General features: G+C 40.9%; 104 protein-coding genes (2 of these 104 cut by a window edge). 35 read left to right on the forward strand and 69 right to left on the reverse strand.

Annotated elements, in window-relative coordinates; genetic code table 11:
* Nucleotides 1–1,167, reverse strand: the 5' portion of a protein-coding gene (locus tag ABJK37_RS17325; RefSeq protein ID WP_348356569.1) for an Nramp family divalent metal transporter. It extends 51 nt beyond the left edge of the window; 1,167 of the gene's 1,218 nt are visible here — the first part of the coding sequence; the start codon lies at nt 1,165–1,167; its stop codon lies beyond the left edge, outside the window.
* 43 nt (nt 1,168–1,210) lie between these two features.
* On the opposite strand from ABJK37_RS17325, the gene ABJK37_RS17330 reads away from it, so the two are divergent.
* Nucleotides 1,211–1,627: a putative quinol monooxygenase gene (locus ABJK37_RS17330; protein WP_348356571.1), complete on the forward strand. Its 417-nt coding sequence runs from the start codon at nt 1,211–1,213 to the stop codon at nt 1,625–1,627.
* Between the two features lie 90 nt (nt 1,628–1,717).
* On the opposite strand, the gene ABJK37_RS17335 is transcribed toward ABJK37_RS17330, so the two are convergent.
* A complete protein-coding gene (locus tag ABJK37_RS17335) occupies nt 1,718–2,140 on the reverse strand; it encodes a helix-turn-helix domain-containing protein (protein WP_348356573.1) in 423 nt (140 codons plus the stop codon).
* A gap of 76 nt (nt 2,141–2,216) precedes the next feature.
* Between ABJK37_RS17335 and ABJK37_RS17340 the strand changes: the two genes are divergently transcribed.
* Complete coding sequence (locus tag ABJK37_RS17340) at nt 2,217–2,708, forward strand: DUF2938 domain-containing protein (protein WP_348356575.1); 492 nt, start codon at nt 2,217–2,219, stop codon at nt 2,706–2,708.
* 127 nt (nt 2,709–2,835) lie between these two features.
* Nucleotides 2,836–3,582 carry a ferredoxin--NADP reductase gene (locus ABJK37_RS17345; protein ID WP_348356577.1) on the forward strand — a complete coding sequence of 249 codons (747 nt, stop codon included), beginning with the start codon at nt 2,836–2,838 and terminating at the stop codon, nt 3,580–3,582.
* A 123-nt stretch (nt 3,583–3,705) separates the two neighbouring features.
* Here ABJK37_RS17345 and putA read toward each other — a convergent pair whose 3' ends face one another.
* The 3 genes from putA to ABJK37_RS17360 form a co-directional block, all read right to left on the reverse strand.
* Nucleotides 3,706–7,491, reverse strand: a complete 3,786-nt coding sequence (putA, locus tag ABJK37_RS17350) for a bifunctional proline dehydrogenase/L-glutamate gamma-semialdehyde dehydrogenase PutA (RefSeq protein WP_348356579.1) — start codon at nt 7,489–7,491, stop codon at nt 3,706–3,708.
* Nucleotides 7,492–7,847: 356 nt separating this feature from the next.
* On the reverse strand, nt 7,848–9,236 hold the full coding sequence (gene cysG / locus ABJK37_RS17355; protein ID WP_348356581.1) for a siroheme synthase CysG: 1,389 nt from the start codon (nt 9,234–9,236) through the stop codon (nt 7,848–7,850).
* A 169-nt stretch (nt 9,237–9,405) separates the two neighbouring features.
* Nucleotides 9,406–11,148 carry a DEAD/DEAH box helicase gene (locus ABJK37_RS17360; protein WP_348356583.1) on the reverse strand — a complete coding sequence of 581 codons (1,743 nt, stop codon included), beginning with the start codon at nt 11,146–11,148 and terminating at the stop codon, nt 9,406–9,408.
* A 342-nt stretch (nt 11,149–11,490) separates the two neighbouring features.
* Here ABJK37_RS17360 and ABJK37_RS17365 point away from each other — a divergent pair, with 342 nt between their 5' ends.
* Together ABJK37_RS17365 and prsT are read left to right on the forward strand one after the other, a co-directional pair.
* Nucleotides 11,491–12,747 carry a TMEM143 family protein gene (locus ABJK37_RS17365; RefSeq protein WP_348356760.1) on the forward strand — a complete coding sequence of 419 codons (1,257 nt, stop codon included), beginning with the start codon at nt 11,491–11,493 and terminating at the stop codon, nt 12,745–12,747.
* Nucleotides 12,748–12,843: 96 nt separating this feature from the next.
* Nucleotides 12,844–15,612 (forward strand): XrtA/PEP-CTERM system TPR-repeat protein PrsT, encoded by a 2,769-nt coding sequence (gene prsT / locus ABJK37_RS17370; RefSeq protein WP_348356585.1) that lies wholly within the window; start codon nt 12,844–12,846, stop codon nt 15,610–15,612.
* 126 nt (nt 15,613–15,738) lie between these two features.
* Here the strand turns inward: prsT and ABJK37_RS17375 are convergent, their stop codons facing one another.
* From ABJK37_RS17375 to ABJK37_RS17420, 10 genes are all read right to left on the reverse strand, one after another.
* Nucleotides 15,739–16,125: a DUF1304 domain-containing protein gene (locus ABJK37_RS17375; protein WP_348356587.1), complete on the reverse strand. Its 387-nt coding sequence runs from the start codon at nt 16,123–16,125 to the stop codon at nt 15,739–15,741.
* A 167-nt stretch (nt 16,126–16,292) separates the two neighbouring features.
* Nucleotides 16,293–17,177 (reverse strand): protease modulator HflC, encoded by an 885-nt coding sequence (hflC, locus tag ABJK37_RS17380; RefSeq protein ID WP_348356589.1) that lies wholly within the window; start codon nt 17,175–17,177, stop codon nt 16,293–16,295.
* 3 nt (nt 17,178–17,180) lie between these two features.
* Nucleotides 17,181–18,338 (reverse strand): FtsH protease activity modulator HflK, encoded by a 1,158-nt coding sequence (gene hflK, locus ABJK37_RS17385; protein WP_348356762.1) that lies wholly within the window; start codon nt 18,336–18,338, stop codon nt 17,181–17,183.
* Between the two features lie 83 nt (nt 18,339–18,421).
* Nucleotides 18,422–19,711 carry a ribosome rescue GTPase HflX gene (gene hflX / locus ABJK37_RS17390; protein ID WP_348356590.1) on the reverse strand — a complete coding sequence of 430 codons (1,290 nt, stop codon included), beginning with the start codon at nt 19,709–19,711 and terminating at the stop codon, nt 18,422–18,424.
* 19 nt (nt 19,712–19,730) lie between these two features.
* Nucleotides 19,731–19,976, reverse strand: coding sequence for an RNA chaperone Hfq (hfq, locus tag ABJK37_RS17395; RefSeq protein WP_215930929.1), 246 nt, complete (start codon nt 19,974–19,976; stop codon nt 19,731–19,733).
* A 76-nt stretch (nt 19,977–20,052) separates the two neighbouring features.
* Nucleotides 20,053–21,006, reverse strand: coding sequence for a tRNA (adenosine(37)-N6)-dimethylallyltransferase MiaA (miaA, locus tag ABJK37_RS17400; protein WP_348356593.1), 954 nt, complete (start codon nt 21,004–21,006; stop codon nt 20,053–20,055).
* Entirely contained in the window at nt 20,999–22,804 is a 1,806-nt protein-coding gene (gene mutL, locus ABJK37_RS17405) for a DNA mismatch repair endonuclease MutL (RefSeq protein WP_348356595.1), read from the reverse strand. Before mutL ends, miaA begins: the two co-directional genes overlap by 8 nt.
* A gap of 34 nt (nt 22,805–22,838) precedes the next feature.
* Nucleotides 22,839–24,173: an N-acetylmuramoyl-L-alanine amidase gene (locus tag ABJK37_RS17410; RefSeq protein ID WP_348356597.1), complete on the reverse strand. Its 1,335-nt coding sequence runs from the start codon at nt 24,171–24,173 to the stop codon at nt 22,839–22,841.
* 10 nt (nt 24,174–24,183) lie between these two features.
* Nucleotides 24,184–24,675 carry a tRNA (adenosine(37)-N6)-threonylcarbamoyltransferase complex ATPase subunit type 1 TsaE gene (tsaE, locus tag ABJK37_RS17415; RefSeq protein ID WP_348356599.1) on the reverse strand — a complete coding sequence of 164 codons (492 nt, stop codon included), beginning with the start codon at nt 24,673–24,675 and terminating at the stop codon, nt 24,184–24,186.
* On the reverse strand, nt 24,672–26,219 hold the full coding sequence (locus ABJK37_RS17420; protein ID WP_348356601.1) for an NAD(P)H-hydrate dehydratase: 1,548 nt from the start codon (nt 26,217–26,219) through the stop codon (nt 24,672–24,674). Before ABJK37_RS17420 ends, tsaE begins: the two co-directional genes overlap by 4 nt.
* Between ABJK37_RS17420 and queG the strand changes: the two genes are divergently transcribed.
* Entirely contained in the window at nt 26,219–27,364 is a 1,146-nt protein-coding gene (gene queG / locus ABJK37_RS17425) for a tRNA epoxyqueuosine(34) reductase QueG (RefSeq protein WP_348356603.1), read from the forward strand. The genes ABJK37_RS17420 and queG overlap by 1 nt on opposite strands.
* A 75-nt stretch (nt 27,365–27,439) precedes the next feature.
* Here queG and ABJK37_RS17430 read toward each other — a convergent pair whose 3' ends face one another.
* Both ABJK37_RS17430 and ABJK37_RS17435 read right to left on the reverse strand, forming a co-directional pair.
* Nucleotides 27,440–27,817 carry a hypothetical protein gene (locus ABJK37_RS17430; RefSeq protein ID WP_348356605.1) on the reverse strand — a complete coding sequence of 126 codons (378 nt, stop codon included), beginning with the start codon at nt 27,815–27,817 and terminating at the stop codon, nt 27,440–27,442.
* A 90-nt stretch (nt 27,818–27,907) separates the two neighbouring features.
* Nucleotides 27,908–28,621 carry a methyltransferase gene (locus ABJK37_RS17435; RefSeq protein ID WP_348356607.1) on the reverse strand — a complete coding sequence of 238 codons (714 nt, stop codon included), beginning with the start codon at nt 28,619–28,621 and terminating at the stop codon, nt 27,908–27,910.
* Nucleotides 28,622–29,035: 414 nt separating this feature from the next.
* Between ABJK37_RS17435 and ABJK37_RS17440 the strand changes: the two genes are divergently transcribed.
* Complete coding sequence (locus ABJK37_RS17440) at nt 29,036–29,908, forward strand: discoidin domain-containing protein (protein ID WP_348356609.1); 873 nt, start codon at nt 29,036–29,038, stop codon at nt 29,906–29,908.
* A 137-nt stretch (nt 29,909–30,045) separates the two neighbouring features.
* On the opposite strand, the gene ABJK37_RS17445 is transcribed toward ABJK37_RS17440, so the two are convergent.
* Together ABJK37_RS17445 and ABJK37_RS17450 are read right to left on the reverse strand one after the other, a co-directional pair.
* Nucleotides 30,046–30,669, reverse strand: coding sequence for an NAD(P)H-binding protein (locus ABJK37_RS17445; RefSeq protein WP_348356611.1), 624 nt, complete (start codon nt 30,667–30,669; stop codon nt 30,046–30,048).
* Nucleotides 30,670–30,761: 92 nt separating this feature from the next.
* Nucleotides 30,762–31,136 (reverse strand): PH domain-containing protein, encoded by a 375-nt coding sequence (locus tag ABJK37_RS17450; RefSeq protein WP_215930910.1) that lies wholly within the window; start codon nt 31,134–31,136, stop codon nt 30,762–30,764.
* Nucleotides 31,137–31,249: 113 nt separating this feature from the next.
* Here ABJK37_RS17450 and ABJK37_RS17455 point away from each other — a divergent pair, with 113 nt between their 5' ends.
* The 3 genes from ABJK37_RS17455 to ABJK37_RS17465 all read left to right on the forward strand — a co-directional run bounded on the left by ABJK37_RS17455 (nt 31,250) and on the right by ABJK37_RS17465 (nt 34,465).
* Entirely contained in the window at nt 31,250–32,245 is a 996-nt protein-coding gene (locus tag ABJK37_RS17455) for a serine/threonine dehydratase (RefSeq protein ID WP_348356614.1), read from the forward strand.
* A 72-nt stretch (nt 32,246–32,317) separates the two neighbouring features.
* Entirely contained in the window at nt 32,318–32,698 is a 381-nt protein-coding gene (locus ABJK37_RS17460) for a hypothetical protein (protein WP_348356615.1), read from the forward strand.
* 117 nt (nt 32,699–32,815) lie between these two features.
* Complete coding sequence (locus ABJK37_RS17465; protein WP_348356616.1) at nt 32,816–34,465, forward strand: amidohydrolase; 1,650 nt, start codon at nt 32,816–32,818, stop codon at nt 34,463–34,465.
* A gap of 28 nt (nt 34,466–34,493) precedes the next feature.
* On the opposite strand, the gene ABJK37_RS17470 is transcribed toward ABJK37_RS17465, so the two are convergent.
* Together ABJK37_RS17470 and ABJK37_RS17475 are read right to left on the reverse strand one after the other, a co-directional pair.
* Nucleotides 34,494–34,976, reverse strand: a complete 483-nt coding sequence (locus ABJK37_RS17470; protein ID WP_348356618.1) for a GNAT family N-acetyltransferase — start codon at nt 34,974–34,976, stop codon at nt 34,494–34,496.
* A 17-nt stretch (nt 34,977–34,993) separates the two neighbouring features.
* Nucleotides 34,994–35,857: an MBL fold metallo-hydrolase gene (locus tag ABJK37_RS17475; RefSeq protein ID WP_348356620.1), complete on the reverse strand. Its 864-nt coding sequence runs from the start codon at nt 35,855–35,857 to the stop codon at nt 34,994–34,996.
* 94 nt (nt 35,858–35,951) lie between these two features.
* On the opposite strand from ABJK37_RS17475, the gene ABJK37_RS17480 reads away from it, so the two are divergent.
* Nucleotides 35,952–37,679 (forward strand): Na+/H+ antiporter NhaC family protein, encoded by a 1,728-nt coding sequence (locus ABJK37_RS17480; protein ID WP_348356622.1) that lies wholly within the window; start codon nt 35,952–35,954, stop codon nt 37,677–37,679.
* An 18-nt stretch (nt 37,680–37,697) separates the two neighbouring features.
* Here ABJK37_RS17480 and ABJK37_RS17485 read toward each other — a convergent pair whose 3' ends face one another.
* From ABJK37_RS17485 to bolA, 18 genes are all read right to left on the reverse strand, one after another.
* Complete coding sequence (locus tag ABJK37_RS17485) at nt 37,698–38,066, reverse strand: response regulator (RefSeq protein WP_348356624.1); 369 nt, start codon at nt 38,064–38,066, stop codon at nt 37,698–37,700.
* Nucleotides 38,059–39,183, reverse strand: coding sequence for a histidine kinase (locus ABJK37_RS17490; RefSeq protein WP_348356626.1), 1,125 nt, complete (start codon nt 39,181–39,183; stop codon nt 38,059–38,061). Before ABJK37_RS17490 ends, ABJK37_RS17485 begins: the two co-directional genes overlap by 8 nt.
* A 61-nt stretch (nt 39,184–39,244) precedes the next feature.
* On the reverse strand, nt 39,245–39,454 hold the full coding sequence (locus ABJK37_RS17495) for a DUF1653 domain-containing protein (RefSeq protein WP_348356763.1): 210 nt from the start codon (nt 39,452–39,454) through the stop codon (nt 39,245–39,247).
* Nucleotides 39,455–39,456: 2 nt separating this feature from the next.
* Nucleotides 39,457–40,665: an MFS transporter gene (locus tag ABJK37_RS17500; RefSeq protein WP_348356628.1), complete on the reverse strand. Its 1,209-nt coding sequence runs from the start codon at nt 40,663–40,665 to the stop codon at nt 39,457–39,459.
* A 54-nt stretch (nt 40,666–40,719) separates the two neighbouring features.
* Nucleotides 40,720–41,781 (reverse strand): DNA polymerase IV, encoded by a 1,062-nt coding sequence (gene dinB / locus ABJK37_RS17505; protein ID WP_348356630.1) that lies wholly within the window; start codon nt 41,779–41,781, stop codon nt 40,720–40,722.
* Nucleotides 41,782–41,900: 119 nt separating this feature from the next.
* Nucleotides 41,901–42,134 (reverse strand): (Na+)-NQR maturation NqrM, encoded by a 234-nt coding sequence (nqrM, locus tag ABJK37_RS17510; RefSeq protein ID WP_348356632.1) that lies wholly within the window; start codon nt 42,132–42,134, stop codon nt 41,901–41,903.
* Nucleotides 42,135–42,164: 30 nt separating this feature from the next.
* Nucleotides 42,165–43,190, reverse strand: a complete 1,026-nt coding sequence (locus ABJK37_RS17515; RefSeq protein WP_348356634.1) for an FAD:protein FMN transferase — start codon at nt 43,188–43,190, stop codon at nt 42,165–42,167.
* Between the two features lie 64 nt (nt 43,191–43,254).
* Nucleotides 43,255–44,487: an NADH:ubiquinone reductase (Na(+)-transporting) subunit F gene (nqrF, locus tag ABJK37_RS17520; protein WP_348356636.1), complete on the reverse strand. Its 1,233-nt coding sequence runs from the start codon at nt 44,485–44,487 to the stop codon at nt 43,255–43,257.
* A gap of 19 nt (nt 44,488–44,506) precedes the next feature.
* Complete coding sequence (gene nqrE, locus ABJK37_RS17525) at nt 44,507–45,115, reverse strand: NADH:ubiquinone reductase (Na(+)-transporting) subunit E (RefSeq protein WP_348356638.1); 609 nt, start codon at nt 45,113–45,115, stop codon at nt 44,507–44,509.
* 3 nt (nt 45,116–45,118) lie between these two features.
* A complete protein-coding gene (locus ABJK37_RS17530; RefSeq protein WP_215930878.1) occupies nt 45,119–45,751 on the reverse strand; it encodes an NADH:ubiquinone reductase (Na(+)-transporting) subunit D in 633 nt (210 codons plus the stop codon).
* A gap of 12 nt (nt 45,752–45,763) precedes the next feature.
* Nucleotides 45,764–46,522 carry a Na(+)-translocating NADH-quinone reductase subunit C gene (locus ABJK37_RS17535; protein WP_348356640.1) on the reverse strand — a complete coding sequence of 253 codons (759 nt, stop codon included), beginning with the start codon at nt 46,520–46,522 and terminating at the stop codon, nt 45,764–45,766.
* Nucleotides 46,512–47,729, reverse strand: coding sequence for an NADH:ubiquinone reductase (Na(+)-transporting) subunit B (locus ABJK37_RS17540; protein ID WP_348356642.1), 1,218 nt, complete (start codon nt 47,727–47,729; stop codon nt 46,512–46,514). The genes ABJK37_RS17535 and ABJK37_RS17540 overlap by 11 nt, the downstream gene beginning before the upstream one ends.
* Before the next feature lie 2 nt (nt 47,730–47,731).
* Entirely contained in the window at nt 47,732–49,072 is a 1,341-nt protein-coding gene (locus ABJK37_RS17545) for a Na(+)-translocating NADH-quinone reductase subunit A (RefSeq protein ID WP_348356644.1), read from the reverse strand.
* Nucleotides 49,073–49,820: 748 nt separating this feature from the next.
* A complete protein-coding gene (gene fabV / locus ABJK37_RS17550; RefSeq protein WP_348356646.1) occupies nt 49,821–50,999 on the reverse strand; it encodes an enoyl-ACP reductase FabV in 1,179 nt (392 codons plus the stop codon).
* Nucleotides 51,000–51,178: 179 nt separating this feature from the next.
* The gene (dctP, locus tag ABJK37_RS17555; RefSeq protein WP_348356648.1) at nt 51,179–52,273 is read right to left on the reverse strand and encodes a TRAP transporter substrate-binding protein DctP; all 1,095 of its coding nucleotides are present in this window, start codon (nt 52,271–52,273) and stop codon (nt 51,179–51,181) included.
* Between the two features lie 11 nt (nt 52,274–52,284).
* Nucleotides 52,285–53,646, reverse strand: coding sequence for a TRAP transporter large permease subunit (locus ABJK37_RS17560; RefSeq protein WP_348356650.1), 1,362 nt, complete (start codon nt 53,644–53,646; stop codon nt 52,285–52,287).
* Nucleotides 53,646–54,200 carry a TRAP transporter small permease subunit gene (locus ABJK37_RS17565; protein ID WP_348356652.1) on the reverse strand — a complete coding sequence of 185 codons (555 nt, stop codon included), beginning with the start codon at nt 54,198–54,200 and terminating at the stop codon, nt 53,646–53,648. The genes ABJK37_RS17560 and ABJK37_RS17565 overlap by 1 nt, the downstream gene beginning before the upstream one ends.
* Nucleotides 54,201–54,255: 55 nt before the next feature.
* The gene (gene bolA, locus ABJK37_RS17570; protein WP_348356654.1) at nt 54,256–54,576 is read right to left on the reverse strand and encodes a transcriptional regulator BolA; all 321 of its coding nucleotides are present in this window, start codon (nt 54,574–54,576) and stop codon (nt 54,256–54,258) included.
* Nucleotides 54,577–54,843: 267 nt separating this feature from the next.
* Between bolA and ABJK37_RS17575 the strand changes: the two genes are divergently transcribed.
* The 3 genes from ABJK37_RS17575 (at nt 54,844) to ABJK37_RS17585 (ending at nt 59,105) form a co-directional block, all read left to right on the forward strand.
* The gene (locus tag ABJK37_RS17575) at nt 54,844–56,001 is read left to right on the forward strand and encodes a methyltransferase (protein WP_348356656.1); all 1,158 of its coding nucleotides are present in this window, start codon (nt 54,844–54,846) and stop codon (nt 55,999–56,001) included.
* Between the two features lie 10 nt (nt 56,002–56,011).
* Entirely contained in the window at nt 56,012–56,611 is a 600-nt protein-coding gene (locus ABJK37_RS17580) for a peptidylprolyl isomerase (RefSeq protein WP_348356658.1), read from the forward strand.
* A 289-nt stretch (nt 56,612–56,900) separates the two neighbouring features.
* Nucleotides 56,901–59,105 carry a TonB-dependent receptor gene (locus ABJK37_RS17585; protein WP_348356660.1) on the forward strand — a complete coding sequence of 735 codons (2,205 nt, stop codon included), beginning with the start codon at nt 56,901–56,903 and terminating at the stop codon, nt 59,103–59,105.
* 118 nt (nt 59,106–59,223) lie between these two features.
* Here the strand turns inward: ABJK37_RS17585 and ABJK37_RS17590 are convergent, their stop codons facing one another.
* The 7 genes from ABJK37_RS17590 to efp form a co-directional block, all read right to left on the reverse strand.
* A complete protein-coding gene (locus tag ABJK37_RS17590) occupies nt 59,224–60,927 on the reverse strand; it encodes a GMC family oxidoreductase (protein ID WP_348356662.1) in 1,704 nt (567 codons plus the stop codon).
* Between the two features lie 43 nt (nt 60,928–60,970).
* Complete coding sequence (locus ABJK37_RS17595) at nt 60,971–61,597, reverse strand: gluconate 2-dehydrogenase subunit 3 family protein (protein WP_348356664.1); 627 nt, start codon at nt 61,595–61,597, stop codon at nt 60,971–60,973.
* Between the two features lie 144 nt (nt 61,598–61,741).
* Nucleotides 61,742–62,257 (reverse strand): GNAT family N-acetyltransferase, encoded by a 516-nt coding sequence (locus ABJK37_RS17600; protein ID WP_348356666.1) that lies wholly within the window; start codon nt 62,255–62,257, stop codon nt 61,742–61,744.
* Complete coding sequence (locus tag ABJK37_RS17605) at nt 62,257–62,898, reverse strand: hypothetical protein (RefSeq protein WP_348356668.1); 642 nt, start codon at nt 62,896–62,898, stop codon at nt 62,257–62,259. Before ABJK37_RS17605 ends, ABJK37_RS17600 begins: the two co-directional genes overlap by 1 nt.
* A complete protein-coding gene (locus ABJK37_RS17610) occupies nt 62,888–63,322 on the reverse strand; it encodes a hypothetical protein (protein WP_348356670.1) in 435 nt (144 codons plus the stop codon). The genes ABJK37_RS17605 and ABJK37_RS17610 overlap by 11 nt, the downstream gene beginning before the upstream one ends.
* Nucleotides 63,323–63,380: 58 nt before the next feature.
* Nucleotides 63,381–64,355 (reverse strand): elongation factor P--(R)-beta-lysine ligase, encoded by a 975-nt coding sequence (epmA, locus tag ABJK37_RS17615; protein ID WP_348356672.1) that lies wholly within the window; start codon nt 64,353–64,355, stop codon nt 63,381–63,383.
* A gap of 68 nt (nt 64,356–64,423) precedes the next feature.
* Nucleotides 64,424–64,993 carry an elongation factor P gene (gene efp, locus ABJK37_RS17620; RefSeq protein ID WP_348356674.1) on the reverse strand — a complete coding sequence of 190 codons (570 nt, stop codon included), beginning with the start codon at nt 64,991–64,993 and terminating at the stop codon, nt 64,424–64,426.
* Nucleotides 64,994–65,027: 34 nt separating this feature from the next.
* Here efp and epmB point away from each other — a divergent pair, with 34 nt between their 5' ends.
* On the forward strand, nt 65,028–66,053 hold the full coding sequence (epmB, locus tag ABJK37_RS17625; RefSeq protein ID WP_348356676.1) for an EF-P beta-lysylation protein EpmB: 1,026 nt from the start codon (nt 65,028–65,030) through the stop codon (nt 66,051–66,053).
* Between the two features lie 29 nt (nt 66,054–66,082).
* Here epmB and ABJK37_RS17630 read toward each other — a convergent pair whose 3' ends face one another.
* Nucleotides 66,083–66,268 carry a hypothetical protein gene (locus ABJK37_RS17630; protein ID WP_348356678.1) on the reverse strand — a complete coding sequence of 62 codons (186 nt, stop codon included), beginning with the start codon at nt 66,266–66,268 and terminating at the stop codon, nt 66,083–66,085.
* Nucleotides 66,269–66,360: 92 nt separating this feature from the next.
* Between ABJK37_RS17630 and ABJK37_RS17635 the strand changes: the two genes are divergently transcribed.
* A complete protein-coding gene (locus ABJK37_RS17635; RefSeq protein ID WP_348356679.1) occupies nt 66,361–66,669 on the forward strand; it encodes a hypothetical protein in 309 nt (102 codons plus the stop codon).
* Between the two features lie 19 nt (nt 66,670–66,688).
* Here ABJK37_RS17635 and ABJK37_RS17640 read toward each other — a convergent pair whose 3' ends face one another.
* The 6 genes from ABJK37_RS17640 to nudF all read right to left on the reverse strand — a co-directional run bounded on the left by ABJK37_RS17640 (nt 66,689) and on the right by nudF (nt 72,414).
* Nucleotides 66,689–67,975, reverse strand: a complete 1,287-nt coding sequence (locus ABJK37_RS17640) for a hypothetical protein (RefSeq protein ID WP_348356681.1) — start codon at nt 67,973–67,975, stop codon at nt 66,689–66,691.
* A 54-nt stretch (nt 67,976–68,029) separates the two neighbouring features.
* Entirely contained in the window at nt 68,030–69,919 is a 1,890-nt protein-coding gene (gene parE, locus ABJK37_RS17645; RefSeq protein WP_348356683.1) for a DNA topoisomerase IV subunit B, read from the reverse strand.
* Between the two features lie 76 nt (nt 69,920–69,995).
* Nucleotides 69,996–70,574 carry a YqiA/YcfP family alpha/beta fold hydrolase gene (locus ABJK37_RS17650; RefSeq protein WP_348356685.1) on the reverse strand — a complete coding sequence of 193 codons (579 nt, stop codon included), beginning with the start codon at nt 70,572–70,574 and terminating at the stop codon, nt 69,996–69,998.
* Between the two features lie 8 nt (nt 70,575–70,582).
* The gene (locus ABJK37_RS17655; protein WP_348356687.1) at nt 70,583–71,329 is read right to left on the reverse strand and encodes a metallophosphoesterase; all 747 of its coding nucleotides are present in this window, start codon (nt 71,327–71,329) and stop codon (nt 70,583–70,585) included.
* Nucleotides 71,330–71,342: 13 nt separating this feature from the next.
* Nucleotides 71,343–71,786, reverse strand: a complete 444-nt coding sequence (locus ABJK37_RS17660; RefSeq protein WP_348356689.1) for a DUF1249 domain-containing protein — start codon at nt 71,784–71,786, stop codon at nt 71,343–71,345.
* A complete protein-coding gene (gene nudF / locus ABJK37_RS17665) occupies nt 71,779–72,414 on the reverse strand; it encodes an ADP-ribose diphosphatase (RefSeq protein ID WP_348356691.1) in 636 nt (211 codons plus the stop codon). The genes ABJK37_RS17660 and nudF overlap by 8 nt, the downstream gene beginning before the upstream one ends.
* Nucleotides 72,415–72,676: 262 nt before the next feature.
* On the opposite strand from nudF, the gene tolC reads away from it, so the two are divergent.
* A complete protein-coding gene (tolC, locus tag ABJK37_RS17670; protein ID WP_348356693.1) occupies nt 72,677–74,032 on the forward strand; it encodes an outer membrane channel protein TolC in 1,356 nt (451 codons plus the stop codon).
* A 163-nt stretch (nt 74,033–74,195) separates the two neighbouring features.
* On the forward strand, nt 74,196–75,011 hold the full coding sequence (locus ABJK37_RS17675; RefSeq protein WP_348356695.1) for an ion transporter: 816 nt from the start codon (nt 74,196–74,198) through the stop codon (nt 75,009–75,011).
* Nucleotides 75,012–75,023: 12 nt separating this feature from the next.
* Here the strand turns inward: ABJK37_RS17675 and ABJK37_RS17680 are convergent, their stop codons facing one another.
* Genes ABJK37_RS17680 through ABJK37_RS17695 form a run of 4 tightly spaced genes read right to left on the reverse strand, consistent with a single transcriptional unit; the run spans nt 75,024 to nt 80,055 of the window.
* The gene (locus ABJK37_RS17680) at nt 75,024–77,171 is read right to left on the reverse strand and encodes a bifunctional diguanylate cyclase/phosphodiesterase (RefSeq protein ID WP_348356697.1); all 2,148 of its coding nucleotides are present in this window, start codon (nt 77,169–77,171) and stop codon (nt 75,024–75,026) included.
* 9 nt (nt 77,172–77,180) lie between these two features.
* Nucleotides 77,181–77,672 (reverse strand): Rab family GTPase, encoded by a 492-nt coding sequence (locus tag ABJK37_RS17685; RefSeq protein WP_348356699.1) that lies wholly within the window; start codon nt 77,670–77,672, stop codon nt 77,181–77,183.
* Nucleotides 77,673–77,728: 56 nt separating this feature from the next.
* Nucleotides 77,729–79,492 (reverse strand): OmpA family protein, encoded by a 1,764-nt coding sequence (locus ABJK37_RS17690; protein WP_348356701.1) that lies wholly within the window; start codon nt 79,490–79,492, stop codon nt 77,729–77,731.
* A gap of 8 nt (nt 79,493–79,500) precedes the next feature.
* Complete coding sequence (locus tag ABJK37_RS17695; protein ID WP_348356703.1) at nt 79,501–80,055, reverse strand: hypothetical protein; 555 nt, start codon at nt 80,053–80,055, stop codon at nt 79,501–79,503.
* Between the two features lie 249 nt (nt 80,056–80,304).
* Between ABJK37_RS17695 and hemH the strand changes: the two genes are divergently transcribed.
* The 5 genes from hemH (at nt 80,305) to ABJK37_RS17720 (ending at nt 85,918) form a co-directional block, all read left to right on the forward strand.
* Nucleotides 80,305–81,387, forward strand: a complete 1,083-nt coding sequence (gene hemH / locus ABJK37_RS17700; protein WP_348356705.1) for a ferrochelatase — start codon at nt 80,305–80,307, stop codon at nt 81,385–81,387.
* A gap of 191 nt (nt 81,388–81,578) precedes the next feature.
* Nucleotides 81,579–82,853 carry a DUF819 family protein gene (locus ABJK37_RS17705; RefSeq protein WP_348356707.1) on the forward strand — a complete coding sequence of 425 codons (1,275 nt, stop codon included), beginning with the start codon at nt 81,579–81,581 and terminating at the stop codon, nt 82,851–82,853.
* 11 nt (nt 82,854–82,864) lie between these two features.
* Nucleotides 82,865–83,275: a DUF4112 domain-containing protein gene (locus ABJK37_RS17710; protein WP_348356709.1), complete on the forward strand. Its 411-nt coding sequence runs from the start codon at nt 82,865–82,867 to the stop codon at nt 83,273–83,275.
* Between the two features lie 82 nt (nt 83,276–83,357).
* Entirely contained in the window at nt 83,358–85,250 is a 1,893-nt protein-coding gene (locus ABJK37_RS17715; RefSeq protein WP_348356711.1) for an ABC transporter substrate-binding protein, read from the forward strand.
* Between the two features lie 59 nt (nt 85,251–85,309).
* Nucleotides 85,310–85,918, forward strand: coding sequence for a glutathione S-transferase family protein (locus ABJK37_RS17720; protein WP_348356713.1), 609 nt, complete (start codon nt 85,310–85,312; stop codon nt 85,916–85,918).
* An 82-nt stretch (nt 85,919–86,000) separates the two neighbouring features.
* Here ABJK37_RS17720 and ABJK37_RS17725 read toward each other — a convergent pair whose 3' ends face one another.
* Both ABJK37_RS17725 and ABJK37_RS17730 read right to left on the reverse strand, forming a co-directional pair.
* Nucleotides 86,001–86,894 carry a carbon-nitrogen hydrolase gene (locus ABJK37_RS17725; protein WP_348356715.1) on the reverse strand — a complete coding sequence of 298 codons (894 nt, stop codon included), beginning with the start codon at nt 86,892–86,894 and terminating at the stop codon, nt 86,001–86,003.
* Nucleotides 86,881–87,942 (reverse strand): agmatine deiminase family protein, encoded by a 1,062-nt coding sequence (locus tag ABJK37_RS17730; RefSeq protein WP_348356716.1) that lies wholly within the window; start codon nt 87,940–87,942, stop codon nt 86,881–86,883. The genes ABJK37_RS17725 and ABJK37_RS17730 overlap by 14 nt, the downstream gene beginning before the upstream one ends.
* Nucleotides 87,943–88,388: 446 nt before the next feature.
* On the opposite strand from ABJK37_RS17730, the gene ABJK37_RS17735 reads away from it, so the two are divergent.
* Nucleotides 88,389–88,703, forward strand: a complete 315-nt coding sequence (locus ABJK37_RS17735) for a DUF3718 domain-containing protein (protein WP_348356718.1) — start codon at nt 88,389–88,391, stop codon at nt 88,701–88,703.
* 74 nt (nt 88,704–88,777) lie between these two features.
* Here ABJK37_RS17735 and ABJK37_RS17740 read toward each other — a convergent pair whose 3' ends face one another.
* The 3 genes from ABJK37_RS17740 to ABJK37_RS17750 form a co-directional block, all read right to left on the reverse strand.
* Nucleotides 88,778–89,206 (reverse strand): hypothetical protein, encoded by a 429-nt coding sequence (locus ABJK37_RS17740; RefSeq protein ID WP_348356720.1) that lies wholly within the window; start codon nt 89,204–89,206, stop codon nt 88,778–88,780.
* Nucleotides 89,199–92,375, reverse strand: a complete 3,177-nt coding sequence (locus ABJK37_RS17745) for a reprolysin-like metallopeptidase (protein ID WP_348356722.1) — start codon at nt 92,373–92,375, stop codon at nt 89,199–89,201. The genes ABJK37_RS17740 and ABJK37_RS17745 overlap by 8 nt, the downstream gene beginning before the upstream one ends.
* An 89-nt stretch (nt 92,376–92,464) precedes the next feature.
* Nucleotides 92,465–93,112, reverse strand: a complete 648-nt coding sequence (locus ABJK37_RS17750) for a TetR/AcrR family transcriptional regulator (RefSeq protein WP_348356724.1) — start codon at nt 93,110–93,112, stop codon at nt 92,465–92,467.
* Between the two features lie 126 nt (nt 93,113–93,238).
* Between ABJK37_RS17750 and ABJK37_RS17755 the strand changes: the two genes are divergently transcribed.
* The 3 genes from ABJK37_RS17755 to ABJK37_RS17765 all read left to right on the forward strand — a co-directional run bounded on the left by ABJK37_RS17755 (nt 93,239) and on the right by ABJK37_RS17765 (nt 98,517).
* A complete protein-coding gene (locus tag ABJK37_RS17755) occupies nt 93,239–94,405 on the forward strand; it encodes an efflux RND transporter periplasmic adaptor subunit (protein ID WP_348356726.1) in 1,167 nt (388 codons plus the stop codon).
* The gene (locus tag ABJK37_RS17760; protein ID WP_348356728.1) at nt 94,405–97,530 is read left to right on the forward strand and encodes an efflux RND transporter permease subunit; all 3,126 of its coding nucleotides are present in this window, start codon (nt 94,405–94,407) and stop codon (nt 97,528–97,530) included. The genes ABJK37_RS17755 and ABJK37_RS17760 overlap by 1 nt, the downstream gene beginning before the upstream one ends.
* A gap of 297 nt (nt 97,531–97,827) precedes the next feature.
* Nucleotides 97,828–98,517, forward strand: a complete 690-nt coding sequence (locus ABJK37_RS17765; RefSeq protein WP_348356730.1) for a DUF2982 domain-containing protein — start codon at nt 97,828–97,830, stop codon at nt 98,515–98,517.
* A 26-nt stretch (nt 98,518–98,543) separates the two neighbouring features.
* On the opposite strand, the gene ABJK37_RS17770 is transcribed toward ABJK37_RS17765, so the two are convergent.
* A complete protein-coding gene (locus ABJK37_RS17770; protein ID WP_348356732.1) occupies nt 98,544–101,588 on the reverse strand; it encodes a 7TM diverse intracellular signaling domain-containing protein in 3,045 nt (1,014 codons plus the stop codon).
* A gap of 549 nt (nt 101,589–102,137) precedes the next feature.
* On the opposite strand from ABJK37_RS17770, the gene parC reads away from it, so the two are divergent.
* Together parC and ABJK37_RS17780 are read left to right on the forward strand one after the other, a co-directional pair.
* Nucleotides 102,138–104,462 carry a DNA topoisomerase IV subunit A gene (gene parC, locus ABJK37_RS17775; RefSeq protein WP_348356734.1) on the forward strand — a complete coding sequence of 775 codons (2,325 nt, stop codon included), beginning with the start codon at nt 102,138–102,140 and terminating at the stop codon, nt 104,460–104,462.
* 69 nt (nt 104,463–104,531) lie between these two features.
* Nucleotides 104,532–105,794 (forward strand): ectonucleotide pyrophosphatase/phosphodiesterase, encoded by a 1,263-nt coding sequence (locus ABJK37_RS17780; RefSeq protein ID WP_348356736.1) that lies wholly within the window; start codon nt 104,532–104,534, stop codon nt 105,792–105,794.
* Between the two features lies 1 nt (nt 105,795).
* Here the strand turns inward: ABJK37_RS17780 and ftsX are convergent, their stop codons facing one another.
* Genes ftsX through ftsY form a run of 3 tightly spaced genes read right to left on the reverse strand, consistent with a single transcriptional unit; the run spans nt 105,796 to nt 108,931 of the window.
* A complete protein-coding gene (ftsX, locus tag ABJK37_RS17785) occupies nt 105,796–106,776 on the reverse strand; it encodes a permease-like cell division protein FtsX (RefSeq protein ID WP_348356738.1) in 981 nt (326 codons plus the stop codon).
* A gap of 48 nt (nt 106,777–106,824) precedes the next feature.
* Nucleotides 106,825–107,520, reverse strand: a complete 696-nt coding sequence (ftsE, locus tag ABJK37_RS17790; protein ID WP_348356740.1) for a cell division ATP-binding protein FtsE — start codon at nt 107,518–107,520, stop codon at nt 106,825–106,827.
* A gap of 16 nt (nt 107,521–107,536) precedes the next feature.
* The gene (gene ftsY, locus ABJK37_RS17795) at nt 107,537–108,931 is read right to left on the reverse strand and encodes a signal recognition particle-docking protein FtsY (RefSeq protein ID WP_348356742.1); all 1,395 of its coding nucleotides are present in this window, start codon (nt 108,929–108,931) and stop codon (nt 107,537–107,539) included.
* Between the two features lie 71 nt (nt 108,932–109,002).
* Here ftsY and rsmD point away from each other — a divergent pair, with 71 nt between their 5' ends.
* Nucleotides 109,003–109,611 (forward strand): 16S rRNA (guanine(966)-N(2))-methyltransferase RsmD, encoded by a 609-nt coding sequence (gene rsmD, locus ABJK37_RS17800; protein ID WP_348356744.1) that lies wholly within the window; start codon nt 109,003–109,005, stop codon nt 109,609–109,611.
* 3 nt (nt 109,612–109,614) lie between these two features.
* Here rsmD and ABJK37_RS17805 read toward each other — a convergent pair whose 3' ends face one another.
* The gene (locus ABJK37_RS17805) at nt 109,615–110,199 is read right to left on the reverse strand and encodes a YjaG family protein (RefSeq protein ID WP_348356765.1); all 585 of its coding nucleotides are present in this window, start codon (nt 110,197–110,199) and stop codon (nt 109,615–109,617) included.
* Nucleotides 110,200–110,257: 58 nt separating this feature from the next.
* Nucleotides 110,258–110,848 (reverse strand): YhgN family NAAT transporter, encoded by a 591-nt coding sequence (locus ABJK37_RS17810; protein ID WP_348356746.1) that lies wholly within the window; start codon nt 110,846–110,848, stop codon nt 110,258–110,260.
* A 230-nt stretch (nt 110,849–111,078) separates the two neighbouring features.
* Here ABJK37_RS17810 and ABJK37_RS17815 point away from each other — a divergent pair, with 230 nt between their 5' ends.
* A complete protein-coding gene (locus ABJK37_RS17815) occupies nt 111,079–111,261 on the forward strand; it encodes a helix-turn-helix domain-containing protein (RefSeq protein WP_215930762.1) in 183 nt (60 codons plus the stop codon).
* 69 nt (nt 111,262–111,330) lie between these two features.
* On the opposite strand, the gene pepB is transcribed toward ABJK37_RS17815, so the two are convergent.
* Complete coding sequence (gene pepB, locus ABJK37_RS17820) at nt 111,331–112,614, reverse strand: aminopeptidase PepB (RefSeq protein WP_348356749.1); 1,284 nt, start codon at nt 112,612–112,614, stop codon at nt 111,331–111,333.
* 73 nt (nt 112,615–112,687) lie between these two features.
* Between pepB and sfsA the strand changes: the two genes are divergently transcribed.
* The 4 genes from sfsA to pcnB form a co-directional block, all read left to right on the forward strand.
* Nucleotides 112,688–113,392, forward strand: coding sequence for a DNA/RNA nuclease SfsA (gene sfsA / locus ABJK37_RS17825; RefSeq protein ID WP_348356751.1), 705 nt, complete (start codon nt 112,688–112,690; stop codon nt 113,390–113,392).
* A gap of 166 nt (nt 113,393–113,558) precedes the next feature.
* Nucleotides 113,559–114,008, forward strand: coding sequence for an RNA polymerase-binding protein DksA (gene dksA / locus ABJK37_RS17830; protein ID WP_215930756.1), 450 nt, complete (start codon nt 113,559–113,561; stop codon nt 114,006–114,008).
* 89 nt (nt 114,009–114,097) lie between these two features.
* Nucleotides 114,098–115,012, forward strand: coding sequence for a tRNA glutamyl-Q(34) synthetase GluQRS (gene gluQRS, locus ABJK37_RS17835; protein ID WP_348356753.1), 915 nt, complete (start codon nt 114,098–114,100; stop codon nt 115,010–115,012).
* A gap of 156 nt (nt 115,013–115,168) precedes the next feature.
* A protein-coding gene (pcnB, locus tag ABJK37_RS17840) for a polynucleotide adenylyltransferase PcnB (protein WP_348356767.1) crosses the window boundary here: on the forward strand, nt 115,169–115,343 show its 5' portion. 1,121 nt of this gene lie beyond the right edge of the window; only the first 175 of its 1,296 coding nucleotides appear in the window; the start codon lies at nt 115,169–115,171; its stop codon lies off the right edge, out of view.

Here is a 115,343-nt window from a genome sequence, read left to right on the forward strand (position 1 = left end):
GACCATTACCACTATGATCCCTAAGGTATTGCCAAGCCATTTATTGGTAAACTGACCTAATTGTTTTTTCTGATTCATCACAACAAGCAAAAAGATGGCGATAATAGGCAATAATAAACCGTTGGCGAATTGCGCCGCTAAAATAATGCTAATAGGTTTTATACCGGTTAAAGCCAAACATGCGCCACTGACAATAACACTGAGCGCAATCCACTTGAAAACGGGTGAAGAAGTACCGCCTTTGATTCCCAATATTTCGGTCATGGCATAGGCGGTAGCCAAAGGTGCTGCGATTGAGCTACTTAAACCTGCGGCAAAAAATCCTATTCCCAGCATGATTTTTGAAAATGAGCCAAAAAGTGGCTCAAGTTGTTTTGCCATGTCACCTGCCCCTGAAATGTTCAAACCACTGCCAAAAATACTGGCTGCAGCCGTGGAGGCAATCAAAATGGTTATTAAGCCACCTAATCCAATGGCAGCCGCTGTGTCAGCTCGTGCGTGACTTAAGTTGTCTACCGATGCCCATTTGGTTTTGGCTGCTGAGGCATGTAAAAAAAGATTGTAAGGTACAACCGTTGTTCCGATGAGGGCAATAACGGTTAACAAACTACCGTCTGGAATTGTGGGGGAAATAAGCCCTGTAAAAAGCGCCCCTAAGTCAGGCCCCACTGATAAAAAAGTACTAACAAATGCCAGTGCCATAAGTGCCACTAATAGCAGTAAAATTCGTTCAATGTGTTTGTATGAGCCACGCCACAATAACATGGCCGCTAACAGCGAAATAACTAGAACAGCGCAAAGATACAGGGTTCGATTCTCGTCAGTTAAGGCTTCAATGCCTAAGGCTGCCCCGGAAAGATTGCCTGCTTCGTAAGCCGCATTGCCCAAATATAAGGCCACAATAATGACTGCAAATAACGGCCATTTCCAAACAGATTGACTGAGCAATATAGCAAGGGTTTCTCCCAATCCTTTTTGGGTCACTAAACCTAGTCGAGCTGACATCTCTTGTAAAATAATAGTGGCTATGGTGGCGAATAATAGGGCCCACAGCAGAGTGTAGCCATAATTTGCACCCGCTAAAGTACATGCAGTAACGGTTCCTGGGCCAATAAACGCCGCGGCAATTAAGGCACCTGGACCGATATTTTTAATACGTTCTAACATTCGTTTATACCTATTTTCTACTGGTAGTTATGTCGTACTTTTTGTGAATAGCAATATGCCCGACAAGGTCATTAACCAACATTCCTTTAAGACTAATTTTAATTACCGTATTTGCCGAGCCTTATGTTCTAATCGATTTACCCAAACAAGACAATATATTCTCAATATGATTATTATTACCGGTGACCTGTTGATCAAAAAAGGCAATATGCCGTTGGCTTTGCAATATGCTCAAAAACATGTGGCGCAGTCACGCACAGAGACAGGCTGTATCAGTCACGCTGTATATCAAGATCCTGAAAACCCGTTGCGTTTGTTTTTTTATGAACAATGGGCTGATCAAGCTGCAATTGACGCCCATTTTGCTTTACCGAGTTCGCAAAAATTTGTGGCACAAGTTAGCGATTTAGTTACTGCAGCACCAAACCTAGATATTTTTAATGCTCAGCAGCTTAAATAACGGGTTGTTTAAAATCATTTGCAATTATCAGCATTGATACATGTTTTTGGGCCGTTAATTTGGTGGTGACACTTTATTGCTGTTGGCTTTTTATTGTTTAATTTTCTGCTTAGCAACCTCTCCTTTAATCGCCCCGGCTGCAGCTAGATTCATTAAACGCCTAAATTTTGGACATTCCAAATGACTAGGGGCCGAACACGCAGCGGCATGTTGAAGGCCATCACGCATTGCCACTAACTTTTGAATCGTTTTATCTAGTTCATTGGCTTTGCTCAACAACAAACCACGGTCAATTTCTGGTTTTTTTTCTGATCCTAAAATTCCCGCGATTTCTTGCAGCGAAAACCCCGCTACACGTCCCAATGAAATCAACGCCAGACGTTCTATTATCCCCGCACCAAAAACACGACGTATTCCTTGCCTACCAACAGAGTTGATTAACCCTTTCTCCTCATAAAAGCGCAGTGTTGATGCAGGCACTCCAGATAATTTAGCTACTTGAGAAATATCCATAACAACCTTGACTTAAAGTTAACTTGAAGTTGTACATTAACATCACTTTACTAACAACAGCAATCATGGAGCCGTCATGAATACCCTAATTTTTACAATATTAATTGGCATAGGTGCAACAGCAGTGATGGATGTTTGGGCCTTGCTGAGGAAGCAATTATTTAACATCGCCCCCACTAATTGGGGAGCGGTGGGGCGATGGATCGCTTACATGAGAAAGGGGACATTTCGCCATGTTAGTATTGCTGACTCACGCCCTATAGCTGGTGAGCAACTTATTGGTTGGGCAGCTCATTATTTAATCGGAATTGGCTACGCAGGGTTATTAGTTGCTACCTTTGGGAGCTCTTGGATCAATAATCCATCTATTGGTCCCGCTCTTGTAGTGGGTGTTGTCACAGTGCTGGCTCCATTTTTTATATTGCAACCAGGAATGGGCGCAGGGGTTTTGGCGAGGCGCACTGCCAACCCAAATTCGGTCAGGCTTCATAGTTTGATTAACCATGGCGTATTTGGTCTGGGTTTGTATATTTCCGCGTTGGCACTAGCCTTTATTTCTTCAATTTAAAGATCTAGTGCAATGTTTATGTAAAAAGGGACGCGGTGGTTAATGCAATAGATCTCCTCTCACTTTAATTAAAATACTCTTATGATATTGTGGTTCATATCTTTAAACGTGTATGGAGATAATAAAAATGGCGCAGTGGTTAGAAGCAACATTGGTAAGCAGGACCGATTGGAATGATCATTTGTTTAGCTTACGCTTTTCGTGTGTCGACTTTCCTCATTTTAAGGCTGGGCAGTTCACTAAGGTAGGGATTGAACAGGATGGCAAAATAGTTTCACGCCCATACTCACTAGTTAATGGGCCTGATGATAATGAGTTAGAGATTATTGCTGTGCCTGTACCCGAAGGCGTTTTGTCCCCTAAGTTACATACATTAAAGATTGGGGCATCTCTAAAAATCATGTCTCCAGCCACTGGATTTTTGGTGCTTGATGAAGTTCCGCTAAGCCGCGATTTATGGCTAATGGCTACAGGCACTGGAGTAGGGCCGTTTCTGTCGATTCTTGCAAGCGAACAAGCTTGGCATAGCTTTGAAAATATCATTTTGGTGTATGGTGCACGTTTTCAACAAGACTTAGCATATATGCCACTAATAGAAACATGGCTAAAACAGTATCCTGATAAATTTCGGTTTGTACCTGTAGTGAGCCGTGAAGAGCCAGTTTCAGGCCTACAGGGTCGTATTCCAACATTACTGAAAACCCTAACTATTCAAGAACAAGTTGGCTTAGATATTCATCCTGAGCATAGCCACGTGATGTTGTGTGGCAATCCAGCTATGATTGAAGATGCGACTCAAACATTAGTTGAACTAGGTTTATCTAAACATCTTAGACGGTCACCTGGGCAGATATCCATGGAGCGTTATTGGTAGTCAAAACTTGGTCATTTTTGTGAAAAACGCGCAAATGGCAAAGCTGCTAAATGCGCGTTTTTACTATCTTTAACTCTGCATCAGTTTTTTTACTTTTATGCAGGATTGAAGTTTGTTCCGGTTTTATTCGTCATCTTCCACTAAGGTCATTAATGAAGTGTTACCACCTGATGCTGTGGTATCAATGCTGACGGTTTTTTCAGTTAACAAACGTTGTATTAAGTGATCATAATATTCAGCGGTGATAACCGGTAGTATTGCACCCGTACGTTTAGCCAACATCTGCACCATATAACTGGAGCGGTCACTTTCACTATCTATAACCACACCCGCTAGATCTTCTTCTGCTAACAAGGATTGCAAATGATGTAACTTAGCAACCTGAAATACATGTTTAGGTGCGCCAGTTGCCAAAAACTGTTCGCGAAATTCTGTTGCTTCAGCAAAAAACAGCTCAGACACTACTGAAATCACCACGTTGCCAGTAGCCAAGGCGGTTACAACAGATAAAAGCCAATATTCAAAGGTAACGTTTTTATCTGCAAAACATACCACAATGCCTCTAGGCTCCAAGTACAACACATTAGACTCACCGGTTGGTCCTGGCAATACTTGGGGTTTTTTGAGGCGTCGCTCGATACTGATCAGCTGCGAACGGGCTGCCGCCAGTGTAGAGTTTAAATCGTCAGCAAGATCTTCAACTATGTCAACCTTTGCAATAGTCGCGAGCAATTGACGTACCGAAGAGATACGTGTATTCAAATCCGTCAAACGCCATTCGTGCTCGGTAGCGCATGCATTTTTCATAAATTGAATAGCTTGTTGCTCCGCTTCAGTGCCACTTTCAAGGGCTTTATCTACGTTGGGTAATGATTCGCTGACCGCCCGTGGTGTTGATTTTTCAAGCATAAGACGGGTTAAATAATGTGGTCCACCGGCTTTGGGTCCAGTGCCAGATAATCCGCGACCACCAAAAGGTTGCACCCCAACTATGGCGCCAATCATATTGCGATTGACATAGACGTTACCGGCGCGAGACAGTTTGATTAAGTCCATGGCTCTGATATCGATACGGGTATGAATGCCCATAGTTAAACCGAATCCTGTAGCATTTATTTTTTCGACAGTTTGCTCAAGATCATCGGCTTTGAAGCGCACTATGTGTACACAAGGGCCAAAAACTTCACGCTTGAGTACCGAAATATCATCAATTTGATACAGTCTAGGAGCAAAAAATGTCCCGTTATTTTGTGGTACTTTGCACTCGTACAATAGGGTGCCATTATGTTGCATATCTTCAGCATGGGCCCGTAAATTGGCCAGCGCTTTTTGGTCAATCACCGGGCCAATATCGGTGGCTAAATATGCGGGATCGCCCACACTTAATTCACGTAACGCGCCAATTAACATTTCGGTTACTGTATCAGCTATCTCTTCTTGCAAAAACAGCACACGTAACGCTGAACATCGCTGCCCGGCACTTTGAAAACCTGAAGCAATGACGTCGTCTACCACTTGTTCCGGTAGAGCTGTAGAGTCGACTATCATACAGTTTTGGCCACCCGTTTCAGCGATCAGCGGTACTTGTTCTCCACCCCTTTGCGCCAACGTATTAGCAATCAGGTTTCCGGTAACAGTTGAGCCTGTAAACATCACTGCTTTGATGCGCTCATCTGGCAGCAACACTTCGCCTACATCGGGTCCTGCAGCAACAACTGATTGCACCACACCTGCTGGCAAACCTACATATTCCATTAACTGCAAGGCACGTAGTGCAATTAGACTGGTTTGTTCTGCAGGCTTCGCAATTACGGTATTGCCTGTCACTAGAGCAGCAACGACTTGGCCCAAGAAAATAGCTAACGGAAAGTTCCAAGGACTAATACATAACACAACCCCCCTTGGGGCTAAGCGAGAGTAATCTGCCAACTCTTCGGCACGTGCTGCGTAGTAGCGACAAAAGTCTACTGCTTCGCGGACTTCATCCACTGCGTCTGATGTCACTTTGCCAGCTTCTTTAATACAAAGCGCAATGAGTTCATCAATATTACGTTCTAAGATATCCGCAGTGCGCCGCAGTAAATTCGCTCTTTCTTCAATAGGGGTAGTTGACCATGTACTAAAAGTGTCGTGGGCAATAGTGAGTTTATCAGTCATTTGTTGCTGAGTATCGAAACGATGATAACCAATTATTTCATCCAATTTGGCTGGATTGCGTACTGCAAAACATCCCTCAGGTACTCGTTCCTGACTCAGTAAATTGTCTTCAAACCAGCGTTCTAACGCGGCTTTTAACGGGGTAATTTGATTGATGTCGGTCACATCAAGTCCTTTGGAGTTGTTCCTTTCGGCTCCGTATAAAGCAATGGGCTTTTGGATTTGATCGTTATATTTAAATTTTAACCTTTGAGTTTTTTCTACTGGATCTTCGAGCAAAGATTCAACAGGTCTAGTCTCATCAACAATGGCATTCACAAAAGACGAATTAGCGCCGTTTTCTAGTAAGCGGCGCACTAGATAGGCTAATAGATCTTCATGCTCTCCTACTGGCGCGTATATACGACATTGGATATTTTCCAAGGAAACGATTTGGTCATATAAACTGTCACCCATGCCATGCAGACATTGGAACTCAAAACCTTCTTTGTCATCACCAGCCAGTTCAACTATAACTGCGGCGGTGTAGGCGTTATGAGTCGCAAACTGCGGATAGATAGTATCTCGGTAGTCTAATAAACGGTTGGCGCAAGCATGATACGAGACATCGGTAGATGACTTACGGGTAAATACCGGAAAGTGTTCTAAACCCTCTTTTTGGGCATTTTTTATCTCTGTGTCCCAATACGCACCTTTAACAAGCCTAACCATTAGCTTGCGACCTACTTTCTGAGTTAATTCTCGTAACCAGTCGATGACATACATGGCACGTTTTTGATAAGACTGTACCGCTAAACCAAAACCGTCCCATCCTACTAAATCAGGGTCACTAAAGACTTGTTCAATAATATCCAAGGAAATGTCTAAACGCTCTGATTCTTCTGCATCAACGGTCAAGCCGATGTTATATTCCTTTGCAAGTAAACATAGTAGTTTCAACTTGGGAGGAATTTCTGCCATAACTCTTTCTCTATGAGTAAATTCATAGCGGGGGTGAATGGCTGACAACTTAACTGAAATGCCTGGGCTTTTTCTAGGGCCCTTACCTTGCGCAGCTTTACCTATGACTTTAATTGCCTGTGCGTATGCATCAAAATACTCGTCGGCATCTTTCTGGGTTCTGGCTCCTTCACCTAACATGTCATAAGAATACACATAACCTTTGCGCTCTTTATCCTCGGCACGTTGCACCGCATCTTCGATGGTTTCTCCCATTACGAATTGTTGTCCCATCACTTTCATGGCGATATTCATCGCCTTTCGAATAACAGGCTCACCCACTTTTCCTAGGGTTTTCTTAAGAATGCCAAATTGATTACGTTGATTGGCATAATTAACTAAACCTCCAGTTAGCAACAACCCCCACGAAGAAGCATTCACGAACAGAGATTCGCTGTTGCCCAAATGTGAGCTCCATTGACCTTTCGACAACTTGTCACTTATCAATTTATCTTGGGTTTTCTTGTCAGGCACTCTCAATAAGGCTTCGGCCAAACACATCAAAACTACGCCTTCGGAAGACGACAGCGAATATTCATTAAGCAATGCTTCCACCACGCCAGTGCCTTCTTGGTCGCGGCGAATTTGCAAAACCATTTTGCGTGCCCGTTCCCAAGCTCGGCTACGTGCGCGCATATTCACTTCTGCATCGGGCAGAATATGTTCAACGGCTAGATTTTCATCTATTCGATAAAAATCACGGATTTTTTGACGAGTGGGGGATTCTGTGACTAAGTTACCGTCAAACAACATATGCAGCTCCAAATTGGTTGGAAATTAAGATTCTAAATGGATTTTTTATGGGCCCATTCAATATTCGGTGGAGTATATAGACAGCTAACGGCGGCGACAACTCTTGTGGAATATCAGGTGCAGTAAAAGTAGAAAACAGTGCAAAACTGTTTACAGTTGATGCTCTTAATAACTGTTAATTTTCTGTCGACCTTTCTATTTTATTCGAGCAATTAACTAGTGATATTGATGCCGATGTCGTTAGGCATCGTTTTACATTCTCTTACTCAACACACGATAACGGATTGGTATTGGACATAGTTGGCGACGCATCTGCTCGCTCTAAATATAGTGAGACATTCGCTAAACTGATTGGGTTATGCTTGTTTTTTGTACCAATTCAACTTTTGTTGCAAACTCACCACTGAGCCTACAATAATTAACGCTGGTGGTGTAATGCCGGCAGACTCTGCCAATTGCTGAATATTCTCTAAGGTGCCTGTAACGACTTTCTGCTGCGAAGTTGTAGCAGATTGCACCATGGCGATAGGAGTATCTTGCGCCAATCCATGAGCGACTAATTGTTCACAAATAATAGGTAACCCTGTTAAGCCCATATAAAACACTATGGTTTGGTCTGGTTGGGCTAAACCTTTCCAGTTTAGGTTGATACTGTTGTCCTGTAAGTGACCTGTGGCAAAAACCACTGATTTGGCATGATCTCTATGGGTCAGCGGTATGCCAGCATAACTAGCTGCGCCACTGGCAGCGGTGATTCCTGGAACGACTTGAAAGTTAACACCATATTCGATTAGGGTTTCAAGCTCTTCACCACCTCGGCCAAAAATGAAGGGGTCACCACCTTTTAGTCGTACCACGCGATTGCCCGCCATCGCTTCTTTTGCGAGTAATTCATTAATTTCATTTTGAGGTACGGTGTGTTTACTTTTTGCTTTACCAACGTAAATTTTTTCAGCATCTCGTCTAACCAGCTCAAGTATTTCTGGGGAAACCAGACGATCATAAACAACCACATCGGCTTTTTGCATTAGGCGCAATGCTCTAAATGTCAATAAATCTGGGTCTCCTGGACCTGCACCCACTAAATATACTTCTCCAACTGTTTTGCTCGCTTGATCGGAGTTCAATTTTTCTAAAAACGTCTTTTCGGCGAGTTGAGGGTTACCTTGCAATACATTTTCAGCTATGTCACCGTCCAAAACATCTTCCCAAAAATAACGTCGTTCAGTGACTGATTTGAAACGCTTTTTGACGGATTCTCTGAATTTTTCAGAAAACTGCCCTAGTAAACTGATTTTCTGAGGGATAACAGATTCGAGTTTTTGCCGTAAATATCGCAGTAAAACCGGCGCTACACCACCGCTACTCATTGCAATAATGATAGGTGAGCGATCAATAATTGAAGGAGTGATAAATTGGCAAAGTGGGGTATTGTCTACCACATTAACTAAGATTTTTTGTGCTCGAGCTTGATCGTGAACCTGTACATTTAATTCACTGTTATCGGTAGCTACGAACACCATCTGTTTGTCGCTCAGATCTGATTCATTATATGGCCTGACAATGAGTTGGATTTTCTCTTGTTTCGCAAATTTAAGTAAGGTGTCGCAGACCCAAGGTGCAACAACAGTAATATCTGCAGATGTTTTTAACAGTAATTCCACTTTACGTGCGGCGACTTCTCCTGCGCCCACTACCAAACAGTTTATGTCTGTGGTGTCTAAAAAGATCGGGAAATATTGCATGATTCAGTACTCGATAAAATGAAGGCGCCAGTTTGCCCTGCTTCAATAGATGTGAAAACCATTTAAAACTAAATTAATATTCCATATAGTTATTAAAGGGGGTTTTCTACTTGAAAAAAATTATAAAAAAAGGGGCTTAATAGCCCCTTAATAATATTAGCAACTTGGATTAGCCACGGTTCGCCGGATTACCACGTTTTTTCGGTGGTTGATCTGACCATTCGCGCATTCCTAAACTTCGACCAGCAACGCGGGTTCTTTGAAGCGTGTCGTGCGTAGCCTTAGGCATATCTTTGGGTAAGTCGACTGTGCTGAAATTATCATAGATTTCAATCGAGCCAATGTTCTTACTGCTGATATTGGCTTCGTTAGCGATCGCCCCTACTATATTGCCTGGTTTAGCTCCATGAGTATGCCCGACTTCAATACGATAACGTTGCATGCCTTCACTAGGAGGTCCAGACTTACGTTCACGTCTAGCACGATCTCCGCCACGCTCATTACGACCGCCTCGCTCTCTCGGGCCTCTGTCGTTTCTATCAGAACGATCATTTCTAGGTGGTCTTGCATTTAAATCAGGTCGGTCACTTTCTCTGAGAATTAGAGGTTCGTCTCCCTGTGCTATTTTCGCTAATGCAGCCATTATGACTTCTGGCGCTGCGTCAGTTTCTTCTTGAATTGATTCAACGATAGGAATGAGTGTTTCAATAGTTGAGTCACCTATTGCTTCTATGACACTATTTTTGAAACGAGATAAACGTGTTTCGTTTAACTCTGAGATGGATGGAATAGTCATCGCATCAATAGATTGTCGTGTTGCGCGTTCAATAGAAAATAACATGCGCTTTTCACGGTGTGAGATAAATAAGATCGCATCACCTTGGCGACCAGCACGACCGGTACGGCCGATACGGTGAACATAAGACTCAGTATCGTAAGGCACGTCAAAGTTAATCACGTGACTGACTCGCTCAACATCAAGTCCTCGGGCTACTACATCGGTAGCGACCAGAATATCAATTTTGCCTTTCTTCAAACGATCAACAGTACGTTCACGAGAATTTTGCGGTATATCACCGTTAAGCGGTTCAACAGCATAACCACGGGCCGACAATTTTTCAGCTAATTCCATTGTGGCGGTTTTGGTTCGTACAAAGATGATTACACCATCAAAGGTTTCCACTTCCATTATCCGTGTTAGGGCTTCCATTTTATGGTGCCCAGCAACTTGAACATAACGTTGGCGGATTGTGCTAGCAGTAGTTACTTTAGATTCAATTTTGACCGACTTAGGATCATTTAGATATCGTTTAGTTATTTTACGAATTGGGTCGGGCATAGTCGCAGAAAACAAAGCTGTTTGTCGCTCTTTTGGAGCATGACTGAGTATCCATTCTACGTCGTCAATAAAACCCATTCGCAACATTTCATCAGCTTCATCAAGTACTAAAAACTTCAGGTTATCAAGCTTTAATGTGCCTTTCTTAATATGATCTATAACGCGTCCAGGTGTCCCAACAACTACCTGTGTACCGCGTCTTAATTGACGGATTTGGTTGTCGTAGGAAGAACCGCCATAAATAGGCAGTACGTTAATTTTCTTAGAGAAACTGGCATAAACTTGGAAGGCTTCTGCTACCTGTATCGCTAATTCTCTTGTTGGAGCGAGAACCAATAATTGAGTGTTTTTGACGTCAGGATCAATGTTTGCCAACATAGGCAAAGCAAAAGCAGCAGTTTTTCCGGTTCCTGTTTGTGCGGTGCCCAATAAATCGTGGCCGTCAATAATGAGTGGAATACACTGTGCTTGAATAGGGGTTGGTTTTTCATAGCCGACTTTTTCTAATGCTTGCAGCAGTTCTTCGGGTAGGTTTAAATCTCTAAATGTTATTTCAGATGTGGTGGTTGTCATCAATTTTCCCAGGGTACAGGCAGGCACAGCGTTATTTGAATCGGTAATACAATTTCTAAAATCAGTAAAACAATTATTTAAGGCGAAGCCGGCACGGTTTCAAAGGTCAAATTATATTCGATTTTCAGCATTTACTCCATGTAATGCTTTGTTTAATTGCATTATTTTTAGAAAATGTCATTTTGGGGTGCAGTACTTTGTGGTTTATTGTCAACGATGTTGCAAATATGTCATTTAGTTGCGTCTTGTGATTAACATGTGTCGACTAATTTATTCATTTGGTGATTTTTTAAATTAAAAATAGTTTTATCAATACAACAAAAGGCAACTATGAAACCCAGTATCAAGAAAGATCGATTTATCCCTTTGCGAAAAACAGATTTAATTCAGGCTTGCATAGAAGAGGGTCGATTGACTTGTGAGCAACAAGGAGAGTTTACAGCGCTTTGCCATCTAATCGTCAGTACTTTGCATTTTGAATACCATCAAGTCCTCGAGGAACTAAAAGATAGTTACGCACCTTTCGATCCAAATTCCGACACTTTAGCAGTAACTCAGTTAAACGCTAATGTTTTGGAAAGCAAACAGGCACATTTTAGCGAGAGATTTATTCAGGTTCTAAACGCCGCCAACTTTGAACAGGTTACAGATCAAGACTTACAAGAAGCTTTGCAAGAAGAGTCGTTGTTTAAGGTCAGGCTAGCGGTTGAATTTGAAGATTTTGAAGATGTGGTTTTTTATCGGCGTGGTGAATATCAACAATCAGAAACAATGAGTAAATTTGCAGGATTATTTAAGAAAACCATTACTTTTACCAATTACGACAAAGTAGCAGTGTATATAAAGTTTAAGGATGAAAATTATTTCAAATATAAGAAAACCAGAATCGCAAATTTTGAACCGGGCTCCACGATCATTAAACTATTTCAAAATGTACCTAAGGCGGATCTGGAAATGTTGTTTCCCAATAGTCAGGTGCGAATGCGGACTATTGATAAGGCGATAATAGGAGGTTCGGCTTTGGTTGGAGGAGCGGTTGTTTTAGTCACAAAGCTTGGAGCTTCTTTATTAGTGCTAGCGGGTATTTTGAGTTATTGGTTTGGATTGACCAATAAAGAGGTGACTATTACTACTCAAGAATTGCTTGCTCTAGGGGTTGGGGCGGGCGTTTTAGGTGGTTTCGTTTTCAAAGAGTGGAGTAAGTTTAAAAACCGCAAGTTACGTTTTATGAAAGCCTTAGCGGATAACCTGTATTTCAAAAATCTAGATAATAACTCGGGGGTATTTCACCATCTTATTGACGCCGCTGAAGAAGAAGAGTGCAAAGAGGCTATCTTAGCTTACTATTTTCTCTTGTCTGAAGGTAAACCGATGACTAGTGAGCAACTAGATACAAAAATAGAAAAATGGTTTGAAGATAAATTTGATTTCCCAATTGATTTTGAAATTTTTGACGCTTTGGGGAAATTAGAACGGTTTGGTATCGTTCATTCAAATGCAGGTCAATATACCGCTTTTCCTATTAGTTCTGCGCAAGCAAAACTAGATGCGCAATGGGATGCGCTATTCAACGTTGTAAGTGCACCACAAACCCAATAATTAGCGTCATTTTAATAAAACTAATAGTGCTAGTCGCATAAGATTAAGACACATGTCATTATATAAACACATGAAGTAACACAAGGAATAATCTACATGAAAGGCTTTTATTCAACGCAATTAAAATATGCTTTGGCCGCTGTTGCATTAGGTACGTTATCGAGTTGCGGAAAACAAACAAGTGACGAATATATAACGGAAGCTAAACAGTACATTGCTGAAAATGATCCCGCGGCTGCTATTGTTGCGTTGAAAAATGCAGTGCAATTAGAGCCTAGGTCTGCGCAGGCTAGATTTGAACTTGGGCAACTTTATATGCAACAAAAACAGTTTGAAAGTGCGGAAAAAGAGCTGAATCGTGCTTTAGAATATGGCTATGAAGCGTCAAAGGTATTGCCTCTCATTACCCAAGCTTATCAGCGCACGGGGGCCTACTCTGCTATCAGTAAATTGGAACATTCTGAAGGTGGTTTAACATCAGTCGAGCGAGCAGAGATTGGTTATTTTAAAGTCGTCTCTTTGGCGCGCTTAAATAAGCTTGATGATGCTCGTATATTGATTGAAGAATTATCTGAATTAGAAACCAGTTCTGTTTTTAAGGGCTTAACTGCAGCGTATTCGTTGGTGCTTGATCAAGAATATGAAGTCGCCGCTACCGAAGTTTCGAAACTTCGGGAACAAGCTCCTCAGAACGCTGAAGTTCTGAAATTATTAGCACAGTTAAAATTGTCGCTTAATAAACCTAAAGAAGCCGCTGAGATTTACAAAGACTATGTGCAGTTTTACCCAGAGGACTTACAAACAACCTTTGTTTTAGCCAAGTTATTAGTCGATATAGGCGACCTAGCAGCGGCTGATCCCTATTTAGATGAGCTATTGTTAGTCAATGACCTTAATCCTCTTTTAAACCAACTTAAAGCTGCGACATATGCCCAAAAAGGTGACTATGCCAACGCCTTAAAGCGCGCTGAAATTGCCATTAATGCAAATGTTGAAGAACCGTCTATTCGCCTGATTGCTGGTTATTCAGCGTATCAATTGCAAGATTATGATAGCGCCAACCGGCATTTGACATATATTGCTGCATTATTACCAGATAATCATCCAGGCTTGAGATTACTGGCCGCTAGCCAATTGCAATTAGGGCTCACTTCTGAGGTCGGGGATGTATTAAATCGATTGGATACTCTTTCTGATGAAGACGCACCTTTGTTTTCTAAGGCCAGTTATGAATTGTTACGTGGTGGATACGAAAAAGAAGCCAAAGCATTTATTGAAAAATCTACAGACATTAGTCGCACCGCTGAAGATTTGACCCGTCTAGGATTGCTGCAACTTTCACTCAATAATCTAGATGGCATAGTTAATTTAGAAGAGGCAGTCAATAAATCACCCGAGTTGGAGAGTGCGCAAGCCACGCTAGCAAAAGCTTATATAGTGACTAAACAATATGACAAAGCGTTAGATTTGGCTAGCAATTGGAAAGGTACCAGCCCCAATGATGCAAAACCCTATCTGTTGGCGGGGGATGTTTATACAAGGCAACAGAAATTTAATGAAGCGAAAGCGGAATTTGAAAAAGCATCAGCTTTGGACAAAACGAGTCCTTCTCCTAAGCTAGCTCTGGTGAATTTGGCGCTAGCCCAAGAGAATCTGCAGCAGGCAAACTCGCTACTAGAGGATTTGTTAGTTGAATATCCTAATAGTCCATCTGCTTTAGCAACCTATTATTTGGTCAGCAAACAACAAAATAAACAGTCATCTGGAATTGAAAAAATCCAAGCTGCCTTCAAAAGCGATCCAACAAATTTAACTACAAGGTTACTATTGGCTAGAGTTCAAGTCGTTGAGTCTAATCACCTGAAAGCTATAGAGTTATTAAGTGAAGTCAAAGGTCAGAAAAACTTACCCAAATCCTATTGGAAAACACTCGGCCAAAGTTTAATTAAAACTAATCAGTTACGTCCAGCGACTCAGCATTATGACGCGTGGTTACAAAAATCGCCGAATGACAAAGATGCAGTAGTTGGAAAACTGCTGCTACTCGATAGTCAAAACAAGTTTGAAGAAGGCGCGAAATTAACTCAGGGTTTCCTTAACAATCGTGACGACGTTCAGATGCAATTGTTGAATACTCACTTCTTAATCATGCAAGGCGATTACTCTGCAGCACAAACCGCTTATGATCAATTACCAGAAGATTTACTTGAGTTGCCAATTTCTAAAGGTTTCTTGGCGCGATTTCAATTGAATAATAAACAACCAGAATTGGCTTTAGAGAACGCACTAATTGCCTATAATTCTATGCCAAATATTAAAAATCTCATGTTGCTAGTTTTTACCTATGAAACCTTGCAGCAACCTGCAAAAAGCATTGATTTACTTAGCCAACATGTCGAGCAGCACCCGAATGACTTAGCCGCGAAAATGTTATTGGCGGAAAGGCAGATAGGTGATGATGTAACGGAAGCCATGTTAACTTATGAAGTGGCACTGCAACAAAATCCGAATAACTACATTGCAAACAATAATTTAGCCTATTTGCATTTGCAAAATGGTGACCTTCAAAAGGCCAAAAGCTATGGCGAAAAAGCCGTTGAACTTAAACCCGACAACGCTGCTGCATTGGATACGTTAGCGCAAATATTAGTAGCTGAGAAAAACTATGCTGAGGCGATAACGTTATACGATCGTGCGATAACTGATGAGATGGAAAATGAAGATATTTACCTAAATTACATAGAAACCTTGTTGTTAGCAGAAGAGTCATTCCTTGCTAAACGTAAACTTGGGCAAAGGGAGATGAAACTACAAAAGTCTATCGATAGGATCAGTAAACTAAAAGCGGATTTTGGATTAGAATAATAATCGAATATCAGTTGTTTTTGTTTGGCTGTTAGATTGATATCAGAGCTAGCCGAGAGACTATTTTAGAGAGACAAAAAGGCTACTTTAGTAGCCTTTTTTACAGATATTGTAGATAGTCTTAAATTACGAAAACAGTCTAGCTTCGCCAGCTTGGCGTCTCCTAGATTTTAGTACCAATAAGAGTGTTATAAACCCAGGCAATGCTTGCACAAATAAGATGCTTGTTTTAGCGGTGAGGCCACCAAAAATACCGGCAATAGTGATGCATATAAGTAGGAATACCTTTAGGCTTTGATTACCGCTTATTAATGCCCAAAGTAGGCCAAACCCTAAAAAACTATTATACAAACCTTGATTCATGGCGAGTACTTCAGAGGACTTGGCTACTTCGGCCGACATTGAGAATATTTTTTGCCCCACGGGGTGATTCCAAAAAAACATCTCCAACACCATTATACCTATATGTAAAAGGGCGACCATAAAGGTCATAAAACCAGCTAAAAACTTCATTAATATTACCTTGGTTAGGTTGTTGTGGCAGATGTATATTTTATAGTGTGGGAAATCGCCCTGAGTTGCAAGGCTTGCTATTAATACCACTGTCTTAAATGACAAACGATGTAAGCACAAAAAAAGCGCCTGTTGGCGCTTTTTCCATTTGCTTTACCAATTAGGCATTATTTACTGCCTTTTTGGCCCTTCATATAGCGGAAGAAGTCACTGTCGGGTTCAACCACCAAGACATCTTGTTTGCTGCTGAAACTTTTCTTATAGGCGTCCATGCTGCGCAAAAAGCTATAAAACTCAGGATCTTTCGTGTAGGTTTCTGCATAAATTTGCGCTGCTTGAGCATCACCTTCACCTTTGAGTTTACGCAAGTTTCGCTCTGCATCGGCTAACATTACCGTTATTTTGGCATCAATGTCTGCTTTGATAATTTCGGCTTTTTCTTTACCTTCAGAGCGATGCTCCCTAGCTACAGCTTCACGCTCTGTGCGCATACGCTCGAAAATAAAGTTACGCACTTCTAGCGGCAAATTGATTTGTTTAACACGTACGTCAACAATTCTTATACCTAACTCATCTGAACTTGTAGCAGCTTGCTCCATTGCTTCGTCCATCAATTCTGAACGCTCACCAGAAACAATTTGCTGAATAGTACGAGTACCAAATTCAGATCGAAGTCCATTATTTACTTTTTGTTGTAACAGTATTTCAGCGCTGGCTTTGATACCGCCGGTAGCCAAGTAGTACTTGGCAAAATCTTCAATTCTCCACTTAACATACAAGTCGACAATCAAATCCTTTTTCTCTGAAGTGACAAAACGATCCGGCACCTCATCCAAAGTTTGAATACGAGCATCAAGGCTAACTACGCGATCAAAAAACGGCAGTTTTAAATGTAAACCGGGCTCGAAAACTTTGGTGTCGCCAGTATCGCTATCTCTTTGTACCTTACCAAATTGGATAACTATGGCTTTGTTGCCTTCTTCAACAACAAACAACGATCCAAAGATAAGTAAGCCTAAGGCTACGATTATTAGTGCAATAAAATTTTTCATCGCTTAGTTTCTCCCACTTCGAACGCCGCTAGTACGACTGCTTCTGGAATTGGAGCTAACCGCCTGGGTATCATTGTCTTGATTCCTCAATCCTTCAATTGTACTTCTAATGTTTGCAGGAATAGTTGGTCCCGATTGGCTACTCAATATTTTATCCAAAGGTAAGTACATCATGTTTCCAGTGCCTTGTGTATCGACCAAAATTTTACTGGTATTGCCGTATACTTCTTCCATAGATTCAATGTAGATCCGGCTACGTGTTACCTCTGGCGCTGCTTTGTATTGCGGTAATAATTCTTCAAAACGCGCTATTTCACCTTGGGCTTCCAATGTTACACGTTCTTTATAAGCTTGCGCTTCTTGCGCCATTCGATTAACTTGACCGCGGGCACGAGGCTCGATTTCTCTAGAGTAAGCCTCAGCTTCATTGATAAAGCGTTGTTCATCTTCTTGCGCTGCAATGGCGTCATCAAATGCTTCTTTTACTTCCTCTGGTGGTCTTGCATCCTTGAAGTTCATATCAACGATAGAGATACCCATATCGTAGGATTCGATAATACCGGTTAATTCATCACGCACTGCTTGTCTAGCGTCTTCACGGCCGCTAGTTAATACGTCATCCATTTTCGAATGACCCACTACATAACGAATGGCGCTATCAAAAGCTTGGCTCAAACTTTCTTCTGGACTGGTCACAGCAAAACTGTATTTGTATGGTTCGAGGATGCGGTACTGAACTTCCATTTCTACACGTACTACGTTTTCGTCTTCAGTTAGCATTGAACCAGATGAAGGCATAGAGCGGATAGTCTGTACATCAACAGGTTTGACGGTATCCACAAAAGTGGGTTTCCAGCGTAAGCCTGGATCGACAAAGTGACTAAATTCACCAAAACGCAACACTACGCCGCGTTCGGCTTCACGAATAGTGTAGAAACCACTAAACACCCAGCCAATGACTATTATGCCAATAATAACCGCCATGCCAATTCCACCAAGGCTTTTACCGCCTGATGAACCGCTGTTGTTACCACCACCAAACTTGCCAAATTTATTCATCAAGTTTTTGAATACCTCGTCTAAATCAGGTGGGCCTTGATCTCGGCCGCCCTTGTTTTTCCAAGGATCATTATTGTTTCCACCGGGCTCATTCCAAGCCATCATTTCTCTCCAACTAGTTAATTCAATAAATAAGGTCTAGGACCAATACGTGCATTTTAAAGTTTTTGATCTGTTAGGTTTCGCTAATGTTTCACTATATACGACTCTAAGTCTGCGTCGATACGTTTTATAAGTCTGTTCCAGTCGCTTTGCTCCATTCGTACCTCGACTAACCAATTTCCGTTGTCGGCGTAGTCTTGTGAAGCAATACAATTCATTTCAAAAAATACACCCCGCAAATTACTTTTTTGCGGAGGGATAGACAAACTATGTTGTACCATGTTTTTTGATAAACATTCAGTAATTGCTGCGTGTAATAAATCAATTCCTATTCCTTGCTGAGCAGATATCCAGACGCGAATTGGCATTCCAGATTCATCACGATCTATTTTTGCATTCACACCATCCATGCGGTCAATTTTATTACAGACTATTAACTGTTGGATATCATCAGCTTCTATTTCTTCCAATACTTCATCTACTTGCCCAATGTTCTCTTGAAATTGCTCATCAGAATAGTCGACAACGTGTAGCAGTAGGTTCGCTTGTTGAGTTTCCTGCAGTGTTGCTTTAAAGGCCGCAATAAGATCATGGGGCAGGTGTCTAATAAAACCAACCGTATCGGCAAGAATAGCTGAGCCAACATCTTGTAACTGAATTTTTCTGAGTGTGGGATCCAAAGTCGCAAAAAGTTGATCTGCTGCATACACTGCTGACTGCGTCATAGTATTAAATAGCGTTGATTTACCCGCGTTGGTATAGCCTACTAGTGAAATAGTTGGAATTTCAGCTCTCACTCTAGAACGACGGCCTTGCTCTCGCTGTTTTTGTACTTTAGCGAGGCGCCGTAAAATCGCTTTGATTCTCTCTCTTAATAGTCGTCTATCGGTTTCAAGTTGACTTTCGCCTGGACCGCGCAGACCTATTCCACCTTTTTGTTTATCTAAGTGAGTCCAGCCTCGAATCAAGCGAGTACTTATATGTCTAAGCTGCGCTAGTTCAACTTGTAACTTTCCTTCATGAGTACGTGCTCGTTGCGCGAAAATATCTAAAATTAGTCCAGTGCGATCGAGCACCCGACATTTACAAAGTTGTTCTAGATTACGTTCTTGGGAAGGGGATAAACTATGATTAAAAATTACCACGTCAGCTTGCTGGGCTCTGACTGCATTGGCAATTTCTTCAGCCTTACCACTACCAACAAAATAGCGGGCTTGAGGCGCTTGACGAGTGCCGGTGACAACGTCTACTGCGTTTACACCAGCGGACGACACTAGTAATTGTAATTCTAATAAATCTTCTTTGCTATTTTCATCAGCAAAATCAACATGTACTAAAACAGCTTGCTCACCTGCTGCATAACGGTCAAACAAGCCAATCTCCTAAAACCATCTAGTTTTCGTCAGCTTCCGTCTGACCAGCAGTAGGCATAGGAATAGCACGTGATGGAACAACGGTTGAGATTGCATGTTTATAAACCATTTGGCTTACGGTATTTTTGAGTAAAATTACAAATTGATCGAACGACTCTACTTGTCCCTGTAATTTAATACCGTTTACAAGGTAAATAGACACAGGAATACGCTCTTTTCGCAGCGCATTGAGGAACGGGTCTTGTAATGATTGCCCTTTTGCCATGATTTATCCTTTTTATTATTATAAATTTACCCTAAATCGGGATTATACAGAAATTCATATAGCTGTATAGACCGCTTTAGGATTGAAGTTGACTCAGTTTAATGACTTTCGACAGATTGTCAGTCGAAAACGTGTCCAACGGGTTAATATTTTCCCATCCTCGTAGCCAAGTCAACTGTCTTTTCGCTAGTTGTCTTGTAGCGGCGATAGATTTTTCTCGCATTTCATCAAAATCGAATTCCCCATCTAAGTACTGCCACATTTGCCGATACCCTACACATCTTATAGAGGGCAAATCTGCATGTAGATCACTTCGGCCCTTTAACTTTTCAACTTCAGCCTGAAAACCGTTATCGATCATGCTTTGGAATCGTTGAGCAATACGCTGATGCAATACTTTGCGATCTTGCGGAGCGATACAAAACTGCTTGATGTTATACGGTATGGGGGCGGACTTAGTTTTCATCAAGTCTGTCATTGAGCGATTTGTTAGAAGATAAACTTCTAAGGCTCTGATCAAACGTTGTGGATCATTGGGGTGAATTCGTTTTGCAGACGTTGGATCGATTTGCGCCAATTGTTGGTGTAGTACATCCCAACCCGATGTTTCGGCTTGTTTTTCTATTGCTCGCCTGACACCTTGATCAGACTCTGGTAACGGTGAAAGCCCATCAATTAAGGCTTTGTAATACATCATAGTACCACCGACTAGCAATGGTATTTTGCCTTTGGCTGTGCTCTCTTGCATAGCCAAAAGAGCATCTCTTCGAAATTCAGCAACAGAGTAGCTCTGCGCAGGATCTAAAATATCAATTAATTTATGAGGTGCCTTTTGCAGCTCAACTGCACTTGGCTTAGCCGTACCTATGTCCATGCCTCGGTATATCAATGCAGAATCAACACTAATTATTTCACAAGGAAGGTTTTCGCATAGTTCAATAGCTAAGTCCGTTTTTCCAGACGCGGTGGGCCCCATCAAAAATAATGCCGTGGGAAAGGATTCATTTTTATATGTGTTGACGTCATTCATAGGTATCAAGCCACTTTTCTAATTCCACTGGTTTGCCTATTTGCGCAATATCTTGTTGTAGGTTAGTGGTTGAACTCATAAATTGTTGCCACAATTCCTGCGGTTGGGAAGAATCAACATTTCTTGTCGAAGCTATACAGGTTAGCAAGTGTTCACGTACTTTAATGGTCTCTGTTTGTTCACAAGATAAAATTTCTTCCAAACATTCTATCCAACACAACTGTCTTAATCCGGCCGGCACTTTTCTCAAAATAATTCTATTGGGCGTCCATCCTATTTCTACACTATTTTCCAAAAGAGGTTGATATAGCGCTTTCGCTTGGATCTGCAACTTAGCAGAAGAAGCAATGGAAATAGGCATTAACAAAGGTTGACTAACAGGCATTGCGTCCGCATAACGCTTACACATCACACTTTGTCGCAAAGCATTTAATTCCACTAGAAAAAAATTTGGCTCAAGCTTCACCAATATCTTGTTTGCTGCCACCTGCAACCATTGCCCAGCATAGTCTGAAACGTTTTCTGATTGCCCAGCGGCTGACACTGTCATTAGCTGTTGATAATTTTTTGTTGCCTGACTTACTACTGGTGAAGCGTTGACTAAGTAATCAGATTTCGCTTTGCTTACCACTGTATTAGCATAGTTAGCTGGTTTAACATTAGATTCACTGTAACCTGAGGCTTCTTCGTCTACTTTGGGTTTAGAAGGCTGGCTTTGCAATGGCACGATATAATCGTGCTTTGGCTCAGCGTGAGGCAATACCGTTACTTCTTGGCTTTCCTGCTGCTGTCCCTGTTGAAAAAATTGATTCAAGGAGTCCGTCAATGCTCTGTATATAAAATCATGCACTAGTCTTGCTTGATGAAATCTGACTTCATGTTTTGCAGGGTGCACATTTACATCAACTTGGCTGGGCTCGAGGGTCAAATACAATACATACGTTGGGGTTAGGTCGCTAGCTATAAGTCCTTCAAACGCTTGGCGAACCGCGTGATTGATTAGCTTGTCACGCATCATACGACCATTCACATAGAAATATTGAAACTCACTGTGGGCTTTCGCGTGGTTGGGTTGTGCCAACCAGCCATGTAATTCAAATTGCTGGTATTGACTATTTAACTCAATGCACTGCTCAGCAAAGTCTTTACCGCAGATTGCGGCAATTCGCTTTAACTGCAATTCTGGTGTTTTCACAGCGGGGTATTTACGGAGTAATTTACCATTATGTTTAAGTTTAAAGCTCACATCAAAACGCGACAACGCAATACGCCTGACGATTTCGTCTATATGCGCAAATTCAGTCTTTTCAGTGCGTAAAAACTTGCGTCTTGCGGGCGTGTTGAAAAACAGATCGACGACATCAACACTGGTACCGTCAGGGTGCGCAACTGGATTGAGCTGTACTTGCATATCGCGACCCTCACAATGGGCTTGCCAAGCTTGGGATTGGTCTGCTGGTTTAGAGCTGAGACTTAATCGCGCCACTGAACTAATACTGGCCAGCGCCTCACCACGAAACCCCAAACTACAGATGGCTTCTAAATCATCTAGCTTAGTTATTTTACTGGTGGCATGGCGACTTAGTGCTAAGGCGAGTTCTTCATGTACGATACCGCTACCGTTGTCTCTGATCAAAATGCGCTTATGTCCGCCTTTTTCGATATCTATTTCTATCGAGTTTGCCCCTGAATCTAAGCTATTTTCCACTAGCTCTTTGACTACAGATGCTGGGCGTTCAACTACTTCTCCAGCGGCTATCTGGTTGGCTAATCTAGCGGGTAAAATTTGAATCGGCAAAAGAAGACCTTGGAATCAGTGTTTGTGGGATGGATTAGGTACTCGGGATAGTTAGCACTTGTCCAATACGCACCACATCGGTATTTAAATTATTGGCTTTTTTTAGTGTACTAACACGCACATTATAACGTTGCGCAAGTAACGATAAGGATTCTCCACTACGGACTCTATGTGTGCGTTTTTCTTGTTTCCATTTGGCCCATAACGAGCCATCAGGAGGTGAGCCTTTAAAGTGTTGTTTGAGTCCATTGAATACAGACACGGCCAATTTTTGTCTATATTGAGACCAATTTAAGTTTTTCTCTTCTTGAGGATTAGAGATAAATCCTGTTTCCACCAAAATTGACGGTATATCTGGAGACGTTAATACCGCAAGGCTCGCCGCTTGGGGGATTTTTTTATGTAGCTTTGTTACCTTACTCAAATGTTTAATCATATCGCGACTCACGTCGTAACTCGTGGTAAGAGAGTAATCCATAGACATATCGAGAAACGCTTCGGCAAGATAACGTTCATTAGCGGTATCTTGGATAATTTCAGCAGCTCCACCTAATAGTTCTGAATGACGTTCTGTACTTTCCATCCAGCGCCCCAATTCTGTATTGGCTCGTTTCATAGATAATACCCACACTGACGCTCCACTTGGTTGTGGTGTGGTAAACGCATCAGCGTGTATTGATACAAACATATCAGCTTTATGTTTTCTGGCAATTTGAGGTCGTTTGTTGGGCGAAATATAATAATCCCCAGTACGAGTCATTATTGGTTTCATGCCTTTTTCATTGGCTATCAGCTTTTCTAAACGTTTTGCTATTCCCAAGGTGACATTTTTTTCATAACTACCCGCTCGTCCGATCGAGCCTGGGTCTTCACCACCGTGTCCGGCATCGATAACAATTATTATGTCTCTATCATTGGAGGATTTTGAATTTAATACAATTTGAGGTGCTGCAGAGTCAGGATCATTTAGGTCAATGACTAATCGGTCCCCATAAGGAGCGGTAGGAGGTAAAGCGAAAATATTTTTTTCCAGCGGTTTGGATAACTCAATCACAACGCGTACTGATTGAGGATTTTTAGCGGTACTGTAACGCACTTTTTTGACTAACTTACTGTCATTTACAACTTTTGAGAAATCGAAATTTTTAGGGGTATTTTCGATGTCGACAACTAATCGTTGTGGGTTTTTTAATGTGAAGTAGGTGTAGCTTGGCGTATTTTCTAAGTCAAAAACTAAACGCGTGGTATTCGGTGAAGGCCATATACGCAATCCTTCGATGCTATTTTTAGCAAAACCTACAGTGCTAAAAGCCATCAGTAAAAAACTGATTAAGGTTAGATTGAGTTTTTTAAAGCTACACGTTTGCATTATTATTATTCTAGTCTAAAAGTTTAAGCAAATCCGAACCTTTTGCCGATTTTGCCTGCATCGATAACGCGCGTCCTGCTTGCGTATATTCAATACTAATGTGTAAATCCGCTAATGCCAAGAGTCCAGCGCCTTTGTCTGGCCATTCAATTAAACAAATACAATCTGCGTCAAAATAGTCACGAATGCCCATAAACTCTAACTCCTCAGGATCAGACAAGCGGTACAAGTCAAAATGAAACACTCGCCATTGTGCTAATTCATAGGGCTCAACTAAAGTGTAAGTAGGGCTTTTGACCTTACCTTTATGCCCTAGCCCTCGGATAAAACCGCGGCTAAAAGTCGTCTTACCAGCGCCTAAATCGCCCTCAAGGTAGATCACCATGCCTTGATGACATCGCTGCGACAATTTCTCAGCCAAAGCAACAGTGGCTTGTTCATCTATTAAGTCATAATGTCTAGAGGGTAAATCCTCAATCGGAGAAGTAATTGAATTGCTCATAGTCCGTTAACAATGGCTCGCAAAGGTTGAAATAGATCTGTGGCAATCATACCACGTTGACCGAATTGTAGTGCAATTCTGTCTGCTGCTTCGGCATGAGCACTTACGGCATAAACAGCTGCCTGATCCGAATACATTCCTTGCGCTAAAAAAGAGCCAATAACACCGGTTAATAAATCACCCATCCCCGCGGTTGCCATGCCAGGATTACCTCCAGTGCATACCCAGCATCTATCCTTTGGATTTGGGCTATTAGATTGAATTATCGTGCCTGCGCCTTTTAGTACACATATAGCGTTAAACTTCTGAGAGATAGTTTTGCTAGCCAAATACCTATTGTTTTCAATTTGAGGAATATTACAGCCAAGTAAACGACTCGCTTCTCCAGGGTGAGGAGTTAAGATCAGCGCAGGTAATTGCGTAAACGTATCCAAGAGTGCTTTAGTATCACTTTTCGTCGCTAATACATTTAATCCGTCAGCATCAATGACCAAAGGTTTAGGTTGTTTTTTAAGGTAAGTCATCACATCATTAAACTGTTGTTGAGCCCACGGGTCTTGACCTAATCCTGGGCCAATAATAATGCCGGAACACCATTGCAATGCAGTTTCAAGGTCTTTATCTACAATCATTATTTCTGGACGACCCGAAGCAATAGCTAAACAACTTGCAGAGTGGCAATAAACTTTTACTAACCCTGTGCCGCATCGCAGCGCCGCTTCAGCACTGAGTCGAATTGCTCCTCCCATTCCTTGATTACCGCCAATACATAATAGTTTTCCAAAAGAACCTTTGTTGGCGTTTTCAGTTCTGGGTTTTATTGGTTGCAATGCTTTCCAATCGACTAATTGGGCTGTGCTCTGAGCAATACCAAAAAACTCAGAAGCAATACGCAAGTCGGCAAAACTAAGCTTGCCGCAAGTTTCTTTACCCACTCCAGTAACCAATCCAGGTTTAACTGCAATGAAACTAACTGTGACATCTGCAATAACACTAATAGGCAATGCTTCTCCGGTATTGGCATTCATCCCCGAAGGTAAATCTATACTCAATACAGGTTGCTTGGAGAGGTTCATTTTTTGTATAACGGTCTGAAAATTAGGTTTAACTTCTCCTTGTACTCCCGTGCCTAACAAAGCGTCCACAATTACATCAAATTTGCTAAAATCTTGTTCTGTAAATTTTAGTGTAAGACCCCCAGCGTCATTCCATTGTGATTGCGCTTGTTTTGCTACACCTTGGAGTGCTTTGTTAGGGTCTTGGCATACCACAATCGCCCTCATGCCGTTATTTAACGCTAATTTAGCTAACACATAGCCATCACCTGCATTATTACCATTGCCAGCAACAACGATAATATTTTGTGCGTTAGGCCAATATTGTATTAATTTTTGAAAGGCAGTGTCGCCAGCGCGTTGCATTAATTCGAACATACTACATCCAGCCATTTGGGCGGCTTTAGACTCCAATAACTTCACTTGTTCTGAACTCACAATTTTATGTGCTAGAATTTGAGCCGCTTGCTCGGTTAACAGGTTTGTCAATGTCGTCTCCTACCACTTCTGAATTGTTGTCTTTGGCTGAAAATATCAAGGCTTGGGGGAAAGCGCTAGGTTTTCAACAAGTAGGTATTTGTGATGTTGATCTAGAACAACATGAATCTCACCTAAAATCATGGCTAGAAAAAGGCTATGCCGGGGACATGCATTATATGTCGGAGCACGGCATGAAACGCGCGAGGCCAGCAGAACTATTGCCTGGAACCATGCGTGTAATCAGCGTCAGAATGGATTATCTACCTCCCGATGCAAAATTCGCAAAAACGTTAAAAAAAAAGCAACAAGCATATATCAGCCGCTATGCTCTTGGTCGCGATTATCATAAGTTGCTGCGCGCACGTTTAAAAAAGTTGGGCGAGAAAATAAAGCAAGAATGCGCTGAATTAAACTTTCGTCCCTTTGTTGATTCTGCGCCAGTGTTAGAGCATGCAATTGCCCAAAAAGCAGGGATAGGTTGGACAGGTAAGCACTCACTTACGATTAATAGTCAAGCTGGATCTTGGTTCTTCTTAGGGGAGTTGTTTGTAGATATCCCTTTGCCAGTTGATAAGCCGGTGACTGAAAATTGTGGCAGTTGCACTGCCTGTCTCACAATTTGTCCCACCCAAGCAATTGTCGAACCTTATGTAGTGGACGCTAGGCGCTGTATTTCTTATCTGACAATAGAGCAAAAGGGGGCCATTCCAATTCGATACCGAGCTTTGATTGGTAACCGTGTGTACGGCTGTGACGATTGCCAACTTATTTGTCCGTGGAATCGTTACGCCAATATTACTGACGAAGCAGATTTTCACCCCAGAAAAAAACTTATGAGCCAAGATCTCATTGACCTGTTTGCTTGGGACGAAGTTACTTTTCTAAAAAATACTGAAGGGTCGCCGATTAGACGGATTGGATTCGAACGCTGGCAACGTAATTTAGCCGTGGGATTGGGAAACGCTAATTACAGCGAAGAAATTGTGACTGTGTTGCATAACGCACTAGGCCAAACAACAGAACTTGTAAGAGAGCATATTTATTGGGCTTTAGAACAGCAACACAATAAAGCTGCTGAAATATCTTCAGACGATAGCCGCTTAACTCAAAGATTAATCCGCAGTATTGAAAAAGGACTGGTTCGAGACGCCTAGTTTTCAGAAAACTTCTACCACTAAAATTCTAACCAAGAGGTGTTTAAGTGTTTAAACTTTGCCTTAATTTTTTTGTTATAGGTATTCACTAACAATTGTATTCGCAGCGCCATCAGACCGCGAAAGTCTTAGGTCGGCCTCGAGATTGTCGGCGGGGAATCCATATAAACCAAAATGATTACCTCTGTTATGGCTAATAATTACCGCAAAATTTGCATGAAATTCTGTATCTGCACGAAAAGGTTCTATTACTGGAACTGTGTATTGACCAAGTTGCAGTAATCCAATTCTCTTACCATTTCTAAACATAAACTGATCAAATAATGGGTTTTCTAAAATTGCATAAACCGCGAATTTGGGGATTTGTATAGGTATGTTTTGCCAATCAATTTGTACGACTTGTAATTCGTTAATCAACGAAGAAATGGATTTGGGTAATTCATATATTTTCATAATCTCTCCCCAAGACTACCAGAAGTTTAATTACAACCTATGTATCAAAAGATAGTGGATAAGCGCTGTAGCTGTCAAAAGTTAAAGCCGTCAAAAATTCAGATAGTAATCTTTACAAAGCTTTTTATACTCCTGGGTATATTGATTTAGGTGGTTGTAAATAGTGAGTCTTTCCGAGTTTTTGCTTGTTTTGGTCGGGGTAAATTCTAATAGCAACCTGATTACGGGTGAGGATGGTTTAGGTTGTACTTGCAGTTCGCGTGTACAAAACAAGCCCACTGATTCAGCCTCTGTTATAAACAGTGTCGCTATATCCATAGGTAATACACAACAAAATTTTCCATCGGATGATAGAAGCGTACTAACCGCTCGCAAAAGTGTTGGGTGATCTAACGCTAGGGTTTGCCGTGCATTTAGTCGATTCTTAGCCGATTGGGTCTTATTGACTCTAATATTAATCGGGAAATATGGAGGATTACTGACAATTAAATCATACGCTGTGGCGCTACAAAATGTTTGCAGGTCAATATTGTGGAAAGACAGTTGTGCTTCCCATGGGCAATTTTTAGCATTGTCTCTGGCTTGCGAAATTGCTGCAGCGTCGATATCAATAGCGTCGATTATACAAGCTTGCTGTGACTTTTGAGCCAGCATAATGGCTAATAATCCGCTGCCAGTACCTATATCTAAAATCTTTTGAGCATCGTGACTTTGTACCCAACTGCCCAACATTAGACTATCAGTACCTACTTTCATCGCGCACGCATAGTCTTCAATAGTAAATTGTTTAAATTTAAATCCCATTCAAACTCTTATCAGGCTAAGGTCACGCTACTAAGTTAGCAGCCCTATTGGAAATCTATATAGGTTACAAAGATATAAGAACGTCAGTCTTTAATAAAGATTTTTAAATGGCATAGCGTTGCCGATTAATTAGGAGGAAAGCTCTTTAGGCGGAAAAGGTTTACCTATTTTTATGGGCTGCACTTCTCTTTTAACATGTGAAATGAAGTGACCTTTGCGTAATAAAATGACTGTTGTGAATTTAGTTGATATTACGTGGATCACTTTCAACGTATAACCAAAGCTCCATGGAGAGTATTGCCTTGAGTTTCCTTTTAATTTTGTTCAATTCTAGGACCGATTAATTAGATCTTTGGCTGGCACCGTTATTGCTAATTCGAACATGTCTAATTAATAACTTCCGGATAACCTGTTATGCGTCACTTAAAAACAAGCGTTTTTTTTCTTGGTATTTTGTCTTTCAGTACATTTGCTGAACAAGCTTCATATCAGTCCATCGCCAATGAATTAACTATCAATGCAAATGGCAATGTGGATGTAAAAGTGTTGATTGTGGATGAAGAGGATGAGATTTATTGTAACGCTGACCAATATGACTTCCGTTTTAGTCTAGATACAGTGGTAGGACAACGTTGGTATGACACGTTATTGTTGTCGAGAAACAGCGGAAGTTTAGTCGATTTCGTTTATGACTCCGATGATTGTGAATTGACAGCTATTGCGTTACCTAAGTTATATGAAAATGGTTCAGTTGTAGATAGTGGAACACCAGATGGGCAACTAAAAGAAACGGGAGAAAATAACAATGTGGCGTTGATAGATACTAACGGTTTATCGGCGGACAGTTATTCGGCTAGTAGTTTTTATGGGCAAGATGCGCCAGAAGCTGCATTTGATGGTTTTGTCTACAATCAAAAGGATAATCAAGACGCAAGTAATAAAATCAGTCGTGGTATTTGGATGGCGAAAAACGTAGATGATAATGGCAACCATATCACACCTTGGTTGCAAGTTGATTTTGGCAAACAAGTCACACTTACAGGTATCCTAATTAAGATTAATAAGCAGTCGTTGGAATTAGGTAGAAGTCCTAAAAATATTGCTTTATACGTATCAACAGATGGCGAAGAATTTACAGAAGAAACCGAGTTCTTCTTGTCTTTGGGCGAGTCAACAGGGGGGGATTTCGAGGACGCTATCACCGCAAGATTTTTCCGCTTTGAAGTGCTAAATAATTATGGTGACAAAATGTTTGTGGAAATTGACGAGTTGGAATTATTCCAGTAATTTTCAGGCTACCAATTGTGCGACATTGAGCAGGTTTGCTTGACTTGTTATCTAGGGTGATGAGTGGCTTAGCTAAATTAGCTGAGTCACCGGTCATGTTAGATGTGAGTTACCTAAAGCATAATTCAATGGCATCATCAAAATACCTGTAGGCGGATCATCTGAGCCGCCACATCATAGGCCTTAACAGCTTTGTACTTGCTTAACCTACCTATCAGTAGCGGAGACAACAAGGGACTTAACATTGCGGCAAGTTTCTCGGCGGGCCTCTTCTCTTGACGTTCACCTAATAACAAAGATGGTCTGACAGCGGCTGCATGGTTTAAACCTGACATTGCCAATATGGCGTTTTCTAACTCACCTTTTACTCGCAAGTAAAAATTAGCACTTTTAGCATTGGCCCCAACAGAAGAAATCCATACAAAACTTTGAGCACGCTGCGCTCTGGCAAGTTGAGCAGCAATATGTATGTATTCGAAGTCTACTTTTCTAAACGCACTTTTGTTTCCCGCCTTTTTTATCGTTGTACCTAAACATACAAAAATGTGCTCACAACCAAAGTAGCCTTGATAATCTTGCAATTTTTCATAATCGATAACTATGGGCTGAATCTTATCTGAGTTTTGCTGGAAAAAACTATTGGACAGCGGCTTTCGCAATAAACATGTGACAGTTTGGTAACGATTATCTAGGCAAAGTTGCTCAACCAAGGTTTTGCCTACTAAACCTGTCGAACCTAATACCAAAGCGGTTTTTAACATAGCTAACCTGCAACTTATTACGTAGCTAAAATGACGTTTTTTTGCCTTAGCATTGAGTACTAAGGCAAAAATTTGTCAATATCATAGAGCGATTATGCAAACATATGAGTGGCTAAAGTTTGCTGGATACCTACCACAGTATCCTTTTTCAACTCTTTTTCAATCGGCTTATCTTGGCCAGATACCCAAATTTTGAGTTCCGCATCTAAATCAAAGTGCCCTGCGGTCTCGATTTTGAATTGCGTAATAGCGCGATATGGAATTGAATGGTAATCAACTTTACGGCCTGTCATCCCTTGCTTATCAATCAGGATTAGACGTTTGTTAGTGAATACATACATATCTCTAACCACTTTAAAAACTTGTTGTATGTTCTCAGTTTCACCAATTATTGGTGCTAATTCTTCTGCCACTTCGTTGACGTCAATTTCAGAAGCGTTGCCGAGTAAAGCATCAAGTAAACCCATTTTTGTATCCTTCAACAATTTAACCAGCAGTCAGCATAATTGTTGATGCGAAAATAGCAACTACAAGCTACCATCATGCAACGTTAATTAGCCTTTATAATGAATAACACTATATGCCCAATGTGACTTTTGCTGATGTGCAATCTGCCGAAAAGCGTATCAGTCGATATATTAAGAACACGCCGATACTTGAATCGCAATTATTAAACAGCTGGCTAGGCCATGAAATATTATTCAAAGCAGAATGTTTCCAAACAACCGGAGCATTTAAGTTACGTGGTGCGTTAAACATGATGTTAAAGGCCAAGGATGACAGCAAGTTAGGGGCTCAGGTGATAGCCAGCAGTTCTGGAAATCATGCCCAAGCAGTCGCGTACGCCGCTAAAGTGTTGGGTGTAAAGGCAACGATTTATAGTGCCCAGAATATTTCGAAAGTCAAAGCCGCAGCCACACAATATTATGGGGCGACACTTGATTTAAGCGCCACGAGAAAAGAGGCGGATGAAAAGGTCGCAGCGGCGGCGAAAAAGGCCGGAGTGTTATGGACGCCACCTTTTAATCACAAAGATATCATTGCCGGTCAAGGTACTGTAATGCTTGAAGCTCATAAGCAAGTTGGCGACGTCAATGCTGTATTTGCACCGGTAGGTGGAGGCGGTCTAGTTTCGGGTACACTAGTTAGCGCAAAAGCTTTAAATCCAACGGCAAAGGTTATTGGAGTTGAACCTTTGCTCGCCAACGACGCCGCAGAATCTTTACGTAGTGGGATTATTCAGTCGTTATCAGCACAGCCAAATACCTTGGCTGATGGTGCAGCAACTTTACAAGTGGGCAGGGAAACGTTCCCTCACTTACAATCATTAGACGGCTTTTATGAAATAGATGAAGAAAAAATTGCCTATTGGACTCAGTGGTTGCAGCACTTGCTAAAGGTGCACGTTGAACCCACTAGCGCGATGAGTATGGGGGCCGTAATTGAATGGCTTAAGTCGCAATCTGAGCCACAAAAAGTTTTGGTAGTTTTATCTGGTGGCAATATAGATCAACAAAAGATGAGCCAAATCTGGAACGACGATCATTTGCTAAATGTACCTAGTATGTTGATTTAACGCGAAAATTTGATTAGGTTCTATGCTTAGTATAATTTGTATTCACTGTAACGTTTCCGAGGAACTAATAGATTGCGGTATTTGGTAAGCATAATATTGTTGCAACTGGTATCAATTCCGCAGGCAGTGACAGCCAAAGACGCCGTCTTTGCTCAAGCTAAGTGTACTATTGTTTATTCTCTAAAACGTTCAGCCGACAAATATTTCAATGATGAAATTTCCCAATTGGATACACAAATCAAAAAACAGAAGATTCAGTTTATAGATTTAAATAACTGGCGAAAGGTTGCACCTCACGTTGAAATAAGTGGCCGGTTTCGTAATCAATTACGTCATCGGTACGACCTACCAAAAAACATGAATCAAGCAATAATCTTAGATTCAAAGGGCCAAGAACTGATTCGTTATAGTGGTTCAGTTACTCTTGTTAATGGATTAATTGCCTGCAACTAGTTCCTGTGTTTCTTAAACACTTCTTTTAAATATTTGCCGTTTTGCTTATTTAATGATTTTTTTGCATCTAGATAAAATCTAGGGCAAGTTAAGCAAAACTCTCTGTTGGATTTGCTTGTGAAAATAATACTTACTAGTTTTTTACTATTGGTCAGTTCCATAACGTTTGCCGCTCAAACTCATATCAAAAATGTAAAAGGTTACACCTTAGATAATTCAGGTGAGCTTATACGCTTTTCAAACATGGTTTTTGATGGCGGTAAAGTGATTGCGATTGGTGGCGCTGAGCTTAATCAAGGTTTCCCTAGAGCTACCCAAATTGACGGCAAGAATAGAGTATTGTTACCAGGATTAATCGACGCCCACGGGCATGTGATGGGCTTAGGCGGAAGCATCTTACAAGTTGATTTGCGAGAGAGTCAATCAGCATTAGATGCCGCAAAAATGGTGCAGGCATATGCTAAGAGTCAACAACAATCACCTTGGATCATTGGCCGAGGGTGGAATCAAGTTCTGTGGCCAAGCAAAGCGTTTCCTAATGCTAATTTATTAGATGAATATGTTAAGAACAAACCAGTGATGTTGTCGCGGGTAGATGGTCATGCTAGTTGGGTAAATAGCAAAGCCCTTGAAATCGCAGGAATTACTAAAGATACACTGGATCCTCCTGGTGGAAAAATCATGCGTGACGATCGCGGCAATCCAACTGGTATTTTAATTGATAATGCTGAAAATTTATTGCTTAAGCATTTGCCTAAAACCTCGGAAGCAACCTTAGCAGCGCAGCTGAACGCTGCAGGTAGTCATCTTTTGTCTGAAGGTATAACTAGTGTGCATGATGCCGGTATGGGTAAAGCCGTCTATGACTACTACAAAAGACGCGTCGCTGAGCACTCACTTCCGGTGCGCATTTATCCAATGATTGCGGCAACATCCCCGGTACTTAAGGAACTATTAAAAACTGGCCATGTGCAGGATCAATACGATTGGTTGTCCATAAGAAGTGTAAAAGCTTACGGTGATGGAGCTTTGGGTAGCCGCGGTGCCGCTTTGTTGGAGCCCTACTCTGATGCCCCGGATAATAGTGGGTTATTGGTAACACGAGAAAATGACTTAAAGCCACTATTTGATTTGGTTTTAGGTCATGGATTCCAACTAAATTTTCACGCTATAGGTGACAGAGCCAACCGTTTAGCGTTAGACCAGTTTGCTGACAGTTTTAGTCGGGTAGGTGGTCGCGCTCTACGAAATCGAGTTGAACATGCCCAAGTGATCAATATAAATGATATTCCACGTTTTAAAGACCTAAGTATTATTCCTGCAATGCAGCCCACACACGCCACTAGCGATATGAATATGGCAAAAGATAGACTTGGAGCCCAAAGGTTAAAGGGAGCTTATGCTTGGCAAACTTTTTTGAAACAAGGTTCCCCGGTTGCTTTTGGTTCTGATTTTCCGGTTGAACTTTCCAATCCATTTTTCGGTTTGCACGCAGCAGTCACTAGGCAAGATCGCAATAATCGCCCGGATGATGGTTGGATACCTAGTGAATCAGTGACGGTTAAACAAGCGTTTCGTGGATTTACCATCGATGCGGCTTACGCTGCTCATCAAGAGACTATCTTAGGCGGCTTAACAGTAGGAAAATGGGCGGACTTTATTTTGATAGACCAAGATATATTTACCATCTCCCCCCAAGATATATGGAAAACGCAAGTACTTGAAACGTGGATTGCAGGTGAAAGGCGTTTTTTAAAAGCTCATTAGGTCTAAAACAGAATCCGCAAGTCATTGGCTAACAGTCGGAAATACTGTCTTTTCTCATATAGGCACAATTTTGCATATTACCAGGGAAGGGGGTCTCGGGATAATCTGTTTCAATAAACCCCAGTGATTGATAACAGCGATATGCCACTTCGTTATCTCTGAAAACAAATAGAGAAGCTCCTTTGGCAGGCTGTTGCGAATAAGCTTGTTCAAGGAGCAGCTTGATGAGTATTTTTGCTAATCCTTTACCCCGAAACTTGGGGTTGACTGCAAGCCTTCCAAGATGGTGATGTTCTAATCGTCGATAAAATTGGCCAAACGCTAGCAGTTGTTGCTCATCGTTTAATAGGCAATATGAGTTGATATGATTTGCAGTCAAGAATTTAAGAAAGGTTTTGTCAGAAATAGGGTAGGTCATGTTTGGACCTCCCCAAGTATACATAGCACGATGATCAGAAAACCAATTCTTAAGCTGTAAGAGTTGTTGCTCGTTAGCGGGGGTAAAGATCACTGGTTTAGACCTGTGGGTCACTGCCCATTATACAAAGTCGTGATCCACTTTTGTTCCGTGATGAAGTTCCACGACCAACCTTTATATTTCTCACCTAGGCCTTGTTTTACTGCATCTTCAATACTTACACCTTTGGTTTTCATGCCTTTAACTATGGCCGCTGTATCAACAATCATATCCAGAGCTTTTTGATAGTCAGCTTTCGAGGCTAAGTTACCGTGGCCTGGGATGATTTTTGTGTCATCTTTTAGCATAGCAATGAGTTGTTTTACGTTCTTAATATAACCTGAAACCGTACCACCTCCATCTAGGTCAATGTAGGGAAAACGGCCTTCAAAGAATAAATCTCCTGGGTGTAAAACATTCGCTTCTTCAAACCAGATGACGCTGTCGCTGTCGGTATGCCCAGAGGGTAAATGCATAACTTTTATAGTGTCACCATTAAAATGAAAGGTGACTCCTTGTTGATAAGTCACAACGGGTAATTCGCTGTGGGTGTGCTCTTCTTTAGCGGCTAAGCGTTTGCGCACATTGTGATGTGCAAAGATAGTGCTACCTTTAATTTCAGAAAAATAACTATTAGAACCGGTGTGATCTCCATGATAGTGAGTATTTACTACGTACTTCATTGGGGTTTTCGCTATCTCGCCAATAGCTGCCGCTATTTTTTCGGCGAGAGGCGCAAATTGGTCATCAATGATGAGTATTCCCTCATCACCGGCTGACACGCCAATGTTTCCTCCCATACCCTCTAACATGTGCACCGAGCCACTTACATGTTGACTTAGGATTTGGGTGTTTGCCCAATTGTCTTGTGCAAAACTAGTACTCGTTGAAAAAACTGCCGTCATCGCTGTAATTAAAAGAATTTTGGATTTCATGGCTATTATTCCTCATTTTATAAGAAGTAAATCTAGACGTTTGTAGCAAGTACAGACAAACTAAGCTGCAAATAGTGTCCATAAGATAACCTGTATGTTTGAATTTACAAAACGCATTAGCTTTATATTCTTTATCATCAGTCTGCTCAGTGCTCTTTACGTGAATTTTCAAGTCAGTCCAACTTGGGTCGAATCCCAGTTATCGTATCAAACGTACAACAATGAATTAGGACAACTAGCCTATCGGGCAAACGGTCAGGAGGTGTTGATTACTAACCAAGTGCCTTACGAAAACTCTCCGCTTAGGCAATCAGCGTTAGACAAACAAAATACGAAACCTCCAGTCAGTCAACAATGGGTATATAGGGGGACTATTGATAACGTGGTGTTGCTTAAAGCAGATTTTCATTTTGGAATGTGGTCTTTGTTGCCAGCATTTGTGGCTGTAGCACTGTGCTTAATGACCCGAGAGCCTTTAGTTGCATTGTTTGGAGGAATTGTAACTGGGGCAGTCATGTTAGGACGCTTTGATATTACTCATGAAGTATTTATCCCCAATATAGGTACAGCAAGTGCTGCTTCCATACTTATTTTGTACTTATGGTTACTCGGAGGCCTCATGGGGATTTGGGCGAAAACTGGCGCCGCCAAAGCCTTTGCCGATCATATGAGCCAGCATTATGTCAAAGGGCCACGTTCCGCCAAAGTTGTCACTTGGTTTTTAGGATTAGTGTTTTTTCAGGGGGGCACTATGAGTACCGTATTAGTAGGCACAACGGTTAAACCAATAGCGGATAAGGCGGGGGTTAGCCATGAAGAGCTGAGTTATGTGGTTGACTCTACTGCGTCACCGATTGCGTCCATTATTGCGTTTAATGCATGGCCTGCTTATATTCAAGTTTTCTTGTTCATACCTGGCGTGGCATTCTTAGCCACAGAAAGTGATAGGATAGCGTTCTTTTTTGCCAGTGTTCCCTTTAGTTTTTACGCTATTTTTGCAGTAGTAGGTACTTTGCTATTAAGTTTGAATATCACCACTTTCAGCGGCCCGCTTCTTAAAAAGGCAAATAAGCGAGCGAGAGAAACTGGCGCACTAGATGGGCCGACCGCGTCACCAATTAGTGCCAAAGAACTACACGAGAGCCAAGTACCTGAAGGTTATTCGGCCCATAGATTGGAGTTTGTTTTACCTTTGGTTAGCTTGATTGTCATTGCGATTGGATCTTTTTTTACTACAGGAACACCGCAGATACATTGGGCTTTTTCGGGAGCTTTGTTTCTGTCTATTTTTATTGCGCTGGCCAAAGGGATGTCACTAAAACATGTCTTAGATGGTTTTGGAAATGGATTAAAGGGCGTTGTGGTGGCTTCGGTCATTTTGATGTTCGCCTTAACAATCGGAGTGTTAAGCAAACAATTGGGGGGTGGTATCTATTTAGTTGAATCTTTAGGTGAGCATATCCCATTTTGGTGTTTACCGATAATTTTACAGCTAATGACTATGGTTATCGCATTTTCTACCGGTACGAGTTGGGGAACGTACGCCATCGCTTTCCCTTTAGGTTTGCCTTTGGCTTGGACTATTGCCCAGACACAAGGGTTAGACAATCCAGAACTCTTTATGATGGTATGTTTTGCAACTATTCTAAATGGTAGCGTGTATGGTGATCAATGTTCACCTATTTCAGACACCACAATCCTAAGCTCCATGACTACTGGGTGCGATTTAATGGACCACGTTAAGTCACAAATTGTACCCGCCACCTATGCCGCAATTCTAGCGGCTTTATTGTGGACAATGACAGTGGGGATATTCACCTAAAGATGTCTCTAGTCAATTTTATGTTGAGAGTCTGTGTTGAATGGTGCAGGCTTTGTGAAGACATTGATAGAATTCTTCATCTTTAAAGGGTTTTAACAAATAATCAGAATATTCTCTGGAATGCGTTCTATTCTGGAAATGGTTAAAAGCAGTGATAAAAATGATGCTTGTTTCTTTAGGCAATTGTTCGGCTACCTCAATACCATCGACAATTGGCATTTCAATATCCAGTAAAACTATCTTAGGGTGATATAGGCGGGCTAATTGTAATGCAGATTTCCCATTATTTGCTTCATAAACTTTGCCTACTTGTTCGCACTGTGCCAATAGATATTTAACTGTTTCTCGAGCTAGTTGTTCATCGTCTGCTATTAAAATGTCAAACATTGGCGTCACTAATAGGAATGATTAGAGTGGTTTCAAAAAAGCCATCACGGTTGGCGCTTAAATCTAAACGATAGTTTTTATATAACTTTGCTAAACGGTCTTTGGTGTTGGAAACTCCGATACCAAAGCCCTTGTGTTGATCATTCTCCGCAACTTTATTCGTTAACTTTACCAGTAATTGGTCTTCATTGCGGCTAACCTTCAAATCTACAAGGTTTCGATTTGACTCGAGTTGAGAGCCATGTTGTACCGCATTCTCAACTAAAGGATGTAGCAACATATTAGGAATTTCTAGTTCTAAACAGTTTTCTTCAACAGATATTTTGACATCTAACTTATCAGAAAACCGCATTTGTTGAATGCAAAGATAGTTTTTGATAAAGGCAACTTCTTCTTTAACCTTAGAGCCAGTGTCATGCTTATGTTCTAAAATTTTTCGTAACATGCTACTTAACTCTGCTAACGCCTGTACCGCTTCTTCGTCGCGTTTTAATCTAATTAGACTGACGGCCGTGTTGAGTGCATTGAATAAAAAGTGCGGGTTAAGTTGCGTCCTTAAAGTTTTAAGCTGTTCGTCAATAAGCGCGGTTTGAAGGTTTTTGAAGTCTAGCCTTTCTTGGATTCGCTTATCATGAAAACACAATCCAAGACACATGCTCAATAATCCAAAACAAATCAGAAAATCAAGTTGAATAGTGGTTGATAACATTTTCAATAAAAATGGAATAAAAGTGGCGAAGTCAGCTTGAGTGATAACAAAAAATAACCCTGTAGAGCTAAGCCAATTAGCGACAAGTAATAGTCCCATACTAATAGTGTGCAATATTATCCGTTGTCCTAGTGGCCTTTCTTTGGATTCGATAATTTTTGTAAATGTATATAACGCAATAGTGTGAAATATGTATGCGATAAACCAAGGACTTAATTCGTACCAACCTACTATCCAACCCAGCGCCTTTTCACTACCTTCGAACGCTCTAAATTGAAGATGTGCATATATTGCATGTACAGCGAGCCATATTAACGCCGCGCTCATGACAAAAAAACGGCTAGGTAAGTTAGCCCTGATGAGCGATACCGTCTCGGTGTAAAATTCGCTTATTGCTTGATTCAACATGAAGTGAACTGGCAACTATCTAACTAACAGTGCTATTTTAAAGTTCATAATAGTGTGAAAATCACTTGATAAACTTGAATCGTGGTACATATTCTTCTCCTAACTTAACCTCTTCAACAAACATATCTAAAGGCCTAACCCATAACCCTCTTTCACCATAAAGTGGCCGATAGACTACTAATTGTGTTTCATCTTCAGAATGTTTGGCTACACCAATAACTTCGTACTCATTACCTTTATAGTGGCGGTAACGCCCTACTGCCAATGACATCATTACACTCCTTCTTGTTGGTTTTGTGTATTAGTTTTCATCATTCTATACTGCTGCCTAGCCACCACCATCAGTTGCATTACAATAATGACAAAGCTGGCGAACAGTAACCCTTGCCATTCAATTAAGTTGAGAAATAGCCCCGCACTCAAAGCGGCTGTGGCTTGACTACCGAACACCAAAAACTCATTTAAGCCTTGTACTTTAAATCTTTCTATTGGTTCATAACATTGGGTCAATAAAACAGTACCGCCAACAAAAAGAAAATTCCAACCAATGCCCAAAAGCACTAATGCTCCCCAATAGCTCATCCATTGGTTACCAGCCAGCGCCACCAATATAGTGCAGGTATAGGCGAATAGACCAAGATAGATAATTCTTGACGTTCCCAATATGTTAATCAACCAACCACTAAACAAAGAGGGGAAAAACATCGCAAATATATGGCTTTGTATTACCCACTTTGTATCCTGTAACGAAAAGTGTTCATGAATGTGCATATGTACCGGAGTGGCGGTCATAATAAAGCTCATTAGAGCATAACCTACTACTGAAGCTGATACTGCAAGAACAAATACTGGTTGCTTTACGATTTGACTCAGTTTACGGCCTGAATCTGCAGCCTTTTGTGCTACAACATGAGTATTAGTAATCTGCGTAAATAACAAACTACATAACACTAGTATGCCGGCCATTAGGTAAAATCCACCAACAAAGGTTTGAGTTGTGAATATTAGTCCAATCGTAATTAGCTCTGGCCCCAAGATGGCAGCAACGAGGCCGCCCAATAAAACAGTCGAAGCCGCTTTAGGCATTAATTCAAGCTCCACTGACTCCATTGCGGCAAATCTAATTTGCTGTATAGCAGATAACATGAGCCCCAAGGTAAAAGCGCAACATACCAGTCCGATAAAGCTATGGTGAATAATACTAACCGCAGCGAAAAGTGATGCTAGAGCTCCTCCAAAGGTAGTGGCAATAAAGATAGGTTTACGGCCAAAGCGTTGCATCATACGGGTAACGGGTAAAACGCCGATTGCGGTGCCAACTATGCTCATCGCCAAGGGTAATGTTGACCATGCAGGATCTGGGGTAAGCTGGGCTCCTAATACGGCCCCTGCTAATACCATCATTGTGCCGGTGCTCATTGTTAACGCTTGGATTAGTGTTAACAGCCAAACATTAGCGGGCATTTTTGACACGTTTATCATTCCTTACGACATTGAAGCTGAATTTAGGGAGCTAGTGTAACGATTTGCTCGATATTAATCTTCAGTAGATGGAAATGAAAAAGCTAATTGCCTGTTATCTTGAGGATCGGCTAAACCCACATGCACTCCTACTAGTCGAATTCCTCTATCGTTTTGTCGTGCAAGACCTTCGGTTAAAAGTTCTATGAAATAGTTATGGTCTAATTGCTGGCATTTATGTTCGACTGTTGTTTGTTGAAAGTCACTGAACTTAAGCTTAATTCCTTGGCTTTGAATCGGACTCTTAGTTTTGCTTAGCCGTGTTTTTAAAAGAGGGTAAAGGCTATCGATCATTTTAATGCAGTCTTCTTTGCTATGGATATCTTGTGCTAAGGTCCGCTCTACGCCCACTGATTTGCGCTGTCTTGATAGGCTCAGGTTTCGGTCGTCTAAACCATGGCTACGATCCCATATTATTGAACCAAATTTACCGAATCGCTTTATTAAGTCTTCGAATGGAAATTGACGCACATCGGCGCAAGTATGTAAGCCAATGTCGTTTAATTTACTTAATGTAACTTTACCTACTCCAGGAATTTTACCTAATGGCAATGCAATTACAAAATCGTCTAGTAGGTCCGGTGTAACGACACAAATTCCATTAGGTTTATTTTCGTCACTAGCAATTTTGGCGACAAACTTACAAGGGGCTACTCCGGCAGAGGCCGTGAGTTGTGTTTCTTGGAAAATTGCGCGGCGTATATCTTCAGCTATCAAAGTAGCGCTGCCCGAAAACAGTTCACAGTCAGATACGTCTAGGTAGGCTTCGTCAAGTGATAATGGCTCAATCTTTTGGGTATAGCGACTGAATATTTCACGTATTTGTTGTGATATTTCGCTATATAAGTTCATTCTTCCCGGCACCAACACCAACTCAGGACAGAGTTTCAATGCATGGGCTGTCGCCATCGCAGAGCGCACCCCAAATTTTCGCGCTTGGTAATTACAAGTAGAAATGACCCCACGCCTGTCGGAGCTGCCTCCGATTGCTAAAGGCACATAGCGATATTCAGGATTATCACGCATTTCAACGGCTGCATAATAACAATCCATATCTATGTGAATGATTTTGCGCAAATTATTCCTGACAATTTAACTGTATATAAAATCAGTATTTTGCCGTAATAATTTAAAATATCAACATAAAAAACGCCAGACTAGCTGGCGTTGGTGGGTTATCTTAGCGTTAAAACTGCTTATAGAATTTGATTCTTTTTCCATTCATTCAATTTCGCTTGTCTAGATTGTTCTTTTTCCATGCGCATCTTCTTACGATCGCAAGGTTCAGGGCAATCACAGGCTTTAGCAATGCCTAATGCCCCTAAACCACCACAGCTGCCAGCAATGGTTTTTTGTTGAAATATATAACCCACGGCCATTGCAACTGCGACTACGAGAAAAAACACAAATGCGAGTATAAAGGTACTCATAATTAGTCTCCAATTAATTGAAAATGGGGGTTAGTGGATAGTAACAAGCTTGTCAAACATCGAGCTAGTATACTCCTTAAATCCGTCTTTTTCCTTAGTGATCAATAGAACGGCTAATTGGTATTTTTCTGACAATAGTAACGCTTTTTCTTTTCCCATCACATTTAAAGCTGTCGCTAGGCCATCAGCAGTCATTGATGAGGGATTCACAACTGTAACTGATACTAAGTTATGGCTAATAGGTGTACCTGTATTGGGATTAATTAAGTGGGAATAACGCACACCAGCATCTTCATAATAATTTCGGTAGTCACCTGAAGTAGCGATAGCATTGTTGCCAACACTGATAATGCGTTCTACAGCGCGCTCTTTGGTTAGCGGTTTTTCGATTGCCACTCGCCAAGGCTCACCGCTAATTTTTTGTCCTGATAATCGCATTTCTCCACCTACTTCTACTAGATAGTTATGAATATTATGCTTCTCTAAAATTTCAGCTATCTGATCGACTCCGTATCCTTTCGCTATAGTAGATAAATCAACATATAGGTTAGGGTGAGTTTTTGTTGCCGAGTTTTCATGTATTTCAAGGCGTTGTAAACCAACTCGTTCTCTTGCGGTCATTACTTCGGCCGCAGAAGGAATTTTATCGGGGCGAGCTTTAGGGCCAAATCCCCAAAGGTTAACCAATGGGCCGACAGTAACATCCAGTATCCCATCACTTAGGGTGCCTAGGCGTTTAGCTTCTTTCATAACGTAAATAGTTTGCGCTGATAAAGGAAATGGTTCTGTGCTATTCCACTGGTTGAAACGACTCAATTCAGAGTCTTGAATATAGGTAGACATGAGCTGGTTAATGTTAGTTAGCTCTTGGTTTATTTCTGCCTGCAACTCAGTGGGAGTTATGAGCTCGGTCGGTACGTATTTGACATTATAGGTGGTACCCATAGTTGGGCCTGAAAGGTGAATTTCTGCCGGTGGTTGGCTGCAAGACACCAAAAACAATATGCTATAAGTGACTAACAACAGAGGTTTTTTATAAATGATTTCTAAATTCACAACATTTTTCCATAAGAAAAGGGGCATGAAGCCCCTTTAAAAATTAAATAAACCAACTTGGAGTTTATCCGCCGAAGTCATCCAACATAATGTTTTCGTCTTCTACGCCAAGCTCTTTCAGCATATTAATAACCGCAGCATTCATCATAGGAGGACCACACATGTAGAATTCACAATCTTCAGGTGCTGGGTGATCTTTTAGGTAATTCTCTAACAGTACGTTATGAATAAAGCCTGTATCGCCTTCCCAGTTATCTTCAGGTTGCGGATCAGATAGGGCAACATGCCAAGTAAAGTTGTCGTTTTCTTTTTGTAGCATATCGAAATCTTCTACATAGAACATTTCACGTAGTGAACGCGCACCATACCAGAAAGTCATCTTGCGTTTTGATTTCAAACGACGTAGTTGGTCAAAGATATGCGAACGCATTGGCGCCATACCAGCACCACCACCAACAAATACCATTTCTGCGTCAGTATCTTTAGCAAAGAACTCACCGAAAGGTCCAGAAATAGTGGCTTTGTCACCTTCTTTAAGGCTCCAAATATAAGACGACATTTTACCTGCAGGTAAAGACAAGTTGTTTGGCGGCGGCGAAGCAACACGCACGTTCAACATAATAATGCCTTCTTCTTCTGGGTAGTTAGCCATTGAATAAGCACGGATAGTTTCTTCATCGACTTTAGACTCGATGTTGAAGAAACCAAAACGTTCCCAATCACCACGATATTCTTCAGGAATATCAAAGTCTGAATATTTAACATGATGAGGTGGCGCTTCGATTTGAATATAACCACCGGCACGGAAAGGCACGCTTTCACCGTTAGGTATTTTAAGCTTAAGCTCTTTAATAAAAGTGGCTTTGTTATCGTTAGAGATAACTTCACAATCCCATTTTTTAATGCCGAAAATTTCTTCTTCTAGCTCAATGTCCATATCTTGCTTGATAGACACCTGACAAGATAAACGACAACCGTGCTTTGCTTCTTTCTTGCTAATATGGTCAAGCTCAGTAGGTAAAATCTCACCACCACCTGATTTAATATCAACACGACATTGGCCACAAGAGCCACCGCCACCACAAGCAGAAGAAACAAAGATACCCGCGTTAGCAAGAGCACCTAGTAACTTATCGCCAGGCTGTGCAGTGATTGACTCTTCTGCGCCACCGTTGATAGTAATAGTCACTTCGCCTTCTGGCACTAATTTAGATTTTGCAAACATGATGATAAACACTAGCGCTAAAACGATAGCGATAAACATGCCTACACCAAGATAAATTTCATTTGGATTCATTTATATACTCCCAGACCGCTTAAAGCGACACGCCAGTAAATGATTGGAAACCCAGAGCCATCAAGCCGGCGATCATAAATACTGATCCCAAGCCTCTGATGCCTTCTGGCATGTCAGCATATTTCAGCTTTTCACGCACTGCCGCTAGCAAGGTAATGGCGATTGCCCAACCAAGACCACTGCCGATACCGTAAACAATACTTTCGCTAAAGTTGTATTCACGTTGAACCGCAAACGCAACGCCACCAAATATTGCACAGTTAACCGTAATCAAAGGTAAGAAAATACCTAGCGCGTTATATAAAGCTGGGAAAAACTTATCCAAGCTCATTTCCAAAATTTGCACTAACGCAGCGATGACGCCTATAAACGTTAAGAAACTTAAAAAGCTTAAATCGGCCTCAGGAAAACCAGCCCAACCTAAAGCACCTGGCGCTAAGATATTCACAAAAATAACCTGATTAACAGGTACTGAGATACCTAACACCACAATCACAGCTACGCCTAAACCCATCGCTGTTTTTACCTTTTTAGATACAGCTAAAAACGTACACATGCCTAGGAATAATGAGAGTGCCATGTTTTCAATGAAAACTGACTTTATAAATATACTTAAATAATGTTCCATGAATTACTCCTTCGGCTCTACTTGTTCAGGGCGAATTGTACGAATTACCCAGATCAAGCCACCAATCAAAAAGAATGAGCTGAAAGGTAAAATCAACAGGCCATTACCTTGATACCAACCACCATTTTGAACGAGTTCAAATATAGGGAAACCTAAAATTGTACCGAAACCAAATAGCTCTTTTATAGTACCGATAATAATCAATACCATAGAGTAACCAAGACCATTACCAATGCCATCTAAGAAAGACATAAAAGGTGGACTCTTCATTGCGTATGCTTCGGCGCGGCCCATTACGATACAGTTAGTAATAATTAAGCCTACAAACACCGATAGTTGCTTTGAAATTTCGTAAGAATATGCTTTCAATATTTGGTCAACTACTATTACCAAAGAAGCAATAATTGTCATTTGAATAATAATTCGAACGCTAGAAGGTATCTGAGTACGAATTAGCGAGATAAATAAACTCGCAAATGCTGTTACAGCAGTTAATGCCAAGGACATTACCAAAGCTGTTTCTAGTTTAGTTGTAATTGCAAGCGCTGAGCAAACGCCCAAAATTTGCAATGCAATAGGGTTATTGTCCAGAACGGGTCCGAACAATACCTTTTTCATTTCTTTAACGTCAGCCATTGTGTGAACCCCTTACGATTTCCAAGTCTGATTTTTAAGATACGGTCCAAAACCATTCTTACCTAACCAATATGACAGTGTATTTTGTACACCGTTGCTAGTTAACGTTGCACCAGAAAGTGCATCAACTGCATAAGGGTCAGATGGGCTAGCGTTTTTCTTGATCTTAATTGCCACATCTCCTTGATCAAATAATTGCTTGCCGTCCCATTTCGCCTTCCAGCTTGGGTTCTGAACTTCGCCACCTAAACCAGGAGTTTCTTTTTGCTGATAATAAACTAACTCGCGCACTGTGTTGCCGTCAGAGTCTATTGCTAAGAATCCATACATTAAGTCCCAAAGGCCACTACCATGAACCGGTAAAATAATACGAGTCACTTTGCCCGAATCATCTTTTACTTCGTAAATACTGGCAATGCTTGCACGTTGTTGAAAACCAACATTACTGCCTTCAACTTTAACCGAGTATTCAGGCATTTTAGCGGCTTTATACATGTCATAGTTGTCGCTTGGTTTCTCAACATATTGACCTGTTGCTAAATCAATAAACTTCTCATCTACGTATTTTTCGAAGGTACCGGCGATATCGCCAGCCGCTTTATCAGCTAAACCTGCCGCTTCGATGATATTAGATTGTTTGTCTAAAGCTGCGTTTGTTTCTTGCATAGAGCGTAGGCCTACAGCCGCGCTGGACACAATAATCGAACAAACTAAACATACAGCTACAACAACACCTACTGTTTTTCCTAGAGTTTCTTTTTTAGCCGACACGAGCGATCCTCCGTTTGATATTGCTTTGGGCAACGAAATAATCGAATAAAGGCGCCCATAAGTTAGCGAATAAGATTGCCAACATCATTCCTTCGGGGAAGGCTGGGTTAATGACACGTACCATTACACACATCACACCAATCAATATTCCGTAGGCCCATTTACCTTGGTTGGTAAACGATGCAGAAACAGGGTCGGTTGCCATAAAGAACATACCAAAGGCAAATCCACCTGTAACCAAGTGCCAGTACCAAGGCATAGCAAACATGGCATTAGTGTCACTGCCCACCAAATTAAGTAACGTACTTAGCGCAGCCCCACCTAACAACACACCAAGCACTATGCGCCATGATGCGATTCGCATATAAATTAAGAATAAACCACCTAAAGCAATGGCTAAGGTTGACACTTCACCAACAGAACCTTGTAGGTTACCGAAGAAAGCGTTCCACCAATCAGCATTCATACTCCAATCAGAGATATTACCCGCAGCAGCTTGGCTTAACGCCGTAGCCCCAGAATAACCATCAGCAGCCACCCAAATGGCGTCACCGGAAATTTGTGCTGGATAAGCAAAATAAAGGAAAGCACGACCAGACAAAGCTGGGTTTAAGAAGTTACGACCTGTACCACCAAAGATTTCCTTAGCGATAACTACACCAAAAGTAATACCTAACGCCGCTTGCCATAAAGGAATAGTTGCCGGTAGTGTCAGTGCAAATAAAACCGAAGTAACAAAGAAACCTTCGTTGATTTCGTGTTTACGTACGGAAGCAAACAAGACTTCCCAAAATCCACCGACTATAAATACAGTGGCGTAAATGGGTAGGAAGAAACATGCACCGTATAACATCATACCAAGCCAAGTACTCTCAGCATTCAGCTGGCCGCCGAACATTTCAAATAAACCTGCTTGCCAAAATGCGCTAGCCGTATCAGCCCAAACTGCACCACCTAAAATGGCTTCGTGAGCTTGTGCACCCACGTTATACATGCCGTAGAACATAGCTGGGAATGTTGCCATCCACACCATGATCATAATTCGTTTTAAATCGATACTATCTTTAACATGAGTAGTCGATTTATTAACTGTTCCTGGCGTATAAAAAATAGTTGCCGCCGCTTCATACAGGGCATACCACTTTTCGTACTTTCCACCGGCTTCAAAATCCGGCTCAATTTTTTCTAAAAATGCTTTTAAGCCCATGATTAACCCTCTTTCTCAATCTGCTCTAAACATTCACGCAAGATTGGGCCATAGTTATATTTACCTGGGCAAACATAAGTACATAAAGCCAAATCTTCCTCGTCTAGTTCCAAGCAACCTAAACTTTGCGCACCATCGGTATCACCAGAAAGTAAATCTCGTAACAATAAAGTAGGCAAAATATCTAATGGCATAATGCGTTCATAATTACCAATCGGCACCATAGAACGATCTGATCCATTAGTAGTGGTTGTCATATTAAACAACTTCTTAGGACTTAAATGCCCAAGGTAAGCGCGAGTAATAGAATGTTGATTAACACCAGGTTTAATCCAACCGAAAAGTTCTTTTTCGCGACCTTCACGTAAGACTGTTACTTGATTGTGGAAACGACCTAAATAACCGTGTACGCCATGTGCATTAGTCCCCAGTAAAACAGAACCAGAAATCACACGCATTTCACCGTCATTGGTTTCACCAGTCGTTAATTCGCTAAGATCGGCGCCCAACAAAGTGCGCACTAAACGAGGGTTCTTCACCTCAGGACCTGCCAATGCAACCACTTTACGATTATCTAGTTCACCCGTGGTGAATAAGCTACCGATAGTCAAAACATCTTGATAACCAACATGCCAAACTTTTTTGTTGGCACCAGCCGAATCTAAGAAATGGATATGAGTACCCACCAATCCAGCAGGGTGTGAGCCAGCAAATTCGTTTACATCAACTTTTACGTTGCCTACAGCAACGTCAGCGCCTGGCGCTTTACTAACAAATACTTTGCCTTCGGTTAAGCGACTAAGTACTTGTAAACCGTTGATAAAATCTTCGCTTCGCTCTGCGATCACAACTTGTGGATCAGCAGCTAATGGATTGGTATCCATTACGCTTACAAAAATTGAATTTGGTTTTGAGCCTAACTCAGGAGACTTACTAAACGGTCGAGTTCTAATCGCCGTCCATAAACCCGAATTAACTAAATTTTCTTCTACTTTAGCTGCATCCAATGATGCGAGTTCGGCACTACTATATTTAGCAAATGCTTCACTTTCATCACCTTCCAGTTGAATTACAACCGACTGCAAAACACGTTTTGCTCCACGGTTAATTTCAACTATATTACCCGCAGCTGGAGCGGTGAATTTCACGCCAGGATTCTTTTTATCTTCAAAAAGAATCTGACCCTTCTTCACTTTGTCTCCTTCTTGGACATGCATGGTAGGACGCATTCCTACATATTCTTCACCCAAAATAGCGACTCTGGTAACAGAGTTTCCATCTTGAATGGTCTGTTGTGGCGCTCCCTGAATAGGAAGATCTAACCCTTTCGTGATTTTTATCATACGCAATAGCACTACTCTAATTAATACACAGCACCATTAGGCTCTTAAATACAGCCTTCCATCTACTGTATGCAAGTCATCAAAAACCTAGTGGTGGTGAGTATCGTCAATCAAGACTGTTTCATAAGCTACAAGCTAATTTTGCAGCGTCCGATCTTCTTTAAAAATTAATGTCCTGAGCAAAACTTATATACAATTCTACAAGACACCTACGCTTAGCCTCGGAATTTTAGCATTAACCGGTGTATTTCTTCCATGCAAATTGTTGTTTAAACACATTTATTTTGTGGTTTTTATAGATTTTTCTGAATAAACCTATTAGAAAGGTAGACCAAATTTCTAAAATGAATAAAGCGCCATTTTCAGCGGCTTTTTTTTAATCAAAATTTTAACAACACAATTTATTGGAAAAAGTTGAGTTGGACTGTTGATATTAGTGCATGAAAGCAGGTTTCTTTGCCTTCTAAAATAACACTTCAACCGTAAGGTGTGCCCTGACGAAAACGGTAATGAATGTTGGTTTCATTTTTCAGTCGTTTGTCATAATTATTGGTTAGGACAATAAGCTTTTAGTGAAGGAATTCAATACTTGATATTTTTACACTGCTAAAAGGCGATTAACCTTAATGTTGTGAAGTCGACCTTAATTGTAATAGACAAGCAGTGAAATCAGAAACACAAGGTCGTTGCAAATTTACAACAAAAAAACCGCCAATTTTCAGGCGGTTTCTTCGTTAAGCAATGTACTTTACCATTCAACTAAAGGGTTAACGTCAGCATCGTAGTCGACACCCGAGACATCAAAACCAAACAGTTTTAAAAACTCATGGTGATAACCTGCGTAATCGCTCAGATCGTGGAAATTATCTTGAGTGACTTGATCCCATAATTGTTTGATTTTAGCTTGGGTTGCATCATTGGTTTCTTTAGTATTCATATATAAACGACCCATTTCGTCCACTTCCGGATTAGTTTGGGTTAACTTGTCAGTAAACAAATCGTAAATTTGTTCAATACAACCTTGATGTGTGCCTTCTTCTTTCATCACTTTGTAGATAAGTGATATGTACAATGGCATAACTGGTATCGCCGAACTCGCTTGTGTTACTAGTGCTTTTAGAGAAGATACATAGGCCTGTACATTCTTAGCTGCTTTGGTTTTCACTATTGACGCAGCCGCTCTATCTAAATCCTCTTTGGCTTTACCTATAGTCGCTTGCCCATAAATTGGCCATGTCAATTCTTTGCCGACGTAGGTGTAGGCTGTGGTTTTACAATTATCTGCCAACAAGTCGGCTTCATGTAGGGCATCTAACCACAACTCCCAGTCTTCACCACCCATTACTTTGATAGTTTGTTGAATTTCGTCTTGATTAGCTGGTTCAAGTTCAATTTCATGAACTCGGTCTTTGTCTGTATCGTAGGTTTTAGTTTTGTATGCTTGTCCTACAGGTTTCAGAGTTGATTTATACACTTCGCCAGTTTCTGGGTCAGTTCGTCTAGGCGAGGCGAGGCTATAGATAACCAAGTCCACTTTACCCATATCGGCTTTCAAGGTGTCGATGACTTGTTGCTTGAGTTCTTTTGAGAACGCATCGCCGTTTAAGGTCTTAGCATAGAGTCCAGCAGCCGTAGCTTCAGTATGAAATCCAGCTGTGTTGTACCAACCAGCGGTGCCAGTTTTCCTGTCTGTCGGAGGTTTTTCAAAACAAACCCCTAAGGTATTTGCTCCGCCTGCAAATGCAGCTGTGATCCTAGAAGCCAATCCATAACCCGTAGAGCTGCCGATAACTAATACGTTTTTAGGCGCATTTTTTAACGCACCTTGGGCTTTAACATACTCAATTTGTTGGCGAACACTAGCCGCACATCCAACTGGATGAGCGTTAGTACAGATAAAGCCGCGAATTTTGGGCTTAACAATCATAGTGACTTCCTATTTTTAAATTTCAGCGCATTGTAATGCTAGTCTTGGCATAAACACATCTGAACAGCTGATAATGATATAAAGGTTTAAGTGTGTTTAGTGATATTTACTTATCAAACCCCATGTATTATGAGAACAAAAAGTCCCCAAAAGTTACAGTAAATTTTTATGCTTTGCTGTTATTGTGGCTCAGTAGCGCGATTTTTATAGTATTCCAACTCTGATATTTGGTGGTATTTCATGACGTTGCTTTGAAAGTCAGAATAGGACTGATACACCTTTTTAAATAGAGGATCAGCTTCTGACTGCTGCTGCATAACTTCTGCTGAAGCATTTTTTAACGCTAACATGACATCAGCCGGCAGGGGGCGCATATCTACACCATGAGTTTCAACTAAGGCCTGCATGGAGGCATTATTTGCAGCTGTATATTCGTCCCACATGTCTTGATTGACAGCGCGAGTAGCCACTTCAATGATAGCTTGTAAGTCTTTTGGTAATGCTTCGAATGCTTGTTTGTTAACCATAAACTCTAACGTTGCGCTGGGCTCATGCCATCCTGAATAATAGTAATATTTAGCTGCCTTGTGTAACCCAAAGGCTAAATCATTATAAGGACCTACCCACTCGGTGGCGTCTATTGCGCCCGACTGTAATGACGTGAATAATTCACCACCCGTCAGCGCCACAGGAATACCACCTAACTTTTTAAGTACTTCGCCCCCTAATCCGGGTATTCGCATTTTTAAACCTTTTAGATCTGCGACACTGTTAATTTCTTTTTTAAACCAACCTGCCATTTGCACACCAGAGTTACCCCCAGCAAAAGGGATTAAATTAAAGGGGGCATAGACTTCACGCCACAACTCCATGCCGCCGCCATAATGTAGCCAGGCATTCATTTCTGTTGCGTTCATGCCAAATGGAATGGCTGTGAAAATTTGTGATGCGGGAGCTTTGCCTTTCCAATAATAGGAACCAGAGTGGCCCATTTCGGCGGCGCCACTTGACACAGTGTCAAATACTTCAAAACCTGGCACCATTTGCCCGGCGCCAAACACTTTTATTTTTAGCCGACCATTGGACATACGTTCTACATACTTAGCAAAGGTTTCTGGTCCTTTACCCAATCCAGGAAAGTTCTTCGGCCAAGATGTCACTAGTTTCCATTCATAATTTTGTTGTTCAATTTGCGGGGCTGAGGTATCAGAAGATTGCCCGCCGCAGGACAAAAGAAACACACTAAACACTACTAACAGCTGAGGTAATTTCATATAAAGACTCTCTAAAGCAAGGAAGGTAACCAAGTTACCAGGTTTGGCCAAACCGCTAAACATGCTAATAAGACCAATTGAATGACAATAAAAGGCGTTACCCCTGTGTAAATGTCAGATGTTTTAACTTCTGGTGGCGCGACGCCGCGTAAATAAAACAATGCAAAGCCAAATGGGGGCGTTAAGAATGAAGTCTGTAAGTTTACAGCTATCATGATCCCTAACCAAATAGGATCAACTCCCATGGCTAACAAAACTGGGGCAACCAAAGGTACTACTACAAAAGTTATTTCAATAAAATCCAAAATAAAACCAAGTAAAAATATCACTACCATGACCAATAGCACGGCAGAAAAAACGCCTCCAGGTAGGCTAGCAAATAGCTCTTCTATTAATTCTTCACCACCAAATCCGCGAAATACCAAAGAAAAAATTGAAGCGCCAATTAAAATTAGAAACACCATAGAGGTGACTCTTGTGGTCGACATCATTACGTCTTTTAATTTTTGCCAATCTAACTTTTGGGTAATAACAGCCAAGACCAAAGAGCCTATTGCGCCGACCCCTGCAGCTTCTGTTGGAGTAGCAAACCCGGCCAATATTGAACCGAGTACGGTAATGATAAGCACTAAAGGAGGGAACAAAGCTCTAATTAATCCAGAACTAGATATAGGAGCGCTATCAATTCGAGTATTACGAGATAAATCGATTTGTTTGCTGGCAAAAACTAACACGTACAACACGTACATCAGAACCAACATTAACCCTGGTACCAATGCGCCAACAAATAAGTCGCCTACAGAGACTGACTTGGGCGAAAATATACCCATACTTAATTGCGCCTGTTGGAAAGAACTCGATAACACATCACCTAATAAAATTAACGCAATGGACGGAGGAATAATTTGCCCTAAAGTGCCGGTTGCACATATTGCACCACTAGCAAAAGATGGCGAATAACCTTGTTTTAACATGGTTGGTAGCGAAAGCAGCGCCATAGTCACTACTGTTGCTCCCACTATTCCGGTGCTTGCCGCTAGCAACATGCCAACCAATACTACCGATATTGCTAACCCAGATTTTAATCGACCAAATACTTGCCCCATGGCAACCAATAAGTTTTCTGCCACTTGAGATTTTTCTAACATTACGCCCATAAAGACAAATAGAGGCACGGCAATAAGCGTTTGGTTTGAAATGATCCCAAATAGGCGACTTGGAACTGCTTGCAGGTAGGCGGTGTCGAACACGCCAAAAAACGCACCGACAGCTGCAAAAATTAATGCCGTCCCCGCTAATGAATAAGCTACGGGGTAGCCAAATAGCAAAACCAAACACACCGCTAAAAACATCACAAGAGCGAGATATTCCATTATTGCACCTTCTCTTTTTCTAATTGCTCTTTGTCTATTTGTTTTTGCTGACGTATTCTCAGGATGTTGCCTATAATCTCAGCGATGCCTTGCAACACCATAGTAAGTGAAAAGGCTAAAAGTAAACTCTTTAACAAAAATACCGCGGGGATACCTCCCGCCGCTTGGGAATCTTCTAATATTTTCCACGCTGAAACTACGTATTCGAAACTAATGAAAAAAATAAATAGGTTGACTGGCATTAATAACACTAATCCACCAACAATATCGACTTTTGCTTGTTTGGTAGGTGAGAATTTTCGATAAAAAATATCGACTCGAACGTGTTCGTTAACCCGCAAAGTGTGGGCGGCTCCTAATAAAAACACCATGCCATGAAGATACATGACCGATTCTTGCATCGCGACCCATCCCATATTAAATCCATATCTGAGCACCACAATTAGAAACGTCACCAACACCATAAACAGGGTAAACCAACTGACCAATTGACATAATACGAGATGGAATGAATCGATTTTTTTCTGCCATTTAGCAGCATGATTTAACAGCATGGATATTTCTTATTGTTATTAGAGCTGATTAGATTAATTACGAGTAGAAAACCTATCAGGCTGTCTGTTTTGAGCCACCTAAACAATTAGGAGACTGCGGATACTCTCCAAATAAAGACTTCCATTCGTCTTCGGTATAGGTATGCAGTGCAAGCGCATGAATATCGTTTGCAAGTTCTTCTTTTAACACTGAATTTACTGCTCTATGTCTTTTTATCAAGCGCTCACCACTGAAAGCTGGTGTAACAATTACCACTTTAAAGTGGCTCTCAGAGCCTGCAGGTACATTGTGTTGTGAACTTTCGTTGATCACCTGCAGATGTTCTGGTTTAAAGTGATTCATTAGCTTTTTTTCAATGTTGCTTTGAATATTCATTTAGTTGTCCAAGTTCAATACTTTAGCTTGCTTTATGCACCTAATTTTAGCTACTAAAACCAATAATTGACACAAAAAATTTACAAATTACGAATCCCATTTCAATACTAAACGGAGTTTAGGGTTAGGTTCTTATTCTCCCTTGATTACCCATTGTTACTTTAGTTTGAGTTCTTTGATGGCGCCGAGTATGTCTACCTAAATGTCGTGTTATCATATAATGATTGAAAAAGTTTTCAGTGCGTCATCCATCAAATTTGGACAGAAATGAACACAAGTTTAACCCTCCTAGACAAACATTTGCAGTTAGTTAGATATCCACAACAGCTACAACATCCCAGTTGGCAAGCGTGGGATGCGGCCGACGAATATCTAATAGAATACATTGAACAAAATATTCCTGATTTTGAAAAACTATCGATCAGTATATACAACGATGATTTTGGTGCCTTAGCTTGTTGGTTTGCCGCTTCGCATCCCCACTGGGTGTCGGATTCATATGTTGCTAAACAATCCTGTTTGATAAACCTAGAACAAAACAATATCCCAACTGAATCGATAGAATTTTATGATTCGGTAACACCAATTGTAGATAAAGTTGACCTAGTACTGCTTAAAGTGCCGAAAACCACTGCTTTGCTCGAACAGCAATTGATTGACCTGCAAACTAGAGTGTCGGCTTCCACTACTGTTATTGCCGCAGCAAAAGCCAACCTGATCCACAAATCTACTTTGGCATTATTCGAAAAATACCTGGGTGTGACTACTACATCATTAGCTAAGAAAAAATCTCGGTTAATATTTTGTCAGCCTACTGCTGATAAATCTGCTTTAAGTCCTTATCCAACTATTTGGTTCACTGAAAAGCCAAAATTTGAAATCAGCAATCTAGCCAATGTTTTTGCGCGTCAGCAGCTCGATATTGGCGCAAGGTTTATGCTTGAGCATTTTTCTAAATTACCCGAGCTGGATAATAAAACTGTGGTTGATTTAGGTTGCGGAAACGGAATTTTAGGACTTCATATCCTTAACCAGAAGCGGCAAACCAAAGTGGTTTTTGTTGATGAATCTTATATGGCTATCGCTTCTGCTAAACAAAATATACAGACTAACTTGCCTCAGCAACTCAGTCAGTCTGAGTTTATGGTGAATAATTGTTTGGATGACTTTGCGAAAAAGTCTAGCGCTGCCGAAATAGATCTGGTGATATGTAACCCGCCTTTTCATCAACAAAATACTATTACTGACCACATAGCCTGGCAGATGTTTAAAGATGCTAAAGCTGTACTTAAAAAAGGAGGGCAGTTGATTGTGGTTGGTAATCGACATTTAGATTACCCGAGTAAATTAAAAAGGTTGTTTGGTAAAGCAACAACAGTTGCAACTAATCAAAAATTTAGTATTTTGTCAGCAACTAAACTCTAGGAATTTATCAATGTTAAAAACACTTTTAGTTAGCTATCTCGTTATTGCCTCCACTTTAGTTTTAGCTAAGGCCAAAGACGATGGTTCACATATTCAACCCGATAATTATTACCCTAGAGTAAAAATGGTTACGAGTATGGGAGATATCATCGTTGAATTAGATCGCACAAGGGCGCCCATTACCGTCAATAACTTCTTACGCTACGTTGACAAACGTAGTTATGAGGATACGATTTTTCATCGCATTGTGCCCGATTTCGTAGTGCAAGGTGGTGGTTATGATACTAACTTTGTAGAAAAGCCCTCATTTGGAAAAATAATTAACGAATCGGGGAATGGTTTAAAAAATAGTATGTACAACATTACTATGGCAAGACAGGATGATCCCCATTCTGCGACTCGGCAATTCTTCTTCAATATGAATAATAATGACAGTTTGGATCCTGGACGGAACTGGGGCTACACAGTATTTGGCTCGGTAGTTGAAGGTTATGAAGTGTTAGATAAAATGGCCGAAGTGAAAACGGATTTCGATCCCAAGTACGGATGGTCAGATGTCCCAGTAGAGCAGGTAATATTGCGCAAAGTCATAGTATTGCCACCTGTTTAACTATTAGCGTTTTCCCGTAACTTTAATATGTCGCAGCAGGGGAGTTTGTCATTTTCTATTGCGCCAGTTATCACGATCCTCATAAGCATTATTCAATGCTTAGTGACAAAGTCGTAGACAAACATGATTGTTTAGTCATTGCTTATCTAAACATAACCAATCTTGCATTGAATAAAATTTCTGCACCTTGCATGGTTTATCCTAGTATCTTGTTTGAGTGACAGTCTTTACCCAATCCCAATAAAAAAGTTTATACACACAGAAAACACATAAAAATAACGGAGCAAAAATGAGCAATATATTTAATCATTCGGCTATCAAGCCGTCCTTTAGGCTGGCTTTACTAGCTAGCGCAGTTTCAGTTGCGTTTAGTGGGTCACTATATGCTCAAGAAGAATCTTCTGAAGTTGATGGCAATGAAAGAATTGAATCTATCACTGTTACCGCCACTAAACGCGCACAGGTTATTTATGAAGTGCCAATTGCAATAAGTGCTTTTAGTGGTGAAGCCCTTGCTTCCCAAGGTATTAGTGACTTAACCGATGTAGGTAAATTTGTTCCAAATCTAAACGTGACGGGGTTTTCGGCTGGACACACTTCTTCAGCGAACCCTTTTATTCGCGGAATTGGTTTACAGGATCATCTTATCACCACAGATCCTGGGGTCAGTGTTTATGTAGACGGCGTCTATTTGGGACGCCAAGTGGGTCAGAATTGGAACCTAAATAATATTGAGCGTATCGAAGTGCTGCGTGGCCCACAAGGGACACTTTATGGAAGAAACTCTATCGGCGGAGCGATTAATATCATCACTAAACAACCTGACAATGAAGCCGTAACTAAAGTGGGTGTAGAAGCTGGGACCCGCGGACGTATTAAAGGTGATGTGTTTGTAAACAGAGCGCTAAGTGATTCACTCTCATTTAACTTTAACGCAGGTTATAACGCTCGTGATGGATTAGGTGAATTTATTAACGTGCCGGACGCTGAATATGATGTAGGTGAAACCAAAGATTTATATACACGTCTGTCAGTCAAATATGCACCAACCACTGATTTTAGTTTGGTGCTTACCGCAGACGCCAATGATGGTGAAGGTGGCTTACGTCCTTATACTACTTTAATAGATGAAGTACCAACTGGCGCTTACTATACTGGTATGCGTTTTGGTGCGCCCACTCCATCGGGTCCACTACGCAATTCTGATTTGGCGCCTGATATATACGATAACGCCACAGGCACTAAAGAAGTGACGACTGTTAGTAACGAAGCGAGTGGATTATCAATTACTGCGGATTGGAGTTTAACCGATACGCTAACCACTAAAGCTGTCGTTAGTCATCGTACGTCAGAGTACAAAGCTGGATTAGATGACGATGCAACTATTTACGCATTAGATCACTATCCTGAAAGAGGAGACGCTGATCAGACATCAATAGAGCTGCAGTTAAACGGCTATTACGATGAATTTGATTTTGTTTCAGGTATCTATTGGTTTAATGAAGAAGGTAGCAACCGTCAGGGCGAGGACTCTAGCTTTAATGGTGGAGGCAATTTATTAGAGTTAGATCAAGAAACTACCAGTCGCGCTGTGTTCGTTAACATGGGGTATGGTGTCACAGACGACCTGCGTATTTCTGGTGGCTTGAGATACACTAAAGATGAAAAACAAGCGACAGCCAACGTGGGCATTGGTCCATTTACTTCAGAAGATGACTGGAGTGAACTTAGTTATGAGTTGTCGGCCAGTTATACCTTAGAAAACGGTTTGAATGTTTACGGTACTGTGCAAAGTGGTTACCAATCAGGCCAGTTCCCAGCGCGTCCTTATTGTTTATTTGGCGATCCAGAATGTTTTGTGGCTTCAGAAAACATTACCGCTGTTAACTATGAAGTTGGCTTAAAAGGTCAAGTGACAGATAATTTTAGTATGAGTGTGGCAGTCTTCAATACCGAATTTGATGATTTACCATACCAAGTCAGCACTACGTCTGAAGGTGGGTTTGATACCAGTAACCTAGTCGTTGAACAAACCTCTAGAGGCATCGAGTGGGAAAGCACCCTCTATTTTACTGATAATTTTAAGCTACACACTAGCCTAGGATATATGGATGTTGATGTATCTGAGCAAGATGGGGTTCAACCTGTTGCACCTTTAACTCCAGATCTTACCGCTTCAATTAGCCCTTCATATGAGTTCGAATTAGCTGGTGGTGCGACAATTAGCACCCGAATAGATTATTCGTTTCGTAGTGAGATGTATGGTGAGCCAAGTTCTGATCCCGGTCGGTTGACCGAAATAGACAGCCGAGAGCTGGTTAATTTTAATATCGCCTATGCACCAGCTAAAGGTGATTGGACAGTATCCTTATACGGAACCAATATTTTTGACGAGCGGTATGACAATGCACGACTAAATACCGGAGACTATATCTTGCGTGTTTTAAGCAATGATGCCAGTGAATTTGGTGTGAGATTTAAAACCGAATTTTAGTTAATTAGCCACAAACATAAGATGCAAAAAGTGACCAGCAAGTGGTCACTTTTTGCATTATCTATTGCTCGAGGAGGAGCAACTGCACACACAAATTGTGTGTGGCCTTACATGATGATTATATGATGCCTTGTTTAAACAACTTAACTGCGTGGTTAGCCGCCCTAGCTGATAAGGCCATATAGGTTAACGATGGATTTTGGCATCCACCGGATGGCATGCAGGCTCCGTCGGTGATAAACAGGTTTGGCACGTCATGGGCCTGACACCACTTGTTGAGTACCGACGTTTTAGGATCGCGACCCATTCTTGCTGTTCCCATTTCGTGAATACGGTTACCTGGGAGAGACAAGTCCAATTCTGCATCTGGACCACGGCTAATATCCGTTGCTCCGGCTTCTTTAAGCATTGAATAGGCGTCTTTTTGCGCTTCTCGCATCATGATTTTTTCGTTCTCGCCCATTTCACAATCTATATAGGCTTGAGGTAATCCCCACTTATCGGTTTTATCTTTTGATAAGGTCACACGATTTTCGGGGTTGGGTAAAATTTCTCCAAAACTATAGATACTTATCCGCCAATTACCTGGCTTACGATTGGATTCTTTGAAGTCAGCACCTATACCAGCTTTGTTACCTGTCCAGCTTTCTCGCCAGCTTCCACCTTGAAAGCCAAAACCACGTAAATAAGGTTTGTTATCTTCTGTGATATTGGCATATCTAGGAATATAAATCCCACCGGGTCTGCGTCCGTAATAGTATTTGTCATCAAACCCAGAAATCACACCATTGGCACTAGCCGCACTAACATGGTCCATTAAATTGCGACCCACTTGATCCGATTTATTAGCTAAACCATTGGGGTACGTTGGAGACTTTGATTGCAACAAAATCATTGCGCTAGCGATAGCAGAAGCATTTAAAAATACAATACGAGAAGTATAAGTCGTCACTTCTTTACTATTGGCATCGATAACTTTTACACCAGTGACTCGTTTGGTCGTTGCATCATAGTCAAGTGAATGCACTATGGCATTGTTAACTATCGTGCAGTTTCCGGTGCGCATGGCAGCCGGAAGAGTGGCTGAATTGGCAGAGAAATACGCGCCAAAACTACAGCCTTTATTACAGTGATTTCGCGCTTGGCAAGGACCTCGACCCAGAGCCATCTGCTCTGCAGTTGGCGCGGTTAGGTGTGCTACTCGAGCGGGTATGACTTTTCTACTAGCAAAAGCACTTTCCAAATTCTTCTTAAAAGCTTTCTCGGCACAAGTTAATTCGAAAGCGGGTTGGAAAACGCCATCAGGCAGTTGTGGCAACCCCTCGTGGCTGCCTGAAATACCCGCAAATTTTTCGACATAATCATACCACGGGGCTAAATCATCATATCTTATAGGCCAGTCAGTGCCATGACCATCTAGTTTATTGGCCTCGAAATCTTGCGGACCCAGTCGATAAGATTGTCGCCCCCAAGTTAAAGATCGTCCACCAGTGTGATGACCTCTAAGCCAATCATAGGGTTTGTCTTTTGGGGTGTCGTAGGGGTGTTCGCTGTCTTTTACCCAAAAATGTTTAGTACTTTCTTTTACCGCGTATCCCACGCCACGATGCTGAATGGGATAGTGTTGTTTGATTTCATCTTCAGCTATTTTATCAAAGTTGGGTGTGTCCCAAGGATTTAAAAAGTCAGCATAGTCTTTTGCAGGTTCAATTTTCTGACCTCGTTCAAGCACTAATACTTTTAGACCTTTTTCGGCTAGTTCTTTAGCGTTCCAGCCTCCACTCATTCCTGAACCAATCACAATGGCGTCATAATGGGTCATTTTAAGGTTCTCCTGCTTTTTTTATTATTATCTGGTTTGTGAATCAAGCAGCCCAAGAACGACCAACTTTTTCAAAGGGAATACAGGCCTCCCAGCGACCTGGCACTAATTCATAGCGTAATTCCTGACTTGCCCCCACTTCAGATAAATAATAAAAGCGTGCAATTAAGTTTTTTACGGACCGGTAAGCACTCAAACGTTGATAATCGCTAGAAAAAGCTAAGTTATCTAGGGTGCTTAAAGTGGCTATTTGTGTTTCGGGATTTTGCTCTAAAAAAGCAACACCAGAAATTTTGTCAAGTTCATCATTAACTAACTTTAGTGCATCACGGTGGGCGGTTTGGGATTGTATTGACGCCCAGTCTGTATGCAATTTGTCCATTAACTTCGGCACGCCTACTGCCAATGCACCAATAGTTTGTGTATCGGGAATTATCAGGTTAGACAAGCGACTGACCAGCAGGAATTCTTTAGCAGTGTAAAACTCATGGTTAGAATTGTGTTGAGCGCTACCTTTTTCTAAGTCCATAATAGTCGTGTTGAGACTGCGGGCGCATCCACTCGTACTTGCTGCGCCGACCGAAGCTAGTATGCCCAGTAAAACATTTCGCCGTGATATTTCCTGATTATTGGCTATATTTGAGTCTTGTTGATCCAACTTGTTTTTCATTTTTTCTCCAAACCACCTACAAATCGTATACAGCTAAGGCATAGGTTTATTAGGTAAGCAAAAGGCATAACGCTCTACAGTAAATAAATTGGTTTCAAATGGAAAGTACAAATTATTTATTGTTAAGTATAGTAAAAAGTGATGTTAATTTTTCATACTGAGTTCAAACAAACGAGTTTCATCAATACTGCCTTCTAGGCGAATTATTGACTTGAAATTGAACCCCAGTTTTTCTAGTAAATTGATTGATTTATGATTGTCCAATGAGGTTAACGCGAGGATCTTTGGGTGACGTTGCTGTTGAACAATCTGCTCCAAAACTAATTTAGCTGCTTCAAAAGCCAATCCTTGCTTTCGATACTCTGGCATAAACGCGAAGCCAAGGTCTGGATGAGTCAATCCAGCTCGCTTTAGTAAACCGCATAAACCAATAGGGGTTTTGGCTGACAGAGACTCCACCAGTAGTAATCCCATGTCGTGTTGTTGGTACATGGTTTGTGGGCCTTCTTCGATATAGGTAATCGCATCCTGTTTATTTCTGACCCCTCTGTCACCAATGTACTTAAGCCAGTCTGGGTCGCTCATCAACTCTTTGATGAAATCCGCATCTTCGATAGTTAACTGTCGCAGTGTCAATCTGTTAGATTTAAGAGTGTTCATCAGATCTGTTCTCGACGATATTTCAATAGTTGCAGTTGTTCCAAGAGCAAATCAATTTTCAGTTGTTGTTGCTTTGTGACCTTTGCCGCTCTGGGATAACCCCAATGTCCCCGGTCATTTACCCAGCCATGCTTCCAAAAATAAGTATTGCGAATAAACTCAGTGGCAAAATTATCTATGTCCATATCAAAACAACCAACAAGGCAAGTGTCTAAGTATGATTGATAAATAGGGTAGTCGGTACTGGCTTGCTTTTTGTGAAGATTGACACATATCCATATTTTGCACTTGTCTGGATTTGAACGAATTTTAAAGAGCTCATTCTCAAGCGCAGTAGATTTTTTGGCGGGCACTATGGTGGTAGGGTCAACCTCAACAAATTCATAGTCTTGTTCGCGGGTGCGTAGCTCAAGTGATATTTGTTCTATGGGTAACAACACGGCATTCAAATGTGCGGACTCAACTCGGCTTACTCCCAAACAGGTTTGCAAGTCTTTGATGCCTCTTGCCAACCATTCTCGTTGCCATCCATGGGCTAGGATAGGCATATTATCGCAGAATATATTTGAATAGCGTGAACGACTATCGTGGCTGAGTAAACTGCCATATCCCACTAAGTAGTGCTGTTGACTAATCAACATATAAGGTCACGGCCATAAAGATAAGTAAAACCACGTAAGGGTAAGCAACAGTCGGTTTGAGTGATTGTTTGATATATTCGCTAAGCAAACCTAACGCATTGGCTCTAGATTGATTCCAAGCAAGATTAAATTGCATGCCTAATTGTGATGTTTGACCTTGATTAGTTTCATCATGAATAGCTTGTTCGACAACTAAAAGTCGATGCGAAATACGGTTTTGAAAGGTTTTCCAAATGCCATCTTGTAGCCACAATATCGCAATTATCAATGAGCCTCCAAGTCCAGCTTTTACACCATACATTACAAAACAGCAGACTAGAACACTCGTGAGTTTGATTACTAGCGAACATTTCTCGTAACTGTCAAATTGGTTTTGTAGAGTGATCCATTCATTTTGTAGTGCGTTTGCATTAGGGTTAGGCAACTTATTATCCTTCAGATGATTAAAAGTACGACGTTATTGGGCTCGCGGCCTTTAATATTTATGCTCGGCTATTTTCAAACGCGATAACTTGTTCAATTTTATTACATTTCAATGCTAGCATTAGCAGACGGTCAATTCCCAGTGCTACACCCGCACACTCCGGAAGACCTGAATCTATCGCCGCTATAAAATTTTGATCGATAGGCATTTTATCTAAGCCCTGCTTTTGGCGCTTGTTATTGTCGCGTTCGAAACGATTAAGTTGCTCGACACTGTCGGTTAGTTCATGGAACCCATTAGCCAATTCTATACCCTGAAAATACAATTCAAATCGTTCGGCTACTAACGGGTTGGTTGCGCTTATTTTAGCTAATGCTGCTTGGCTAGCCGGAAAATCTGTCACAAAACACGGCCTGTCTTGGCCAATGTGAGGTTCTACTTGCTGGCTAAATAACAGCATAAGTAATGTGTCTTTATTGTTTTCATCGGCTGCTAGCTCCGCATAGCCAAACTGGCTGCTTAGCGTTTTTAAATCATCCAAAGTAGCAGTTAACGGATCGCAATTTAGGTGTTGTTTGAATAACCTTTGATAAGTCGTTTTTTCGGCAGGCTCACACCTCAAAACCATTTGTATGAGCTCGTCAATCTCGGACATGAGTTGTAAGTGATTAAAACCCGGCCGATACCATTCGAGCATGGTAAATTCAGGATTATGAAAACGCCCTGTTTCTTCGTTTCGAAAAGATTTACATATTTGATAAATGGCTCCGCTACCCGCACTTAGCAGTCTTTTCATCGCAAATTCAGGAGACGTTTGTAAATACAACGTGTGTGATTGCGGTGCGAAGGGGTGCTGGAATTGGGTCGAAAATGAATGTAAATGTTCGTCGGTGACTGTGGCGTGACTTAACGCTGGAGTGTCTACTTCAAGGACATCGCGTTTTGCGAAGAAGTGCCTAATTTTTTGCAAAACTAAGGCTCGTTGCTTTAACGCTGCAATTGATGCACTAGGCCTCCAGATGTTTGTTCGCATTAAAATCCTTATAATTAAACAATAAAAAAGCCCACCAAAGTGGGCTTTCTACATTTTGATTTCATGAATTATTTTTGTGCTCTAGATACATACTCGCCGCTGCGGGTATCTACTTTAATAACTTCTCCGGTTTGCACAAATAGTGGTACTCTGACCACTGCCCCAGAAGACAACGTGGCAGGTTTGCCACCCGTACCAGCCGTGTCGCCCTTAAGGCCTGGGTCGGTTTCAGTAATTTCTAATTCAACAAAGTTAGCCGGCTGCACAGCAATTGGTGCACCGTTCCACAGTGTGATAGTGCAAATGTCGTTCTCAACTAGCCACTTTACGTTTTCACCTACAGCTGCTTCATCTGCGGCGATCTGTTCAAATGTGTCGTTGTTCATAAAATGCCAGAACTCGCCATCTGTATATAAATAGGCGAGTTCGGTATCCAATACATCTGCACCTTCTACTGAATCACCTGATTTAAAAGTTTTTTCTATTACTTTTCCGGAAATAAGTTTGCGAATTTTAACCCGACTAAAGGCTTGGCCTTTACCCGGTTTAACAAATTCATTTTCAAGAATGTTGCAAGGTTCGCCATCGAGCATTATCTTAAGGCCCGATTTAAACTCATTTGTGCTGAAATTTGCCATGTGTCCCCATAATATAACTAAGCTGAGTCTGTAATTGACGCAAATAATACCTAAAAAATTGATGGCTGTAGAGAGTAACTGGCAAAAAGAACTAGCAATGTGCTTTTCTGACCCTGTTTCGCTGCTTAATTATTTGGAATTGCCATTAGAAACCTACAAAGAAGACATCAAAGCGCGGCAACTCTTTCCTATGCGAGTACCACGTCCGTTTGCTGCTAAAATGAAAAAAGGCGATCCACTCGACCCGTTATTTTTACAAGTGTTTACTAACAAAAGAGAATTCCACCCCACTCCAGGTTTTTCGACGGATCCATTACAAGAACAAAATAATCAACAGCCAGGCATTTTACATAAATATCAAAATCGTTTGTTATTGCTGGTAAGGGGCGGCTGCGCAGTAAACTGTCGTTATTGTTTTAGAAGGCATTTTCCATATAGTGATAATCATTTAAACAAGCGAGAGTGGCAACAAGCACTAGACTATATTGCTTGCAACCCTCAGATTGATGAGGTGATATATTCAGGTGGTGATCCTTTGATGGCTAAGGACGATTTTTTAGCATGGCTCACCACTGAAATAGAGAATATAAGCCATGTTAAGCGCTTACGCATTCACACTCGCTTACCAGTAGTGATTCCTTCTAGAATTACGTCAGAGCTTATCTCTTGGTTTACACAGTCTCGTCTCAAACCTGTGATGGTGTTACATATCAATCACGCCAACGAAATAGATAACACCTTGGCAGTGTCAATGAAAAAGCTAAAACAAGCAGGGGTCACTTTACTTAATCAGGCGGTGTTGCTTAAGGGAATAAACGATACCTCCGATAAACAAATTGATTTGAATGAAGCGTTATTCGATATAGGTGTAATGCCTTATTATCTACATGTTTTAGACAAGGTCCAAGGAGCAGAACATTTCGATCTACCAGACGGCAGCGCCATAAAATTGATAAGAGAATTGATAAAGCGTCAGCCAGGATATCTGGTGCCTAAACTCGTAAGAGAAATAGGTGGCCAGCCTGGCAAGACGCCACTTGATTTACAGCTTCATCCATAGCAAGTTCCAAAATGGCTATGCTTTTACAATCAAGCAAATGTGTCGATATTAGACCCAATTGCTGGATTAGCAGATGAAACTTTAGGTGCTGCAGCTGCCTCGATTAAATCTAGCGTCGCTTGACCTTCTACTTTTTGCTGTGATTTAGCAAGTTGTAGAGATTTGATTTCAAGCGTTGAGTTAACCGAGGAGTTACTTGCTCCTGAAATATCCATACAGTGCTCCTTATTACTTGTAGCAGCGTACAAAAACGGGCAAAATCGCCCGCATCAAAACTGTATCGACAACCTTAAGTAAAACTTTAGTTATGCAAACAATTATTCAAAGTCTTAGCGAAAATGTCCAAATTATATACCGAAAATCTATCGATGCCGATCACATCATCAGCCGTTTACAACAAGATGGAAAAGGTAAGTTTAGTGCGATTTTCGGAAAAGATGCGGGCTTCAAAACTAGTAGCCGATTATTCAAACCTTACGTGGAAGAATTAGCCAATGAAGTACTGGCTTTAAATCAACAAGATCAAGTAACCGTAAAACAACATTTACCGCAAATCGTAAAAAAAATTGAGTTGATATTAAAAACCCTGAACCAATTCCAAAAGACTGCTCGTTAACGCAAACATTCAAGCCTATTCAGCGGAGTTGATGAATCGCTAGCTCCGCGATTCGCCGGTTGATACTTTGCACCATTTTCAAGTATTCGGGGCTGTCAACTTCGGTAAACTTTCGGTTGAATTCGATTTTACTCAAACCTTCCGGTAAATCTTGGATATCGGGGAAGAATAAGTGTTCGTCGGCAGTTCCCGCTAGGGTGTTCTGTAATAAAATGGCCGTTGTAGGATGAGTGGCGGTTATCGCAAACTCTACCCCAGCAAAGTCAGCCGCTAAGTCCACAAAGCTGTAACCACTTCCATCGTCACTTCTATCCATTAATTCCTTGAATTCGCCTATCGCAATACTTAGACCTTGTTCTGATAATATTTTTATAGCGGCGGAGAAAATAAAATGCTGATTCAAATCAGCTCTATTTGCTAAAGTGGGTTTAGCGTTAGGCATAGCGACCTTGCGTTTTTGGGGTTGCACGTCGCCCACTAAGTTAGCAAATCTATGGTGACCAGCATATATTGCCAGTGCCATAATGGCAGCCTCGTTTTCTTTAGGCGCAGTTTCATAGTTAGAGCGTGCTTTTGCAAAACTAAATATCGCTCCAATATACTCAGATAAAGATTGTGGTGATAACCTTTTACCAACATTTAATAGAGACAGTTGTTCCAAATAAAAGGCTGTTCTAAGGCGCATTGCTTCGTCACTGTTACCTCCTACACCTTGTTTAACATCATTCAGTTCTCTGAGAAACTGTGCCAGCGGCAGTACAGTCAGTTGAATTTGGTGTTCAGTCATAGAGACAAATTCTACTTGCTTGACAAATTGACTGGCGATGTCGCTACTGGTGTACCAATTTGCAAAGTGAACCAATGTTTGTAGAGCCAAGTTGCCAGGTATTTTCACCGAACCAAATTTAATATATTCGACTCTAATGCCAGCGCCAGGTAATAATAAAACGTCAATATTTAGGTATTGCCCAAAAGGATTATTAGGTAGTTGATAGCTCGCCGAAATACTGGTGGAGTCAGTTGCAATCAGCACTTGACCATTAATTTTTTCATGGGCACGTTGTGCAAACCCGACTAAGCTGTTTAACTGATCTTGGCTAATATCGATAGTCTGCTTATGCGTTCTATTTTTTACGCTATCTCTAAGTTGAGCCATCAGTTCTTTGACTGATTCTGCTTGATTGACTTGTTCACCACTGTGCGTGACAACAGTGGGAGTGGACTCTATGGCGGTTACAAAGAGTCCGAAAACAATAATAGCCAACAACAGCAATAAAAAACTTATATATTTAAATAGCTTAACCAATATAGGTACCCTTTAAGCTTGGTAACACAATACGTTGTAGTTACAGAAATATTACTAAACGATTGCCATGTTCCCTTTTGACTCCAGCCATTCTTTGCGATCCGGAGCGCGCTTTTTGGCGAGCAACATATCCATGGTTTCTAACATTTGTTCTGCATCTTCGACCATTAATTGTACTAATCTGCGAGTATTCGGATCCATGGTGGTTTCGCGCAATTGTAGCGGGTTCATTTCTCCAAGTCCTTTGAACCGTTGCACATTTACCTTACCCCGTTTTTTCTCGGCAACGATGCGGTCTAAAATTCCATCCTTTTCACCTTCGTCTAAGGCATAATAGACTTCTTTGCCTATATCTATTCTAAACAGCGGTGGCATAGCGACATATACATGTCCGGTGTTGACTAGTGTTCTAAAATGTTTAACAAATAGCGCACACAATAAAGTCGCAATATGCAGTCCATCAGAGTCGGCGTCGGCTAAAATACAAATTTTGTCATAACGTAAACCACTTAAATCCTCTGAATCCGGATCAATACCTAAGGCAACTGATATATCATGAATTTCTTGGGAGGCTAACACCTGAGATGAGTCAACTTCCCAACTGTTAAGTATTTTTCCTCGAAGAGGCATAATAGCTTGAAATTCGCGGTCTCTGGCTTGTTTTGCAGAGCCGCCAGCTGAATCACCCTCTACCAAAAATAACTCTGAACGACTTGAGTCTTGAGTTGAACAATCAGTTAGTTTACCGGGCAAAGCTGGGCCTTGAGTGATTTTTTTGCGCGCTACCTTTTTACTTTGGCGTAACCGGGATTGTGCATTGTTGATACACATTTCGGCTAACAGTTCTGCCACATCGGTATGTTGATTAAGCCATAAACTAAAGGCATCTTTTACCACGCCAGAAACAAAAGCTGCGGCTTGACGAGATGATAAACGTTCTTTTATTTGCCCTGCAAATTGTGGATCTTGCATTTTAGTTGATAACACATAGCTACAACGATCCCAAATATCTTCAGGGGTAAGCTTAACCCCTCGAGGTAACAGGTTTCGAAATTCACAAAACTCTCGCATCGACTCTAACAGGCCTTGGCGTAAACCATTAACGTGAGTACCACCTTGAGCGGTGGGAATAAGGTTTACGTAACTTTCGGTGACCATTTCACCGCCTTCTGGCAACCACATGACGGCCCAATCTGCAGCCTCTGTGTTTCCTGAAATAGCCCCTACAAAGGGGGCATCTTCAGGTAAGGTCACGAACTCTTTAACTGACTGATATAAATAGTCCCGTAGACCATCTTCGAAATACCACTCAGTGGTTTCACCGGTATTCTTATCATCAAAGCGAATTCGCAGTCCTGGACATAATACCGCTTTGGCCCGCAAAACATGTAACAGTTTAGACACCGAAAATTTAGCAGAATCAAAATATTTGGGATCTGGCCAAAAATGTACTTTAGTGCCAGTATTACGTTTGCCGCAAGTATCAACTATTTGTAACTCTTGGACTTTGTCACCATTTTCAAAGGCAATCTGATGTACATTGCCATCACGACGGATTGTCACTTCTACTCGTTTAGATAAGGCGTTGACCACAGAAATACCTACTCCATGTAAACCACCTGAAAATTGATAGTTTTTATTGGAGAACTTACCGCCAGCGTGCAGTTTAGTCATGATCAGTTCTACGCCTGAGATACCTTCTTCAGGGTGAATATCTACCGGCATTCCACGACCGTCATCAGTGACTTCAATTGATTGGTCAGGGTGTAATATCACTCGAATTGAGCTGGCGAAACCTCCAAGGGCTTCATCCACACTATTATCAATAACTTCTTGACTTAAGTGGTTGGGGCGCGTGGTATCGGTATACATACCAGGGCGGCGTTGGACTGGCTCAAGGCCGTTTAGTACTTCAATGGCGTCTGCGTTGTATTGATTTGACATAGTGGTTAATCAGCGCTCTTATTATTCGATTAGTGGATGTGTGGGATTACCCAATACAAGTTATACCAAGCTTCAATTAGTCTTGCAGTAGAAACCTAAAAATATCTGGTAAGAATCGCTGAAAATCCTGAAAACTATGATCTCCACCTTGTTCGATACTCAATTTGTGTTGGTTATATTTAGTTTCTGCTTGGCGATAGTCTAAGGTTTCGTCGGCAGTTTGTAATAGTACCCAATACTCAGATGTTGGTTTTAATTGAGACGTATCTAATCGGCGAAGTTCATCAATATGTTTATTCTCTAGCGTGAAAAGTTGCTGGGTATAAGGATTTACGTGCTCTCCTAAAAAATCTTCTAAGAGTTCAAAGGGGCGTACTGCGGGGTTAATTAGCACCGCTTTCCCCGAATATTTTTCGACCATGAATGTAGACAAAAAGCCACCCAAAGAACTGCCGATAAAACGCAGTTTTTTGCCTTTATGTTTGTCGATACAAACTTCAATATCTCTAAGTGCATCATTGGGGTAATTAGAAAGTTGTGGTATTTCTAAGGTCAAGTCAGGATGGTTAGCCCTTACAAACTCTCGTGTTTGGGTCGCTTTTTGAGACTCAGGAGAACTAAGAAACCCATGTAGATAAATAACAACATATTGCACGTTAGTGGTTACTCTTCAATGCGATGAATAGATGTTGTTATTTGACCATTTTCTAGAAGATTTATCACTCTAAATCCTGGCTTTAAATGACTAGTAGCGAAAGATTTCTGGTTAGCAAATTGCCAACAAGTAGAAGGGCAGGCCATATACAAACAATGCTCTACTTGTTCTTCAACTGCAGTATGAATATGCCCATATATCACTCCTTTGATAGATGGATTATTAGCAACAACGGCATTAAATTGTTGTCTATTCGTCCATTCGTGTTTATCCATCCATCCGCCACATGGAATAGGATGGTGGTGGGCAGCTAATAAATGGAAGTCGTTTGAATGCCGATTGATAAATTCAGATAAACCATTGAGCTGACTAATAGATAATTTGCCAACAGATTGACTTGTTTGGGTGTCGAGTAAGTGTATATACCATTGATTAGCTAAAACCAATTGTGAATGTTGCAGCCATAAATACTCAGGATTTATATTGGCGCTTAATTGTTGTTGGTTATCGTGATTACCAGGAATGACGGCTATTTGGCTGTTTAATTTCGCTTCGCGAAGTAAACTGGAAAAGTGCTGGTAACTTTGTGCAGTGCCGTCCCCGCTAATATCTCCAGTAACTAATATCATCTCTGGATGATGTATTCTAACATCCGCCAATAGCTTTTTTAGGCTTTGAAAAGGGTTGATATTGTTGTACCCGACCTTAGTCATATCCGCAAATAAATGACAATCTGAAATTTGTATAATTTTCATTGAATACAATAAATTAGGCTTCGGAGGAATATAGTTGACTGCTTTGTGTCAAACAAAATTGTAGCCATTCAGCTAAGAATATATTCACCATTTCCTTTTCGTTTTTTTGGTACATTTTAATATTTGGATAGTGGTAGCTAGGTTGCAATGAACCAATATTTTGTGCACTGATAACCTCAGCCATTTTTGCATCATGATACAGCCTTACTTGCACCACTGGACGTAAAAACTCGTACCCCATTTGGCTTTTTTGGGACATTTCTAAGGTACTAGTATAACGACTACATTCAACAATCTTAATGGTATAACGTAAGCTAGTATTGACTTCAAATTGATACTGTAAATCTTGTGTATCGCAATCAGGAAGCAGTCTCAATAAACGCCCGTAGTTAACCTCACACACCTTGTGCATGTTGGCGACCTTAGGCACATATTTACGACTCATCTCTCTAGTCATTGGAGCAACTCTCCAAAACGAGTTGTTTATTGATGGCAAACCACTGCAGTGCTATCAGAGTGGCTGCGTTATCAATTTTGCCTTGATTAATCCAATCGAGGGCAACAGAGCAGGGTACTCGGTGTACCAAAATATCCTCACTTTCATAATCCAAGCCGTGCACCCCTTTGGCATCACTGGCATCTATTAAACCGACGTAAATATGTAAACGTTCCGTTGTACCTCCTGGGCTAGATAGATAACTCAAGGCTTTGTGTAATTTTAGAATATCCAAACCTGCTTCTTCTTTGGCCTCTCGACGACATACCTCTTCTGGTGTTTCACCTTCATCTATAATTCCGGCCACTACCTCAATTAACCAAGGTGAAGCGGACGTTGGTAGCGCACCAATTCGTACCTGCTCAATCATTACAAACTCGTCTAATACTGGATCGTAGGGTAATACGGCAATAGCATGACCTCGTTCAAAAATCTCTCTTTGAACTACATCGCTCCAGCCGCCGGCAAACAATTTATGTTTAAATGCGTATTTGACCATTTTAAAAAAACCTTGATACAAGGTTTCCTTGCTTAAAATTTGTACATCGCTACCTGAAAACTGTTGGATAGTGTGTTGCCCTTTTTTCAAATTTGCCACCGCTTCTCAATAATAAACTTGTACCGGTATTATGATAGGTAAGATTAACATAACGAAGTTGCATATGTTGGTATGCCTAAGCTCAATTAATGTATAATATTCTGTTACACTTGAAGCCTTGGTGTTACCACAAAGCATTGTTACTTAGCGCTTGTTTTGCTTAGACTTTACCATCATACAAAAAGTATCCGACTAGACGTAGCCTAGTGGCATACAAAATTAGAACCGGATTAGGAACCACATAGGACTACCAATGAAAAAAACATTTTTGTCGTTATTGATCAGCATGGGGATTTCAACATCTGTATTTGCAGATGATCTTTACCAAGTTTATCAAATGGCTGTTGAGAAAGACCCAACCATCAACCGCGCTAAAGCTGACAGAGATGCTGCGTTTGAAGGTATATCACTTAGCAGAGCCAACTTACTACCTTCAGTGTCGGGTTCCGTGAGTTATTCCGATAGTACCTCAGAATCATTTAATTTTGATACTGATGCCAATGGTCAGCCATTTGTGGGCATCATCGAGAGCGATACAAAAAATCTGGGGTTAGATTTGAGTCTGAGTTTGTCAATTTATGACAGAAAAAACTGGGTGGCGTTGTCCCGTGCCGAGAAAGTGGCGCATCAAAGTGATACTAGTTACGCTTTATCTAAACAGGATTTGATTGTAAGAACCACGGATGCTTACCTCGCTATATTACGTGCCAAAGACAGTTTGATTTTTGTACAGGCAGAGAAACGCGCCATCGAACGCCAACTAGAACAAACCAAACAACGTTTCAACGTTGGTTTAACGGCTATTACTGACGTGCATGAAGCACAAGCCAACTTCGATAATACTGTTGCCCAAGAAATCATAGCGGAAAATGTAGTTGAGCTACGTTTAGAAGAGTTGCGTGAAATTACTGGAAAATATCATGACAAATTGGCTGTTTTAAATACAGAAAATTTCAGTGCTTCGCGCCCCTCGCCAGAAGGTGTCGATAATTGGTTGAAAATAGCTGAAGAAAAAAATCTTGATTTAATGGTCAGAAATTTTTCTAAAGAAATAGCCAAAGACGACATATCATCTGCAAAAGCTGGGCACTATCCGACTCTATCTTTGAGCGGTAGTTATGGGAGAGACGATACTGAGATTAATGGTAACGGTGACTTTCCTGCTAGAGACAATAACTCAATCAGCTTAACTCTAAGTGTTCCTATTTATTCAGGTGGTTCGGTTGCTGCCCAGACTGCACAAGCTAGATATCGCTTTGTGGCTGCTAGCGAAGATTTAGAGCTCACTTATCGTTCAACAGTTCGTTCAGTTCGCTCAGCATATAATGACGTCATTGCGGCTACATCGACTATACGCGCATTGCAGCAAGCTGTTGTGTCTGCAGATAGCGCCCTAAAAGCCACTGAGGCGGGTTTTGATGTAGGTACAAGGACAATAGTCGACGTACTTAATAGTACTAGAAATCTTTTTGATGCTAGACGTAACTTAGCCAGTGCTCGTTACGATTTTATTAGCGCAATATTAGATCTTAAACGTGCGTCGGGTAATTTAACAGAGCAAGATTTGATCGACATCAATCGTGGCCTGGTAGTTTCAAAAGCGAGCTAAAAAGTTTAAAAGAGGATGGTGTGTGCCATCCTCTTTTAGTGCTTCAACGACATGTCTATTACTTAACCAAATTCCCTCATGGTTGTGAATAATTGATTGACAGCCAAACCTAATTGAATACCCTATCGCCGATTTTTTATTTTTCTGAGATCTATTTTTTAGCATGCAAGCTTCGACTCTAAAAGCCAAATTCATTCAAATTCGTTCCAATAAATTATTCGAAATTTTTGTTGTCACTGTCATTATTTTTTCAGCGCTATTAGTAGGCGCAAAAACCTATGACATGTCTGAAAATGTGTACACAATCGCAAAATTTATGGATTGGTTTATCAGTGCTTTTTTTCTTGCTGAAATTAGCATTCGATTTATGGCTGAACACCGTAAGCGAGACTTCTTTAAAAGTTTTTGGAATCTATTTGATACTTTGATAGTTATTATTAGTTTAATTCCCGCTGATGATACAGAGTTGGCGCTGGTGGCAAGGTTAGTCCGTGTATTCAGAGTACTCAGAATGATCTCTATTATTCCTGAGCTTAGAATTTTATTAGTCTCGTTAATCAAAGCGTTACCACAACTCGGTTATGTCATGTTGCTGATGTTCATCATTTTTTACATATACGCAGCAGTTGGCAGTACTTTGTTCGAAGCCATCAACCCGGTTTTATGGGGGGATATCACAATATCACTGTTAACTTTGTTTAGAGTCATGACGTTTGAAGATTGGACAGATGTTATGTACGAAACAATGGAAGTTTATCCATCGAGTTGGCTATTTTATTTAACCTTTATTTTCTTCACTGCTTTTGCATTTTTAAATATGGTGATTGGAATAGTGGTTAACGTAATGGAGCAAGAAAATGCCAATGCTCGAGCCGAAGCTGTCGAACAAACTGGCGAGCCAAGCCTTAAAGATATTTCTGAACAAATATCAAAATTACAAGGGCAGATACTAGCGATGCAGGACCGCAAAGTCCCATAGAGGTCTTTTACTTTACAGTGTTTTGTGTAGCAATTTACAGAAATCGTCGAAGGGAAGAGGCCGACTAAATAGGTAACCTTGGGCAATATTACAGTTATGTTGCTTCAGAAAATCTCTTTGTAATTCGGTTTCAACTCCTTCGGCAATGACTTCCAATTTCAAATTGTGCGCCATGGCGATCACCGCAAGTATAATGGCACCATCACTATCTTGACTATTTTCATTGATTTCATTGACAAATGATCTGTCTATTTTCAATTGGTCAATGGGTAACTTTTGTAAATACGCGAGGGAACTATAACCCGTACCAAAGTCGTCAATTGAAATACTGATGCCTAACTTGCGCACTTCATCGAGTAAAAAATGCACTTTATCGTAGTTGTCTATTAACACACCTTCAGTAAGTTCTATTTCTAACTGTTGTGGATTGACCTGATACTCTATTAAGGTATCACTAATAAATTCGAACAATTGACGATCGCCAACTTGACGAGGCGATAAATTAATAGAAAGTTTAATAGGTTCACATTGGGATTCTAATCGCTTTAGTATTGCGCATGCCTCTTTTATCACCCATTTACCGATAGGAATGATTAATCCTGTTTGTTCGGATAATGGAATAAACTCGTCCGGTGAGACCATATGACCATCGGGGTGATGCCACCTAATCAAGGCTTCTGCTTTAATGATTTGTCCACTGGACAGGTCTAATATTGGTTGTAAATATAATTCAAACTCGTGGTTTTGCACCGCATTACGTAAAGCATCCTCCATTTCAATACGTTTACGCGACGCATCTACTAACTCTTTGGAATAAAATGAGATGCTACTGATACTTCTCTTTTTAGCAGCATACACCGCTAGATCAGCATATTTCATAAGGTCTTCAGCACTACTGGAATCTTTAGGAAAGGCTGCTACGCCAACATTTAACCCTACTTCACACTTTAGTCCTGAACTTAGGTAAAAAGGTAAACAACTTGTGCCAATCAACTTCTCTGCAAATGTGACCGCATAATCCCGATCTGTGGAAGAAATTTGAGCATGGGAGTGTTTGAGTTCAAGAATCACTGCGAACTCAGTGCCACCTATTTTGGCTATCATGTCATCTGCATTGACTAAGTTATTGAGCCGAATCGACAATTCTCTTATCACTTCGTCACCAATTAAATGACCATGTATTTCGTTGATGCGTTTGAATTGTTTAATATCAAGATACAGCAAATAAAACGGACGGTTCTGTTGGATTTTTTTTTCTAGGTTTTGCCAAAAATACTGGCGATTCGGTAGGTTGGTCAGTACATCGAAGTGGGTAAGTTTTTCGTTACGTTTGAGCAAGTATTTGATTTGTGTTACGTCACTTACACTGAACAACCAATTCTGCACTATCTGAGCGTCGTTCTTAATAGGTTGAATCGATAATTTTAGCCATTTGCCTTGTAATGGAGGGTTTAACCAAAAAATTTCGCCGCTCCAAGCACTTGCCGTTGAGAAAATGCGTTCACATTCGGGATACTGATTTCTAAATAGTTCCAACAATAACTTATCTGGAGGAAGGTTAGTTTTAATATTTGAATCATCAAATATAGAACGTAACGCTGGATTACTATTTAATAGAAGTAAATCCGCATCAAAAATTGCCACTCCTAGATCCGTTTGTGCTAGCGCTTGTGTCACAGGTTGGTTTGCGGTAAGTGCTCGCTCAGGTTCGCTAAGCAGCTCTTCCAATCTAGCGTGAAGGTAATCATGTTGAGCAGAGATTTTGTCAGCAGTAAGTAACGATTCTCTGGCAATTTGAAGGGTTTCTTGTTTTTGCTTATATTTGGCGTTTAACTTATTAACGATTAAGTAACTCTGTTTATCAGCGACTACAGCCGACGCTTCCAGACGAATTACTTGGTTAGACAATTGCTCTGACCACATTCCAGAGTCAATTCGTCCATTTTTATTTACCAGCCACAGATTTTCGGCGTCGATTAAAAAGTCTTCGAGATAGGCTGAGTTATGCTCAAAACTAAATATTTTGCTCCCTACGGTTTCTGGCAATAATTCATCTAGCCAATTTCCCGCTTTATATAAAACTTCAAACTCAGTAGGTGATAACCGCTGAAAAACAATGCAGTCTAAAAAACCCAAGGCTGCAAGTAGAGAAGCATCCACTGGAATTCGTTACGCAGTTAATAGGTTGGCAATATGCGTGAACATGGGTTCGACACCATCTCCAGTTTTTGCACTAGTATTAAAAAATTGAACGAACCCCTGTTTGATTTCTGCAAGTTCTGTTTCGCTCCAATGCCAGCTGGCAGGCAAATCTACCTTGTTTACAGCCAAAACTCCGGGAATGTCAGCCACTTCCTTAACCATTTTGAGTATATCCAATCCTTCCACCAATGATTGTGATCGTGTGTGATCAGTGACAATAATAAAGGCCGATGCGCCACGCAAATATTTAGCTTGAAAACCACAGTAGCGATCAATGCCTTCAATATCCCATATCATCAGTTGAACCGTTTGATTGTTAGTCTCTACTTGTTTTTTATCAATTTTCACACCGATAGACGTCAGATATTTTTCAGAGAAAATACCTTCTACGTATTGTTTTACCAAACTAGTTTTACCTACGCCAGTGGCACCAAGTAGGCATATCTTCTTTTGGATCATGTTCGTCCTATTTGTTCCATTTTATTCTTATTTTTCTACGTATTTTGACGTAGTCCCTAGCCGCCTTCAAAATATACTACGTTAAACATGACTTTCCGCGCTGCATCTTTGGCGGTTTCTAACTCTATGACGCCCAATCCAATTGCATTTAGGCGGTTGCCAGCTATTCCTAACTCTTGTAGTTTTAACTTTACATTATCTGCGCGTTTCTGACTCAATATTTTATTGAAAGATGCGGTTCCAACTGTGTCACTAGCACCCATAATAATTAGACCTAAAGATAACTCTTGCTGCTCGGCAACTTCAATTAAATTCTCAAATTGTTGTTTGACTGAAATTAATTTTTCTATTGCCTGTTCAGATAATTGACTTTGCCCCGCTTCAAAAGCAATAGAAACGCGGTCAATTTTGGCAATGTTTAAGTCTAAAATTGCTCTCACTAATTCAGGGTCGTCGTTAGCTGTACTTTCTGTTCCCTCAATAATTAAGTCGTCTAACCAGTTAGTTTGGAAATTCAAGCCGATCAATTTTATCAACTCACCTTGCAAAAGTAGTTTATTTAAATTGGTTAAATTACCACTAAATTTTGGAAAATCACCAATCCATTCGACCTTGACACTCGGATAGTCAGCAATAATTTTTTCAGTTTTATCTTTAATTAAGGGAGGGTCCAGTGATAAGTAGGCTCTTTCTTTAAATACAACTAAGTTACTGTCTATCCCATTTAGCTCAAGCCATTCTTGGACCGATACTGATGCTGGGTCACGCAACACTTCGAGCTGTATTTGCTCGAGTCCTAAGGTGTCTATGCTGGTAAGCAAAATACCAGGGGCGCTATCAATTAATCTCACTTGGTTCATCAACTCATGAGAATTCCAGCGTTTTACAAGCAAAAAGCCGCATCCCAATAGAATCAGCAAAACCACTGTCCATGCCATCCATGGTTTTTTATTGCTGTCTTTCTCAGGTTTTAAGACTGTCATCAGACAGTCTCTTAATTGATGCTCACTATTATTAAAAGGTATCGAGTCTCCATCGAACTTATCTAACTCTTTGTCATAAAGCTTATGAATTTCTTCTAGAGTTGTTTGTAGTTGATTGGCTACGCCTTGAGGCATATTGCCTGTTATTGCCGCCACTACTGACGCTTTAGGGCCTTTTTTGAGCAATAAGGTAAAATCGTCAGTGCGCACGACATCGAGATTTTGTTCTACTTTACCCGTATTAGTATTAAAAGAATCTGAAACAAAATCATTTATAGCAGTTAACATGGAAGAGACCATGTCAGCATCTGCTTCTAGCTCTAAACCTAAGGAAACGGAGTTTAACAATAATCCAGTTTCTCGATGGATTAAAAACACCTGCTCAACTCTAAAAGCAAAGGTTTGGCTTGCGGCATATTGGGAAAAGGTGACCCCAGATTGCCATGCTTTAAATCGCCACGTTAGACCTTTAATTGTTAGGCTGTTCTCAATGAGGGTGTTGGTTTTTTCTAAAAGTTCTGTAATAAAGGCGGTGACTGATTTTCTAACAAGGCTGCCTATCAGAGGATATAAATAACTCACAAATCGATCACTATTCGTGGCTATCGATTTTTCCACCGATTTTTCTACTATGGGCAACAGTACTTTGTTGACTGAGCCATCTTGTGTTTCGCGGTCATGTAAGGCTTCAGAAAATACGTCGCCTACCAATTCACGGGCATTGTCTTTGAGCGTTTGTCTGACATGTAGCCCGTCTTCTCCCAATACCAATTGACGAATTTGGCGCATTTGCGCGGTATCAGAATTGCTGCTGGATTGCTCGTTTAAATCTGCCATTTTTCAGGCTACTCACCCTCATCTGTTTCAAGATTACTTGCAACAGTTGCCAGTAATTTGGCCAATGTTTTGCGATCTGTTTTAGTTGAATTGAGTTCGCTCGACATTTGTGTGAGTTTTTCCAATGCTTGATTAAGTTGATTGGTAAATTTCACCGTTAATGCACTAATTTCTTTGTCCAATCGATTATGCAATTCGTCATTTTCTTGTTTGCTATTTGCTTCGGCCATCTCTAGCTCGGAGGATATTTTGTCGGCGTAGCTATGCAATTCCGAGGCTTTCGCTTCTTGACCTTGGTCGGCAATCGCGAGTTTATCCTCTAATTGATTGAAACCATCACGCATCGCATTTTGCAAGGTTTGGGTGTTTTGTTCCATGCTTTGCTGCATTAGTTTGAAACTATCTTTAGTTTGCTGTTCCAATGCAAAAATACGTTGTTCTATGTCTTTTTGAGCCGCACCAAAAACAATATGTCTTAAGCTTTCAAGTTCAGTTAACTCCACTGAGTCTGCCGATGAAGCGGATGGTTCATTGGTATTACCGACACTCTTTTTATTAGCCATATTACAAATCCTCTGCTCGAATAATGCTCTTAATAAATGTGTACTAATTTTCAACCTTAGTCATCATGCACAGATTTGCAGAATATTTAAACTGTTTTTAAGTGTTTAGCGTGAAAACGTTACCATAAGTGTTCATTCAACGACGAAAATATTGATTTTTGTTAGTACTAGTCCAAAATGGCGTTTGTAGCGTACATCACTGGTACTCAATCAAAATCCATATCGAATTAACATCACCAAGAGTGTTTCATGAAATATCAAGGTAGTCCTGTATTTACCCATAAGCAAAATGACAAGGTGGGAGTTTTAGTTACCAATTTGGGAACACCAGAAGCGCCTAAAAAGGCCGAGTTAAAGCGTTATTTAAAAGAGTTTTTGTCTGACCCCAGGGTAGTAGAAATACCTAGACTGTTATGGTGGATGATTCTAAATCTGGTTATATTGAATATTCGACCAAAGCGTTCAGCTAAGGCCTACGCGACGGTTTGGACGGAACGTGGATCACCTTTAATGTTTCATACTGTAGATCAAACCAATGGGTTACGCGAAAATTTACAGCAGCTCTATGGAAACGATTTAGTGGTAGAGTTTGCGATGCGTTATGGTTCACCTTCGGTGGACTCTGTAATTGACAAAATGTTACAGCAAGGCGTTCGAAAACTAGTCGTTTTACCTTTGTATCCGCAATACTGCGCTTCCACAACAGGCTCTACATTTGATGCTGTTGCTAAGAGTTTCAGTAAAAGACGCTGGATCCCTGAATTGCGTTTTATTACTCACTATCATGATAATCCTGACTATATAAAAGCGTTAGCCGATAAAATTCGCGACCATTGGGAGCAACATGGACGGGCTGATAAGTTAGTCTTTAGTTATCACGGTATACCCCATAGGTATTTGCTAAATGGTGACCCTTATCATTGTGAATGTCATAAAACCTCTCGGCTACTAGCGGCCGAGTTAGGCTTAGAGGAACACCAACATTTTACGAGCTTTCAATCACGGTTTGGTCGAGAAGAATGGCTAAAGCCTTATACTGATCATTCCCTTAAAGCTTTTCCGGAACAAGGTGTTAAATCAGTACAAGTTGTTTGTCCTGGGTTTTCTGCGGATTGCTTGGAAACAATCGAAGAAATTGCTGAGGAAAATAGGGAATATTTTCTAGACGCAGGGGGCGAGCGATATGAATATATTGCAGCATTAAATGCGGATCCTAGCCATATCTCGGCCCTCACAAAGCTGCTAGGAAGCCATTTAGAGAGTTGGTCTTTAACTTCAGAAGATACTGAAGCACGTAGTAAACTTGCGAAAGCCAGAGGTGCAGAGAACTAGAAAAATAGGGTATATTGGGCGAGTGACAAATAAGATTGCCAGGTCAGTTTGTGTTAACATAAATTTCACATTGCAATGTGGCTCCTCTTACTGACAATACAAAATTTAGTAAAGTACATAGTAAATAATAATCAAAAAAGCCGCTTAAGCCTTTTACGGGTGGATAAGTCGGATGCAGAACAGGAACTTCCATGTCTACAGAAAATCTAGCAGACCAAGCCTTGGTCCATACTCCATTTTTTACCAACGACGCCTCTGTGATGGGCATTTTGGCTATTTTGTTGGGGTTAGTGTTTTATACCGCCAACAGCAAAAAACCGTTTTGGGGCAAATTTTACATGTTTGTTCCTTCTGTTTTACTTTGTTATTTCTTGCCCTCGTTGCTGAATACTTTTGGTTTAATTGATGGAGAAAACTCGCAACTATATTTTGTGGCTTCCCGGTATTTATTGCCCGCTTGCTTAGTTCTGTTAACTATTAGTGTTGATTTAAAGGCGATCGTAAAGTTAGGTAATAAAGCTATTATTTTGTTTTTTACGGGTACTGTGGGTATTGTGATTGGTGGACCAGTTGCGCTGCTGATTGTGTCTATGGTTAATCCAGAGCTGATAGGTGTAGATGGCCCCAACGCAGTATGGCGAGGTATGACAACTGTCGCAGGAAGCTGGATTGGTGGTAGCGCCAATCAAGCAGCGATGAAAGAAATTTACGGAGCAGGTGACCAAATGTTCTCTGCGATGGTCACCGTGGATATTATTGTTGCCAACTTATGGATGGCTGTGTTGTTGATAATGGCAGCAAATGCAAAAGCAATTGATGCCAAAACTGGTGCGGATACCTCGGCCATTGACGAACTAAAGGATAAAGTTAAGAGTTTCGAGGCTAAACATTCTCGTATTCCAGATCTAACCGATATTATGTTGATTGTTGCGGTGGGACTGGGGGTAACCGGATTTGCACATATGTTTGCTGACACTATCACCCCTTATTTTGTTGAAAACTTCCCTGGGCTTGCCAAATTTAGCTTTCATAGCAAGTTTTTCTGGATGATTATTTTTGCCAGTACAGTGGGCATTGCACTGTCGTTTACCAAGGTTCGTCAATTAGAAGGTGCGGGGGCGTCAAAGATTGGTTCAGCTTTCTTATATATTTTGATTGCGACAATCGGCATGAAAATGGATATCACCATGATCGCCGATCAGCCTTTATTTTTTGTGATTGGCGCTATTTGGATGTTAATTCATGCCTTACTTATGTTGATTGTAGCTAAACTGATTAAAGCGCCATTGTTTTATATGGCCGTTGGTAGTCAAGCTAATGTGGGTGGGGCTGCATCCGCGCCAGTTGTTGCCTCTGCTTTTCATCCATCATTGGCGCCGGTAGCGGTAATGTTAGCTGTATTGGGCTATACAGTTGGAACCTACATGGCCTGGTTTTGTGGACAAATATTGCAAAGTATTAATTGAGACTACAACCTATGAGTGAGAATTACCAAGCGCCTGATGCCTTACTCAGAGCGCAGCAGTTAGCCAATTTGACCGATACTAAGTTACGTATTCCTGTAATCGGGATACGAGTCGGGCTGGACTTTTTAGTGGGGCTTATTCCTGTGGTAGGGGATCTAATAATGGTAGGGGTATCGTTGAGTATTGTGGCAATGGCCAAAAGTATTCATGTGCCTCGCGGCCTAAGAGTAGCGATGTTGAGGAACATTGCTATTGATTTTTTACTGGGCCTAATTCCATTTGTAGGCGATGTTGTAGATATCTTTTATAAATCGAATCAAAAAAATGTGCGTATTATGGAAAAATGGTGGGTAAGCCAAAATCACCATAAAATTCAAGCGAAAAGCCAGCAAGTACTTGAAGATTGGGAAAAGTCCCAATAATAGTAGTGATGGTTTACGGGAGGTCGGTAGTGGCGCATTTATTTAGGATAACTTTACGATCAAATACGCTATATTATTGGTGATGAATATAACAACATCTTTGTTTTCTGCATTAATTTTATGTTTAGCGACAATGTCGCTAAACTTTTCTACTGTTCATGCCAAACCGATACAATTATCGGTTGCGGTATTAGCCATAAATAAACAACAAATTTCTCTCTTTGCCGAGCAGTTTTACCATTTTAATAATTTACAGTCAGATGTTGTTATAGACGTTGATTTTTTCAGTGATCAAGGGCTTAAAAGTAAACTGGTAGGTTGGCTTGAAAGCGGAAAATATGACCTAATTCATTGGCAAGCGGGGAAACGCCTTGACGATTTAGTGGTTCAAGAGTTGCTGTTACCAATTGATACATTGATAGATAAAAAAATACTGACAAAAAATGTCAGTTCGCAATTGTTAGATTCTGTCGAATACAATGGCAGTTATCAGGCCTTGCCTTTTGCTTATTATCCTTGGGGGTTTTATTACAGCAAACCGGTCTTCAGCAAACATGGAATTTTGCCGCCTCAGTCATGGTCAGAGTTCTTGGCCATATGTGACAAATTAAAGAAGCTAGGTATTGCCCCTCTTGTCCAAGCAAATCAAGAAGGCTGGCCATTACTTGGGTGGATTGACTTTTTAGCACTAGATAACGGGGGAGTCGAAACTCGCCAAGAAATGACTGAATTTGCTAGTGCCGGACGTGACAGTATTACGAGGGTAGTAGAGCAGTTTTCAGTATTATTAGATTATGGTTATTTTTTTGCTCCTGATCATAGTTGGCGATGGGAGCAAGCAATCACCTTGTTGTTACGGCAACAAGCAGCGATGAGCTTGATTGGTCAATTTGCCGAAAGTGAAATTCAAGCAGAACATAACGCGCAAATAGGTTACTTTCCATTTCCACACTCTCAGGCTAATCGCGAGTATCCAAAAGTGGCACCTATCGATTTGTTTCTAGTGCCATTAGCATCAAAGAATCATGAACATTTGTCGTCTCTCTTACATTTTTTAGCACAACCAGAGACTAACAAGGCATTGGCGAGTGGTATCGGGTTTTTACCCGTATATCCAGAGTATGATGGCGAGGGATTAAGTGAGCGAGCCCTAATTGGTTTGCAAAGTTTACAGAAAAGTTCTCAACTAGTGCCGTTTTTTGATCGAGATACCGAAGAAAAATACGCCACTAATTTGGCTAATAGCATTGCCCACTCAATTTTGAATGGCGAGGCGTCTGCCCTTGAAGGTGCATTATCGGGGCACGATTTCGTCAACTCAACTAACCAAGCTTTAGATTATGTGTTACCTGAAAAATTACTTAATTTTACGTCATTCACTGGCTCTAGAGGAACCTTCTTTGTGTCAAATGTGCTCAGTGAAGTTTACAAAAAATTGGGGTATAGCCTATCGGTAACACGTTATAAAAATTTGTCAGATTCTTTAAATTCATATAAATATGGAGCGGACGGTGAACTAGTCAGGGCTGCGGTGTTTAACGGCCAGTCTGAGGACCTGATTCAGGTGCCAGAGCCTATAGTTGAATCAACCATCTTTTTGGTATGCCACACAAAACAAGCCTGCACTGGAAAATTGAGCCCCCAAGTTGCAGTTGGAACGAGTATTGAAATACTCAGCATTGAAGATTGGTGGAAAGCTGAAAAAGCGATTAAGCAGGATTATGTAACGACGTCGTTGATGTTACAGGCGTTTATGGCGGGGCAGTTAAATTATATGATTCTAACCGCGGCAGACATGGCTGCCTATAGCGGACAATTAAGTAGCAGTAGTTTCAGAACTATTCTAACAATCCCTTTCTATCATTTTATTCATAAAAAACATCAAAGTATGCTGCGCGATGTTAATCAGGGTTTGAAGGACTTTAAGCAAACACCTGCGTACCAAGATTTTAAAACACGTTACTGGCTAAATTAAATGATTAATTCATTGTGATTTGACCTAGTAATAGAATAAAACAACTCAGAAGAAAACCTATGAAAATATACGATACAAAAACTGCGCCTTCGCCAAGAAGAGTACGAATTTTTCTGGCCGAGAAAAATATTCCTATGGAATATGTGCAAGTGGATTTGCAAAAGGGCGAAAATATATCTCCAGAAATGCGGGCTAAAAACCCAGTGGGGAAAATTCCTGTTCTTGAACTAGACGACGGCACTTGTATCAGTGAAGGTGCGTCAATTTGTTTATATTTTGAAGAGTTGTATCCAGAAATTAATCTATTGGGTAAAGATCCATTGGAGAAAGCCACCATTGATATGTGGCATAGACAGGTTGAGCTGTATTTTTTTGGTCAGGTAGGCATGTGTTTTCAACATACCACTGGGTATTTTAAAGATCGTATGACACCCGTAAAAGAGTACGGTGAAGTCGCTGGCAAAAATGCCGCTGGGTTTTTAAATGTATTAGAAAAACGCTTAGGTGAGTCTGAATACATTGCCGCCAACCGATTTACCATAGCCGATATAACCGCTATGTGTACCGTTGATTTTGCAAGAGTAGTTGATATTAAAATCACTGATAAATATCCTAATTTGCAACGTTGGTATGCCGCGGTGAGCAGTCGCGCTAGTGCCAAAGCTTAAACTTGCCATAGTAGTGGTGCATTCACACACCTTAAATCAATAAAAATTCGCCACTTTTTAGTGGCGTTTATTTAAGCTTAATTTAATCCCGCCACCTCTTGGTGATGTCATCATAGGCATCGATTCTACGATCTCTAAAATACGGCCAAATTCGTTTAATTTGCTCACTGCGATTAAGATCTATGTCGACCACTAAGTTTTCTTCTTTATCACTGCTCGCTTGTGCCAACAGTTCGCCTTGGGGGCCCGCAATAAAACTTTGTCCCCAAAACTGAATACCTGGGTCGCCAGCGACCGGCGAGGTTTCAAACCCTGTGCGGTTGGCTACTATTACTGGCAATGAATTAGCCACTGCATGAGAACGTTGTATTGTTTGCCAAGCATCGTGCTGACGACTTTGTTCTGCTGCTGAATCGTTCTTATCCCAACCTATGGCTGTGGGGTAAAACAACATTTCTGCACCAGCCATCGCCATTAGTCTCGCCGCTTCTGGATACCATTGATCCCAACAAACCAACACCCCCAGTTTCCCCACGCTTGTTTGAACAGGCTCAAAGCCCATATCGCCGGGTGTGAAATAAAATTTTTCATAAAAGCCAGGATCATCTGGGATATGCATTTTACGATATTTACCGACCAATCCCTGCTGGCGATCAAACACTACCGCAGTATTGTGGTACAAGCCGGAACCACGCTTTTCAAATAATGAGGTGATGAGTACTATATTGAGTTTTGCAGCCAACGCCGAAAAATATTCGGTCGCTGCGCCAGGAATGGGTTCTGCTAAGTCGAAATAATCGGTGTTTTCTTGCTGACAAAAATACAAGGTACTGTGTAGCTCTTGTAACATCACTAACTCACATCCCTGTGCAGCCAGAACCGCAACCTGCTCTGCGCTGCGCGCCCAGTTTACTTCTTTGTTGTTGCTGGCAACGGCTTGTTGAACCAAGCCCACCTTTAGATTACGTTGTTGCATAAACATGGACTCCGTTGACGAAAGACTGCAATATTTCTGGTTTAAGTATGCCACAAGGTATCTGCATACTTATACAGTGCAAACTCCCAAATTGTTGTATTAAGGGCAGGCAATTAATCGGCACAATGGTAAATTCAGGGAAGGCCTTTTGCATAATCTGCATGGCTAATTCATCTTCTGCTTGTTGGTAAATCGGACACAAAATATGTTGATTAGAAATCAAAAAATTAGCATAAGAAGCAGGGAGTCTGTCCCCTCGCAAGTTAACGATATAGGGTAGCGGTAATTCAAATATTTGGTGAGTAGGTAAAACCTGCCGACATTCGTCGACTAAAGCAGCTAAGCCCTGATAATGGTCATCGTTGGGGCGATTAAAAGCCGACTGGATAACCAGCCCATTGTCTGGCGTAAAACGCACTAATGTGTCTATATGCCCATCGGTATCATCACCCTCTAAATGTCCGTTTCGTAATATAAGGCTGTGATTCGATCCCAGAAAATCCTCAAAGTCTTGCTGATAGGCGCTCAGTGTTTTATTGCCGTTACGTTGAGGATTTGTAAGACATAGTTCGGTTGACAGCAGGTTACCGTGCTGGTCAATTTCCAATGCGCCACCTTCAAGGACTAAATCAACTGATTTGATCTCTTTGTCGCACAATTGATTTAAAACAAGCTGATTGATTTGATTGTCTTTGGCTGCATCGAATTTATGCCCCCAACCATTAAACGTAAATTCTATAGGCTGCAATCCTGATTCGTTAGCGCAACTTAAAAAACCGTAATCTCTTATCCATGTATCATTGTAATCTGCTTTGACTATCAATACTTGTGCTGCTTTATTCAGCCTTGCGAGACAATTGCTAACCTCGTTATCACGCACTAACAACACTATTTGGGTATTTGCCTGATTAAGCGACTTTATGATGTTTAGATAAACGTCTTGTACTTCTTCTAGCCATGGTTGCCAATCGGTATTGTGATCAGGCCAAACTAGCAATACGGCTTCTTGTTGAGCCCACTCGGGTATTAGTCGGTAAGTTTCAGTCATGGCATGAATTGTCTAGAAATTTTGAGGATTATAATACCTACATACCTTGCCGTCTTGTTTTGTGGCATGTTGATAATAAAAAATTCATTCAGAGCGCTAATGAGCAGTGTGTTGTAAGAGGCGAAAACTAGCGTTAACCAATTTTGTTGGCTTGAAAACTGTTAATAAGCTTTAACAAACAAAGAGTAGCAAGGCAATTTGGTGCTCCAACTACACCATTTTTATATTAATTGTTATTAAAATAATGTTTTTAATTTCTTATTGGAATAAAGGGTTTCAAAATTGCCATATTTTTCAAGTGGTTATAGATGTTACATAAAATTAACTCTTTGTTTTACATCAGTTTTACTAGTTCAATACAATAAAAAAACAGAAATTTATTTCTCGATCAGTCATAAATACGCTGCGGTTTGTGGCCGTATTTTTGAACTAATTGGAGAATACAAATGAAAAAACTAATCGCACTATCAATGGCGTTATGTACACTGAATGCAACCGCAAAATTGGGTTCAACCGATAAGGTGAAGTATGCAGGAGACTTGGCATATGCAAATTTTTGCGAAGCTGTAGTGAAAGATGATGTCAATATGCTTAAGAAAAGTGTTAGAGGTAAAATCGGTGTGGTGGCGAGAAGTAACCAGTCTGTTTTGAAAAAACTAACGGCAGAAAATGGTATGTCTTGTAACGGAGTTGATCTTCTATCTTTTTCAGAACAACGCAATGCGTCAAAGGTATTTGATTATCTGACTAGCGCCAAGTGATTGCTGTTAAAAAAATAGAATTACCAGCCCATAACTCAAACAAGTGGTTCATGGGCTGATTTAAAGTAGTTTCGTTATTTGTTCTTTTGACAGGCGGTTGAGACTATTTGATTAAAAGTTGCAGCATACTGATATAGTTTTTTGCGTAAATCTAATTCACTTGGTGATCTCAATGCGTCACTACTATTGGCTAATAACCGATAACCACACTGCTGTTGCAGGCCAGATGATGCGTCGTCGATCCCTGGAAATGTGGTGACTCTTCCAGCAAACGCCAGTAAGGTAAAATCTCGTTTATCTATGGCTAAATTCGCATCCGCTTTGGGATCTGCATACCGCAGCCAACTAAGGTCGTTCGACTGATTCGTCGCGTTTTTTGTACTTTGATTAACTATGGTTGCCTCCGTTTTTTGTGATTGTGAAGAGGTAGTGGTTTGACTGCAACTTAAGAACAAACACGCTACGGAAACGACAATTGTTAAACAAAATATTTGATTATTCATAACGTCCCTTATTAAATCTTTGATAAAACTTCATAATAAAACCTAGAACAAGCAATAGGTTCAGGAGCGCAATAGTTCCACCTCCTGAGTCGCCGGAGTTGTTAGATGTCACTGGCGCCGAATTCACTTGAATGGTTAGGTTCGCTTCATCTGTTAAAACACCATCTGATACAACATAGACTATTGATTCGCTACCTGTAAATCCCGACGCTGGAGTGTAGGTGAGTTGTTGGTCTACTAAGGCTACTTCAGCACTGCCGGAGTAGGTAAATGAGGTGACGCTGAGGGCATCTTGGTCTACGTCTACATCGTTGCTTAGTATGTCGATACTCGTGGTCCCACTATTTTGTTGAATCGAAACAGTATCGTCATTGCCAATAGGTGCATCATTCACCGCTACGACTTCAACTTGAAAGCTCAATACGTTGCTATCTAACTCGCCATCGTTAACCAGTAATTGTGCGGTTAAGATGCCATTAAAGTCAGCATTGGGAGTGAGGGTTTGTTGGTCAATACTATAATTATCACCTTCTTGGATTATCAGGGTGAAATCATCTGGATAGCTAGAATCGGGATCGATAACCGTTAGCTCACTAAACTCGAATAACCTTGGGGAGTCTTCGTTAATGCTAATATCATCCAAATTATTGGAGCTTGCGATGGGGGCGTCATTCACCGCTGTTACTTGTATTTGAAATATCAGGATGTTGCTGTCTGATTCACCATCATTGACGAATACCGGTACAGTTAATAGGCCGCTGAAATCTGGAATGGGAGATATGGTGTCTTGAGCAACAGTATAATTATCGCCATCTTTAATAGTTAAAGTAAAATCATCTGGAAAGATTGAGTCTGGGTCAACTACTGTTAAATCGCTCAAATCAATTTGCAATTCTGTGTCTTCGTCAAGAATTATGGAATGCTGATTATCAGAGGTGGCAACGGGAACGTCATTGATTGCCAAAACTTGTACTTGTAAGGAGTATTGATTGCTGTTTAAGCCACCATCATTTACTACTATAGGCACGAGCAAGGTACCCTGAAAGTCGGCGTTGGGGATCACAGTTTGTTGATTAATGCTGTAGTTTTCTCCTTCCTGTAGTGTAATTGAGAAGTCGTCTGGGTACTGCGAATCAGGGTCGGTTACGTTTAAATCTGCAAAGTCAATTTGACGCTGCGAGTCTTCATCGATGGTGATGCTATTTTGACTATCAATCGAGGGCGCAACCGGATCTAAGCCTATAATCGCGAATTCGCCATCGCTGACTGAATAAAACACGTTGTCGCTGCATTTCAAGACCAATCTTGCCGCTGTGCTAGTGATATCAGGGGCACGTACTATTTGCTGTCCATCATTTGGGGTCGCTAACTGCACTGCTGTTTCAACAGGATTATTGGTATTAGCGATGAGTAAAATATCAACATTGGTACAATTGATGGGGGCTGTTGAAGTATCACCTATATTCCAAGTTACGTTTTGTTCGAACTGGGCTTGCCATTCACCTGGGGTATCAATGCTGAACGGTTGGCTACTACTATCCACGGTAATAACCACATCCTGTTGATTTACACCGCCTTTATTATCTCTCGTTGTTAACCGAAAACGCATGTCTCTATCGGTGGTTGCATAGGTCTCTCCGAGCGTGGTTTGATTTGCAAGCACATCACCTAATTCAGGAAAGTAGCGGTATGAATAAGCCACTGGGCTATAAGATCGAAACAGTGGATTATTACCATTGTCGCTATTTAATTCATTTAAACTTGCTGTGGCGCCTGAGCTGCCACCATTATTAAATTGCTCCCAGCTGTAGGTGAGTAAATCATTGTTTTCGTCAGTGGCCGTACCATCTAAAACAAAAGGAGTACTAGGGGGAATGGTAAATGCATTTTGTTGTAATTGAATTTGTGGAATGGCGTTATCAATAGAGGTTTCAACACCACACCGTCTGCCCGAGAAACTATCAACGTAGCTACGAATATCTTGAATGGATATGGAATGAAAATAAGGGTCACTGTTATTTTGTAAGTTTTGTGAACTACAAATACCCGCATAAGACATAATGGTAGAACCACTGCCGGGTTCGTATGCCGAACCAGCAGAGCGCGAACTTTGGTCACAGCTGGCTGAGTTAGTTGCGTTAAAAGAGTGTCCAGCGCCTAGTTGATGTCCCAATTCATGGGCAACTAAATCAATATAAAAACGTTCTCCTTGAGGGTTATTTAAGCCAGTATAACCTTGAGCTTTATATTCACTGTTACATACCACTCCCACGTAAGCTAAACCTCCACCATTGGTTCCAAGAACATGACCTATGTCATAGTTTTGTTCACCGATCGCTTGATCTATAACTTCTTGATTGGCTTCAATATCCGTTGCTGCATCGGAATTTGTAAAGGGATCACTTGCTGCATCAAAAAAGATAATGTTTTGGTTATCAACCAATTCAAATTGTAGCGCCAAATCGACTAATAAAACCTGATTAATGCGGTTAACTAAATTCATCAATTCCGCTACGACATTTTGAGTGGTACCTCCCAGTTTTTGGGTATATTCTGCAGTGGTACTTATTGCCAGAGAATAAGTTCGAACCGTATCACCAGTGGAGACTGCCTTTTGGGCTATGGCTGGCGCTTGTATATGTTGCTCGGTTAGTAAAAAGTCAGCAGTACGCGCTGTTTCATCGGGATTCGAGGGAGCATCTTTGTACCAATAACTGGCGTAGTCTAAGGTTTCATCTTGATACCTTGGTGATAACAACATCCACTTACCGTTGTACCGAAAAAAGCCAAACAAGCCTAAGTGGGAAATACTAAATCGTCCTATATTTTGTGGCTGATCAAGTTGTTGAGCCTGGTATGTCATAAAGCCTGGATATTGTTTGGCTAAATTGTCACTCAAAATAGGTGAGGGGCTCAGTTTAACAACTATGTTTAAACCGTTAGGAAGAGGAACGTTCAGTTCAGTTTCTAAGTCAACATCCGCAAAAGTCGTTGCTAACAACGACTTATTTATTTGTAATAATCTAGATTGCGCGGCTACTACTCGTAAGGGGGTGATGTTTTTTGCACTAGTTTGCGGAGATTTATCGATCCACAAGGTATCAGCTTGAGTGAAAAAAGTGATACAACTGAGAGTTATTAACAGAAACTGTCGAATATTTATATTCATGATTGAATCACTGAACTTTGCATACATACCTCTATGACTAATTAAAACTTATAAAGTGCCAAGTTTTATTGGCTACTACATCTATAAAACTAGCGTATTTCGGATGCCAGTAAATGTTCAATTTGTCGAGCGGCAACTTCAACCAGTGCTATTTGCTGTGACTCAGACAGTGCAAAGTTTAACCCTAAAATACTCTTGATGTGAAACTCGCTTTTAAGCAGGTTAAAGAAAATAACCGCATTTTTATGCGCTAATTCCTCGGTCATTGACTGTTCGCTATAATTCAAAAAACATTTTGCCAAATATTCTACCGTATGTTTTGGACCTGCTTGAAAGAACAATTCTGGCACTCGAGGGTTACTGTTAACTTCACCTATTATGATCCTGTACATGGCAATCACTTTGTGATCATGTAGCAACTTTACAATCTGTAAACCTCTTTCGCGCAATACCTGTGACAAACTATGGTTATTGTTATCTATGGGCTTAGCATCGAGTTGGTATTCGGCACATTTGTCTTCAATCACCGCTAAAAACAGGGCTTCTTTATTGTCAAAATGTGAATAAACAGTTTGTTTCGATACACCTGATTGTTTAGCCACCATTTCCATAGAGCAGCCGCTAAAACCGAATTCTAAGAAAAGGTCGCTAGCTGCTTCAAGAATCTGCTTACGTTTTTGAGGACTTTTTGGCCTGCCTGTTGGCTTTCCTGATTTATTTATTTGGTTACTTAACAATGTGAAACCTCTTTAGACATTAAAAAACAATTGGCAACTGAAATATTAAATACTATTATATATCAAACTAGACAGTCTAGTATTTAATTGTTCGCCAGCATTCAAACCTAATCCAGCAGGAAATTTATGACAAGCTCTAATCAGTTGCCTCAACAGCCAAGTTTTAAAAAATACTGGATCTGGTTAATCCCATTTATCGCCTTGCTTGCACTCGTATCGCTAATGAAGGCTTCTGGTAGCGGCCAAACACAAGTTGCCCCGACGGATATAAAAAAGCCGTTAGTAAATGTTATGCCAGTACAGTGGCATGAGCAATATGTACAAAAACATTTGGTGGTTGGCCGAGTTGAAGCTCCACAGACAGCAGAAGTGGGTTTTGATTTGTCGGGTTCAGTGGTGAATATTGTTGTTAATGAAGGCCAAAGAGTAACACAAGGGCAAATCATGGCTGAGTTGGATACACAAAGGCTAAATGCTCAAATGACTGAATTATCCGCCATTTTGAGTCGAGCGAAGTCAGATGCTAACTTGGCTAAGTTATCCCTTAAAAGAGTGATTGAACTGGTAGATAAAAAGCTTGAGTCGGCGCAACGCCTAGATGAAGCGACAGAGTCAGTGAACGCCGCCAATGCTTTTATCGACGAAGTGTTAGCCCGCATTCAAAGGTTACAAGTTGATATAAGTAAAACGAAATTGCGAGCACCTTTTGACGGCAGCGTAGTTAGTCGTTTAGTCGATTTGGGGGCAGTGGTTGCGACAGGGCAGACTCTATTTACTTTGCAGCAAAATACTCAATTAGAGGCGAGGTTTGCATTGTCTGCAGCCTATGCAGATAAGCTTGTAGTCGACCAAATAGTCGAAGTGTCTTCTTCGTCCACTCAGTTGTTAGGTAAAATTAAGTCTATAGCTCAACAACGCAGAGTTGATACTCGGACCGTTGATGTGATCGTCAGCCTGACACAACCCAATCTCACTATTTTACCCGGAGATTTACTCAATTTTGAAATGAAGACCTCGATAAATGCTGAAGGGTTTTGGGTGCCACGAAAAGCACTGGTAAGTGGTGTTAGGGGCTTGTGGAGTCTATTTACCGTTAACGCTACAGGTAACGAGTTACAATTGCAGGCTAAGCTTGTGGAAATGTTACACGTGGATGAGGAACAGGCGTTTGTGCGTGGCGCTTTAAAAGAGTCTGACTTGTTAGTGTCAGATGGTGTACACCGTTTAGTTCCGGGCCAAAAAGTTTTGCTGGCCGACGCTCAAACCACGAACTCTGTATCTGGATCCCTATAATGTTACAACCCATGCAACCAAATAGCCTGCGCCTCCCTTGGTATAGCCTGTTTTTCCGTAATGGTCACTTGTTAGTGCTGAGTATTTTGGTACTCGTGGTAGCGGGTTTGTCGGCTATAAACAATATTCCACGTTTAGAAGATCCTAGAATAGATAACCGTAACGTATTGGTTATTACACCTTATCCCGGTGCATCCTCAGAACGGGTTGAAGCTCTTGTCACAGATGTAATTGAAGATGAATTGCGGCAACTACATGAAATTAAAGAAATTAAATCAACTTCGCGTTCTGGAACCTCCATCGTTTCTTTAGAGTTACAAGCATGGGTAGACAACAACACTAACGAACAAATTTTCTCAAAAATTCGAGATGGAATAAGTAATGCAAAGCTTAATTTTCCACAGGGAGCAGGTGACCCATTGCTTGATGAACGTAGGGGAGCAACAGCGTTTACTCTTCTGATCGGTCTGCAACCAACAACAGGCTATCGGACCTCTATGTCCATTGTTAGTCGAATGGCAGATCAATTATCCGATCAACTGCGCAATGTGCCGGGTACTGAATTGGTTCGCGTATATGGAGAAATAGATGAAGAAATTCGAGTCACTATAGATCCTCAGCAACTAACAAGCACAGGAATAAGCATCAGCCAAGCGAGTGACTTAGTGGCGAGTGCAGACCCTAAAGTTCCGGCTGGAACGATGTATTCAAAACAACAAAATATGCGAATGCAAGTAGCGCATGAGCTTGATAGTGTGTCTGTCATTAGAGACTTGCCTCTTCAAGCTAATGAGAAAGGTGGCTATCTACGTTTGGGAGACATTGCCAAAGTAGAAAAAGAGGCTCGTTCACCGGTTGCTGATGTGGGCTTGGTAGATGGAAATCAGGTTGTTTTTGTCGCATCTAGAATGCAAACCACGCTTCGGGTTGATAGGTGGACAGACAACGCTAAAGAGGTGGTCAAAAACTTTAACGAACAATTTGGCGGCACGGTAACAGCCAATATTGTATTTGAACAGAATACTTATACGCAAACTCGTTTAAGCGATTTAACTAAAAACTTGCTGCTAGGTAGTCTAGTTGTAATGGCCGTAGTGCTTGTTTTTATGGGCATGAGGGCGTCTTTGATAGTTGGGTTGGCGTTACCACTGTGCGCCGCGTTTGCCGTTTTTTCATTGAGTTTTTTTGATGAGCAAATTCATCAAATGTCAATTTTCGGCATCATCATCGCTATCGGTTTGTTGATTGATAATGCGATAGTTATAACAGATGAAATTAGAAGTAAGTTAGTCAACTCTGATATTAGCCGCGTTGAGGCATTAACCCAAAGTATCAGTCACTTATTTGTACCGTTATTAGCTTCAACCTTGACGACTATTTTGGGCTTTATGCCAATCTTTCTATTGCCAGGTAACATAGGTGATTTTATTGGTTCTATTGCTATTAGCGTGGTGATGGCTTTAATTGGCTCGCTATTTATTTCCCTTACTATCATAGCGGCACTAGCTGCGCGCTTTTTATCCAGGAAATCAAATGTATCATCTGCCTGGTATTCCATTGGAATTAAGGCTCCCGCTATTAGTTTAGGCTACCGTACTGCATTGGAAAAATCTCTAAAGCGCCCTGTATTCGGTATTTTGGCCTGTATTGCTATTTCTATTTCTGGGTTTGTGTTAGCAGGACAACTTGGCAACGTATTTTTCCCAAGCGCAGATAGAGATCAATTTGAAATTTACCTGTGGATGCCAGAGGGCACTGCAATCGAAGAGACTCAAAACACGGTAGAAAAAGTGGATAAGTTAATCCGTAGTAAACCACAAGTGGCGCAACTTAGTTGGTTAGTGGGGGGCTCGTACCCTTCAGTGTATTACAACCAAGTCATGAATAAAGATAACTCTTCACATTATGCCAATGCGGTGGTGACAGTAACGAGTGTTTCAGCTGCTAAAGCCCTCATCGGTAGATTGCAAGCTGAATTAGACCAAGTTTTCCCCGCCACCAAAATTGTGGTGCGAGCATTTGGACAAGGACCTCCAGTATCAGCGCCAGTAGGGCTAAATATATTTGGTCCAGATATTAATATTCTGAATGACCTAGGTGAGCAGGTGAGGTTAGCGATGTCACAAACACCAGGTATATCTCACTCTATAGCGTCTGTTACTTTTGGTGAGCCTGAGTGGGTACTTGAAGCAACACAAGAGGCTAGTCAAATCGCAGGTATGTCGCTAGTCGAAATCTCGCAGCAGCTTCAATATGCATTGGAAGGAAAAGTAGGAGGCTCGATATTGGAAGGAACCGAAGAAATTCCTGTCAGAATTCGAGTGGGTAGTGATACAGGGGGAGAGCTAGTGCAGATACAGAGCTTACCTTTGTTAAGCGAAAAGTTAGCGAGGAAAGGTGTTTGGATGCCTGTATCGGCCTTAGGTGATTTTGTGTTAAAACCAACAGTCGCGGGCATTACTAGACAAAACGGCGAACGGGTAAATAACGTCGAGGCATTTCTGTTGCCGGGAGCTACCGCCATAGATGTAAGTGAACAGGTATTAAAAACCTTAGAGGATATGAACTTTACTATGCCTAAAGGTTATCGTTTCAAATTGGCTGGCGATGCGGATAAACAGCAAGAAGCTTTGGGGCAATTGGCTACTTATGCGCCCGTTTTACTCGTGTTGATGATTACCACGCTGATCTTATCTTTTCGTAGTTTGCGTTTGGCTTTAGTGATTGGGTCGGTGGCAATTTTGTCGGTAGGATTGGGCATGTTTAGCCTTTGGCTTTCTGGTATTCCTATTGGGTTTAATCCTCTACTGGGCTGTGCTGGACTGATTGGAGTGGCCATTAATGGGTCAATTGTTGTCATTGCTGCGATAAACGCGAATCCACTCGCAAAAGCAGGGAATATCAAACATATCGTCGAAGAAACAATGGGTTGTAGTAGGCATATTTTGTCAACAACCTTCACAACTGTGGGTGGGTTTATTCCTATGTTGTTGTTTAGCGAAGGAACGTTCTGGCCACCACTTGCCGTTGTGTTGGCAGGAGGAGTGGGTTTTTCTGTTATCTTATCGTTAGTGTTTACGCCTTTGGTTGTGTCTAAATTAAATATGGTTGCACACAAAGTTTAGATAGAATGTAGAAAACGTTTAGGTTGTGTTATCAATCTAAATAACAATTACTATTGCTTGGTATGTTCACTGCGAGTTAGGATAAAAATTCAGGTGTAGTTAAAACAGTTACTTTATGCAATGGATAATAGATTGAATGAAATCCGCTAAAAACAGCTTACTAAGTTGGTGGTACACTGATTGTGTAAGGTGTAAGCGGATCAGAGCTTTAGTTATTTGGGCAGTAATCTGCTGTATTGTGTATCTTTGGTTTTTGGGATAAACAATATTACATTCAACAGGTAAGCGCTGGCAACTATGCAAGATATGATTGAAATCAGAAGTCAAGCTAAGCGCAATATACTCGTGAGCGCTTTGTTGGGAATTGTAGGTCTGTGTTTGGCGGGTATTAGTTTTTCAATCCTTCCTAAATCATTGTTCTTAGTTGGGATTTTCTTAACATGTGGATCACTTGTCACTTTGCTGATTGCTTGGGTCAAATATAGAGAGCCAGCATTTAGTTTTCTTATTTCCAGAACATCTATTCTTTACCAACATCGTCACGGTAAGTGGCAACTAGATTGGCATAATATCCAAAGAATTGATGTACCAAATGTGACCCAAGGATTAGGGCGTACTCCTCTGGATATGATAGGCATTAAAATTAAAGACTATTCAGTCTTTTTAAATAATATCTCACCTAGATTGATGACAAACATACTAATGGAACAGCGTTCATTATTATTTCACGAATTACCTAAATCCGAGGATTGTTCTAGTGGTAACTGTTATAGCGATGACATGTTAGAGGGGGACTATTTTAAGGATGATAAAGATATAGAGTACAAAGGGATCCAAGCGATGTTTGCCAATCGCATGCTTAAATTAAGACAGCGCTTAGGTTACGATCTTTTTGTTGCAGGTTCAGAGCTAGATCGCCCTGAGCGGGAGTTTGTTGATTTGTTACGGCAATGCCAATATCGAGTGTTTAGATCTGCCACGAAATAGGCCCAAGTTTACTGTCCAAATTTAAGTTAAATAATATTGGCGTTTTTGACGGCAATCAAAAGATTAATTGACTCACTTTTTAATTTGCCCATCCTCAATTTTGTGAGTTCAAATTGTTTTCGTTTTAACGCGCCTTCCATATCAGCACAGATAGTCAACATCGCGGGCACCCCTGTATAACAGCAAACACCGTGTAATTGGTGTACCTTGGCTTGCATTTCGTCGTAGCGCTCGAATTGGCTGGCTTGTTCAATGGACTCAACTAGGTCCGGAAGTTGCTCCACAAATTGCTGCAATATATCTTTTGCTGCATCCTCATTTTGATTGGCACGTTTAAGTGCTAGGGACCAGTCAAAACTAAGTTGCTCTTCGTTTATCGGATCAGCTATTTGACACCAGCGTTTGATTAAGTCTATTAAATCGGACAAGTTGATAGGTTTAGGTAAGTAATCATCCATACCTGAAGCCAACAATCTATCTTGCTCTTCTTTGAAAGCATGAGCAGTGACCGCAATAATTGGTGTGCCTAAATTCAAATCTGTTTGTCGTATCCTTTTGGTCGCCTCTAGTCCGTCCATGTTTGGCATTTGTACGTCCATTAAAATCACGTCAAATTCATGTTCTTTACATTGTGCAACCGCATCTGCGCCACTATAAGCCAAGGTAAGTTGCAAGTTGGTATTTTTTAGCCAAGTTGTGAGTAAGCGTAAATTAATTTCCATATCGTCGACAGCCAAGACATTGGCTGCAGGCAATGCAGCCAAACGCTGTTGTAGCTTATCAGTGGGACTTTCTGTTGGTTCATGTAATAAGCTGTTAAGTTTACCTAAGGTTAGAGGGAGACGTATCTTGTGTGTGAAATACTGTGAAAGATCACTGCGATTTGATAATGAGTCTATGCCTGAATATAGCAGTACAGAATTGTCTGTATTTATGTGCCGCGTGGCTTCTAAAATTCCGGGTAGATTGTTTTCTTTATTTTTTGGCACGCATATAAGCGCTAAATCATAATGTTGTTTTAGTTCTTTGAGATAGGTTAATGATTCGACGCCAGTCACACTTGCGCCTAAATATGTGAGTATTTTCACACCACAATGACGAGATTGGGGAAAAGGGTCAAAATAAACTATTTTCTTGTTTTGCCATTCACTATCTGGGCTTAAACTAAGGTTGGTATTAAGCAAGTTACATCTGATTGTAACTGTGAAAGTACTACCAGAGTTTGGAACACTTTGTAGGCTTAGTTCACCGCGCATGAGTTTCACTAATTCTTGGCAAATGACCAGGCCTAAACCTGTTCCTTGATATGAACGACTCAAAGCGTCATCGACTTGAGAAAATGCCGTAAAGAGTTTTCTTTGGTCTTCGCGACTTATACCGATCCCAGAATCTTCAATTTTAAGAACAAGTTCGTATATGCCGTGGTTACGCACTCTGCCGCTAGCGGAAAGACTGACAAAACCTTGATCCGTAAACTTAAGTGCGTTCCCTAGAAGGTTGTTTAAAACTTGCTTTATACGATAACTGTCGCCTATCAGCTTTTCTGGTAGCGGCTCCAAATGGTATACAAACTCAAGATGTTTTAAGTGAGCAGATTTGGCCATAACGCTGACCATGTCTTCCAGCATGTCGTTAGGTGAAAACGGGTGATTGTTGATCTTTAACTTACCCGCTTCAATCTTTGAAAAGTCCAACACATCATTAACAATGCTTAATAAATTATCTGCAGCCGCATTAATAATACTGACTTGCTCTTGTTTTTCTGGGGGCAACGAATTGGAATTTAACTCTTTACTAAAGCCCAATATAGCGTTCAACGGAGTGCGTATTTCATGACTCATGTTGGCCAAAAACTGTGATTTGACATTACTTGCCGCAATTGCGTCTTTACGAGCAATATCTAAGCGTACATTTTGTTCTTCTACTAATTCAATATTGTTTCTTAAATCCTCTGTGGTTTGTTCTACTTCTTGTTCTAATTGGTGACGGCTTTTTTCTACCAACGCTAACGAAAATAATACAGCTTCGATAAAAATACCTAACTGAAAACAATAAGTTGTGAAGAAATTAGAAGGTAATATACCCGCTTGCCCCAACATCGCAATAAGTGTTAAAGCGGAAAAAATACTCCATGCAAAGATAAAATATCGGGCGACATAAAATTGGTTACTAAAACTTTCAAAACCTGAATAGGTGAAACAGGCAATAGCTAAAAAAGTGGTCAAATAAACTAAACCACTTTGCCAAACAGGCGGCAGAATATTGAATATCGACAAAACCCCTAAGACTATTAACGCGCCAATGAGTATTTTTATATAACCCAAAGAAGAAGGATGAGTTTTAGTCATTTCTAAAAAAGAAATAGTAAACAACCCCGAAAAAATACCAATGAGCACATAAACTAAATCAGTGTGGGAACTCGCCCAAATTGTGATTGAACTGGGCATCAATAAATGTAAATGCCCTCCCCAAACAAACTGCCAAACCAGTACAGATAAAACATAGCCAATGTAGGTTGGTAAACTATTTTGCCGTAATCCTAAGTACAAAATAAGATTGTATAGGGCCAGCATAATAAGACCGCCATAAAACAAACCCCATATTAGGTTGTCATAGAATTCAATTTGTTGGTGACGAAGTTGTGTTTGTATATCAACCGGTGCGATTAGTGCCGAACGCTGGCTTTCTATACGCACAAACAAATCAATTGTTTGTGCGTAAGGCATATCGAGATTTAACGTTGGAAAACGATGTTCTGGGTGAGGTCGGGTACTACCGTGACTAACATGGCTTAACACTTCGTCATCTAGCAATACGAAGATGTCTACTTTTTCTAATTGTGTATAGGCAACATCAATCACCCATTGTTTATTGTCGGTTACATTACTGATAGTGGTATGTAACCAAACCCCCTTATCGGAAAATCCATAGTTAGGATTGTCTCCAGGTTGCCAAACAAATTCATCAAGTTTTTGTTTAACCTCGAAAACACCAATTGGTTCATCGGTTTCTCGATATACCTTTAATTGCGATGACAGCCGCAGAGCTTCAAAGGTAGAAATAAGTTGCACATTACCTTGTGCGGATACCAGTATAGGTAGCGACAACAAAATCAAAAGTGAAAATCTGCGCAGGTAAAGCAATATTTAATTCAGTCAGTATGGTGGCTATGGATAACATTAAACCATCCGAATTATGCTTCTGGCAATCTTTAGGATGTGTTAATCACGGATAGTAGGTCGTATATCGAGATGATTTTTCACAAATTATACTTGATTGAGAATAATTTAAAGGCCTTCTACCCCCAATTTTGAATACAGGGTATTGGTTAAATCATCGAGATTGGAGGTATATATCTAAGACTTTGTGTTGTACATCTGTTCTCGTAAAATTATGGTCTGCTTGGGAGCGACATTGTAGTTTGCACTTTAAGAAGGCTTATGTGAGTGGCGACAACAACACCAATAGCTCTTCATGTCGTTTTAGCAGATAAAGATAAACTTAGTTGATGTAATCAGCGCCATTAATGAGGTAATCTATTCATCAGAATAATGAGATCTTAGGTATTATTCCCTTGCAACCAACAATTTAAAACAAGAAGAAGTGGTAAATAGTCAAACATGAGTCAAGAAACCATTATCAATAAAGATGGCATCGAACAGTTGACGATGCGAAGGTTCACTGAAGAATCTTATTTAAATTATTCCATGTACGTCATTATGGACAGGGCATTGCCACATATAGGTGATGGTTTGAAACCGGTACAACGACGAATAGTCTATGCCATGTCTGAACTGGGTTTGAATAACGCAGCTAAGTACAAAAAGTCAGCAAGAACAGTGGGTGACGTCCTTGGTAAGTTTCATCCTCATGGTGATTCTGCATGTTATGAAGCCATGGTGCTAATGGCGCAGCCGTTTTCTTATCGATACCCGTTGGTTGATGGGCAAGGCAACTGGGGTGCGCCAGATGATCCTAAGTCATTTGCTGCGATGCGTTATACCGAATCGCGTTTGTCTAAGTTCAGTGAGGTGTTGCTAACAGAATTAGGCCAAGGTACGGTTGATTGGCAGCCCAATTTTGACGGCACTTTAGATGAGCCCAAAGTGTTACCTGCTCGCTTACCGCATATTTTGTTAAATGGCATTACAGGTATTGCAGTGGGCATGGCGACTGATATTCCTCCCCATAACGTGCGTGAAGTTGCAAATGCGTGTGCCCATTTGTTAGATAATAGCAAAGCTGAACTAACTGAATTATTAGAATTTGTTCAAGGGCCTGATTACCCGACAGATGCAGAAATAATTACCCCAAAAGCCGATATCGCTAAAATATATGCGACCGGTCGCGGCTCGATTAAAATGCGTGCGGTCTATACCGAAGATAATGGTGATATTATTATCACTGCTTTGCCTCATCAAGCATCTGGCGGAAAAATTCTAGAACAAATTGCTGCACAAATGCAGGCTAAAAAACTACCAATGGTCAGTGACTTACGTGACGAGTCAGATCATGAGAGTCCCACCCGTTTATTGATAACCCCGCGATCTAATCGAGTTGACGTAGAACAATTGATGCAACATTTGTTTGCCACCACAGATCTCGAAAAAAGTTATCGAGTTAATATCAATATGATTGGCTTAGACGGTCGACCTCAGGTTAAAGATTTACGAAAGATCCTGACCGAATGGCTAAGTTTCAGAAAAGATACAGTAATACGTAGACTGCAGTTTAGATTAGATAAGGTACTTGCCAGACTACATATTCTTGAAGCATTGATGATCGCTTTTTTGAATATTGATGAAGTTATTCGCATTATCCGATATGAAGAAAAACCTAAACAACAACTGATGGAGCAGTTTAATTTAACGGATATTCAAGCCGAAGCTATTCTTGATTTGAAATTACGTCATCTGGCTAAACTTGAAGAAGTGAAAATCATAGGTGAACAAGAAGAACTAGCTAAAGAAAGAGACGCGCTGCAATTATTATTAGGCTCTGACAAACGTTTAAAAACCCTACTCAAAAAAGAAATATTACAAGCTGCTGAGTTGTATGGCGATGATAGACGCTCGCCAATCGTTGCTCGAGGTGAATCTAAAGCCTTATCTGAAAAAGAGTTAATTCCTTCAGAAGCAGTGACTGTCGTATTGTCTGAAAAAGGTTGGGCTCGGTGTGCAAAAGGACATGATGTCGATGTCGAAGGGTTAAGTTATAAAGCCGGAGATAGTTACCAAGCTAGCGCAAAGGGGCGCAGCAACCAGCAAGTGGTATTTCTTGATTCATCGGGTAGAGCGTTTTCTTGCGATGCCCACGGGTTGCCATCAGCACGCAGCCAAGGAGAACCATTAACAGGCCGCTTTAATATAGTCAGTGGTGAGAAAGTTGAACACCTAGTAATGGGAAGTGATGAGCAACAATATCTGATGGCATCAGATGCGGGTTATGGATTTGTTGGTAAATTTAGCGACATGGTGAGTAAAAACAAAGCTGGCAAGGCCTATTTATCGCTATCTACCGGTTCTAAGATGATAGGTCCGCAACAGGTGTTTGATCTCAAGTCAGACTGGTGTTTAGCTATTTCAAATGAAGGCCGAATGCTAATGTTTCCATTACGTGACTTACCCAGTTTAGGTAAAGGAAAGGGAAACAAATTATTAAGTATTCCGTCAGCAAAAGTGCAGTCTAGAGAAGAGTATGTCAGCGTTTTAGCGGTCGTACCTCAAGGTGCCAATGTTAAAATTTTGGCTGGAAAACGAGGCATGACCTTAACTGCGGCTGACCTTGCTCACTACCAGGGTGAACGTGGTAGGCGAGGCAATAAATTACCTAGAGGATTGCAGCGGGTTGATGGAGTGGAAGTTGAAAAAACTGATATGCCACAGAACGTAACTGATGATTCAGACCCGAGCGGTGACAACGCGACAGATTTACCGGCGCAATAAACCACTATTTCATATGGGGATGGAATGATTTCATCCCCTTCTTAGGCGTCCTAATAGGGTTCAATATACATGTCGAATGTCTACTGTAGATATTTGTTAGCACTTTTTCTATTTGTATCGGTTGACTCAGCATTAAGCTCCGAAGACTCAACAGTGATAATGATTGGAGTGGATGGAATGAGGGCTGATACATTACAACGGCTGCCCGCATCCAACTTACAGTTTTTAGCAGACTCTGGTGTTGTCGCCAATATGATCCCTGCGATGCCCACAAAAACATTTGTGAATTTTTATTCTTTAGCCACTGGTTTGCATCCTAAAAACCATGGAATGATATCTAATTATCCTTATGACCGAAAACTTGGACGCAAATTTAATCGTGGATCTGATGTTGCAGATCCTCAATGGTGGAGTGGAGAACCGATTTGGATTACAGCCGAAAAACAAGGAGTAAAATCTGCTACATACTTTTGGGTTGGTTCAGAAGTTGAAATTGATCACATTCGCCCGTCTTTTTGGAAACCTTATAACAAGCATAAGGACTACTCAGAGCGTATTGACGAAATATTACAGTGGCTTGCGCTTCCTAAGGGCCAACGCCCACGCTTAGTCTTGTTATATTTTTCAGCGGTTGACACCGCCGCACATGATTTTGGCGTGGGGTCGAAGGAGGAGCAAAAAGCGGTGGCTAGGGTTGATAAACATATTGGCGATTTGTTATTGGGTTTGAATAAATTAGGACTTAGAAGTCAGTCAAATATTGTGGTCGTTGCCGATCATGGAATGGTTAATCTATCAGACGAAAGAGTAATTAATCTTGATTCACATATAAGCTTGTCAGAGTTTATTGTTGCAGATTGGGCAGATAACAGTCATTCAGTATTTGCGCCTTTCTTAAATTTATATATTGAGCCACACTTGTTGGATGCAGCCTACGACAAATTACATAAACTACATCCTAACATGCGAGTACTGAAGCGCGGTGCTTTCCCGGTCAATTATCATTTCGACCACCCACAAAGAGAGCCAGATCTTATGTTGTTAGCTGATACAGGTTGGAGCCTGTATGCGAGTCGAGATAAAAGTCATCCCCAATCAATGCAAAAATCGGGACGCTCAATTGCGACCCACGGATATGATAATCAAGATCCTTTGATGCATGCTATATTTATCGCCAACGGACCCGCATTTAAGAAAAACCTTCAGGCTGAGCCCTTTGATAACATTGAAATATACGGCTTGTTGGCCTGCGCCTTAGGCATTCATCCAGCCATTACAGATGGAAATATTAGTACTCTTCAATATTTAATGACAAAAGATTGTACGCCTTAAATTACTTAGGCTCAATTTCCCGTACATGTCGTCTGACTGATAATAGTGATCCTGCCAAACCGAGAAATATTGACAGGCCCAACATCCACAAAAAGGTGCTTAGGTCAGCGCCGGTTAAATTGAAACTCTTTTGATATAATTCGCTAACTAGGCTGATACTGCTGCTCATCCACCACAAAAGTAAAATAACCGCGAACCAAGCCAATAACCCGCCTAAAAATCCATACCAAAATCCGGTATACATAAAAGGCCTTTGGATAAACGCATCTGTAGCCCCAACCAGTTTCATCACTAAAATTTCATCTTTCTTACTAAGAATGTTTAGTCTTATGGTATTGCCAATAATGAGCACAACGGCTAAAAACAACAGTAAAGCAATAACCGTCACTAAATCTTTGACTACATTAAGCAAGGCGTGCAGTCGTTCAAGCCATTCAACATCGAGTTTACCGATATCTACTTCTCGTTCATTGCGTAATTTGTCTAACAATAGACGCGCCGCCACAGGGCTGGCATGACGGGTTGTAGGAGTGACTAATACAACATTGGGTAATGGGTTTTTATCTAAATATGCAATAGCATCACCAAATCCCGATAACTGCTTAAATTCATCAAGCGCTTGGTCTGCAGAAATATAGTGTATCGAATCGATCTCTGGCCAAAGTTGAATACGCTTTAGCAGTTGATCGATATCACCTTGACTGGAATTTTCCTTTAGAAATAATGATATTTGTGAAGCCTGTTCCCAGCCAGAACTAATATTCTCGGCATTTTTAACCATTACATAAAGGGTACTAGGCAAGGTAATACTCAACCCCAAAACTCCAATTGTCATAAAAGATGCAGCCTTGGAGCGCCATAACTCACCTAAGCTACCTAATGCTTGGCGAAAATGACTAACAAAAAACATGATAAAGCGTTGGTAACTTGAAATTTGCGAGATTTGTGCACCTTGCACTCTACCTTGAAACAAAATACTCATACATTTAACCTCACCAATGAGTCTGTTAAATATAATATAATCAATAGCTTAAACATAGAGTTCGTCATTTTGGTCGTCGTCGGTTAAACCATCGGTAATCATCTGTCCTTTTTTAAGCGTCAAAGTCCGATATTTCATTCGAGCAATTAATCCAAGGTCATGTGTTGCGATAAAGACAGATACGCCTGCCTGATTAAAGCCTTCAAATAAGCGAATAATTTCCATCGACAATTTAGGGTCTAAATTTCCAGTTGGCTCATCTGCTAGCAACAAAGGGGGTTTATTGACGACAGCACGGGCTATTCCTACTCTTTGCTGTTCACCTCCAGATAACATAATGGGCAAATCTTTAACCTTGTCACTTAAGTTAACCATTTCTAGTGCTGCATGTACGCGTTTTGCGGTCTCTTTATGGGAATAACCTTCAATAATCAACGGCAAAGCGACATTGTCGAATACACTTTTATCCATCAACAATTGATGGCTTTGAAAAATCATACCAATGTCACGACGAATATAGGCAATTTGTTTTCGTTGGATACTACTTAGGTCATGGCCATTGATAAAGACCTTACCTACCGTAGGTCGCTCCATAATGGATATCAGTTTTAGCAAGGTGCTTTTACCGGCGCCAGAGTGTCCGGTTAAAAATGCCATCTCCCCGGGCTCAATATGGAAATCGACCTTACGCAACGCTTGTTGCCCGCCTGGGTAGGTTTTACTGACTTGCTCAAACTTAATCATAAAGTTTCTTAGTTAGTTAACTGCTCTGTTCTGGCTGATTGTCAGACTCTGTAAACAATGCATTTACAAAATCCTGGCTATTAAATGGTCTTAGATCATCAATACCTTCACCAATACCAACATAACGAATAGGAATATCAAATTGATCGGCAATGGCAAAAATCACCCCGCCTTTTGCAGTACCATCGAGTTTAGTTAAGCTTATTCCTGTTAAGCCAACGGCCTTATTGAATAATTGAGCTTGGCTAACTGCATTTTGGCCGGTGCCTGCATCTAAGGTAAGCATAATTTCGTGAGGCGCTTCAGGGGCAATCTTCTTCATTACTCTGACTACTTTTTTAAGCTCTTCCATCAGATGATCTTTGTTTTGTAAACGGCCCGCTGTATCGGCAATCAAAACATCAATATTTTTTGCTTTGGCTGATTGAAATGCGTCAAAAATTACCGAGGCACTGTCTGAACCGGTTTGTTGAGCCACCACTGGAATGTTGTTTCGCTCACCCCAAACCTGCAGTTGTTCGACAGCCGCTGCTCTGAATGTGTCTCCAGCCGCTAACATGACCTTTTTACCTTGTTGTTGGAATTGTTTAGCCATTTTTCCAATAGTCGTCGTTTTACCTACGCCATTTACTCCTACCATTAAAATAACGAATGGACCAGACTCTGCGTTTAGGAGCAAGGGTGACTCAACTTTCTTGAGAATGTCTGACATTTGATCTTTCAACAATTGATATAAAGCATCGCCATCTTTTAATTGTTTGCGGTCAGAGCTTTCTGTTAAATGTTTTATAATTTTGACTGTGGTATTCATTCCCACATCAGCTACTAATAACTGGGTTTCTAGCTCTTCAAATAAATCATCATCAATAGACTTACCGCGGAATAAGCTAACAAATCCGCTACCGATACTTTCTTTGGTTCGCGATAAGCCTCGCTTTAATTTACTGAAAAAACCAAGTTGTTGGGTATCTTCTTGTTCAATAGACAGTTCAGAAGTTGATTCGTTATTCCCTGTAGGGGTAGGGGAATCTTCTAGCGTTTCTGTTGATTCCTTTTCGGATGTCGCATCAAGGGAATCTAGTTGTGGTTCATGGTTAACATCAGAGTCTTGGAATAGGGACTTTGAATCATTTTCTTTATAAGAATGAATGTTTTCTGATTCACTCAAATCTTCCTCTATCGCGCCTTTGGGGCTGATATCAGCTTCTAAGGTGTGATTTTCTTTCACTTCATCTTGGGCTGTAAAATCAGTCGTTGGTGATGTTAGAACGGTATTTTCAGAACTATCATTCTTTAACGGTTCTGATTGTAAAGCTGTCTCGCGCTCTGCTTCTGACTGAGGGGGATCAATAACAACTGGAGAGGCTTCTGGTTGTTTATCTTTTTTAAGCCATTTGAAAAACTTTGACATTCCGGTGAGAAATCCTAGGTAATTGGGTAAACTATTCGCATCATTTCATAATAATAGCATTTCTATACCAAATGAAGCGAGGCGAAAAACGAACCTTAAAAGGTCAAAAGTTAAATGGCACCAAACCAAGTGGTTCCGTTCGAATTATTAGTGGACGTTTTCGAGGCCGCAAATTGCCTGTTGTTGATGTGCAAGGTTTACGGCCGACAACAGATAAAAATCGTGAAATGTTATTTAGTTGGTTAATGGCATATACCACTGATGCTATTTGTTTAGATGCATTTGCGGGCAGCGGTGGTTTGGGATTTGAAGCTTTGTCTCGTTATGCTGAAAAATGCACTTTTATCGAGTTAGATAGAATGGCGGCAAAAAAACTGGTAGATAATATTCAATTATTAGGTTTGTCTTCTCAACAGGCTGCGGTCGTTCAAGGTAATACCTTGCAGGTATTAAATACTCTAATTCAGCCCTACGATTTAATTTTTTTAGATCCTCCCTTTAATCAAAATTTGCTTCCGGCAACTATTGAACGAATTAATGAAAAATCCTTACTCGCCATTAATGGTGTTATTTACATCGAATGCGAAGGCAGTCAGTACTCCGTTCCTGACAATTGGCGATTAATTAAAGAAAAACGCACAGCACAGGTTTTGGCTAGAGTTTATCAACGTATTGGTTAATTACTATATTTCTAAGCCAATGTTAGTCATTCCTTCTGAGGTTGCTAATTGCTTTAAATGTTTGCAACTATCAGAGTTTTTAGGGCATTTCGATAAGAAGATTAATAATTCTCGTTGAGTCTCAATTTCCCATTGCATCAATGGGTGTTGTTTAATTTCCATCTCGCTAATATTTTTGTCAGTGCTTGCTTCAATAAATGCCTCTACCCCGCCTTGTGATAATTTACTGACCACAACTGCTCCTTGCGGATCTTCTCCTTGAATTAATAAGATACAGGCAGACATAGACATTGCGACATCTATGGCTGGATAGACGCCGTAATTGTCAAAGTCGCTTGCGTCGGGCACCAACTCTTCAATTTTTTCTAATTGGGCTGTAAAATTAATCTTCGCCTTGGGGACGGCTAACCACTCCCAAATAGCGTTTAGACTGTTACGATATTGAGCAGGGTCGGCAAATTCCGTAGCGTCACAAAAAAGTACATAATTAGGTAACATACGTTCTAATAATGTGGCAGAAAATGCAACGGCATGCCAGCCTTCTAGTTCTCTAACTTGTTGAAATATATTTAATTTTTTAGTCAAAATTATTCTCGTGTGATAGTGCTAACTCAATAGAGTGATTAACGTAGTTATCCATGCTTGGTTATCCAAGTGAATAATAGTTGCCAATACCGTCCAGTAACATTTGGATAGAAATCATTATCAAGATCATGCCCATTAACCTCTCAATAGCGGTTAACCCTCTTTCACCTAATAACTTATGAAGATTGCTAGAGAGCATTAAAATGGTTGCTGAAGCTAACCATGCAGCCCCCAGAGCCATGGACCAATCAAGCATACGGCTATGGTCTTGATTAGCTAACAATATAAGCGCCGCAAGTACCGAAGGTCCCGCTACCATAGGTATGGCTAAAGGCACAATAAAAGGTTCTTCGCCCGGTGTTAGTCCTGTTACGCCTCCTGGTTGAGGGAAAATCATTTTAATACCGATTAAGAACAAAATAATGCCTCCAGCAATACTGACGCTTTCCTGACGAACGTTTAAAAAGTCTAATACAATTTGGCCGCTAAATAAAAAAGTGAACATGATTATTAATGAGAATATTAGTTCTCTTGCCAGTACCAGTCTTCTTCGTTTAGGTTCAATTGTCTTTAGTACGGACATAAATACAGGCAAATTACCTAGAGGATCCATAATCAAAAATAAGGTAATAGCCGCTGACCAAGTGTCCATAGGATTTCTCTATAATTTTTGTGGTTTTTAGGTAGTTTATAACATCTTACACTTTTGGCCTAAAAATAGTTTTAATTTCAATAACTTGATGATTTAATAGCCGAGAGTGAAAAGTGTTCAATCAACTTGTACAAATTTTTAATAGATGGCGACTTTAACTAGCAAAATTTAAGCTTTGCGCTTTACTAATAGTCATCAAAATGAAATATAAAAAAAAAGAGGTATATCCGATGAGCCTGATGACTGTAGAGCAAGTAGCCGAGTTTCTAGGTGTTCAGAATGTCAGAATAGAAAGACTAGAAAGAGAGAGTTTACTACCTGCTGCAGAGAAAGACGCTGATGGAAACCCATTGTTTGAAAAGGAAGCGGTAGAAAAATATAAGGTGCTTGCTGAGCGATTGGGAGGCTTGTAGGCAACTTTAAAATCGAAATGGCGATTAGGATTTAATATCGCCGTTTCGATAGTATGTTTTTTCTCTAGGTTACTCTTCTAACAATGCTCGAGCTATGGTTCTAATTCCTTGAGCTGTGGCGCCTATTGGCATTTGTGCGGTACCGCTAGCATTGTATGCCGCTGCTAAATCAATATGTACCCAACCACTTCCTTGTTCATTTACAAATCTAGATAAGAAACCCGCTGCATTGGATGCGCCGCCTCCGCCACCTCCTTTTTGGGGCTTACTATTTGCGGTATCAGCAAACGCAGATGGGCATTTAAATTGATGCCATTTTTCTAAGGGTAAACACCATGAAGGTTCAAACTCTTGTTCCGAATATTTCAATACTCTTTGTTGCAGTGCTTTGTCTAATGCGAACAAGGCGTTGTAATCTTCTCCTAATGCAACACAAGCTGCACCCGTAAGCGTCGCAGCGTCTATGATAAGCTTAGCGCCAGTTTCGGTCGCGGCCATTAAGCCATCTGCTAATACTAATCGCCCTTCAGCATCAGTATTCACTACCTCAACTGTTGTGCCATTTTTGTAGGTGATCACATCCCCCAATTTATATGCATGCCCACTTATAAGGTTTTCTGCGCAACACAAAAATAACTTCACTCGTTTATTAAGTCCTCGCATCATGGCCAGGCCAAGGGCTCCAGTGACGGTGGCCGCTCCACCCATGTCGCATTTCATAGTCAACATGCCTTCACTACTTTTAATGCTATAGCCACCACTATCAAATGTAATACCTTTTCCTACAAGGCAGGCTGAGACAGGGGCACTGTCATCACCTGTGGGGTTGTAGTCAATTTCAATTAATACTGGCGGGCGAATGCTTCCTCGACCTACATGATAAATACCCATCCAATTTTGGGTTTTAAGTTCTTCACCCACCCACCTCTTACTGCTGATATGTTTGTCGTCAATCGATGCAAGCCACTCTTCACAGGTGTCTGCAAGTAACACTGGTGATATATCTTCAGGAGTAGCATTGGTAACATTGCGCGTAAAAATCATGGCCTGATAGCGATGTGATAACTCGTCTTTGTTATCATCGTTACACCATTGAATATGGTGCTGCTTAGTCGTAGTGGTAAAGCTTTGAGCGAAGGCCCATTGTTGTTCAATTTGCCATTCCCCTACTAGTTCAACGCTTAATACTCCTAAAGCTTCTAAGCTGCGGGCCGCTTTTTGAATGTTATTTAAATTGTTTTCAGGCGACACTAGGTGAATTTGTGCAGTTTGGCCATTAACAGACAGTAAAGTACCTGCCGAATAATAATCCGCCGGTGCTTGTGTGGTAATAGAAACAGATAAACGAGACATAACTACTCCATCTAAAGAAAGGTGGTTAGAATAGCATGACGTCTTTAACCGAACATCTTTTTAAGTGGTAACTATGCAGTTCTCTTCGACTTTAATTCAAGGCACTTTGGTCAAGCGATATAAACGATTTCTAGCAGACGTACAATTGCCAGACGGCTCAATCGTAATAGCACACTGTCCAAATACAGGCGCAATGACAGGGTGTGCTGAACCAGGTTGGACTGTATGGTTGTCGCCCAGCAATAATCCCAAACGTAAATTATTATATACTTGGGAGGTGGTATTAACAGACCAAGATCATTGGATCGGAATTAACACTCATAAGGCCAATGCTGTAATAAAAGAAGCGTTACTAGAGGGCAAAATTACTGAATTGAGTGAATACAAATCTATACAAGCTGAAGTGAAGTTTGGTGAGGAAAACAGTCGAATTGATTTTTTGCTTACGGACCCTGAAAAAGAAGCGTGTTTTGTCGAAGTTAAATCTGTCACTTTGTTAGAAAACGATAGGGGCTACTTTCCAGATGCAAAAACTCAACGCGGTCAAAAGCATCTGCGTGAACTTAGCCTGATTGCCAAGCAAGGAAAACGAGCGGTACTACTTTTCTGTGTGCAACACTCGGGTATTCAATCGGTACAAGTAGCAAAGCATATTGACCCTGATTACGCTAGAGAGTTAAAACAAGCAATACTCAATGGAGTGCAAGTTTTATGTTACGGTTGCGAGATTAGTCCAGAAAAAATCTATATAAATCAATCTTTGACGTTTTTTTCATGAAATAGATATTGATTTTTTCTTGAAGACCTCCATATTGCCTAGCTACAAAATTGTTTTTAACTGTAACCGAGAATGTTAAGAGCAAGTAATTGCCAGTGTTACGGCTTTCTGATATACATAGCCGCCGGCACAAACAGCTCATGCCGTAGTTTAGGAGAATTGGCAAATGCCAACAGCAAAAACGAATAAAACACTTGGATTATTAGCACTAGCGGGTTTGACTCCATACGAGGAGAAAAAATCCGAAGAGTACATGAACGAAAATCAACTGGAGCATTTTCGTTTATTATTAAAAGCTTGGCGAGATCAACTTCGCGAAGAAGTAGACCGTACAGTGCATCATATGCAAGATGAAGCCGCTAATTTTCCGGATCCTGTCGATCGTGCAGCTCAAGAAGAAGAATTTAGTCTTGAGTTACGTACTCGCGATAGAGAACGTAAATTAATCAAAAAGATCGAAAAAACTCTGAAACGTATTGATGAAGACGATTTTGGTTTTTGTGACGCATGTGGTATTGAAATTGGTGTGCGTCGCTTAGAAGCTAGACCTACAGCTGACATGTGTATTGATTGTAAGACCATGGCAGAAATTAAGGAAAAACAGCTTCAGGGCTAAGTTTACCTGCTATCCCAAGTGGCGTTTTTAAATTAGCTACTTGGGATGATACCTTTGGTTTTCTGACCATTGTACTCGCATTTCCACATATGAAGATTACTTCTGCAAACACTGGCTATATTGGCCGATTCGCACCTTCCCCATCTGGCCCTTTGCATTTCGGTTCTTTGGTTACGGCACTTGGTAGCTTTTTACAGGCAAAGAGTAATGAAGGTCAATGGTTACTCAGAATTGAAGATATTGACCCACCTCGCGAAATGGTTGGTGCCAGTGATTCAATCATGCGCTGTCTTGAAAGCCATCATTTGTTTTGGGACGGTGAAGTTGTTTTCCAAAGTGAAAGGAGCGACTTATACAACCAAAAAATCCGATACTTAACAGATCAAGGTTTTACATTTCATTGTCATTGTACGCGCGCTCAGTTAGCTGGCCTAAAGCCTCGGCAACTATGTATTTGCGCTCAACAAAATCTTAGCTTAGAAAATGCCGCAATCCGTTTTCATCATCACAAAGTTCATCAACATTTTTACGATGAGTTATTGGGAAATGTTGAATTTCCAAAGCAAAATATACCTTCGCAATTCACCATTAAACGTAAAGATACACTCTTTGCTTATCAATTAGCTGTGGTGGTTGACGACATCGAACAAGGGATTACCGAAGTGGCAAGAGGTGCCGATTTACTCGAGGCGACATTAATGCAACTTGCCTTATATGATGCATTTGCTAGCCTAGCTCCGACGTTTTTACATTTTCCCGTTGTGGTGACTGAGCCAGGTAAAAAACTCAGCAAACAAAATCATGCGGCTGAAGTAGATAACAACAAGGTTGGAGTGAATTTAAGTCAAGCTCTAGGATTTCTTGGCTTACCTGTGACTAATGAACTTCAACGGGAATCCACGGACAATATTTTGAGTTGGGCAATTGATGAATGGAATTTGGACAAAATACCGGTTAAAACAGAGTGTATTGACAATAGAATTGGGCAAGCAGACAGTATATGATTAGCGCCGAATTTTTCTGCCTAAATAGGCGATGTATAAAAGTATCTTAAGCCCAAACAAGGAGCACAGCATATTATTTCTCGCGTAATTGACAAAGTCAGAAGCGCTTTGCGCACTAAATCCTCTGACAAGCCCGCTACACTTGTTGCGAATGTCATTCCCCGTGCGGAGCATTCTGTCTCTCGAAATTCAATGAGTGAAAACGCGCTCAAAGTTCTCTATCGGCTGCATAACAGTGGATATCAAGCCTATTTAGTCGGTGGTTGTGTGCGCGACGCATTGTTGGGCAAAGAACCCAAAGACTTTGATGTGACTACTGACGCGACTCCAG

The organism is Paraglaciecola sp. (assembly GCF_039964565.1).
GTDB lineage: Bacteria > Pseudomonadota > Gammaproteobacteria > Enterobacterales > Alteromonadaceae > Paraglaciecola.

What these genes read in the sequence shown, in the direction of transcription:
- epmA (WP_348356672.1), bottom strand. Translation starts at nt 64,355, where the DNA reads ATGCGAACAAACATCTGGAGGCCTAGTGCATCAATTGCAGCGTTAAAG.
- tolC (WP_348356693.1), top strand. Translation starts at nt 72,677, where the DNA reads ATGAAAAAAACATTTTTGTCGTTATTGATCAGCATGGGGATTTCAACA.
- ABJK37_RS17690 (WP_348356701.1), bottom strand. Translation starts at nt 79,492, where the DNA reads ATGGCAGATTTAAACGAGCAATCCAGCAGCAATTCTGATACCGCGCAA.
- ABJK37_RS17580 (WP_348356658.1), top strand. Translation starts at nt 56,012, where the DNA reads ATGTTAAAAACACTTTTAGTTAGCTATCTCGTTATTGCCTCCACTTTA.
- ABJK37_RS17335 (WP_348356573.1), bottom strand. Translation starts at nt 2,140, where the DNA reads ATGGATATTTCTCAAGTAGCTAAATTATCTGGAGTGCCTGCATCAACA.
- ABJK37_RS17450 (WP_215930910.1), bottom strand. Translation starts at nt 31,136, where the DNA reads ATGGGTTTACTTGATGCTTTACTCGGCAACGCTTCTGAAATTGACGTC.
- ABJK37_RS17720 (WP_348356713.1), top strand. Translation starts at nt 85,310, where the DNA reads ATGAAAATATACGATACAAAAACTGCGCCTTCGCCAAGAAGAGTACGA.
- ABJK37_RS17740 (WP_348356720.1), bottom strand. Translation starts at nt 89,206, where the DNA reads ATGAATAATCAAATATTTTGTTTAACAATTGTCGTTTCCGTAGCGTGT.
- tsaE (WP_348356599.1), bottom strand. Translation starts at nt 24,675, where the DNA reads ATGAGCAATTCAATTACTTCTCCGATTGAGGATTTACCCTCTAGACAT.
- ABJK37_RS17455 (WP_348356614.1), top strand. Translation starts at nt 31,250, where the DNA reads ATGCCCAATGTGACTTTTGCTGATGTGCAATCTGCCGAAAAGCGTATC.
- ABJK37_RS17745 (WP_348356722.1), bottom strand. Translation starts at nt 92,375, where the DNA reads ATGAATATAAATATTCGACAGTTTCTGTTAATAACTCTCAGTTGTATC.
- cysG (WP_348356581.1), bottom strand. Translation starts at nt 9,236, where the DNA reads ATGCAATATTTCCCGATCTTTTTAGACACCACAGACATAAACTGTTTG.
- ABJK37_RS17435 (WP_348356607.1), bottom strand. Translation starts at nt 28,621, where the DNA reads ATGGGATTTAAATTTAAACAATTTACTATTGAAGACTATGCGTGCGCG.
- ftsX (WP_348356738.1), bottom strand. Translation starts at nt 106,776, where the DNA reads ATGAGTATTTTGTTTCAAGGTAGAGTGCAAGGTGCACAAATCTCGCAA.
- ABJK37_RS17565 (WP_348356652.1), bottom strand. Translation starts at nt 54,200, where the DNA reads ATGCTGTTAAATCATGCTGCTAAATGGCAGAAAAAAATCGATTCATTC.
- ftsE (WP_348356740.1), bottom strand. Translation starts at nt 107,520, where the DNA reads ATGATTAAGTTTGAGCAAGTCAGTAAAACCTACCCAGGCGGGCAACAA.
- ABJK37_RS17340 (WP_348356575.1), top strand. Translation starts at nt 2,217, where the DNA reads ATGAATACCCTAATTTTTACAATATTAATTGGCATAGGTGCAACAGCA.
- ABJK37_RS17590 (WP_348356662.1), bottom strand. Translation starts at nt 60,927, where the DNA reads ATGACCCATTATGACGCCATTGTGATTGGTTCAGGAATGAGTGGAGGC.
- ABJK37_RS17755 (WP_348356726.1), top strand. Translation starts at nt 93,239, where the DNA reads ATGACAAGCTCTAATCAGTTGCCTCAACAGCCAAGTTTTAAAAAATAC.
- queG (WP_348356603.1), top strand. Translation starts at nt 26,219, where the DNA reads ATGTCGTCTCCTACCACTTCTGAATTGTTGTCTTTGGCTGAAAATATC.
- ABJK37_RS17765 (WP_348356730.1), top strand. Translation starts at nt 97,828, where the DNA reads ATGCAAGATATGATTGAAATCAGAAGTCAAGCTAAGCGCAATATACTC.
- ABJK37_RS17810 (WP_348356746.1), bottom strand. Translation starts at nt 110,848, where the DNA reads ATGGACACTTGGTCAGCGGCTATTACCTTATTTTTGATTATGGATCCT.
- ABJK37_RS17375 (WP_348356587.1), bottom strand. Translation starts at nt 16,125, where the DNA reads ATGAAGTTTTTAGCTGGTTTTATGACCTTTATGGTCGCCCTTTTACAT.
- dksA (WP_215930756.1), top strand. Translation starts at nt 113,559, where the DNA reads ATGCCAACAGCAAAAACGAATAAAACACTTGGATTATTAGCACTAGCG.
- gluQRS (WP_348356753.1), top strand. Translation starts at nt 114,098, where the DNA reads ATGAAGATTACTTCTGCAAACACTGGCTATATTGGCCGATTCGCACCT.
- nqrE (WP_348356638.1), bottom strand. Translation starts at nt 45,115, where the DNA reads ATGGAACATTATTTAAGTATATTTATAAAGTCAGTTTTCATTGAAAAC.
- dctP (WP_348356648.1), bottom strand. Translation starts at nt 52,273, where the DNA reads ATGAAATTACCTCAGCTGTTAGTAGTGTTTAGTGTGTTTCTTTTGTCC.
- ABJK37_RS17585 (WP_348356660.1), top strand. Translation starts at nt 56,901, where the DNA reads ATGAGCAATATATTTAATCATTCGGCTATCAAGCCGTCCTTTAGGCTG.
- parC (WP_348356734.1), top strand. Translation starts at nt 102,138, where the DNA reads ATGAGTCAAGAAACCATTATCAATAAAGATGGCATCGAACAGTTGACG.
- ABJK37_RS17780 (WP_348356736.1), top strand. Translation starts at nt 104,532, where the DNA reads ATGTCGAATGTCTACTGTAGATATTTGTTAGCACTTTTTCTATTTGTA.
- ABJK37_RS17445 (WP_348356611.1), bottom strand. Translation starts at nt 30,669, where the DNA reads ATGTTAAAAACCGCTTTGGTATTAGGTTCGACAGGTTTAGTAGGCAAA.
- ABJK37_RS17480 (WP_348356622.1), top strand. Translation starts at nt 35,952, where the DNA reads ATGTTTGAATTTACAAAACGCATTAGCTTTATATTCTTTATCATCAGT.
- ABJK37_RS17430 (WP_348356605.1), bottom strand. Translation starts at nt 27,817, where the DNA reads ATGAAAATATATGAATTACCCAAATCCATTTCTTCGTTGATTAACGAA.
- hemH (WP_348356705.1), top strand. Translation starts at nt 80,305, where the DNA reads ATGAAATATCAAGGTAGTCCTGTATTTACCCATAAGCAAAATGACAAG.
- ABJK37_RS17715 (WP_348356711.1), top strand. Translation starts at nt 83,358, where the DNA reads ATGAATATAACAACATCTTTGTTTTCTGCATTAATTTTATGTTTAGCG.
- hfq (WP_215930929.1), bottom strand. Translation starts at nt 19,976, where the DNA reads ATGGCAAAAGGGCAATCATTACAAGACCCGTTCCTCAATGCGCTGCGA.
- ABJK37_RS17595 (WP_348356664.1), bottom strand. Translation starts at nt 61,597, where the DNA reads ATGAAAAACAAGTTGGATCAACAAGACTCAAATATAGCCAATAATCAG.
- pepB (WP_348356749.1), bottom strand. Translation starts at nt 112,614, where the DNA reads ATGTCTCGTTTATCTGTTTCTATTACCACACAAGCACCGGCGGATTAT.
- ABJK37_RS17710 (WP_348356709.1), top strand. Translation starts at nt 82,865, where the DNA reads ATGAGTGAGAATTACCAAGCGCCTGATGCCTTACTCAGAGCGCAGCAG.
- ABJK37_RS17360 (WP_348356583.1), bottom strand. Translation starts at nt 11,148, where the DNA reads ATGACAACCACCACATCTGAAATAACATTTAGAGATTTAAACCTACCC.
- prsT (WP_348356585.1), top strand. Translation starts at nt 12,844, where the DNA reads ATGAAAGGCTTTTATTCAACGCAATTAAAATATGCTTTGGCCGCTGTT.
- ABJK37_RS17730 (WP_348356716.1), bottom strand. Translation starts at nt 87,942, where the DNA reads ATGACTGAAACTTACCGACTAATACCCGAGTGGGCTCAACAAGAAGCC.
- ABJK37_RS17815 (WP_215930762.1), top strand. Translation starts at nt 111,079, where the DNA reads ATGAGCCTGATGACTGTAGAGCAAGTAGCCGAGTTTCTAGGTGTTCAG.
- ABJK37_RS17575 (WP_348356656.1), top strand. Translation starts at nt 54,844, where the DNA reads ATGAACACAAGTTTAACCCTCCTAGACAAACATTTGCAGTTAGTTAGA.
- efp (WP_348356674.1), bottom strand. Translation starts at nt 64,993, where the DNA reads ATGGCAAATTTCAGCACAAATGAGTTTAAATCGGGCCTTAAGATAATG.
- ABJK37_RS17660 (WP_348356689.1), bottom strand. Translation starts at nt 71,786, where the DNA reads ATGACTAGAGAGATGAGTCGTAAATATGTGCCTAAGGTCGCCAACATG.
- ABJK37_RS17735 (WP_348356718.1), top strand. Translation starts at nt 88,389, where the DNA reads ATGAAAAAACTAATCGCACTATCAATGGCGTTATGTACACTGAATGCA.
- putA (WP_348356579.1), bottom strand. Translation starts at nt 7,491, where the DNA reads ATGTTGTTTGACGGTAACTTAGTCACAGAATCCCCCACTCGTCAAAAA.
- nqrF (WP_348356636.1), bottom strand. Translation starts at nt 44,487, where the DNA reads ATGAATCCAAATGAAATTTATCTTGGTGTAGGCATGTTTATCGCTATC.
- ABJK37_RS17635 (WP_348356679.1), top strand. Translation starts at nt 66,361, where the DNA reads ATGCAAACAATTATTCAAAGTCTTAGCGAAAATGTCCAAATTATATAC.
- ABJK37_RS17685 (WP_348356699.1), bottom strand. Translation starts at nt 77,672, where the DNA reads ATGATCCAAAAGAAGATATGCCTACTTGGTGCCACTGGCGTAGGTAAA.
- ABJK37_RS17760 (WP_348356728.1), top strand. Translation starts at nt 94,405, where the DNA reads ATGTTACAACCCATGCAACCAAATAGCCTGCGCCTCCCTTGGTATAGC.
- ABJK37_RS17540 (WP_348356642.1), bottom strand. Translation starts at nt 47,729, where the DNA reads ATGGGCTTAAAAGCATTTTTAGAAAAAATTGAGCCGGATTTTGAAGCC.
- ABJK37_RS17500 (WP_348356628.1), bottom strand. Translation starts at nt 40,665, where the DNA reads ATGATAAACGTGTCAAAAATGCCCGCTAATGTTTGGCTGTTAACACTA.
- ABJK37_RS17485 (WP_348356624.1), bottom strand. Translation starts at nt 38,066, where the DNA reads ATGTTTGACATTTTAATAGCAGACGATGAACAACTAGCTCGAGAAACA.
- ABJK37_RS17630 (WP_348356678.1), bottom strand. Translation starts at nt 66,268, where the DNA reads ATGGATATTTCAGGAGCAAGTAACTCCTCGGTTAACTCAACGCTTGAA.
- hflK (WP_348356762.1), bottom strand. Translation starts at nt 18,338, where the DNA reads ATGGCTTGGAATGAGCCCGGTGGAAACAATAATGATCCTTGGAAAAAC.
- ABJK37_RS17560 (WP_348356650.1), bottom strand. Translation starts at nt 53,646, where the DNA reads ATGGAATATCTCGCTCTTGTGATGTTTTTAGCGGTGTGTTTGGTTTTG.
- ABJK37_RS17475 (WP_348356620.1), bottom strand. Translation starts at nt 35,857, where the DNA reads ATGAAATCCAAAATTCTTTTAATTACAGCGATGACGGCAGTTTTTTCA.
- ABJK37_RS17695 (WP_348356703.1), bottom strand. Translation starts at nt 80,055, where the DNA reads ATGGCTAATAAAAAGAGTGTCGGTAATACCAATGAACCATCCGCTTCA.
- fabV (WP_348356646.1), bottom strand. Translation starts at nt 50,999, where the DNA reads ATGATTGTTAAGCCCAAAATTCGCGGCTTTATCTGTACTAACGCTCAT.
- nqrM (WP_348356632.1), bottom strand. Translation starts at nt 42,134, where the DNA reads ATGAGTACCTTTATACTCGCATTTGTGTTTTTTCTCGTAGTCGCAGTT.
- ftsY (WP_348356742.1), bottom strand. Translation starts at nt 108,931, where the DNA reads ATGTCAAAGTTTTTCAAATGGCTTAAAAAAGATAAACAACCAGAAGCC.
- ABJK37_RS17545 (WP_348356644.1), bottom strand. Translation starts at nt 49,072, where the DNA reads ATGATAAAAATCACGAAAGGGTTAGATCTTCCTATTCAGGGAGCGCCA.
- ABJK37_RS17495 (WP_348356763.1), bottom strand. Translation starts at nt 39,454, where the DNA reads ATGTCATTGGCAGTAGGGCGTTACCGCCACTATAAAGGTAATGAGTAC.
- ABJK37_RS17345 (WP_348356577.1), top strand. Translation starts at nt 2,836, where the DNA reads ATGGCGCAGTGGTTAGAAGCAACATTGGTAAGCAGGACCGATTGGAAT.
- ABJK37_RS17600 (WP_348356666.1), bottom strand. Translation starts at nt 62,257, where the DNA reads ATGAACACTCTTAAATCTAACAGATTGACACTGCGACAGTTAACTATC.
- ABJK37_RS17605 (WP_348356668.1), bottom strand. Translation starts at nt 62,898, where the DNA reads ATGTTGATTAGTCAACAGCACTACTTAGTGGGATATGGCAGTTTACTC.
- ABJK37_RS17655 (WP_348356687.1), bottom strand. Translation starts at nt 71,329, where the DNA reads ATGAAAATTATACAAATTTCAGATTGTCATTTATTTGCGGATATGACT.
- miaA (WP_348356593.1), bottom strand. Translation starts at nt 21,006, where the DNA reads ATGAATGACGTCAACACATATAAAAATGAATCCTTTCCCACGGCATTA.
- ABJK37_RS17705 (WP_348356707.1), top strand. Translation starts at nt 81,579, where the DNA reads ATGTCTACAGAAAATCTAGCAGACCAAGCCTTGGTCCATACTCCATTT.
- ABJK37_RS17725 (WP_348356715.1), bottom strand. Translation starts at nt 86,894, where the DNA reads ATGCAACAACGTAATCTAAAGGTGGGCTTGGTTCAACAAGCCGTTGCC.
- parE (WP_348356683.1), bottom strand. Translation starts at nt 69,919, where the DNA reads ATGTCAAATCAATACAACGCAGACGCCATTGAAGTACTAAACGGCCTT.
- hflC (WP_348356589.1), bottom strand. Translation starts at nt 17,177, where the DNA reads ATGAAAAATTTTATTGCACTAATAATCGTAGCCTTAGGCTTACTTATC.
- ABJK37_RS17530 (WP_215930878.1), bottom strand. Translation starts at nt 45,751, where the DNA reads ATGGCTGACGTTAAAGAAATGAAAAAGGTATTGTTCGGACCCGTTCTG.
- rsmD (WP_348356744.1), top strand. Translation starts at nt 109,003, where the DNA reads ATGAAGCGAGGCGAAAAACGAACCTTAAAAGGTCAAAAGTTAAATGGC.
- sfsA (WP_348356751.1), top strand. Translation starts at nt 112,688, where the DNA reads ATGCAGTTCTCTTCGACTTTAATTCAAGGCACTTTGGTCAAGCGATAT.
- ABJK37_RS17675 (WP_348356695.1), top strand. Translation starts at nt 74,196, where the DNA reads ATGCAAGCTTCGACTCTAAAAGCCAAATTCATTCAAATTCGTTCCAAT.
- bolA (WP_348356654.1), bottom strand. Translation starts at nt 54,576, where the DNA reads ATGAATATTCAAAGCAACATTGAAAAAAAGCTAATGAATCACTTTAAA.
- ABJK37_RS17490 (WP_348356626.1), bottom strand. Translation starts at nt 39,183, where the DNA reads ATGTTGAATCAAGCAATAAGCGAATTTTACACCGAGACGGTATCGCTC.
- ABJK37_RS17410 (WP_348356597.1), bottom strand. Translation starts at nt 24,173, where the DNA reads ATGCAAACGTGTAGCTTTAAAAAACTCAATCTAACCTTAATCAGTTTT.
- ABJK37_RS17440 (WP_348356609.1), top strand. Translation starts at nt 29,036, where the DNA reads ATGCGTCACTTAAAAACAAGCGTTTTTTTTCTTGGTATTTTGTCTTTC.